Origin of the sequence: Chitinophaga sp. 22620, assembly GCF_052044405.1 — a bacterium.
Lineage (GTDB): Bacteria > Bacteroidota > Bacteroidia > Chitinophagales > Chitinophagaceae > Chitinophaga.
Genome location: NZ_JBQEMV010000003.1, coordinates 56,021 through 148,872, shown reverse-complemented (window position 1 = coordinate 148,872; position 92,852 = coordinate 56,021). Strand labels below are relative to the sequence as shown.

The following is a 92,852-nucleotide window of genomic DNA, read 5'->3' as shown; positions in this document are numbered from 1 at the left end:
CCACTTCCATTTCAAAATCAAACATCCTGTATGCTATGGCCGAAGTGATGCTTTGAAAGTATCCGGTTTAGGCAGGTTGGATGTATCCCTGTCCTTATCTTTTTTCTTCTTTTTCTTAGGCGTGGTGTCGTTTTCAGGCACCGTGTCCTTTGCCATAAAAGTGTTATATCCCTGATTGGTCGGCAGTGTGGATTCGCTTACAAACCCGTTACCTGCCTGGGCAACTACAAAGGCTATCATAAGCCCCAATACGCCTACTGGTACGATACGTGATTTCATTGGTCTTTCAATTTTTATGTGATTGATATGGTTTATACTGATTGATCTTTTAAACAGATTGATCTTTAGTGTCGTCTTCCTCTTCTTCTTCTTCATCGCCAGGGTCGTCGTAATTCAGTTCTTCATCGTCTTCATCTTCTTCTTCGTCTTCCACTTCATCGTTTTCTTCAGGTGGCGCGCCTGATGCGCTGCTGATGATGTGTCCCGGGCGGTCGTCTTCTACTATATCCTGGTCTTCCGCTTCCTGCACCTCTCTTTCCCTTTCAATAGCAGCTTCCTGGTCAAATTCAGCTGCCTGGGGATCTTCAGGCCATCTTTCTTCTTCGCCGCCAGCCCTGAAATCGCTGTTCACCGGGCTCGGATGAACCGGGTTGCCTGCGGCCTGCTGCTGTTTGTTAGTTTGCATGGCAATAGTTTTAAATAGTGAATGGATGTTTGTCTGTTGGTATAACTGTGCAAAATCCGATCCATGCAAAAACAACCGCAAAACAACCATGGAATTGTGTGAATCAGCGGCGCAAACTGTGCAACCTGCTCCCCGGCGGGTAATTATGGTAATAGTTGTTTTTGCCGCAGCGCGTCAAGTACCTGGGTAATAAGCCGGTGGCGCGCCTGGTTGAAGGAATTATCTTTGCTGTTGCTGATCCAGAGGCTGACCATCAGCTTCAGGTTGTTGCCTTCTATATTTTCAAAGAACACTTCCGGCGCTTTCCTTACGCCGCTCTGCCGTTCTTTTTTAACGATGTTTCGCAGCGTTTGCACAATATCGTCCAGCACGGGCGCCGGTTCTTTATTGAAGGGCACGGTGAAGTGCAGCTCTATTTTCCTTTCGGTGGTGAGGGAATGGTTGATGATGGGTTTCTGGAAAATGTCCTTGTTCGGGATGATCAGGTGCAGCCCGTCGAACGTGCGCATGGTGGTGGAGCGGAACTGGATGTTCTCCACGCTGCCGGTAAAGCCGTTCGTTTCGATCACATGCCCCACATCGAAAGGTTTGCGGAAAGTGATATAGATCCCGGAAATAAAGTTGGACGTGAGGTCCTGGAAAGCAAAGCCCAGCGCCAGGCCGATGATGCCCGCGCCGGCCAGCAGGGAACTCACGGCCTTGTCTAGCTTCAGTATTTCCAGGGAGGTGAACAGCCCGATGGCGAACACGATGAACCAGGCCACGCCCGCCAGCAGGTTGCTGATGGCCTGCTTGTGCGACAGCCGGCAGCTGAGCCTGTAAATGAGATTTTTAGTGAGTTTCGCCAAGAGGTAGAAGATGGTGAATACGATCACGGCCAGCGCCAGGTTGGGCAGCATTTTGATGGTCGCCTGGCCCCAGCGTTCGAGTTTTTCCCAGATAAGGTTCGTCCATTCCATGAAAAAAAAGTATACAAATACTGCACCATTCGGATAATGCTGGCTTTCAGGCCGGTTCGGATTACTAAAATACCTATGAGTACGGGTGCGCAGATACCTTGCGTGGTAAGCAGTATATTTGCGGATATGTACGCCATTGTAGACATCGAAACCACCGGCGGCCACGCCAGTGCAGGCAGTATCACGGAAGTTGCCATATTTATCCACAACGGGAAGGAGATCGTTCAGCAGTATGAAACGCTGGTGAACCCCGGCATGCCCATTCCCCGGTATATCCAGGCCTTAACCGGCATTACGGATGAGATGGTGGAAAATGCGCCCCCGTTTGAGACCGTGGCCGAAGAGGTCCATCATCTTTTGCAGGATAAGATCTTCATTGCGCACAACGTCAATTTCGATTATTCCTTCCTCCGCCACCAGCTGGACCTCTGCGGATATAAACTGCAAAGCAAAAAGCTCTGCACCGTGCGGCTCAGCCGCAAGGTATTCCCGGGCTTTCCCAGCTACAGCCTGGGCAACCTCTGCCGGCAGCTGAAGATCAATATCCAGAACCGCCACCGCGCCACCGGCGATGCACTGGCTACCGTGCAGCTGTTCGAAATGCTGATGGCTTCCGATACGCAGGGGGCCATTGAACAGGCGCTCAACGGCCGCTCCAAAGACAAATGGCTGCCTATCCACCTGCCGCAGGAACATGTGGAGGAACTGCCGTCAACACCCGGCGTGTATTATTTTCATAATGAAAAAGGGAAAGTGGTATACGTGGGCAAAGCGCGCAACATCCGCAAACGCGTTACCAGCCACTTTACGGGCAACAACGCAGGCCGCCAGCGGCAGGAGTTTATCCGGAACATTCACAGCATCACCTACGAAAAGACCGGCACGGAACTGATGGCGTTCATCCTCGAATCCGTGGAAATACGCCGACTGTGGCCACAATACAACAATGCGCAAAAAAGGATCGAGTCGAAGTTCGGGTTTTATTTGTTCGAAGACCAGCAAGGTTATCTGCGCCTGGCGATAGAAAAAAGAAGAAAATACAGCACGCCCATTTATACATTCAACATGATCGCCGAAGGCCATACGCGGCTGCGGGAGCTGATCCGGGAGTTCAACCTGTGCCCGAAACTGTGTTTCCTGCAAACGAGCCACGACGAATGCGTGGGCATTGCCGATAAAACCTGCAAAGGCGCCTGTGATAAGAAGGAAAAGCCCGTCAAATACAACAAACGCGTGATGCAGGCGGTGGAATATTTACATGCCGAGCAACCTTCGTTCGTGATACTGGACAATGGCCGCATGGCGTCGGAACAGAGCTGCATCCTGATGGAGAAAGGCAAGTTCTACGGCATGGGCTACGTTCCGCGCGACGTGGCAGTTTCGGACAGTGAAATGCTGAAGGACTGGCTGACGCAGTACCCGGAGAACGAGTTCATCCAGAACCTGCTGCGCACCTATGCCAGCACGAATGCAGGCAGGCTGCAGGCGATCTAGGCCGCTTTTCCCTGCTTCCTTTTCCTGAACCAATGCCGTTTCCACATCCAGAGGCCGCTGAGCACCACCACCGGCAGGAAAACGAACCGTACCGCGTTGGCGGCGGAAGGATTGCTGGCAACCGGCCCGTAAATATATCCCAGGATCGGTATGCTCAGCAGGATATGCAGCCAGCGGACGATCTTTCTTTCTGTAGATGCTTTCATGTGAGGGCGTGTTTGCTTCATGTCAAAGCTATCAACCAGCCGCGAAAGCTATACGGGAAGTAGATTATCAATGCAAATGTGTAGACGAACAAGGGAAGAATAGCGCCGCCGCTATCAGAATAACTCCGGCTGCCCCGGGGAAGCCTCTTCACCGGCTGCTCTCCAGCCGCCGTTCTTTTTCTCTTCCACCAGCTTTTCTTTTTCCTTTTCAGCATCCGCCGCGTCGATGCAGGTCTTCACCTGTATCTGGCCCTTGGTGCCGGTCTTGCCCTGCCGGATGAATAATTTTGAGCCGCTTACGGCCGCTTCCCAGAATTTTTCCGTTTTCCCTTCGCCCTGCAACAGCCGGGTAGTGCCTGCGGGCACGGCATCCTGCGGAATAAGGGCATTCAGCGGCGCGGCCTGCTGTGGTTTGCCCAGGCGGCGGAGAATGTCTTCCATCACCTTTTGCGGCTGTTGCAGCCAGTCTTTCGCATATACCGTCAGCACCTGCCAGCCGAAGCTTTCCAGCACCGCCGGGCGCTGGTAATATTGCTCCAGCACATTCTCATGCCGGTACCAGTCCTCATCGTCCACCTGTATGCCAAGGGAGAAGGCCTTATCCTTTGCATCCGCCTTCACGGCCAATGAGCAGCGGAAACCGCTCTGGCCCACCTGTTCGGAAACTTCCAGTCCCAGTTTTTCCAGCTGCTCCCGGATCTCTTTCAGGATAACGGTGCCGCCTGTACGATAACGCTGAGGGGATTTTCCGGTTGCCAGCCCGTCGAGGATATTGCGGGCGGCGGCCATATTGCCGGTGCTCACGTTCTCAGCGTATTGCAGGAAACGGCGCAGGTAATTGGCGCCGGCGTTGTACACATTGGTGATCTGGTGGTGACGGATGCTGCTTATAATGGCCATGTGCTGCCGCGCCCGGCTGAAGATCACGTTCAGTCGCTTTTCCCCGCCTTTTTTGTTGATGGGGCCGAAGTGCATGCTCATTTTCCCGCGATGGTCCGGGGCGTAACAAACGCTCATGATGATAATGTCGCGCTCGTCGCCCTGCACGTTTTCAAGGTTCTTTACGAACAGGCCGGTGAACTGCCCTTCGTCTGTGCGCTCGGTAGCGTCTTCCAGCAGTTCGTCGAAACGTTTGTCGTTGGCGCAAAGCGCTTCCAGCGCGGTTTCTATGCTATGCTGCTGTTCCTGGCTGAACGCCACGATGCCGATGCTTTCTTTCGTGTTCCTGAACAGCAGTTCCCGCACGAGGTGCGCGATATAAGCCGCCTCGGCGCTGTTGCCGCGTTTGGCGTAAGTGCCGCCGGGAATATGATGGTAGCTGATGCTGCGGTCGAACAGGGCGTTGACGTTGAACAATGCATCAGAGGACTGTTGCACGCTGATGGCGGGTTTCTCGTTCGTGTGAATGCTCCTGTCCGGTATAGTGAGCAGGCCCGCGCCGTAAAAGGCGTGGTTGCTGTAGCTGATAAGCGTTTCGGAGTGGCTGCGGTAGTGCCAGCCCAGCATGACGCTGTTCATTTTACGCGCGCCCTGTGTGAGCAGACTGTCCGCGTCGGCACTGAGTATCTCGTCTTCTTCTTCGTTGCGCTCCAGGTCGTCCGGATCGCCGGATTTGGCGGAGAAGAAGTCGGTGGGCGGCATCTGGCGGTCGTCTCCCACGATGATGGTCTGCGGTGCACGGTAGAGCGCGGGTACGCCTTCTTCGAGGGTGATCTGGCTGGCTTCGTCGAATATCACGGCGTCAAAGAAGGGCTGGTCCAGCGGGAAAGAGTCGCTTACGCTCAGCGGGCTCATGAGCCAGACCGGTTTCAGGTCGCGCAGCACAAGGCCGCTGCCACGGGAGCAAAGTTCGCGGATGCTTTTGTAGCGCATACTTTTGGAGAATTCGTTCTCCAGTATTTTACGGCCTTCCGCATATTGTTTCGCGAATTCCTGCTGCTCTTCCGGCACCTGGGCAAGCGCCTGGTTGCTGAGCTGTACATGTTCCCGGAAACGCTGGCCCACGTTGATGCGGATATACTGGGCGTTGAGCTGCAACAGTTCATGGTAGCAGTGGCGGATGGTTTCCACGGTCTGCTCCATGGCCTGGCTGCCGGTGTTGGCAAAGGGTTTATTGAACTGGTAGAACTGCCGCAGGGTCTTATGCGCCATGCCCGCCTCCATTTCAGCAGGGCTGAAGGGAAGGGAGCGGAGCGCCTGCTTAAGCGCGCCGGGCATATCGAGATAGTTGCCGAGGGCGGGCAGCAGTTCCTCCAGCGCGGGAGCGTTCAGCTGGATGCTTTCCAGCAGGTCGCGCAACTCGCGGAAGTTTTGCGGCGGCGGGTCCTGCAAGGTTTGTTGCAGCTGCAGATCAAGGCGGTGAAGGGGTTCCTGGAGGCCGGCGAGCTGTATCACAAGCTGTTGCGACTGCTCATGCTGCAGCAGGTATTGAAGGGCAGGCTCGTGCGGCTTCTGCCGCAGCCGTTCAATGGAGAGCCGGGTAAGCTCGATGTTCTCTATGCGGTATTGCTGCTGCACGGCTTTCCGTGCCTGGGCCAGGTTGCGGGCAGCGGCGTATTCTTCCTGCAGTTGCTGTAAAAGCAGGCTGAATGCAGGCGGCACGGCATGCTGCGAAAAATCGTAACTCTCGCGCATCCGCCTTTTCAGCCCGCGCCATGAGCCGGAAAGGAAGCGCCAGAATGATTGCTCGTGGCGGGTGGCAATATGGATCGCCTGTGCGGTGTCCTGTTCGCTGAATTTATTCCGCCAGCCAGCATTCTGCGCGGCGGCCCGGTCTGCTTCCTGCTGCAGCACGCGCAGTTGCGCAAGTTCTTTTTCGAATGCGATGGCTTCGGGGTTGCGCCCGTCCACCAGTTGGAGATTGTTGCTTTCTGCCAAGGGCAGCAGCAGCGTGGCTTGCAGCACGAGTTGCTTCAGCTCGTCGAAGGTTTCCGCGAAGCCGGTTATTTTCTCCAGCAGGCTAAGGCTCTGCGTGGTTTGCTGCTGCAATTGGGTGATAGGTTGCTCGGCGGCGAATATTTTTTCGTTGACGCGGCTCAGCGGGTGCAGGGCGAATACGGGTTCCGCGCCGCTTTCTTCCAGCGCTTCGCCCAGCTGCTCCACCATATTGCCGGATTGCAGCCATTGCCGGTAATGCGGCACGGTTTCTTCTTCGGCGGGAGAGAGCGGTTTCACCAGGTCTTTCAGCGCCAGCAGCCTTTCGATCAGCGCGCGCACGGCAATACCCGCCTGTTCTTCCTCGCGGGCGTGGGTGTCGTGAAACTCCTGCAAACGTTCCAGCTGTGTGCGCAGGGTGTGCAGCAGCGCGTTCCTTTTAACGTTGATGCTGTGCTGGTCCGCACCGGGCCGCAGGTTGGATTCGTAGGTGAGCTTGAGGTCGCGGATAAATGAACGCTTGTCTGCCTGGCTGTCGTGAATGTAGGAGCAAAGCTCATCCAGCCCCTGCTGCTTCAGGCGGTGGTATACTACGTCCAGCGCGGCGCGTTTTTCGCAAACGAAAAGCACCTGTTTGCCGCGCGCAACAAAGTCTGCTATCAGGTTGGTGATGGTCTGGCTTTTGCCCGTGCCCGGGGGGCCCTGGATGATGTAGCTCTCGCCGTTGCGGGCCTGCATGATGGCGCGCGCCTGCGTAGGGTCCGCCTGTATCACGTGATACCATTCCTCCGGCAGGGCGGGAGCGGGGGTATCTTGCTGTACCGGGCGCGGCTGGGTGCTGAAAAGCTGATCGAACACCTGGTGCTGCTGCGGTTGGTCTATGGCGGAATTGTAATCCCGCACGAGGCTCATTTTTTTGTAATTGAAGTTGCCCAGCACCACATGGCAGCTGTCGAACTCCCAGCGGTAAGGGTTGTGCTCCGCTTCCGCGAGCTGGAACAGCTCATGGTCTTCGGCGGTGGATGTGCGCGATGGTTTACGTTCAGCCGTTGGCGTTACCGGTTCCGGATTTCCTGTTATCGCCTGCGCTTCAATATCCCCGGCTGTTTCAGGCATGGATGATGTTTCATCATCTTGTTCCGGCTGTATACCATCAGGAATGTCTGTTCCATTATCTTCAGTAAGTGGCGCTTCATGTTGTTCAGTCTGTATATCAGCAGGAATATTTGGCGTTCTGTCTTCAATAAATGGCGCTTCATTTTGTTCAGCCTGTACATCAGCTGGAGTGTTCGAATCACCATCTTCAGCAAATGGCGCCTCAGCCCCTTCGTCAATAAAAAGCGCGGCATTACCCGGCGTTGTTTCATCTTCAGGTTCGTCCGGCCTGCGTTCCGCTACGGGCGGCATTACAGCCCGGGATAATTTCCGTTCTGCGGCGGCCTGTGTTTCGGGCTGTTTTTTCTGGTATTGCTGAACGGTATCTTTTGCTTCTTTGTAGATCAGCTTGATGCGCGGCTTTTGCATATGCTGCAATACAATGCCGCGGTTGGCGCCTTCCACCTGCATTTGCAGCAGCTGGTAGAACTGCTCCAGGCTCATTTCCTCAAGGTCCACGAGGTCCGGCAGCTCTATGCCGTAGAGCTCGCGGAGCTGGTTGGCCAGCACGGGATTCACTTCCGCGTTGTTGTCCGTAATGCTGAGCACGTACTGGTCGCCGCCTACCTGTTTTTTCTTTTTCAGTTCCACCGGGATCAGCAGCAGCGGGCTGAAGATCGTTTCTTCGGGGTCTTCCGGCAGGTTATGCCATTTGAGGAAGGCCACCACCAGCTTCAGCTGGCTGAAACCGTATTCCTGCACGTCTTTACGGGCTTCCAGCCTGATCTTGTTCAGGATGCCGGGCAGGTAGGGATGGTCTTCGAAACGCAGGTACCTGTTCAGGGAAAGGTCTTTCATCCCCGTTATTTTCTCCGCGATCTCGGGGTTCCAGGTGAAGAGCAGTTCAGGCCGGATGCTTTGGTGATGCAGCACCATGGGCACGCTGCTGATGGTGAGATTCGCAAACCGCGTGTTAGGCTTGTAATAGAGCAGGCGGTTCCTGCGGCTTACGTCGAACAGGCGATTGCGGAGCTTATTGAGAATGAAGGTCTGCCGTTCCGAGCGGTCGTGCATTACCCAGCCGGCCACCTGTGCGAGGTCCAGCTGTTTTTCGGGATCGAAGTCGCGGTAATGTTCCAGGCGGTGAATGGCTTCCTGGAGGTCGCTGGTGCGGTGGGCGCGGTTCAGTTCGGTCATTTCCGTGATGAGCGTGCCGATGGCCGGGTGCAGCTGCTTATATCGCAGCGGGTGCTGGCGCTGGGCCACCAGTTGGTCCAGTCCGCCGGGCTCGTAAAGGTTGATGCCGAGGGCCATGCTGGCGAGCACGAGGCCGAGGCAGAAAATGTCCGTCTGCTGGTCGTGGTGACCGAGCAGCATTTCGTAGCTGCGGTAGCCCGGCACATAAGCGGCATGGTGCAGGGGCTGGTGGATGTCGTGGTGGATGCGCAGGTTCAGCGCTTCCGGCTGGTCCGCCAGCAGCTTCACTTTATCCACCACTTCAAAATGGGGATTGTAGCCGTTGAAGAGCGTTGCTATACGGTCCGCGGCGTCCAGTTCGGGATGCGCGGCTTCGGTATTGATGATGATGGTGCGGGTTTGCACCTGCAAAGCATTTTCATCCCCGAAAGGGGCTACCAGTGCGGCGTCGTGCAGGGCCTGCACGGTGCGGAACAGCGGGAGCACAGCCGCGATTACATCGTCTGTAGAATAAGCGCCGTGCTGGAAGGCGGTTTGCAGGAACTGCCGGAATGAGATCGTCGTCAAATTATTCGTTTATACTGAACAGTGATTGCGGGTAAACCCCTCAAAAGTATCGATTTTCACCGCCCGGGTCAACGGGAAGAAATCCACATTTCCTTTCAAAAAAGGGAGCGGGGCTTCTACCTGTTTGAATGTCAATGTATCCGACGGTTTTATGAAAACGTTAAGCTGCAACCGCCCCGCACGGAAATGCCCGGCGGCGCGATTGCAGCTCTTTATAACGCTTAAAGCGGCTAAAATATTGGGAGTTGGAGGGTCAGGTGCCTGAGGTGAGTTTTTCCAGGTCATCGAGGTCCTTATGACGGGCTTCTTCTTGTTACACCGTAAACTGCAGCTCACTCAACCCTTTATACAATCCTTCCGCCCGTTCCATCAGTTCTTCGTGCGTGCCTTCTTCCACGATCCGGCCTTTGTCCATCACGAGTATCAGGTCCGCGCGGCGAACGGTGCTGAGGCGGTGGGCTATCACGATGGAAGTTCTTCCCAGCATCAGTTTGTCCAGCGCATCCTGTACCAGGCGCTCCGATTCGGAGTCCAGGGCGGAAGTGGCCTCGTCCAGGATAAGGATGCGCGGGTTGCGCAGCACGGCGCGGGCAATAGCGATGCGCTGGCGCTGGCCGCCGGAGAGCTGCACGCCTCTTTCGCCTACAATGGTATTGAGCCCTTCGGGGAAACGGCTGATGAACTCCCAGGCATTGGCCTGTTTGGCCGCGGCTTCAATGGCCTCTGCAGAAGCGGAAGGATCGCCGTAAGCAATGTTCTCCCGGATGGTGCCGCCAAACAGGAACACGTCCTGCGGCACTACGGCCATCTGGCTGCGAAGGTCGGTCAATGCGTACGATTGCGCGTCCTGCCCGTCGAAAGTGATGGCGCCGGAAACGGGATCGTAAAAGCGCAGCAGCAGGCTTACCACGGTGGATTTACCCGCCCCGCTGGGACCAACGAGCGCTACCTGCCAGCCGGGCTGCACGTCGAAGCTCACGTCTTTCAGAACGGGAATGTCTTTACGGGAAGGGTAGTGGAAGCTTACGTCCCGGAAGCTGATCTCTCCGGAAATGGGCGCCACGTCCTTTGCAGGAACAAGGCGGATATCTTCCACCGGCTCGTCGTGAATTTCCAGGAGATTTTCGGAAGCGCCCAGCGCGCGCTGGATGCGGGTATATATTTCAGCCAGCCCGCCGATGGAGCCGCCGATGAATATCGTGTAAAAAATGAAGGAGAAAAGATGCCCGATCTTGATATCGCCGGTTTCCATCAGCATGACCCCTTTCCAGATAACGGCCACCATGGCGCCAAAGAGGCCGAGAATGATGAAGGACACAAAAGCGGCCTGGTAACTGCCGGCCTTCACGCCGGTTTGAGCGGCGCTGTTCGTGGCGGTCTTATAGCGGCCTATTTCGAAATATTCATTGGCGAACGCTTTCACGTTAAAGATACCCTGGAGGGTTTCTTCCACAATGGTATTGGATTCGGCGATCTGCGTCTGCGCTTTTTTGGAGTACCGGCGGATGAGTTTGCCGAAGACCACGGCCAGCACGCTGATACCGGGCACGATGGCCAGCATGAAAAGCGTCAGTTTCCAGGAAGTGATCCACAGCAGCGCGATGCCGCCCACGATCACGATCACCTGCCGGAGGAATTCCGCGAGGGTGGTGGTGAACAGGTCCTGCAGCTGGCTGATGTCCGAAGAAATGCGGCTGTTCAGCTCTCCCACGCGCCGTTCGGCGAAGAACTTCATGGGCAGGCGCACCAGGTGGCTGTAGGTTGCCTGCCGCAATGCCGCCAGCGTTTTTTCGGTCACGCTCACAAAAATGCGCACGCGCAGGTAGGAGAATAAAGCCTGCAGAACCAGTACGGCGGCCAGTATCAGGCCTACGCGGTCTATTTCCTGCAGCAGCCGCTTTTCGTCACCGAGGTTGATCAGGTCGCCAAGCAGCTTTGGAAAGGCCAGGCTGGCGCTGCTGGATAGTAATAACATGACCAGGCCGATGGCAAACTGCCAGCGGTACGGTTTGGCGTATTCATATAATCGTAATGCCTTGCGGATACCGGTAAAGGTGATCTTTGAGCGCTTTTGCTCTTTCTTCTCCATGGGTTGAAATTAAAGCTTTCCTGCTGGAGTAGACGAATGGCGCGGCAAAATATTGTATCACCGCACCCGGTTCAGGAGCCACACAGCCAGGGCTGTTTCCGCCAGGAGGGCCATGGCGTAGGGCACGGTGGTGGATGAGAAGTCTCCCGTCATCCAGAAATAAAATGCCACCGGCAGGGTGACGCCCAGCCCGGCATAAGCAATGATGAACTTGGTATAAACAAAAAAACTATACGTGGGAAATTGTTTGCCCGGCTCGGGTTTTCGCAGCTTCCGCAGCAGGAAGATGTTTTCCAGGATGTCGCAGAGCCAGGCCCCGCCCTGCAAAGCGCCGATTATCCAAAAGAAATAGATGCCCATGCCGGTTTTTTCTCCCAGCATGTAACAAAGCAGGGCAATGGAAGGGTAGAGGCCGGCCATGAACAGGAAATCGACCCAAAGATGCAGCCGCACGGCCTTCCGCACGCCGGGCAGCATGTCGCGGATCATGCTGGTAAGCTCGCTGTCCGACACGGGGAACTGCAGGTCCAGGATATTAAAAATGCGGCGCAGGCCGTCCCGGTCACGGAAAAAGAAGCGCCGGGCGATCCTCGTCATCCAGATGGCCGTGATTAACACGATGGTGTAAGTGATCAGGAAATAAAGCATGGTCAAATATTTCGCGCCCGTGTGTTCAGCTTTTCCCTCGCGTCGTTGTCGGAGGTGTTCACAGCTTCGTGAACGATGATGCGGGCCTGTTTATACTCTTCCCATTTGAATTGCAGCAGGAAGTCGCGCGCGGCTTCGGCGCCGCGGATGAACAGTTCTTTTTGTTTGTCGTCCGAAATGTTGAAGTCCAGCCAGTTGAAATCCGCTACTTTGATAACGCCGATCCCTTTGCGGAACAGGTTGTTCTTGAGCAGGAAATCCTTGTCGTAATAATACCGCACTGTGTTGAACAGCTTGCCGAGGTAACTGCCCAGGCTCAGCTGGTCTGCCCGGTTCCGGGAGATATCTTCCGGCGTGGCATCGTCCAGCTCTATGCCGAAAGTGGGCAGGCGCGGCACGATGATCTCCGGGTTGTAAAGGATATTGATCGGGAAGTTGGACAGCACGCCCCCATCCACGAAACGCACGGAAGCGGGAATGTCCTTCGGTTCCATCAGCAGGTGTTTGGCCCAGCTGGCCTTGATGTCAGGATGGTCTCTCGGGATGTCGCGGATAATATGCGATTCGAAAAAGATGGGAATGCTCATGGATGCCCGCACGAACTCGGCCGGATGCAGGGAATCTTTGGTAACCCTGAACAGGTCCCACATGCGCGGGAATTCTATTTTGTTCTGGGTAATGATATCGGAGGTGATGAGCGTGATATCGGGCACCAGGCCTTTGGTAGGGTCATGTTTGACCTTCGGGTCGATGAAGCCGCTGCGGATGTGCAGTCCCTCCGGCGCCTGGCCTGCCGCGCGTTCCAGGTCTGAGATGGACTTCACGCCGTTCTCTTCGAGTATCATGCTGATCCAGTCCGTGAAGTTCCTGCCGGGATTGATGCCGAAGCCGCGGTTCTTCAGCCGCTGGAATAGGTAGGCAAAATACCCGCCCACCAGGCCCAGGGCCATCAGTAAAATACCTGTAAAAATATACGAAGCGATGGCGATGCCATGGAACACAGGGTATTTGTTGCGCAGGCCGGTGGCCACAATATCCAGCAGCAGCAGGCCTCCCAGGACAATGGCGGTGCAGATGGCCGCTTTGCGCACCCGCGCGCCGAAGTCAGTGGTGCTGATCACGGTTTTGATGAGCCATTTGGCAAAAGGATGGCCGTCCACGAAATCGAAGAAAGGTTTATCGCAGAGGTATTGCAGGATGCGTTCGGAACTGGTGAGCTTTTTCGTTTTGTCCGGCTTCACCACGGCCATGAGCATGGTGTTGATGGCGCCCGCGCTGGTGCCTGCGAGGCGCATGAATCGGATGCCTGCTTTTTCGAGGATGTAGGTGTAACCCACCAGCGCCACGCCCAGCACGCCGCCGCCTTCCTGCACGAGGTTCACGTATTGATAGCCTTCAGCGTCAAACGTATCGGAAACGGTAAGGTCTTTGAAATTGAACCGCGGCTCGCCGGCACGGTCTGTTGCGTCGGCCAGCTGCTCCAGCACAGCGGTTACGCGTGGATGGCCGGTGAAATCTTCCGGAATAAGGTTTTTTCGTGCAGGCATAGCAGTTTGTTTCTGGGAGGTAACAATGCCTGAAAATACTCAAATTATTTTATTCGAATGAACGAAATCCTTTGTGCTGGGCCAGGGCCAGCATTTCGCGGTCGCCGCTGCTGTCGCCGTACGCGTAAATGGTTTCGAAGGTGGTGAGGTGCACGGCTTCGCGGATGCGGCAAACCTTTTCGTTGCCATTGCAATTAGGTCCGGTGAGCAGGCCGGTCACGCGGCCGTCGTTGATCTGAAGGCGGCTGCCCAGGCAGGGAATGCCGAGGGTCTCGCTCCAGGGCGCCACCCAGTTTTCGGCGGAGGCGGTCACGATGTAGATCTTATGCCCTTCAGCCTGGTGCCAGGCAATGGCGTTGAGCGCTTTGGGCCGCAGCAGCGCGGGCAGGCGCAGGCGGCAGAAGTCGTTGCATTGCTGCTGGAACACGTCCAGCGAGGTATTGCGGAAAAAGAACTGCAGCACGAGCTCCTTCATGCGGTGATTGCTGATGAGCTTCATCTTGAACATCAGCAGCAGGGGAGAAAGCAGGGCCATGCCCGCATACAGCGCGGCTGGCCCTTTCTGGAACCGGATGATCTCAAAAAGGGTGTCTTTGCTGGTAATGGTACCATCGAAGTCAAAAAAAGCAATAACATTCTTCAAAGCTTCAGCTTTTTAAACATGAATTCGGGGATGCTGGTGATGATGAGCATGATATACCGCCAGAACCATTTGGTGTAGATCACGTTCTTCTTTTTACCGGCAGCGCTGAATATATCGTTGGCCACCTCCGCCGGTTTTGCCGTGAGCAATGGCGGGAGGGTAAGGTGCTGGGTCATCTGCGTGTCCACGAAGCCGGGCTGCACGGTCATCACGTGCACGCCTTTGTGGAACAGGCGGTTGCGCAGGCCGGAGAGATAAGCCGTGAAACCCGCTTTGGCGCTGCCATACAGGTAATTGCTCATCCTGCCGCGGTTGCCAGCCACGGAGCTGATACCGATTATGGTGCCGTGGCCAAGGTCGGCCATGGCTTCGGCGGCGATGTTCAGGATGGATACTGCGCCGGTATAGTTGGTGTTGATGATGCGGGAAGCTTCCTGCCAGTCGTGCTGTCCTTTTTCCTGGTCGCCCAGGTAGCCGAACACGCAGATCACAACGTCAGGCTGTACGGGGAGAGACTGGAAAAAGGAAGCGTGCGAATCGAAATCGAGCGCGTCGAAGGCATGGGATGTAGCCGCAACCTGGTGGCGGATCTTCAGATCCTGTTCCAGGGCGTGCAGTTGCGCAGGGCTGCGGGCCGCCAGCTGCAGGGTGTAACCGGCGGAAGCGTATTTGCGTGCAATGGCCACGGCCATGTCGGAACCTGCGCCTAAAATCAGTACAGTAGGCATATTAAGACTTACGTATTAACGGTGTGATGTTTAAGAATTGCCGTAATTAAATTGCAGGCGGTCGCTCTGGACGGAGCGGAATTTCCCGCCGGGATTGTAGGCCTGCACAATGCTTTCGAATTTACGGGCATTGGGGTAACTTTTCCAGAATACTTCCTGCTGCATCCGAGCGTCTTTACTCAGGTACAGGCGTCCGCCGTATTCCAGCACCAGCGCGTCCAGCTCGTCCAGGAAAGGGAACAGGCCTTTGCGCACGGGGAAATCCAGCGCCAGGGTGTAACCTTCCATGGGGAAGGAGATCAGGTCGTCCTGCCGGCCAAACACTTTAAGCACGGCAAGGAAAGAGCCCCAGCCTTTTTCGCTGATGCGGCGGAGGATGGCGGCCAGCCCGTCTTTATGCTCCAGCGGCAGCACGAACTGGTACTGCACGAAGCCGTCTTTGCCGTAACCGCGGTTCCAGTGATGGATGGCGTCCAGCGGGTAAAAGAAGGGCTCGTAAGGCACCACGTTCTCGATCACTCTCCTGGTGTTCTTGGCGTAATACAGCGCGTTGAAGGCTTTTACGGTAAAGTTGTTCAGCACAAACCCCGGGAGGTTGAACGGTACGGTGAGCTTGAGCTTGCCGGGAAGCGTAAGCGGGGCCTGGCGCTGTTTGGCATTCAATTCGTTTTCGGTGGCATGTTCGCCTACGATGAGAATGCTGCGGCCGAAGCTGTCGCCTTTCTGGAGACAGTCTATCCAGGCCATGCTGTAAGTAAAATGCTTATGCTCGTCGAACAGGCGGATGATCTCGTCCAGGTTTTTGGCTTTGATCTGCTTCTGTTTGATATAGGCGGTTTCGATCTTCTTCAGCCGGAACTTCACCCGGGTAATAACGCCGGTAAGGCCCATGCCGCCGCAGGTAGCCCAGAAGAGGTCGCTTTCCTGCTGCGGGGAGCAGGTGAGGAGCCCTTTGCCGGTCAATACCTGCATGCTGGTGATATGATTGGAAAAGCTGCCCTCGGCATGGTGGTTCTTGCCATGCACGTCAGACGCTACGGCGCCGCCGATGGTGATGAACTTGGTGCCGGGTGTAACGGGGAGGAACCAGCCTTTCGGCACGGTGATGTCCAGCACCTGGTCCAGCGTGATGCCGCTCTGGCATTCAAATATACCGGCAACCTCGTCAAACGCCAGTACTTTATCGTAGCGAAGGGTGGAAATGCTGTGCTCACCGAGGGACGCGTCGCCATAACAACGGCCGTTGCCCCGGGCAATGATGTGCTCATGGGTGTCAACATACTGCTTCAGCTGGTCTTCCATGGAGAAGGCCGCTTCGTCGCAATCCAATGCGGGATAATTGCCCCAGTTTGATAATTGTTTTCGCATTATTCAAAAAAACTTTTATTCGTCGGTAAATAAATGATCACATAAAAGCTCAGGATCCACAGGAGAATGGTTATTTGAATAAAGCGGTCTTTGTATAGGATTTTTGTGGGAGAACCTGTATCGTTGTCCACGTAAGTTATTTGCAAATATCGCATTAATCCGGCAATTACAAAAATACTTGTGTAATAAAGCCGGTAGGTTTTGAAGTAGGCCATGGTGAGCGGCGCCATGGTATACATGATATAAGCCACGATGATCACGGCGGAAACGAGGGCCAGCGAAACATTCAGGAAATCCATGTTATACCCTTTGGAGGCTTTGCGCATATCCTTCCCGGTAACGTCTTTCAGCACAATATCATCCCTTCTTTTCGCGATGGCCATAAACAATGCGAGGAGGAACACCATCAGCATGAGCCATTCGGAAACGGCTACACCGGCGAGCACCCCGCCGGACTTCACGCGCAGCACGAAACCGGTGGCTACGATAAAAATGTCCAGGATGGAAATGTTCTTAAGGCCGAAGGAATAGGCCATGTTCAGCACGAAATAAATGCTGAGCACGAACGCGAATTTTTCCGAGAGAAGCACTGCCCCGGCAAAACCCGCTGTCACCAGCACAAAAAAAAGCGCAAGGCCCGCTTTAGGCGGCACTGCGCCGGAGGCCAAAGGGCGCTTGCTTTTGGTGGGGTGGGCACGGTCCGCCTCAATATCGCGGTAGTCGTTGATGATGTAAATGCTGCTCGCGATCATGCTGAAACATGCGAACCCCAGGAGCGTCATGAAGATCTTGTCTATATTCCATATCTCGCCTGCAAAAAAGAGGGGGATAAACATGAAGAGGTTCTTAGCCCAGTGTTTTGGCCGTAATAATTTGATATATTGCACGGGATTACACATTAATGCGCCGCAAAATACAACGAATCTGAGGATTTGTCATTACTTTTAACCCCTTTAATAATAAAGTATTGTTATTTAGTAAATTATCCCCCGACATGAAATCGCATGCCCTTACGCCTCGTAAAGCGCTTCTCCTCGAAAGTTTGATCATTATTGGCCTGGCGCTTGTTCCATTGTTCGTCACATTTCCTTACCGCGTGAACATCTTTCTGTCCTGGGAAGGGGCTTACCGCTTGTCTGAAGGGCAGGCGCCGTACAAGGATTTCGGGCTTCCCCTCGGTTACGGCTACTGGCTGATGCCGGCGCTCTTTTTTAAGCTGTTCGGCCCGCAGCTGATCTCGCTTGTGAAAGCCCAGGTACTGCTCAACATCATAGGCGGCTTCTCTTTCCGTGGCATCCTCCGCAACCTGGATGTGGCGCCGGGCATAAGGGTGCTGTCCGTACTGCTGTTCGTGATATCTTATTCTTTCTTTAATTTCTGGCCCTGGTACAACAATACCGTGATCATTTACCAGCTGGCCGGGCTGGCATTCCTGCTCTGTGCGCTGAAACCCGGCGCCCGCTGGAAATGGCCCGCGCTTTTTGCCGCGGCGCTCTTTACCTTCCTGAGCTTTTTTACGAAGCAGGACGGCGGCGGGCTTGCGCTGCTGCTCGCGCTCGCGCTGCTGGGGTATCACAGCCTGGTGGAAAAACGCTGGCAGGAGCTGGCGGCGTTCGCAGGGTTTTACGCCCTGGTTGCCTGCGCATTCATTCTGCCCTTTGTGCCTCACGGTTTCGGCTACTGGTTTAACCACGGCCAGCCGCCGCATAGCTCACGCCTGTCCGTCAAAGACATCATCAACGAATTTCTCTATAATTCCCAATGGCTGAAGTTCTATTTCGTCGCTGTATTGGCCGTTACCATCCCGGCGCTGCGAGACTGGAAAAGGCTCTGGCAGGACAAACAAAAAATGCTCTTTCTGCTGCTTACGCTCGGCATCCTCGTGGAAGCCACGCTGTTCCAGGTAACCAGCTATACGCCGCCGGATAACAATATTTTCTTCCACAGCTTCGCTTTTGCCTACATCTTTGCCGGCCTGGCGCCGGTGCTCAGCCTGCAAACGGAGCAATGGAGAACTTTTTTGCTGAGTGCCCTGCTGGTGCTCTTCTGGTGGTCCGGCGCCTATTATAGGTACGCCGGCCGTATCGTGGACCGTCTCTTTCCCGGGAACGACCAAGGAGAGGCCATCCGCACAGGGCCAACCGGCGAGAACGTGGTAGGCCGGAATAATTACCAGTTCACCGCAGATACGATGGATGTGCCCGTGTCCCAATGGGTGTTCTCCTCCCTGCCGGAATTCAGGAAAATATATATGCCTGCGTCCACAAAAGAAGGCATCGACCGTATTATGGCCATGCCGGAAGCAAAGAAAGGGAGGGACGCAAAGGTGCTGAACCTGACCGAGCTGACGCCGCTGGACCATGCCATCGGCTACCAGCTGGAGACCGGCAGCAACATCCCGCTCTGGCATCATCTTGGAGTAGGGATGTTCAACAGGCAGCTGCACGGCTACATTGAAAAGATCCGCAATAAACATTATGACCTGGTGCTGTACGAGGATATGCCGAGGCATAATAACTTCTTTCCCTGGGCCATCCAGGACGAACTGCGGAAACATTACCGGCAGGTGGACAGTTTCCTGGCGCCCCGGAGACCCACTACCAGCGCGACCATCAAGGTATTTGTAAAATAACATGTAAGTTTGCGCCCATTCCCCGGCGGCACACCCGCCGGGGAGCCATGGCATCATGAAAACAACCGGCTCTTATAAACCTAAGCTCATCCTGGCGCTTGGCCTGGTATACATCCTCTGGGGCTCTACTTACCTGGGCGTGAAGATCGTCACGGAGGTGCTGCCGCCGTTTTTCCTTTCCGTGATCCGCTTCGTTTTTGCGGGCAGCATTATGCTGGCCATCGGTTTTGCCGTGGAAAAAGAGAAACCCACCCGCAGGCAATGGATCAACGCCGCGCTCATTGGCGTGTTGCTGATAGGCATGGGCAACAGCAGTGTGGCCCTGTCGCTGAAATACATGCCTTCGGGGCTGGTAGCGCTGTTCATTGCCGCGCTGCCGGCATGGTTCATCGGGCTGGACTGGCTGTTTTTCTCCCGGAAACGCCCCCTGGCGCTGACCCTTTGGGGGCTGGTGCTGGGTTTTGTGGGGCTTTTCTGCATTTTTGACCCTTTCTACATCGTTCACCCGGATACGGTTATACGAAATTACCCGCTGTGGCCCATCCTGGTGCTCACCGCCGGTTCCATTGCCTGGGCCTTCGGGTCTTTATTGTCGCCCCGGCTGGATACGCCCCGCCAGCTTACTTCTTCGGGCATACAGATGCTTTCCGGGGTGATCTGTTCCATCATACTGAGCGCTTTGCTGGAAAATGACCAGTGGACGGCGTTTCATGCCATGACCACCCGCACCTGGACGGCCATCGCATACCTGGTGATATTCGGGTCGCTGGTGGGGTATACGGCATACAGCTGGCTGGTAAACAATGCGCCTACGCAGGTTTCCGCTACGTATGCGTATGTAAATCCCATAGTGGCGCTCATTTTGGGCTGGGCTGTGCTCGGGGAAACCCTCAGCACGCATGCTTTCATTGGTTCGGTGATCGTAATTGCGGGAGTGGTGCTGATGACCATCAAAAAGAAATAGTTATTTGGCCAGCTCTACGTCAAACTGCACCACGTCCGGGTGTTGCAGCAGGTGGTCGTTCATTTGGGTGATAGAACCGTTAGGCCCGTGGATCTCGTATTTGCCTTCAAAGATCACGTCCCCCGTTTTATCGTCCGTGTATTTCCCCGTGGTGAGCCGGGTGTATTTCAGCTGGTGGCTGCTGAAGAGCGCTTCCAGGGCCTCCTGGGTAAGTGCGTTCCGGCGGTATTTCACAGCGTAATATTTCCTTTCCCGGCGGCGCACGATCAGGTCTTCCGCGAAGGTGAACATCCACAGGGCCAGCAAAGTGATGGCCACGGCCGCGGCGGCGGTGATGTATTGCCCTGTGCCGACGGCCATGCCGATGGCGGCGGAGATCCAGATCACGGCGGCGGTCGTAATGCCGTCTATGGTAAAGCCACCCCTGAAGATCACGCCCGCGCCTATGAAACCTACGCCGGTGAGGATATTGGAGGCAATGCGGTCTGCGGACGTACCTCCGCCCACCTGCTGGCTCAGCATGGTGAACAGGGCGGAGCTGACGCAGATCAGCGAAATGGTGCGCACCCCCGCCGCCTTGCGGCGGATCTCCCTTTCGAGACCCAGAAGGAATCCCGCCAGTGTGGCGGCCAAAAGGCGGAGGATCATCACGCCGGCTATGTCATGTGAAATTTCCATCAATCAGCAGCTTTGAGGAACGGGAATGTTGTTAACGGCGATCAGCCTGTCCAGCCTGATCACCAGCCCGTTATCAGCCAGCAAATATTCTGCCTTATTCAGCACGTAAAGGTCTTTCACCGTGGCAGACACTTCGTGTTCGGTGCCTTCTTCGTCGTAAAACTTCAGCAGGCATACGGTATGCATGGTCGCCCAGGCCTCCAGGCGGTCGTAATAATCACAATTGATGGGCGTATATGCGGGTTCGGGCGTATTCATAAAATTTGCTTTGTAAAATTAATCCTGACTGGAGTATTTTTGCAGCACTGAAAAAGGTAATCTATTAAAAAAAACCGGCATGTTAGAGTCTACATTTAAATTTCCTGACCAGACAGCCTTTTATAAAGGTAAGGTAAGGGACGTATACACCATCGAAGATAAATGGATGGTGATGTTTGTAAGCGACCGTATTTCCGCATTCGACGTGGTGCTTCCGCGCCCTATCCCGTACAAGGGCCAGGTGCTGAACCAGATCGCGGCGATAATGCTGGATGCTACGAAGGATATTGTGCCCAACTGGGTGAAATCCGTGCCGTTGCCGAACGCAACCGTAGGACTGAAGTGCGATACCTTCCCCGTTGAGATGGTAGTGCGCGGTAACCTCACCGGCCACGCCTGGCGTACTTACAAAAGCGGCAAACGCGAGCTTTGCGGCGTTGCCCTGCCGGAAGGCCTGAAGGAAAATGATTATTTCCCTTCACCCATCATTACCCCCACCACCAAGGCGCATGAGGGGCATGATGAGGACATTTCCCGCGAAGAGATCATTTCCAGCGGACTTGTAAGCAAAGAAGATTACGAGCAGCTGGAAAAATACACGCTCGCCCTGTTCCAGCGCGGCCGTGAGCTGGCTGCCAAACGCGGCCTGATCCTGGTGGACACTAAATATGAATTCGGCAAGATCGGCGACACTATTTACCTGATCGACGAGATCCACACCCCGGATTCTTCCCGTTACTTCTACGCGGAAGGTTACGAGGAAAAACAAAAGGCCGGCGAGGCGCAAAAGCAGCTCAGCAAGGAGTTTGTGCGCGAATGGCTGATGGAGAACGGCTTCCAGGGCAAAGAAGGCCAGCAGGTGCCTGAAATGACGGATGCCTTCGTGGAAAGCGTGACCAACCGTTACATCGAGCTGTTCGAGAACATTACCGGCCAGCAATTCAAAAAAGAAGATGTAAGCAACGAAGATTCAGAGAAGAAGATCATCGAAGCGCTGAAAGGCCTGAAATAATTTTCTTGCAGTATAACCGGAAAAGGGGCGGGCAACCGTCCCTTTTTTTTGTGATCGTCCGTTCCGGATAATGGCCGGTTGACTAAACCCGGTTACTCAATAACCCTGTTCAAGTTTCTATAGACTGATCACAGCCTGATGAACGGCGCCGTATATACTTTTTGTGCGCCTTCATAGATCACGCACCAATAGCTGCCTGCGGGCAAGCCGTCCAGCAGTATGGTTTGCAGCAGGTCCGTCACTTTCACCTGTTTAACGATACGGCCCTGTGCATTGAGGATGCAGAGGTCGCGGCCCTGGATGTCGCGGCTGAGCAATTGCAGCGTATGCACGGCGGGGTTGGGGAAGAGGAGGAAATTTCCCTGCCGCAATATGTTCACGGCCACCGGGTCTGTATAGATCACGCTGCCGCCAGGGGTTTCGAGCGCCGCGCGGTAATACACGATGCCTTCAGGCGGCTCTGCATCCCGGAGGGAATAGCTGAAGGCGGCTGAAACCGGTTGCCGGCCGAGGCTCAGCCAGTCCTGCTTTTGAAGGCGCTCCCAGCTGATCTGCCGCAAGCCGTAAGTGCTGCCGAGCTGAAGCTGGAGCAATACCTGTCTATCTTCCAGCAGGTCTGCCGTGAACTGCCGGGTATAACAGTCCAGGCCCTGTTTCGCATACGGAATACTGTTGCTGGCCAGCCCCATCTGTCCGTTGACAACGGGCTGCACGGCAAAATAAGCGGGCAGGCCGGCGTTTTTCTGCAATACGAGGAATGTGTCCGCCGTTTGCGCGTAAGCGGTCATTTCGGGCCCGGAAAGGCCGTAAACGATGTAATGCGAAGCGCCGCCGAGATCGTTCCAGGAGATCAGGGCAGAGTCCGCGCAATTGAAGCCAGTTTGCAGCCGCAGCGGAGGCGAGATCATAAAAGGCGGGCTGACGAACGTGCGCCCGGCGGTTTCCATTTTAAGCAGGGCGGGCGAGAGCAGGTTAGGCAGGGGCCAGGAAAGGCCGTCCTGCTGAAGCGCTGTGCTGTCGCCGATGGCCTGCCAGCTGGCCCCGTTGTTCAAGCTGTACGAAACCATGCCTTTCGCCGTGAAGGAGCTTTTCCAGCGGAGCGCCATTACTTCCCCGCCCGGGATGGCTTCATTTTCCGCGGGGCTTTGCCATTCAAAATAATCCTGCGGCATAAGCTGCCAGGTTACCGCGAATTTTTGCGTGCCGGTTACCCGCATCCCTTTTACATGAATAGTGTAAGCGCCTGCGGCAGGCAGGGAAATGAAGACCTGTTCCGTATTGTTGACACTGTCCCGGCCCCGTTGCGCGGGCGCGCCCAGGGCTGCTGCGCTGGGTTCGGCGCGTAAAGTCCAGGGCAGGTAGGTATTCCCGGAGGCGTCCGCCACGTAAAGATCAAGATCGTTGACCAGCGCCTGCGGGCTGTTCAGAGCAGCGGGCGGGTCGGTATAACAGAGGGTCACTTTGCAGAAGGCAGTGCCCGCGGGTATAGCTAAAATTTGAGTGTGTTCGTTTCCGTTAGTAACACCGGCGATCGTGAACCGCCGTTCACGGAGGGTTTGAGCGGCCTCCCAGGCATTCAGCGCCCCGAACCCGCTGCTGTGGTCCGCACCGGGCTGCGCAATATCGTCCGCACTGTTGATCAACACTGCTTTCAGCAGCGAAGCCGGCGGGAGGGAGGCATACTGCTGGCGGTAGAGCTGTTGCAACAACAAGCCTGTTCCCGATACCAGCGCCGCCGCGCCGGAAGTGCCGTCTTTCCCGTAAGCAACGATCTCCGGTTTGATGCGCCCGTCGTAAGCAGGCCCTTTTGAGCTGGCGGTAGGCACGGTGTTGTTACTTTCCGTGCCGCCCACGACCAACACATTTTTCGCCTGCTTGAAAGTACCGCTCAGGTTAGCCCAGCCCGCAACGCCGCTGTAGGGGCCGGTGGCGGAGGTTTGCTGACCGCTGTTGCCGGAAGAAAATACATGCAGCAGGGTATCCGCTGCATACACCTGCTCGTCGTATGCTACGGCTTCCAGCCCGTAATAATTTTCGATGCCCGTACCGTAAGAATGATTTTGCAGCGCAATGCCATGCTGCGTGAAATAGGAAATATCGTCGGCAGTCAAACGGTCGAACGAGGAAGAGGCCAGCAAAGCCGCGGGCGCCACGCCTTTGCCTGCAGGGCCCGAGTTTCCCGCGCCGGCAATGAATGTTGCCATGATGGTGGAATGCGGCTCCGTTTGCTCCGCCGCGAGCGCGGTGGGGATGTAACGTTGCCGGAGGTCTGTATCCGCTGTATCAAAAAGCTTTTCTTTGACGGACACGTGGAGGCCGTTGCCCCGCAAGGCCGGCAGCCGCTGCCATACGGTGGAAATGCGGTTCAGCCCCGGGTCGGCGGACGTAATCAGTATCTCCGGCTTTGCTATGCGGCGGGCGTCCGCAAATTGAACGGCTGTATCGCTGATGAATTTTTCCCAATCGCGCTTTGCCACTTTCTGCAACGCTATCCGGTCTTTTATTTCCCATCTTACAAAACGGGCATAAGCTGAAATATTTGAAAGCACGCTGATGCTGTCTTTTTCTTTGGCGGCCTCCACGGCAAGCAATAATGTTTCGGAAGCTTTCCAGTTGCTGTTAGCCGGCCAATAAGCCATGCTGCTGTCTTCCGGGATATTTTTAACGATATGGAAAGAAGGGCTGAGCGAACGTTTCAGCTGAAGCTGACGCGCATTTGCTGCGCTGGTGCGCACGAGAAAAAACTGTGCGGCGCTGCGGGGGGCTTTACCGTGATGGAGGGTATCTTGTGTGGAAATGGCATACCAGCTGACGATGCCGGGCTGCTGGGCGGAAAGCTGCAAAGAAAAGATGGTGGCCCAGGCGCAGAGGGTCAAAGTTAAACAGGGCCGCGTGAAAAAGTTGCGCATGCACTAAAACTATCATTTTTTTTTATCATGAAAAAAAATAGTATTATTGACTACGAAAGACCAAAAGAGAGCACTTAACAATAACCGAAGATCTGAGCCTGCAATCAAACCAGTATTAATTTAAAATTTTTTCATTAACCCGTAAGTCCCTGCCGGAGAGCATTCCAGCAAGCAGATATCTTATGCAGCTATTCTGATCCGCCGTGAAACCATATCACGGTAACGGGTATACTTTTTTAATTTTTTTCTTTTCATAAACCCAAAATCTGAAATGCTATGAAGAAGCAACACAGTTTTATTTTTTCCATCCTGTTCACTGCGGCGTTTGTAACCCTCGCCGCCTGCCAGAAAGACCAGAAGCCTGAAACAGCCGCCCAAAGCGAGATCCCCGAAGAAACACTTGCGCAGATCAAAGCGAAGGGGTTCAGCACAAACAATGTGCGGGCCTACAATGGCGGCTACATTGTTGAGAACGATATTTTCCTGGACCAGGAATCGCTGACCACGGAATCTTCCACGCCCAATGTACGCATCGCCGAAGTGGAGCAGTACCGAACCAACAACCTCGTGCGCAACCTGCCGCGCGTGATCCGCATCAAAGTGTCCAATCTCGGCGCCGCTTACATCCAGGGTACCGACCTGGCCATCCAGCGGTACAATGCGCTGGGGCTGAACATTACTTTCCAGCGCGTGACCAGTGGCTCGGCGAACATTACGATCAAAGGTTTTTACGAAGGGCCCAGCGGCGGCTTCATTACTTTGGGCTATGCCGGCTTCCCGACGAGGAACGGCAATCCTTACAGCAGCGTCAACATGAACACCCATCCGCAGGCATACGGCTCCAATCCCGATGTGCAGTACGTAGGTTCGGTTATCCAGCATGAGCTTGGGCATTGCATCGGCTTCCGTCATACGGATTATATGAACCGCGCATTCAGCTGCGGCGCCAGCGGCGCAGGCAATGAGGGCGCCGGCAGCATAGGCGCAGTGCACATCCCCGGCACGCCCACCGGCCCCGATGCAGGTTCCTGGATGCTGGCCTGCTCCAATGGCGGCAACCAGACGTTCAATGCGAATGATATCATTGCTTTGAATTACCTGTATTAAACCACCGGTAAAATAGGAAAGAGGCTGCCATTACAGGATGGAGCAGCCTCTTTTTTTATCTCTTCAAGTGTAAGGTCATGCAAGGTCCGCCAGCGCCGGCGTACTTCGTTTGAACGGTTGTTTTTTCCAGTAGGTGAGGCTGCGCCACACCCATTCCAGCGGCCCGAAGCGGAAATATTTCAGCCAGAGGTTGCTGAAAATGACCTGGAAGATCCATACGCCGAAAGTGATGAGGTACAGCTCATATCTTTCCACCGCCCCGTACCAGCGCAGCCCCACACCGTAAAAGATGAAGCCGCAGATAATGCTTTGCATCAGGTAATTGGTAAAGGCCATTTGCCCAACGGCCGCCATCCGTTTAAAGAAACCGGCGGCCAGGCCGTATTTGAACAGCAGCATCAGCAGGCCCAGGTGCCCCAGCAGCAGGAGTATCCGCCGGATCTCGTACCAGCTGATGAACACATTACCGGCCATCAGCGTATTATCAAAATCAAGACGCAGGGTAGAGCTCAGCAGCCAATAATTGAGCGGCAGACCCAACGCATAACCCGCCAGCATGAGCTTCCAGTAGAACGACACCGGCTTCAGGCCCGTAAGCACGCCGGTTCGGTAGAAATACATGCCTAAAAAGAAACAAAGCATCAGGTCCCAGAAAAAAAAACTGTAGATGCTGAACGACTGGTATTCTTTGTTCCTGGGAAAAATATGCGCCAGTGTTGTCGTGAAGCTGCCCCGGTAGGCATCTATTTCCTCTTGCGCTTCTTTAAGCAGTGCTTTCGGCGTGTGCTCCTTTTTATAGGTTTCCCATTTTTCCTTGTCTTTTTTTTGTTTTTCCGTGAGTTTCACTTTTTGTTTTTCCAGTTGCAGGGCGTATTCGCCTTTGGTGCGTTTGGCTTTTTGCTCATACAGGTTGGTAGTGCCCTTGAAGGTGCCGATGCACAAGGCAATGACCGCCATTATAAGGAGGAGCCTGGGTTTGGCGTGCCGGAAAGGATAAAGCAACAGGCCGCCGGCTGCGTACACGTACAGCACATCCCCGTTCCAGAGCAGCAGATTGGCGTCTATGAGCCCGAAAAGCAACAGCCAGAGCAGGCGGCGGTAGTAGATATCGGCGGGCGCTACGGCGCCGGGCGGTCTTTTTTCGAGCCGCTCCAGCAGCAGCACACAGCCGGCGCCGAACAGCAGGCTGAAAAAACCGCGCATGGTGCCTTCGAAGAACAGGCGCACGATCCACCAGGCGTAGTAATTGGGGCCGGAGAACTCGTTGCGCAGCCGGAGGTCGAAGTCCATCTGCTGCGGTATGCCAAAGAAAGGAATATTCATCAGTAAAATGCCCAGCAGCGCAACGCCGCGGAGGCTGTCTATGATCTGGAGCCGTTCCGATTGTTGCGTGGGAAGGGCGTACGTTGGAGTTGACATATGGGTAACGGGTTTCGAGGTTCGCAGGTTTTATTAAATATAAGGAAATTCGCCCATGCACTGTGAAATGCTGCCGAAAATGACGGGCTTTGCATACATTTGTAAGGCTTAAATGGAACCATTAGGAAGACTGATCTTGTATGCAACATCTCGCAGCGCTCAACAAATACTTCGTCAAATATAAATGGCTTTTCCTGCTGGGAATGCTTTTTACCTCGATCTCCATCGTATTCAGCGTTTTCCAGCCCATACTGGTCAGGCAGATATTCGACCTGCTGGACCAGAACCTGAAGAACTACCGGATGATCAGCGATTCGGACCTGAAAGCGCCCTTCCGGTCCGTGTTTTCAGGCACCCTTGCTTTTTACGGCCTGTCTATCCTGGGCCTTGCGTTGCTCAGCGGGTTCTTTATGTTCCTGCAACGGCAAACCCTCATCGTGATGAGCCGCCACATCGAATACGACCTGAAGAACGAGATCTTCCAGCAGTACCAGCGGCTGGATCTCAATTTTTTCAAAATGAACCGCACCGGCGATATGATGAGCCGCATCACGGAAGACGTGTCGCGCGTGCGCATGTACGTGGGCCCGGCGCTGATGTACGCCACCCGCACGGTGATCATGATGGTGATCATCATCTGGCTGATGTGGTCCGTGAACCCGGTGCTGACGCTGTATACGCTCAGCCCGCTGCCTTTGCTGGCGTTCACCATTTATTTCGTGAACAGGATCATTCATACCAAAAGCGAACGCATCCAATCGCAGCTCAGCAATATTACTTCCGTGGCGCAGGAAAACTATTCCGGCATCCGCGTGATCAAATCGTATGTGCAGGAAGAGCCCAGCGCCCGGCACTTCGAGGAAGCCAGCGAAGCCTACAAGAACAGCTCTATCAGTCTTGCGAAAACCGACGCCCTCTATCAGCCCGCTATGATGCTGATGATCGGCCTGAGCGTGATCCTGACCATTTTCATCGGCGGCATGCAGGTGATCAAAGGGAACATCACGATCGGCAACCTGGCGGAGTTCGTGCTCTATGTGAACATGCTCACCTTCCCGTTCTTTTCCATAGGCTGGGTGGCTTCCATGATACAGCGGGCCGCGGCCTCGCAGCAGCGCATCAACGAGTTCCTGGACGAGAAGCCGCAGATCCACGACCTGCCGGATGCGCGCTCCGTGTCGCTGCAAGGGGAGATACGCTTCCACAATGTGTCTTTCACCTATCCGCACACGGGCATCCAGGCGCTGAAGAATTTTGACCTGGCCATCAGGCCGGGGCAGAAGGTGGCCGTCATCGGCCGTACGGGCGCCGGCAAATCCACGCTGGCGCAGCTGCTCATCCGCATGTACGATCCGCAGGAAGGGAAGATCACGATAGACGGGTACGATATCCGCAGCCTGAAGCTCTCCGTGCTGCGCAACCAGATCAGCTATGTGCCGCAGGACGTGTTCCTGTTCTCCGATACGATCTCGAACAACATCCGCTTCGGCGAACCCACGGCAAACGAGGAGTCCGTACAACAGGCGGCCCGGCAGGCTTCCGTGGAGAAAGACATCCTGGCTTTCCCCGAAGGGTTCAGCACGGTGGTGGGAGAGCGGGGCGTAACCCTCAGCGGCGGCCAGAAACAGCGTGTGTCCATCGCCCGCGGCCTGATCCGCAACCCGGATATCATGCTGTTCGACGACTGTCTTTCAGCCGTGGACGCCCGGACGGAGAAGGAGATCATAGGCAACCTGTATGCCTATCTGCAACATAAAACGGCTATTATTATCACGCACCGCATCTTCTCGCTTTTTACGTTCGACCGGATCATTGTGCTGGACGAAGGGAGGATGGTGGAAAGCGGAACACATGAAGAATTATTGTCAAGGAATGGGTATTATGCCGAGCTGTACGCCCGTCAGCAATCGGGGGAGGAAGAACGCATAAACGAGTAAATGTCATTGGGTTGTAAACCGCTACCATCAAGCTTTGCGCGAAATATAAGATGATTTTTCAAAATCATTTAAAATTATTTTGATATTTGTAAAACAATAGTATATTTGTTGATTATTGATCATTCAAACAGGATTTGATTCGTTAACACTTAAATCTATCAACTGTGGCGTACGAAAACAACAATCAACAGGAAAGAAACAATGACAGCATCTTTTCCAAACGATTGAAAGCGGGCAAAAGAAGAACTTATTTCTTTGATGTGAAAACTACTCGGGGCAACGATTACTTTCTGACTATCACCGAAAGTAAAAAACGTTTCAACGACAATGGTTACGACAGGCATAAAGTATTCCTGTACAAAGAAGACTTTAACAAGTTTCTCAATGCTTTAACCGAAACCATCAACTACGTAAAAACCGAGTTGATGCCCGATTTCGACTTTGATGCTTACAACCATGATTATTCTGAGTCCCGCGAGGACGAGCAGGATGGTGAAGGTGTTGTATCCGAGGTTTCCGCACCCGTTCGTGCACAACACACCGAAGTAGCTGCCGAAGCTGAAGCTGAAGAAGCCCCGGCGCCCTCCGGAGAGGAAGTGGATAAATGGTAAGATTTCTTTTCTCCCTGTCAACTAAAATACTTAACCTCCGGAACCCCGGAGGTTTTTTTATGCCCTTACTTTACGGTTTGTTATCTCGCGAAAATGTAGCTCAGCGCCATGCCGGCATAGCTGCCGGAGATGGTATAGCTGCCTGCCATTACCGGGTGTTCAGGCAGGGTGAATTGGTAGTCCGCCGTTACATAATCTCTCAGTGAACAGGAAACTTTCAGGTTGGCCCTGACAAGATGTTTGTTCCGTAGCTTCCAGGCATAGCCGCCTGCGGCGTGGAGGTGAAACCAGGGTTTACCGCTTTCGTTGTTCTGCTGGCTGATGTTCAGGTAGGAATGATAAGCGCCGTTGTGGAAGAACAGGGATTCGGAACCGGATTCTACATAAGGGGCGTATAACAGGCTGATCCCGAAACTGGCATTCCACAGGTTGCGTTTGCTGTCTGACCATCTTTTTTCCAGTTCTACAGGTATTTTCACGTAGACCATATCCATGCTTCGCGCGGGAGCGCCGTTGTTAAAAAGATCATATTGAAGCGGGGGATTGGTGGTTTCCTTCGGTATGTAATACCGGAAATTATATCCACCCACGCCGGCGCCAGCGCTAATGACCAGCCAGTAATTATTGTCTATTTCCCTGTACCAGTTCAACAATCCTTCGAATGCCGGCTGCGGCGTACTTTCAGGTGCAAATCCTGCATAATTGCTGCGTATGCGCGCAGGAGCGGCCAGCCCGGCGATAACCGTCACCCCGAAAGCCCTGCTGTCCTTATAAGTGCTGTTGGCTACATATCTGCGGGATTGCTGGGCTTTTGCAAATGAATGGCTGAGAATGAGCAGCGCGAGAATGGGTATAGCGGCGAATGGTTTCATGGTTCCGTATGTCAGGCTAAATGATCTCCATGAATATACGGAATGTATTTAATATCAAAAAGCCCCGTCCCGGGCGGCCGGGCAGGGCTTTTAATTAAATTCAACTGCGTTTTAAGACCGCCATTGCTTGTAGGCATTGATCAGCCCGTTGGTGGAGGCGTCGTGGCTGGAAACGGCCTCGTTCCCGCTTAATTCAGGCAGAATCCTGTTGGCCAGCTGCTTGCCCAGTTCCACACCCCACTGATCGAAGGTGTAAATGTCCCAGATCACTCCCTGCACGAAGATCTTGTGCTCGTACATGGCAATGAGGGAACCCAGGCTGCGGGGCGTTATCTTTTTCAGCAGGAAGGAATTGGTAGGGCGGTTGCCGCTGAAAACCTTGTATGGTACCAGTTCTTCAGGCGTGCCTTCGGCTTTCACCTCTTCCGCCGTTTTCCCGTTCATGAGCGCTTCCGTTTGCGCAAAGAAATTGCTCAGCAGCTTGGGATGGTGGTCGCCAATGGGATTGTGGCTGATGGCGGGCGCTATGAAGTCGCAGGGGATGAGCTTGGTGCCCTGGTGTATCAGCTGGTAAAAAGCATGCTGACCGTTGGTGCCCGGCTCGCCCCATACCACGGGGCCGGTCTGCCAGCTTACGGGCTCGCCGTTGCGGCTGGTGCTTTTACCGTTGCTTTCCATATTCCCCTGCTGGAAATAGGCCGCAAACCGGTGCATATACTGGTCGTACGGCAGGATGGCCTCAGACTGCGCGTCGAAGAAGTTGCCGTACCATATGCCGATGAGCGCCATGATCAGCGGGATGTTCTGTTCAAACGGGGTATCGCGGAAATGGAGGTCTGCGGCATGTGCGCCATCCAGCAGGGCGGCGAAATGATCGTACCCCACGGTGAGCGCGATAGACAGGCCGATGGCGCTCCAGAGGCTGTAACGGCCCCCCACCCAGTCCCAGAAAGCGAACATGTTCTTAGCATCTATACCGAAAGCGGTCACCGCTTTTTCGTTGGTAGACAGTGCGGCGAAATGCAAAGCGATGTCTTTTTCAGCGCCGCCGTTCTCCAGGAACCAGCTGCGCGCGGAATGCGCGTTGGTCATGGTTTCCTGCGTGGTGAACGTTTTGGAGGCTATGAGGAAAAGCGTTTCGTCCGCCTTTACTTTTTTAAGCGTTTCGGCGATGTGCGTGCCGTCTACATTGGATACAAAGTAGGTCTGGATACCTTCCACCCAGTAGGGCTTCAGCGCTTCGGTGACCATTACCGGGCCGAGGTCGGAGCCGCCGATTCCGATGTTCACGATATAACGGATACGCTTACCCGAAAATCCTTTCCATTCGCCGTTGTGCACGCGCGCGCAGAAATCCTTCATCTGCCGCAGCACGGCATTCACCTCGGGCATCACGTCTTTGCCATCCAGCATCACCGGTGTGCTGGAGCTGTTGCGCAGGGCGGTATGCAGCACCGCGCGGCCTTCGGTGGCATTGATCTTTTCAGCGCCGAACATGGCTTTAATGGCTTCGTCTACCTTGCATTCCCGCGCCAGCGCCTGCAGGAGCTGCAGGGTCTCTTTATCGATGAGGTTCTTGGAATAATCGAACAGGATGTCTTCAAATTGCCGCGAAAAAGCCCCGAAGCGCCCGGGATCGCTTGCAAACAGGGCGCGTATGTGTTTTTCGCGCATCACCGCCGCGTGGGACTGTAATTGTTGCCAGGCTTTGGTAGCAGTAGGCTGTACGGATGGGAACATGATTTATCTGTTAATGCAGTTAATGATTCACCCAAAAGTACGCAGGCGAACCCAAAGAAGGAAACGGTGATTTACAGAAGCGGGCGTTTCCGCAACAATTGCATGAGAACGGACAATACCAGCACGGCAATCACCAGCGTGCCTGCGGCAATGATGGGCGCGGAATCGCGGGTGAGCGCGGCTTCCCGCTTGAGGATGATGCCGTAAAAGGCCCAGATGCCGGCCAGGCCGTACCAGATGTTGTTGTGCCGGAAGATCATGAACAGCGCGGCCAGCGTGCCGATGATCATGCCCGTGATGGCCCAGGTGACCTGGCCGAGGCCCCAGCCGGACCAGCCGATGGAAACCAGGAACGCAAAGATATTGGCGATGGCGGCAATGGCGATCCAGCCGAGGTAAACGCCGAAAGGGAAATGTATAAATATTTTTTCACGCAGCGGGGCACCGGGATGGGCTATACGGAAACTGGCGTTAATTTTCCCCAATGTGAACAGGAGAAGGAACATGAAGAGGAGGGAAAGCCATATCTGCTCGTAATGCCAGGCAAACAGCCAGCAGGCGTTGGCGAGGCAGCTGAGCAGGAACCAGTATTTCATGCGGGCGATAAACGCGCTGAGCTCCGCTTCATGGCCCTTGGTGAAGGAAAGCCAGAGCTGGTAGCCGGCAAACCCCAGCAGTCCCAGGTAAATAACGCTCCAGATGGAAAAGGTGACATTAGCAGGCGTGAAAAGATTGGGGTAGCGGTTGGAGATTTCCCCGGTGGTAAGGCCGTTCAGCGTAGCGGTATTGGCCATCACATTCACACCGATCACGACCAATAGGGCTATCAGGTTAAAAGAGGTCTGCTGCCGGTAATGGGGGAGGCTCATGCGGGTTTCCATGGGTTCGGATTTGAATTGAGTTCCAGCAAAAATCTTTCCAGTTCTAATTTACGCATTAAAAATGAGTCGCTTATGCGGTTTCATAATTCATTAATAAAGAATTATCTTTGCGGACTTATGACAGCAGAGCAACTTAAAGCTATGAGGGACCGCTTGTACGTCCTGGGAGGTTTTCTTTAACGTACAGGACCGCATAGACAAAATAGAAAATGATAAGCAGATGACGCTGGCGCCCGGGTTCTGGGACGACAACGAACGCGCGACTGCTATCCTGAAAGAGATCAAGGTGCACAAATTCTGGGTAGACCTGTATGAGAATGTGCGCACTGCCATAGACGACAGTGCCACCCTGCTGGAATTCCAGAAAGAAGGCGAAGCCACCGAAGAAGAAGTGAACGCGGCATACGACGTTGCCCTCAAGGCGCTGGACGAGCTGGAGTTCAAGAGCACGCTCAACCAGCCGGAAGACGAGATGCCCGCGGTACTGACCATCAACTCAGGCGCAGGCGGCACCGAAAGCCAGGACTGGGCGGAGATGCTGCTTCGCATGTACCGCATGTACGGCGAAAAGCAGGGTTGGAAAGTGAGCGAAATAGACGTGCAGTACGGCGACGGGGCCGGGATCAAATCCGCTACCCTGGAGTTTGACGGGGACTTTGCCTATGGCCTGCTCAAGGCCGAAAGCGGCGTTCACCGCCTCGTGCGCATTTCACCGTTCGACTCCAATGCCCGCAGGCATACTTCCTTTGCTTCCGTGTTTGTATACCCGCTGGTGGACGATACCATCGAGGTGACCGTGAACCCCGCAGACCTGGAATGGGAATTCTACCGTTCCGGCGGTAAAGGCGGGCAGAACGTGAACAAGGTGGAAACAGCGGTACGTTTGAAGCACATTCCATCCGGCATTATCATTGAATGCCAGCAGAGCCGCACCCAGGGCGAGAACCGGGAGAAGGCGCTGACCATGCTGAAATCGCGCCTCTATGAAGAGGAGATCCGCAGGAGGGAAGAGCTGAAGAACGCCACCAACGCCAATAAGCGCAAGATCGAATGGGGCTCGCAGATCCGTTCCTACGTTTTCCATCCGTACAAGATGATCAAGGACCACCGCACCGACTTTGAAGTGGGTAACGTTGGGCCTGTCATGGACGGAGAGCTGGACGGGTTTATCAAGGCTTACCTGATGATGCAGAAAGAAGATGAGAAAGGCTGATGAGATAGCCGGCCATTAAATAATAAACCAAAACAACAAAATCAAGCCATGCATAATGCTTATTTTGACTTTGCAGCGCCTCACAACGAACCTGTAATGAGCTTTGCGCCGGGTTCCCCTGAAAGAGCGGCATTAAAACAGCAGCTGGCCGCCTTCAAGGCCGTGCAGCTGGACATACCCATGTACATCGGCGGCAAGGAAGTACGCACCGGTAAAACGGTGGACATCCGCCCCCCGCACGAGATCAAACACAAGCTCGGCCATTTCCATATGGGAGACGCCGGCCATGTAAAAGACGCCATCAACGCTGCATTGGCGGCCCGCCAGCAATGGGCGGACACACCCTGGGAACAACGCGCCGCCGTGTTCCTGAAAGCGGCCGAACTGCTCGCCACCAAATACCGCGCGCATACCAATGCCGCCACCATGCTGGGCCAGAGCAAGAATGCCTACCAGGCTGAAATAGACAGCGCCTGCGAACTGATAGACTTCCTGCGCTTCAACGTACATTACCTTACCGAGATCTACCGCCAGCAGCCCGTTAGTTCCCCCGGCGTGCACAACCGCCTGGAATACCGTCCGCTGGAAGGTTTCGTGCTCGCGGTAACTCCCTTCAACTTTTCCGCTATCGGTGGCAACCTGCCCACTTCAGCCGCCATGTGCGGCAACGTGGTGATCTGGAAACCCGCCAATACACAGGTATACCATGCGTCTTTCTTCATGAAGGTGCTCATCGAAGCCGGCCTGCCTGACGGGGTGATCAACCTCGTGTATGCGGACGGCCCCACCATCGGCGACGTTTGTTTTGCCCATCCTGATTTTGCGGGCATTCACTTCACGGGCTCCACCGGCGTGTTCCAGACCATGTGGAAGACCATTGGCAACAATATCTCTAAATACAAAACATACCCGCGCATCGTGGGCGAAACCGGCGGTAAAGATTTCGTGATCGCGCACAGATCCGCTAACGTGGATGCAGTGGTGACCGCGCTGGCACGTGGCGCTTTCGAGTACCAGGGCCAGAAATGCTCCGCCGCTTCCCGCGCTTACCTGCCCAGCAACATTGCAGAAGAGATCAAATCGAAGCTGGCTGCCGAGCTGAAGACCATGAAAATGGGCACCACGGAAGATTTCTCCAACTTCATCAACGCCGTGATCGACGAACGTTCTTTCGACAAGATCGCTGCTTATATTGAAGACGCGAAGAAAGACCCGAAAGCGAAGATCATCGCCGGTGGCAACTACAGCAAAACAGAAGGTTATTTTATTGAACCGACCGTAATAGAAACTACCGATCCGAAATACAAGACCATGTGCGAGGAAATTTTCGGCCCCGTGCTCACTATCTACACTTATGATGCTGAGAAATGGGAAGAGACCCTCGAACTGGTAGACGGCACCAGCGAATACGCCCTCACCGGCGCAGTGCTGGCGCAGGACCGTTATGCGCTGGACCAGGCAACGAAGAAGCTGGTGAATGCTGCCGGTAACTTCTACCTGAACGACAAACCCACCGGTGCAGTGGTTGGCCAGCAGCCGTTCGGCGGCGCAAGGGCGTCGGGCACCAACGACAAAGCGGGTTCCCAGCTGAACCTGTACCGCTGGCTGAGCGCCAGGACCGTGAAGGAAACGCTGGTTCCGCCTACGGATTACCGTTACCCTTTCCTGAAAGAAGCATAAGGTAAGATTGTTTATATCCGCCGCCACAGCGGAATTATGTGAAACTAGATACGCGGCCGCTCCGGTTTTCCCGGGGCGGCTTTTTTTATGCGCGTGGTGATTTATGCTTTCAGCTTTTTGATCGCTGCCATGGCTTCTTCCACGTGCTGGGTGGACTGCGTCATGGAATTGAACTGGTGCACCACTTTACCCTTGTTGTCCAGCACATAGGTCACGCGGCCGGGCATCATCATGGTTTTGGGCACGCCGAACAGCTTGCGCACTTCGCCTTTGGTGTCGCTCAGCAAGGTGAAGGGCAGCTTGTATTTCTCGGCGAACTTCTTGTGGGAGGCCACATCGTCGGAACTGATACCCACCACCTGCACGCCGGCGTCCTGGAATTCGGCGAAGGAATCCCTGAAGGAGCAGGCTTCCTTGGTGCAGCCAGGCGTATCGTCTTTCGGGTAAAAATACACTACCACGGGGCCCTTAGCCAGCGCGGCGGACAGCTTGAAGGTCTGGCCGTCCTGGTCCTGCAGGGAGAAATCCGGCACGGTGGCGCCGGTAGCGATCTGTGATCTGGCATCGGAGAAGAGGCCGAAAAGTCCCAGGGTGATAAGCATGGTTCGAAGGAATTTCATGATTGCAATGATTATATGCTCAAATTTACATTAATCCTTATTTTTGGCCTTTATTAAATACCCTTTGTTTTGAAATCTATTCTTACAGACCGGCAATTAGCAATTACCATCGAGAGATTAAGCCACCAGCTGATAGAAAATCACCTGGACTTCAGCAATACCGTGATCGTCGGCCTGCAGCCCCGGGGTATTTACCTGTCGGACAGGATCTATCATACCCTCCGGCAGCTGCTTCCGGGTACAGACATCCCGTATGGTAAAATAGACATTACCTTTTACCGGGACGATTACAAGTCAGGCAAGAGCCTGCATGTGCCTAATGAGACCGACATCGATTTTTCCATAGATAACAAGCGTGTGATACTGATAGACGATGTGTTGTATACGGGCAGGACCATCCGCTCGGCCATGGACGCGCTGCTGGACTTCGGGCGCCCTTCCAGGGTGGAGCTGCTGGTGCTGGTAGACAGGCGTTTCAGCCGCGAGCTGCCTATCCAGCCGGATTACACCGGCCGTACCATCGACGCTATCATTACAGAACGCGTAAAAGTGCTTTGGAAAGAACGGGATGGTAAAGATGAAGTTGTGTTGATTGCTTAAACCTCTTATATTTGCACCTTAGAATGTCACTGTCTGTTAAACATCTGCTGGGTATACGCGATCTGACGCGTCAGGATATAGAGCTCATCTTTCAAACCGCCGATCAATTCAAGGAAGTTTTACAACGTCCTATCAAGAAGGTGCCCACCCTCCGGGATACTACCATCGTCAATGTATTTTTCGAGAACTCCACGCGCACGCGCATTTCCTTTGAGCTGGCTGAAAAGCGGCTGGGGGCTGATGTGGTGAACTTTTCCGCGTCCGGCAGCTCAGTATCCAAAGGCGAAACCCTGATCGATACGGTGAACAACATCCTGTCCATGAAAGTGGATATGGTGGTGATGCGCCATTCCGCCACCGGCGCCCCGCACTTCCTCAGCAAGCACATCAATGTGCCGATCGTGAACGCGGGAGACGGCATCAACGAGCACCCCACACAGGCCCTGCTGGATGCATTTTCCATCCGCGAGAGGCTCGGCGGCGTGGAAGGCAAAAAGGTCGCCATCTGCGGAGACATCATGCATTCCCGGGTAGCCCTCTCCAATATCTACTGCCTCAAGAAATTAGGCGCGGAAGTGACAGTAGTAGGCCCGCCCACGCTCATCCCCAAGCACATCGCGCAGGCACTGGACGTGAATGTGAGCTACAATATCCGCGAAGCCCTGGAATGGGCGGACGTGGCGAATGTGCTGCGCATCCAGCTGGAAAGGCAGAACATGCCCCTGTTTTCCTCCCTCCGCGAATATTCCCTCGCATACGGCGTGAACCGCAAATTGCTGGACAGCCTGAAAAAAGACATCGTGATCATGCACCCAGGCCCCATCAACAGGGGAGTAGAGCTTAGCTCCGACGTGGCGGATTCAGGCCAGAGCATTATCCTGGACCAGGTGGAGAACGGCGTGGCCACCCGCATGGCGGTGCTGTACCTGCTGGGCAGGAACGAATAACAACACAAACTCATCCCAATAAACAAAAACTCCTCCCGGCTGAGTGGAAGGAGTTTTTTTTATGAACACAAGTGAAGAAGCAGGATCAGTCATTCCTTAAACTATCCGAAGGATCGGCGCCGGCCGCGCGCCAGGTCTGCGAAACAATGGCCAGCAGGCAAACCGCCAGCACAGCGCCAAAGCAAGCCATCACGCTGCCCCAGCCAAAATTGATACGGTAAGGGAAACTATTCAGGAAGAAATTGCTGGCCAGCCAGCCTATCGGCAAAGCAATGCAGCCCGCAATGAGGATCATCTTCAGGAACCCGCGCGAAAGCAGCAGCACCAGGCTTTTCACATCAGCCCCCATCACTTTCCGGACGCCTATTTCTTTTTTGCGTAAAGCAGTAGAATAGATCACCATGGCCAGCAGGCCCATCACGGCGATGAGCACCGTCATGATGGAAATGTAACCCAGGAAAGACACGCTGTCGCCCTGCTTCTGGTCCCGGTACAGCACTTCCGCCAGCCATTCCGCCTGCAAAGGCTGGCCGGGGTATAATTTTGCCCAGGCGGCTTTCACCCTTTGCTCGAACTGCTCGGGGTCCGTATGCCCGGTTTTTACCTGCAGCAGCGTATAATCCCCGCCATTGGCCACAATGGCCATGGGCCGGATGGGCTGGCCGAGATGCTGGTAATTAAAATCTTTCAGCACACCCGCCACCGTGGCGGTAATGCTGTCGTTCACCTGCACAGGCTGGCCTGCCGCGCTGGCGGCATCTTTGAAACCAAGGCTGAGTGCCGCTTTTTCATTGATCAGCAGCTGCCCCGTTTGCCCCGCAAGGAAATTCTGCCCGGCAGCCATCCGAAGACCCATTACCGGGACGAAGTTCTCGTCGGCAGCGTAATAGTCCATTGAAGCGGGTTCTTTGGACAGCTTGCTTTTTACCGATAACTGGCCACCGAGGTATTTTTTAAAGTCGTACGACGCCGCGGCCACGGCCTGTACGCCGCTAAGGGCGGCGATCTCCTGGCGCAGCAGGTGGTCTGGGTTGCCCTGGAGCCTTATCGTGAGTACGTTCTCGGCCTGGTAGCCCCTGTTGGCCGCGGCCATGTGGGAGAACTGCCGGTAAAAGGCAAAGAGGAACACAGTAATGATGAGCGACAACGAAAGCTGGAATACCAATAAGCTCCTGCGCAGCCCCATTCTGCCGAACACGCGGTGGGAGGGAAGGCGCTTCAGCACTTCCGCGGGGTTGAAGGCGGAAAGTATCCAGGCGGGCAGCGTGCCCGCGAGCAGGCCGGTGAAGAGGCTGAACACGCCGAAAGACAGGAGTATCTTCCACTGCATCAGTTCGTTCACCTCGCCGGTATTGGCATTAAAAAGATTATGATGGCGGGAAATGATCTGCCCGAAGTACCCCAGCACCAGGGCCAGGAACGTGATCAGCACCGCTTCCATGATATACTGCCCGAACACCTGCCAGCGCGAAGCCCCGGCCACCTTGCGGATGCCCACTTCTTTAGCCCTGGACAGCGAGCGGGCGATGGAAAGATTGGTATAATTAAAACAGGCGGATATGAGGATGATCAGCCCCAGCCCGATCTCCGCCAGCACCTTGCCCCAGCTCTGCCCCCCGCCGATGTTGTTATATGTTTCTTCCCAGGAGGGTGTGATGTGGCTGAGCGGCTGCACCGGGAAGGAGATCGTGCCCTGTTTGGGATCGTTGTACAACGTGCGCGCCAGGCGGTCTGCCGCTGCCTGCAATTGTTTTTTACCGGCGCCGGGTTGCAGCAGTATATACGTATAGGCGTCCGCGTAAGTATTCCATGATCGTATCTTTTCCGGCAGCAGCTTATTTTTCTCCAGCTGCGCCACTGCGGCCGCGGGAGCGTATGCGTCGAACGCGATATGCGATTTCTGTGTTTGCGGTTCCAGCACGCCGGTCACCTGGAAAATGCCCAGCGGATCGATTTCCAGCGTTTTGCCCATCGCGTCGGCATTACCGAAATAACGCAGCGCGGCTTCGTGTGAAAGGATGATGCCGCCAGGCTGCGCCAGCGCCGTGCTTTCGTTGCCTTTGGCCAGCCTGAAGCCGAACACGTTGAAAAACGAAGGCGTGGTGAAAGCGCCGTAAAGCGGCAGCGAACGGTCACCGATGCGGGCGTTACCTTTCAGGGCAGGGTAGATATGCACCGCGTCCGCCACCAGGGTACTGTCGCCAAGCATGGCATCTTTCAAAGGCAGGGGAGAGCTGGCCAGCAGGAATTCTTTGCCTTCAGGGTTGCGCAGCTCTGTAAGCAGCCGGTAAGTGCGGCCGGGCTGAGGATGAAAGCCGTCGTAGGAAAGCGCATCCGCCACATGCAGTATCACCATCATACAAAGGCTCATGCTCATAGCCAGCCCGATGAGGTTGATAGCGGTAAATAGCTTGTGCCTTACAATGTTGCGGTAAGCAAGCAAAAGGTAGTTGCGGATCATGCCGGTAATTTAGGTGTTTTCCAGTTTTCAAAGGAAATGCCAAGGTTAAGGCTTTTCAAAGCTAGGGTAATACATATTTATGAAAAATATTTTATGTCCGGTAATGCACAATGGATGTCCGGCGGAGAACATAGCATAAAAATTATTAGTTTCGGGGATGCGTACGATAATTCTGCTCCTGGTCTCCAATGTATTTATGACCTTCGCCTGGTATGGGCATTTGAAGAATACGAACGTGCCCCTCTGGAAAGTAGTGCTGGTAAGCTGGGGCATCGCCTTTTTTGAATATTGTTTTATGGTGCCGGCTAACCGTTTGGGTTACCTGGAGGGGTTCAACGGCTTCCAGCTGAAGATGATCCAGGAAGTGATCACGCTCACGGTATTCTGCGTGTTCGCGGTATTGTTCCTGAAAGAGCCCCTGCGATGGAATTACCTGATCTCTTTTTCGCTCCTGCTGGGCGCGGTTTATTTTATGTTCAAAAAATGAAAAGACTGGTCCTTTTTTCCCTGCTGGCCTTTACGGCAGCCTATGCCGCTGCGCAGAACACCGATAACAAGCTGGCCACGCCTTTCGACAGGTATGTGGACTCCCTTGCCCGTGATGCATATAAGCGCAAAGACTACACCGGCGTGATGATCGGCCTGGTGGCCCCGGGCGTTACAAAAACCTATGCATACGGCGAAACCGTGCGCGGAAATAACACGCTGCCCGATGCGAACACCGTGTATGAGATCGGCTCCATCACCAAAACTTTCACGGGCCTTTTATTGGCGTTGCAGGTGCAACGTGGAAAAATAAAAGCGGATGATCCCGTGAATAAATATCTCCCTGACTCCGTGAAGATACCGGCTTTTGAAGGCGTTCCCATCACCATGGTTTCCCTCAGCAACCATACTTCCGGCCTGCCGCGGTTTGACCCGGTAGCGGAAGACCCGCAGTTCGACAGCAAAGCTCCTTACGCCAATTTTACCGTGAACAAGCTCTTCAGTTTTCTCCGCAGCTATCAACCATCCCGCAAGCCCGGCGCGAAGTACGACTATACCAATATCGGCGCGGGCCTGCTGGGTACGCTTCTTGCGCGGTATGCCAACACTACCTTCGCGCAATTGCTGCAAAGGGAGATTTTCCTGCCGCTGCAGCTCCGCGATACAAAGCTGGACCTCACGCCCTCGATGAAAAGCAGGCTGGCGCAGGGTTACTCCTCCGACGGCAAGCCTGCGGATACCTGGGAATTCAAAGCCCTCGCAGGCTGCGGCGGCATCAAATCCACGATGAACGACATGATCCGTTACGCAAAAGCCAACATGAGCACCGCGCCCACTATGCTCGAAAAAGCCATGCAGCTAAGCCACCGGCCGACTTACAGTGGGAAAGACAACACAGTGGGCATGGGCTGGCATGTGATAGCAGGAAAACACCGCACCATCGTCTGGCACAACGGGCAAACCGGCGGTTATTATTCCATGATGTACCTGGAACCGGCGACGGGAAAAGCGGTGATCGTATTGTCTAACACCTCCAAACCCAACACCATAGGCGATCTCCTGGTACAGAAGTGGTGAATTTAATTTCACATTAAGATAACATCCTGCATTCTGCCGGGCACAGATCACTGAAAACACCTGTAAATCCACCAGCGGTAGATACTTGCCGGGATAAATCACTATTTTTGACAACTTGATAAAATTGGTAACTATTTCCATGTTTAAGATACGATCCGCAATCGGGTTGGCAGTTGCTGTGCTGGCGGGCCTTTCAGGCCTCCGTGCACAAACCGCGCCCGTGATGAATGCCGCAGATATCCAGGTTCAGCTCAGGAAGCTCAATACCCTTGGCAGCGTGCTCTATGTAGCCGCTCACCCGGACGATGAGAACACGCGCCTGCTGGCTTACCTTGCCCGCGAAAGCCGCTACCGCACCGGTTATCTTTCCCTCACGCGGGGAGACGGCGGCCAGAACCTGATCGGCAACGAACAGGCCGAGCTGCTGGGGCTTATCCGCACGCAGGAATTGCTGGCGGCCCGCAGGATAGACGGCGCGGAGCAGTTCTTCACCCGCGCCAACGATTTCGGTTTTTCAAAAAATCCGGAAGAGACCTTCACCATCTGGGACCGTAAAAAGATATTGGGTGATGTGGTTTGGGTGATCCGCAAATTCCAGCCTGACGTGATCATCTGCCGCTTCCCGGCAGACAGCCGGGCGGGGCACGGCCATCACACCGCATCCGCCATATTGGCCGCAGAAGCGTTCACCGCCGCGGCAGACCCCACACAATACCCTGAACAGCTTACCAGTGTTAAACCCTGGCAGGCAAAACGCCTGTTGTGGAATAACTATAATTTCGGCGGGAACAACAATACCTCCGAAGACCAGTTCAAGCTGGACGCCGGTTCCTTTAACCCACTGCTTGGCCGCGGGTATGGCGAAATAGCCGCTGAAAGCCGCTCCCAGCATAAGAGTCAGGGTTTCGGCGTACCTTCTTCCCGCGGCACCGCCATCGAATATTTCAGCACCATCAAAGGCTCCGAACCGAAAAAGGACCTGATGGAGGGCGTGCAAACCTCCTGGGAGCGCGTGCCCGGCGGCGCGGCCATCGGAGAGCAAACTGCGGCGGCCGCGAAGGATTATGACATGAATAACCCTTCCGCAAGCGTACCAACGTTGCTGGCTATACGATCTTCTATCATGGCATTGCCTGAGGGATACTGGAAAACGGTGAAGCTGAAAGAGACCGAACAGCTTATCCTGGCCTGCGCCGGCATCTGGGCGGAAGCTTTTTCCACTTCGGCTGAAGTAGTGCCCGGCAGCCCCATGGGCTGCAACCTGCAGGTGATCAACCGCAGCAATACACCCGTGCGTCTGCAGAAAGTAGCGGTCAACGGCGTGGAAGACGCGTCCGTTACAAAAGACCTCATGAACAACGCCTTCCTGTCAGTGGAAAAAGAGGTGACCGTGCCCGCGCAAACGCCTGTTTCGCAGCCTTACTGGCTGCAGGACCCGCATCCGCAGGGCATGTACAGCATCCGCAACGAAGCGCTCATTGGCAACCCCGAAAATATTCCATCACTGACGGCTACTTTCTACCTCGATTTCGGTACGGATAAAGGCGTGCAGACCATCGCCGTTACCCGTCCCTTTATCTACAAATTCACCGATCCGGTAAAAGGAGAGGTGTTCCGACCGCTGGTGATCGCGCCGCCGGTAGTGGCCCAGCTGGACAACCAGGTGTATATCTACACCCAGGCCGCCCCCCAAACCGTACCGGTGAAGATCAGGGCCATGAAAGAAAAAACGAGCGGCACCGTAAAACTTCAGCTGCCGGCGGGTTTCAAGGCAGACCAGGCTTCCATTCCTTTCAACCTCAACCGTAAAGGGGACGAAACCGAAGTGAACTTTACCGTGACCCCGCTGAAAGTTAACGGACAGAACATTACCGACACTATGACCGTTGTGCTGGACGTTAACGGTACAGCCTATACGAACAGTATCACCACCATCGAATACGACCACATTCCAGCCATCAATATATTCCCGCAGGCCAGCGCAAGGCTGGTGACCGTGAACCTGAAATACAACGGCCGCAGGCTGGGCTACATTCCCGGCGCGGGCGATAAAGTGGCAGAATCGCTGCGGCAGGTGGGTTACAACGTAACGCTGCTTTCAGAAAAGGACATTATGAACGGCAGCCTGAAAGATTACGACGCCATCATTACCGGCGTGCGGGCTTACAATACGCAGGACCGGCTCCGTTACTGGCAGCCGCGCCTGATGGAATACGTGAAGAACGGCGGCACGCTGGTGGTGCAGTACAACACCAACGGCGGCCTGGTAACAGACCAGCTGGGGCCGTATCCCTTCAAGCTGTCCCGGAACAGGGTGACGAACGAGAACGCGCCGGTGAAGTTCCTTCGCCCGCAGGACAAACTGTTTACCTACCCCAACGCCATTTCGGAAAAAGATTTCGATGGCTGGGTGCAGGAGCGGGGCCTTTATTTTCCTTCGGACCTGAGCGGCGAATACCAGCAGCCCTTTGCCATGAACGATCCCGGCGAAAAGCCCATGGACGGTTCCACCATCGTGGCCGCATACGGGCAGGGAAGGTACATCTATACCGGCCTGTCGTTCTTCCGCCAGCTGCCCGCGGGTGTGCCGGGGGCTTACAGGTTATTTGTAAACATGTTATCTAAATAACGGACCATGAGAAACGAAAGAGTGACGATATCAGCAGCTTTGTGCATCATCATCGGCCTGGCGATCGGGTTCCTGATCAAAAGGGTGCACATCGGTTTAATGATCGGCCTGGCGCTGGGCCTGCTGGGCGGAGGTTTATTATCAAAAAGAGGTAAATAATGCAGGAAACACCTGAAGAAAAGCCGCCGTTATTCTCCAGCTGGACCGCATGGTACTGGCTGGTGGCCGGGGTATTGGCCGCATTGATCGTCTTTTTCTACCTGTTCACTAAAAACTATTCATGAGCTTTTTAGACTGGATAGTTCTATCCTGCACCCTGATCTTCATTATCGTTTACGGCGTCTGGAAAAGCCGCGGGCAGAAAGACCTGGACAGCTATTTCCTCGGCAACCGTTCCATGCCCTGGTATATCATCCTGCTGTCTATCGTAGGCACGCAGGCCAGCGCCATCACTTTCCTGAGCGCGCCGGGGCAGGCGTATACAGACGGGATGCGTTTCGTGCAATACTACTTCGGCCTGCCGCTGGCCATGATCGTGATCTGCATCTTTTTCGTGCCCATCTTTCACCGGCTGAAAGTGATCACCGCATACGAATACCTGGAGCAGCGCTTCGACCTGAAAACACGTGCGCTCACCAGTTTCCTGTTCCTGCTGCAGCGCGCGCTCAGCACGGGTATCAGCATCTATGCGCCCAGCATCATCCTTTCCTCGCTGCTGGGCTGGAATATCTATTACACCAACCTTTTCATGGGCGGACTGCTCATTATCTATACGATGTACGGCGGCACCAAAGCCGTGTCGTACACGCAAAGCCTGCAGCTGCTGATCATTTTCTCCGGCATGTTCTTCGCCGGCTGGATGGTGATGCACCTGCTGCCGAACGACATCGGTTTTTCCGAAGCCCTGCACGTGTCCGGCAAAATGGGCAAGCTGAATGTGATCGTGACGGATTTTGACTGGAACGACCGCTACAATATCTGGAGCGGGGTGATCGGCGGGTTCTTCCTCGCACTGTCTTATTTCGGTACGGACCAAAGCCAGGTAGGCCGCTACCTTACTGCCAAAACGCTTACGGAAAGCCGCATGGGCCTGCTGATGAACGGGTTGGTGAAAGTGCCCATGCAGTTCCTCATCATGCTGATAGGCGCGCTGGTGTTCGTATTCTACCTGTATTTCCGCGCGCCGATCAACTTCAACCAGGGTTTGCTGAACAAAGTGCACAACTCCGAATATGCCCCTGAAATGCAGGTGCTGGAGCAACGCTACGATTCCCTTTCCACGCAGAAGGCGGGTTATGTGAAAACCCTTGCCGCCGCGCTGAAAACGGAGAATGAAAGCGAGATCGAACAATTAAAATCTTCGCTGAAGGCCACGGAAACAGCGGGAGACACCGTTCGCGCGCAGGCGGGCAGGCTGATCAAAAAAGCGGACCCTTTGGCCGAAGTGAACGATACCAATTACATATTCCTGCACTTCGTGGTGAACAACCTGCCGAAAGGCATGGTGGGCCTGCTCATCGCCATCATATTCCTCGCTTCCTGGGGCAGCATTGCGGCTGCGCTCAATTCGCTCGCCAGCACCACGATGGTGGACATTTACCAGCGCATGATCCGCCCGGATGGCACAGACGCTCAGAACCTGCGCGCCTCCAAGGCCTGGACGCTTTTCTGGGGTGTCTTCAGCCTGGCCGTGGCGCAGTTTGCCTCCGGCCTCGGCAGCCTTATTGAAGCGGTGAACATTCTCGGCTCATTGTTCTACGGCACCATCCTCGGCATTTTTGTAACGGCGTTTTCCATGAAGTTCGTGAAAGGCCATGCTATTTTCTGGGGCGCCCTGCTGGCGGAAGCTTGTATCATCTTCATTTACCTCGGCGATTACGTGTCTTTCCTATGGCTGAACCCGATAGGCTGCGCATTGGTCATGTTTTTTGCAGGACTATGGCAATTCTTTGAGAACCTCACAACGCCGGGGAATAATATCCGGCAGACTATAAAATAACCGCATCATTTTGTATATTTTGGGATTCAACAAGATATAGCAATATGATCGCGTTACTCACTTCCATCATCCTGGTTATACCCGCAGGTGTTGCTCTCGCGCAGCAGCCACCGGCCGTGATAGAAAAAATGCATCCGGCCCTGGATGCAGTAGTGGATGTGAAAGCGGAGATTACAGTGATTGCAGACGGCTTCCAGTGGGTGGAAGGGCCGGTATGGATCGAAAAAGAAAAAATGCTCCTGTTCTCGGATGTGATGCAGAACAGCGTTTATAAATGGACGGCGCAAAAAGGCGCTGTATTATACCTGAAACCCTCCGGCTACACACAACCCGCGCCGCGCGGCGAGGAGCTGGGTTCAAACGGCCTGGCACTGAACGCGCAGGGGCAGCTGGTGCTTTGCCAGCATGGCGACCGCCGCGTGGCGGTGATGAACGCAGCGACAGCCGGTCCTCAGCCACAGTATACCACGCTGGCCGGCAGCTATAACGGCAAAAAATTCAACAGTCCCAACGACCTCGCCATCAAAAGCAATGGAGATATCTATTTTACAGACCCGCCGTACGGGCTGGAGAAAGGCCCGCAGGACCCGGCCAGGGAGCTGTTTTACCAGGGCGTGTACCGTATCGCCAAAAACGGGGCGGTTACTTTACTCACCGACAGTCTTACCCGGCCCAACGGCATCGCCTTTTTTCCCGGTGAAAAAAGTCTCCTCATCGCCAATTCAGACCCGCAGCAACCGCATTGGTACATCTATGACCTCAATGAACAGGGAGATCTCATCAACGGACGAATTTTCTTTAACGGTACGGCGATCTTTCAGAAAGAACCCCGCAGTCCCGACGGTGTAAAGATCAACCGCAAAGGGATCGTATTTGCGCCCGGTCCCGGAGGGGTCTGGATCATCAATAAAGAAGGTAAAGCGCTGGGCAGGATCAGGACGAACATCATTACTTCCAATTGCGCTTTTACAGCGGACCAGAAAACGTTATTCATCACGGCCGATCATTGCGTGCTGAAAGTAGCCTTAAAATAAAAATATCATGCCGGTATACGAACAGATCACCAGACATAAGATCATCGCCATCCTGAGGGGCGCGCCTCCGGCTGATGTTGTGCAGATCGCGACCGCCCTGTACGAAGGCGGCATCCGGCTGCTGGAGATCACCATGAATTCAGAAAAGCCTTTGCAGGCGATAGAAGAGGTAGCCGCAAAGCTGGGCGATACGGTGATCATAGGAGCCGGAACCGTGCTGGACGCGGCAACGGCGGCGGATGCCGTAAGCGCGGGCGCGCGGTTTATCCTTTCACCCATTGTGAAAGAACCAGTGATCGCCGCCACAAAAAAACTGGGCGTGGTCAGTATTCCCGGGGCGTATACCGCCACGGAGATCTATACGGCTTACGAAGCCGGCGCCGATATCGTCAAAGTATTTCCGGCTACTTCGCCTTCTTACATAAAGGATATGTCGGGGCCGTTGCCCCATATCCCGTTATTGCCGACGGGAGGCATTACCCTGGACAATATCCGCGACTATCTCAATACGGGCGCCGTTGGATTCGGTGTTGGCAGCTCGCTGGTGAATATCAAACAAAAAATAACTGGGGCGGGCATCGACCATTTACGGGAGCTCGCCCGCCAATTTGTACAGGCCGTTCACGCATAAAAAAAGGATAATGAAGATCAAGAGCTATGAACTTTTCCAGGTACCGCCACGCTGGCTTTTTTTGAAGATCGAAACAGATGAAGGGATCACGGGCTGGGGAGAACCGGTGATAGAAGGCAGGGCCGCCACAGTAAAGACAGCGGTGGACGAGCTGATGGAATACCTCGTAGGAAAAGACCCGCTGCCCATCGAAGACCACTGGAACGTGATGTACCGCGCCGGCTTTTACCGCGGCGGCCCCATACTCATGAGCGCCCTGGCGGGTATTGACCAGGCGCTGTGGGATATTAAAGGGAAATACTACAATGCGCCCGTGCACCAGCTGCTGGGCGGCAAGGCCCGTCATTCCATGAAAGTATACTCCTGGATCGGCGGCGACCGGCCCGCTGATGTAGGCGCGGCCGCGCGGCAGATGGCCGACCAGGGTTTCCTGGCGGTGAAAATGAACGCAACGGAAGAGCTGCAGTACATAGACAGCTACGATAAAATAGACCAGGCAGTGGCCCGCATTGCCGCCGTACGCGAGGCTACCGGCCCGGCGTTCGGTATCGGAATCGATTTTCACGGGCGGGTGCACAAGCCCATGGCCAAGCTGCTGGCTAAGGAGCTGGAGCCTTTCCGGCCCATGTTCATCGAAGAACCGGTGCTTCCGGAAAACAACGAAGCCCTCCGGGAGATCGCCAACCATGTGGCTATTCCCATTGCAACCGGCGAGCGGATGTTTTCCAAATGGCAGTTCAAAGACCTGCTTACCGCCGGCGTTGCCGATATCATCCAGCCGGATGTTTCGCATGCCGGGGGTATTACGGAATGTAAAAAGATATTTTCCATGGCGGAGGCCTTTGATGTGGCCGCCGCGCCGCATTGCCCGCTGGGCCCCATTGCGCTGGCCGCCTGCCTGCAGGTGGACGCTACCTGCCACAACGCATTCATACAGGAGCAAAGCCTGGGCATCCATTATAACCAGGGCAGCGACCTGCTGGATTATCTCACAGACAAGACCGTTTTTGAATACAAAGCAGGATATGTGAACATCCCTGATAAACCAGGGCTCGGCATTGAAATTAACGAGGCGCATGTGCGTAAGATGGCCGCCGTTGGCCATAACTGGAAGAACCCGGTATGGCGCCATACCGATGGAAGCATCGCAGAATGGTAAAACAAAGGAACATGCACACCTCCACGACTGATACAAAACCCACCAGGATCCGTTACCAGGTACTTTTTCTCCTGTTTATAAACGTGGTCATCAATTACATGGACCGCAGCAATCTCGCGGTTGCTGCTACAGACATCAGCAAAGAGTTCCAGTTCACTCCCGTGCAGATGGGGCTGATCTTTTCGGCCTTCAGCTGGACATACCTGCTTTTCCAGATACCCAGCGGTATCCTGGTGAAACGCTTCGCTCCGCGAATGCTCTACACCATCAGCCTGGTAAGCTGGTCGCTGGCTACCGTATTGCAGGGTTTTGCCAAAGGCTTCGTTTCCCTCTTCGGGCTGCGGATGGCCACCGGTGCACTGGAAGCGCCGGCATTTCCCATCAACAACCGCGTGGTGAGCAGCTGGTTTCCCAATCAGGAAAGGGCTTCAGCCATCGCCGTGTATACTTCCGGGCAATTCCTCGGCCTGGCTTTTTTAATGCCGGTGCTGTCGAAGATCCAGTTCCAGGCAGGGTGGAAAGGTTTATTTGTGATAACCGGGCTCATCGGTGTGCTGTGGGGGCTGGTGTGGTATTTCTTTTACCGCGATCCGCTCCGGCATAAAAAGGTGAACAGGGCAGAGCTGGCGCATATTGAAAACGGGGGAGGACTGATAGACAACCAGCCGGAAAACGGCCGCCGCAGCGCATTTCAGTGGGCCGATCTCAGGGAGGTATTATCTCACCGGAAACTTTGGGGCATATACCTGGGCCAGTTTGCGGTAAACGGCGCGCTCTGGTTTTTCCTCACCTGGTTCCCCAAATACCTGGTGGATTACCGCGGGCTGGATTTTATCCAATCCGGCTACTGGGCTTCTTTACCTTACCTGGCGGCCTTTGCGGGCGTGCTTTGTTCCGGTTTCCTGTCAGACTACCTGGTGCGCAAAGGAGTGCCTGCCGCGCGGGCGCGTAAAACGCCCATCATTGCCGGCCTCCTGCTTTCAGTCAGTATTATCGGGGCCAATTATGTGCATACGCCGGGGCTGATCATCCTGTTCATGTCCCTTTCATTTTTTGGCGTAGGGTTCGCCTCCATCACCTGGATCTTCGTATCCACGCTGGCGCCCAAACACCTGATCGACGTAACGGGAGGGGTCTTTAATTTTATCGGCCAGCTGGCGGGCATCGTGGTACCTATCGCGATCGGGTTCCTGGCCAGCGGCGGCAATTTTGCCCCGGCTCTTATTTTTATCGCTGTGCTGGGCGGTTTGGGCGCCTGCTCTTATCTTTTCCTCGTTGGGAATGTGGAGCGGGTAACGCCAAAAGAGCCGGCATCAGTTCATTAACATCAAAAACCATGGATACTTTTTTAAGCTGCGACTGGGGAACCAGCAATTTCAGGCTGCGGTGGGTGCGTAACGAAAACCTGCAGGCGCTGGCTACGGTGCAGAACGACCAGGGTATTTCGCAGGTCGCAAAGTTGTGGCAGCAGCAGGGCAATATAGGCCGCCAGGCCTATTACACGCGCTTCCTGGAAAAGCAGATCCGTGAAATGGAATACCAGCTGGGCAAGGCGCTCGATGGTGTACCGGTCGTACTGTCCGGCATGGCTTCATCGTCTATCGGGCTGCTGGAGCTACCTTACAAAAGACTTCCCTTCTCTACGGACGGGGCCGACCTTCTGGCCAGGGCATTCCCAAACGATAAAAACCCGTTGCTGATCATTTCCGGCGCCTGTACGGGCGATGATGTGATGCGTGGCGAAGAAACCAAGATCGTAGGCGCTGCGGCTTCTTTGCCGGTGGAAGGGCAGGAACAGTTCCTGCTATTGCCCGGCACGCACTCCAAGCATGTGTGGATCCGCAACGGGCAGGTCGTGTCTTTCCAGACGTTTATGACCGGGGAGTTCTTTGCGCTGCTGTCCGGCAGCAGCATCCTGGCCGGCTCCGTAGCCGGAGGCGGGGGGCTGGAAGAACCCGCCAACCGGGAAAGTTTTATGAGCGCAGTGCGGCGCAGCCGGGAGATCCCCTTGCTGCAGCATAGCTTCAAGGTACGCACCAACCAGCTGCTGAAGGGCTTGCCGCGGGAACGGAACTTTTATTACCTCAGCGGCCTGCTGATCGGTGAAGAGCTGAGCGCCCTGAAACCGGGCGTTGCCGTGCACCTGCTGGGCGGGGCGCTGCATACGCCGCTGTATGCGCTGGCTTGTGAAGCCCTGGAGATCAGCATCGCATCCATGCAGGACGCGGATGAAGCTTTGATAAAAGGGCAGCAGGTTATTTTATCCGCCCAGCGGCGGATCTCAGCCTTTTAATTCCCATACTGCCTGTTATAAAAAAAGCGGCTGCCTCACATGAAGCAGCCGCTTTTATCTGATATCGTTTTCAGCTTACAGGGAAGCGATCAGCTTCTCGTTCAGCGCCACGTAATCGGCATTGTTGGCTTCTTTGGCCATGGCGATGGATCTTTCGGCGGTAGCTTTCGCTGCGGCCTTGTCGCCGGACTTAGCCTGGATCTTGGCTTTCCAGTGGTAAACCCAGAAAGCTTTGGCGTTCTCGGGCTGCTCGGTGGCCTTGGTGATATAATCCAGCGCGGTTTTCATATCGCGGTTGGTTTCGTAGTAGTACACGGCAGCGGAGAAGTAAGGCTTCTTGTCGGTTTTCATGGCCGCGTCGATGGAGGCCATTACCTTGCCGTCGATGTCTGCGGTGATCTCCACGGGCACCAGGGTTTTATCCCAGGTGATCATCATGGTCATAGCGCTCGGGCGAACATTCTCGAACAGGATCATGAACGATTCGATGGGGAAGGGCAGTTCCTGTGCTTCGGTCTTGAAGCGGGCTACATCTTCCTCCGGTTTGTAACCGTCGATGCCCCAGTTCTTCAGGCCTTTGTTCAGCACAATTTCCCAGCCTTCATGGGAGGGGATGCCGTACATTACGTATTCGCCGGCGGGAACAGGCGTGCCGTTCAGCTTCACGTCCTCACCAAATTTGATCCTGGTGGCGGCGTTGGCGCCCATGCGCCAGAGTTTGCCATAAGGCACCAGGTCGCCCATGATCACGCGGCCTTTGGCCAGCGGGCGGCTGTAGGTTACTTCAACAGAAGACAGGGCAAAGTCCTGCTTAATGGTCTGGGTGGGGCTTGGAGCCGGCATCTTGATGCCTTGCGCCTGCGCAGCGGCGGCCGTCATAACACAAAGTGCCACGCCGGAAAGAAACGCGGATAGTTGCTTCATAATTTGCATATTATTGGTGGTAATAAAAAAAATTGCACTGCAATTTATGCCGGTTTTGCGGAAGAAAAACAGGTAGTGGTCATTAAATCATGGTGAAACGTCGAAAATCCAGGCTGACTATTCGATGAGGCCGTTGCGGAATGCATAAAGCACGAGCCCGACGGTGTTCTTCACATTCAGTTTTTCCAGCAGCTTCTGACGCAGGCCCTCCACGGTACGGGAGCTGAGGTAGATCTGGTCCGCTATTTCCTGGGTGGTGTATTCGTTGCAGATGAGCTTCAGCACTTCCAGCTCGCGGTCGCTGAGCTGCACTTCGTTCTTGAAGGTGGGCTTGAATTGTTGCTTGTTCTTATGCAGCACTTTTTTGAGCAGGGCCAGGTTCACGTTCTCGTTGAAATAAAAGCCCTTGTCGAAGGTGGTGCAGATCGCTTCGTATATTTCTTCCGGCTCGCTGTTCTTGAGCAGGTAGGCATTGGCGCCGTTTTCCACGAGATGGACAATGAAGTTGTCGTCTTCATACATGGTGAGGATGATCACCTTTACCTGGGGATATTTTTCTTTTACTTTGATTGTGGCCTGGATGCCGTCCATTTTGGGCATTTTCAGGTCCATGAGGATCACGTCCGGCTGCTGGTCCTGCATGATCTGCAACAGGTGCTCGCCGTCTTCCGCTTCGAATACCACGTTGATATTGTCATACGGGGTCAAGGTATTGATCACCCCGCTGCGGAAAATCTTATGGTCGTCTGCAATCGCAACTTTGATGGGCGGCAGCATAATAATGGTTATTTAATGGCTTTAAACAAGAGGCTGATAGTTCTCCACCGTGATCTCGGCCACTGTACCGACGGGAGAATTCTTTACAAAGGTGATATTTCCCCCGATAATATTCAAACGGCTTTCGATATTTTTTAGACCGAGGTGCCCGGTCTTCTTCCTAGACTCCTCGAACTTATCGATCAGTTTGCCGTTGCCGTCGTCTTCCACTTTAATGATCAGGGTGGAGGGGGTGCTCTGGTAAGTGATCAGCACATTGCGGGCTTCGGCGTGCTTGAGGATGTTGTTCATGAGCTCCTGTACCACGCGGTACACGTTCAGCGCCTTCTCTCGGTCCACGTTATAGGTGGTGCCGTCTGTCCGGAAGGAGATGAGGATCTCGCGGTTCTTGTTCATCAGGCTGGAAAAGGAATCCAGCGCATGGCTGAGCCCGAGGTTTTCCAGGGTGGTGGGGTGCAGGCTTTGGGAGATGAACCGGAGTTGCTGGATAATGGTATCTGCAAATTCCTTGGTTTCCTTCAGCTTTTCTTTTTCCCCGTTGCCGGCCAGCTGCTGAAGGTGGTTCAGCGAGAGCTTGAGAACGGACAGCTGGGCGCCCACTTCATCGTGCAGGTCTTCAGCGATCCTCTTGCGTTCTATTTCCTGGCCCTGGAGCACGGCCACGAGGCGTTCTTTCTGCAATTGCAGGTCTTTATCTTTCAGGATGAGCTTGTACTGCACCACCTGCTTTTGCTGCAAAACGACCATGATCACCACGAAAATGCCCAGGCTGAGCATCACAATCGTGCCGATCAATATTAACTGCAGGGTGTTCATGCCTTTGCTTTTTTAATCTTTTGGAGCCCAATATAAAAAAGAAAGACCTGAATTATGCCTGCAATCCATGTTAAGGCGGCTGTAATGCGGTACATGCTTACCAATACCTCCTGCGGGCCGGCCTGCTGGATCATGTTAAAAGAGAGGTCTAACATGAAGGTACAGCACATTTCCACAAATAGTCCGGCGTTGAACCAGAAGACGGGAAGAGAGTAAATAAAAATAGACCGCTCGATGAGGTTTTCGTCCCGCATAAGCTGGAGAAAAAAGAGGATCGCATACACGATCAGTATGAAGGTACGAATAGAGATAAATATGGAATTGAATTTCAACGGCCCTTCCAGCACGGTGATATCAGCAAGGAATATAACTGAGCACGCCACGAGGAGTATCCGTATGGCTTTGTGGACCTTTTCGCTTTTCAGGACTTTTAAATAGAAGAAGGACAAAATGTAGAACTTGACCAACATCATACAGGAAATGAAAGCCATGTTGTTGCCGTAAAGCCGCGCCAACACTTCACATCCTATACCGTAGAACACGGCGGAGATCAGGTAGATGTATATAAGGCGTTGTTCTTTATTGAACAGTTTGGAGCTTATTGCAAAGGGGATCAAAAGCAGGGCTTCGATCCCCAACATGCAATACCAAAAAATGTGATGAAGCAGCACTTAGTAGTCTTTATCCTAGTTATCTGAATTCAATGGATTGGCCTTGGGGCAATCGTAAGGGCAGTAAGTCTCAGTTCCCAGGATATCCTTAGCCGGCTCACCGTCTTTTTCCAGGTTTTTCTGCGCTGAAGGGATAATGTCGTTGCCTTCGGCGTCTGTAGCCACAATCAGGAATTTTTTGTCGCGCTTGCCATCTCCGTCTATATCCAGTCCATAATAGATGCGGATGCCGGTAGCGGTAGGTTTGTCCGCCAGCAGTTCCTGTATCTTGTCGATACCGAAGAAGCCGGACAGTAAGGGATCTTTGTGTTTTTTACGGTCTACCTGGTCTATGCGGTAGGCCTGCGTTTGTTTCGCGCCTTTCAGCAGGGAGAGAAATACCCCTGCGTTTTTGGAGAACTTTGACATGTGTTGCTTTTTTTAAGAGTTAGTTAGAAAATGTCGCCGGTAAAATTATCACAAAATCCCACTTTTCAAAGCCTGGGCAGGGCTTCCGCCCAGCGCAGGTTTACCGTTTGAAACCCAATCATAATCGCGTCCACTGCGGATTCCGGATGGTATATACCCATTCGTGGGGATGGTCTTTTGCGGGTTTCTCCGCATAAAATGCGTAGAAATACGCATTCCCATTTCCAGGGATTGAACGCTTGACCCGTACCCCGTTCTTTTTAACCTTTGTAACAGTGAACATTGAGGACGTAAGGAGGGTTATAGACCGGTGTTAATTCCAAATTTTTTACACGCACTCGGGCCTTTCTACCATCGTTTGTTTTCGTTAGTATGCAGAGGGCAGGCCGGTTGCCCTGAAACCGGTAAATGAAGAAAAGACCGTGACCCCATTTTTGTAGAACTAAAAGTTGATCGCTTATGAGTTACCTGTTAATTGGAAACATCTCTGCGCTGATCTGTGAAGAGTGTATTGAACCCCTTGCCAACGCCCGCATCCGGATCTATCTTCCGGGCACGCCTTACGAGGCGGACGAGCTGGCGGCCGGCATTTTTAAAGATTTAAGGCAGCTGTCTGAAAGGGATGTGCAGGCCAAGGAGGAACGCCTGTTGGCCGAATCCCGGCTGGACGAACGCGGTAATTTCAGCATTGGCTGGGAAGACCTTCACCTGTTCACCGAACCGCTGGAAATGGATATCTGCCTGAACAGTGTTCCCGGCAGGGATCAAGGCCAACAGGATTGGATCCAGTACCACCTGAGCTCATTCGTGCCACACTGGAAGCGCTCGCGCGACAAGTACCTGGCAGCTTTTGCTTACGTGGTGCCGTCTGAACAATGGTCAGCTATCCGCCGCGAGTTCGGCGCCTGGGCCGTTGCCGGCACTGTGAGGCATTTCGAAACGCATGAGGCGCTGAAAGGAGTGAGGGTGGAAGTATACAATGCGCATACACAAAAGCCCCTGGCCATCGCCTTTACCAGCGAAAACGGGCGGTATAAATTATATTTCAACCGCATCAGCGGCAGGCAGGGGCCGGATGTATACTTCAAGGTATATGGCAGCCACGGCCTCATCTGGAGCGAGAACCCGGATAATGCCCTGCAGCCGGAAAGGCAGCAGATCGCCCATTGCACAAAAATAAATCTCGCCGTGGTGCCCTCCGCCGGGGAAAAAAGAACGGCCAGGCTCACCGGGTGGATCAGTGATTTTATCAGTAGCAAAAGCACAAAAAGCAACTATAAAGACCGGTATGTAATGTACTAGTCCTCCAATGTTGGAAAAGCCCCAATTCTACGAACAGCTGCCCAATCCTCAGCCAAGCCTCCCACGGGCAGCTGTTTTTTTCTTTCCTTCCGCCAGAGGCCGGAGGTTCTTCAAAATCGTTTTATTGGAAGTATGTCCCTGAAGGCCGGGTTATTCCGGCCTGCTTCTGTTTTAGAAACCGGGATGGAATTGCTGCAGCATATCCCGCAGGTATTCGCGGTTCAGGTGGGTATAGATCTCGGTGGTGGTAATGCTTTCGTGCCCCAGCATTTCCTGCACCGCCACCAGGTCGGCCCCGCCTTCCACCAGGTGGGTGGCGAAGGAGTGCCGGAAGGTATGCGGTGAAATGGTCTTGTTGATCTGCGCTTTGCCCGCCAGCTCCTTGATCATCAGGAAGATCATGACCCGGCTGAGCGCCGCGCCGCGCCGGTTGAGGAAGAGGATATCCTCATGCCCCTTTTTTACAGCCATATGCCGGCGGGTGCCTTCATAATACAATTCAATATGTTTGATGGCGGAGCTGCCGATGGGGATCAGTCTTTCCTTATTGCCCTTGCCGATCACGCGGATGAAACCTTCGTCGAAATAAAGATGCGAGATCTGGAGATTGACGGCTTCGCTCACGCGCAGGCCACAGCTGTACATGGTTTCGAGGATGGCTTTGTTGCGGTGGCCTTCCGGCTTGCTGAGGTCTACCTGGCTGATGAGCAGCTCTATTTCCTGGAAGCTGAGGAAATCCGGCAGCTTGCGGCGCACTTTGGGCGCTTCCAGCAGCTGGGTGGGGTCCGCCTTGATCATGTCCTGCAGCAGCAGGAAACGGAAAAAGGTCTTGATCCCGGAAATGATCCTGCTTTGCGAAGTGGCGGTCATGCCCAGCGTGGCGATCCACTGCACGAAGCCCTGAAGCTCCGCCAGTGTTACTTCTTCAGGCGCCAGGGGCTTGTTTTCCATGACGAGGTAACGGGTAAGCGCCAGTACGTCCCGCTCGTATGCCTCAATGGTATTGGCAGACAGGGAGCGTTCCAGCTTCAGGTGTATCTTGAATCCTTTGATCGCTGCATCCCACATGGGCACAATATAATATCTTCCCGGTAAACCGGCGGGATCATCATGCATTAAACAAAAACAACATTGAGCGATCCGCCAATACCCGCGGCCATAGCGTATTCCATACACACCGTTTATCTCGTATTATATAATATTTATATCATTTGACTTCTTTTTGGACAAAAAGGCTGTTAAACTGGTCATGTTTGAATATATTTTATGGTTTGCATGCTATTTTTAGAAATAAACAAAGAAAAAACAGGTTTCTTTTACTACTTTTATGCCCGCTGATTTTTAGCATAAATGTTATATTGACTGCCAAACCACTGTTATGTCGGATTCGCTAAAAAGGATACACAAGCTGTTAGTAGCTAACCGCGGCGAGATTGCCGTGCGGATTTTAAGAGCAGCCTCGGAATTAAGGATCAGGACCGTGGCGATCTTCACGTATGAAGACCGTTATTCCCTCCATCGTTACAAGGCGGACGAAGCTTACCAGATAGGAAAAGACGAAGAGCCCCTGAAGCCGTACCTGGACATTGAAGCCATCATTCACCTGGCCAAGACGCAGCAGGTGGACGCTATTCACCCGGGCTACGGTTTCCTCAGCGAAAACGTGACCTTTGCGCGCCGCTGCAAGGAAGAAGGTATTATTTTCGTCGGTCCCGATCCGGAAGTAATGGCGCAGCTCGGCGATAAAGTAGCCGCCAAAACCCTGGCCCGCAGGGTGAAAGTACCGCTGATCGAAGACAGCCAGGTGAAGCTGGACGATGTGGAGACCGTTAAAAAGGAAGCCGCCCGCATCGGTCTTCCCGTGATCCTCAAAGCCGCATCAGGCGGCGGCGGGCGCGGCATGCGCGTAGTGCGCGACGCCAGCCAGCTGGAGAAATCCTTCCTGGAAGCCCGCAGCGAAGCCGGTAAAGCATTCGGCGACGATACCATCTTCATCGAAAAATTCATTGAAGAGCCCAAGCACATCGAAGTGCAGCTGATGGGGGATAACCACGGCAACATCGTTCACCTCTACGAGCGCGACTGCTCCGTGCAGCGCCGTTTTCAGAAAGTGGTGGAGATCGCCCCTTCGCCCAACCTGCCCGTTGAAACAAGGAATGAAATTTACGAATATGCGTTGGCGTTAGCCCGCGAAGTAAAATATAATAACGTCGGTACCGTGGAGTTCCTGGTAGACCGCCAGAACAAGGTATACTTCATTGAAGTGAACCCGCGCATCCAGGTGGAGCATACGGTAACCGAAGAAGTGACCGGCATCGACATAGTGCGTTCACAGATACTCATTGCCAAAGGGCATCACCTGTCAGACCCGGAGATCTTCCTCAAAAGCCAGGACGATGTGCGCCTCAACGGTTTTGCCATCCAGTGCCGCGTAACGACGGAAGACCCGGAGAACAACTTCACTCCGGACTATGGCACCGTGATCGCTTACCGCAATGCCGGCGGCTTCGGCATCAGGCTCGATGAAGGCAGCGCTTATTCCGGCGTGAAGATCTCGCCCTTCTTCGATTCCATGCTGGTGAAAGTGACCGCATCGGGCCGTACGCTCAGCGGCGCGGCCAGCCGCCTGCTCCGTACCCTGAAGGAGTTCAGGATCAGGGGCGTGAAAACGAATATCCGCTTCCTGGAGAACGTGATCACCCATGATACCTTCCGCAAAGGCAACTGTACCGTGAGTTTCATCGACCAGCACCCCGAGCTGTTCAAACTTTCGCCCATCCGCGACCGCGCTACCAAAACGCTGATGTACATCGCGGATGTGACCGTGAACGGCCACCCCGACGTAAAAGGCAAGCACGACGGCCGCAAATTCCGCACCCCGCATGTTCCTTCCTTCGACCCGCTGGCCCCTGTGCCGGAAGGCAGCCGCAACAAGCTGCTGCAAATGGGCCGTGAAGGATTCAGCCAGTGGCTGCGCAACGAAAAGCCCGTTTATTTTACAGATACCACCTACCGCGATGCGCACCAGAGCCTGCTGGCCACCCGCGTGCGCACCAAGGATATACTGTCCGTAGCCGAAGGCTATACCCGCAACAACCCGCAGATCTTTTCCATGGAAGTATGGGGCGGCGCCACCTTCGATGTGGCGATGCGCTTCCTGCACGAGTGCCCCTGGCGCAGGCTGCAGCTCATGCGCGAGGCCATGCCCAACGTGCTGCTGCAGATGCTGTTCCGCGGCTCCAACGCAGTAGGGTATTCCGCTTACCCGGAAAACCTCGTCGCGAAATTCATCGAAAAAGCGGCGGAGAACGGTATCGACGTCTTCCGCATCTTCGATTCCCTCAACGACATCGGCGCCATGACGCCCAGCATTGGTTTTGTGCGCAACAACACCACCTCGCTGGCACAGGCCGCCATTAGCTACACTGGAGACATCCTCAGCAAGGATAACAGCAAATACACCCTCAATTATTACCTGGACCTCGCCAAACGCCTGGAAGACGCGGGTGCGCACATGCTCTGCATCAAGGACATGGCGGGCCTGCTCAAACCGCAGGCGGCCACCGTGCTGGTAAGCTCCCTGCGCGAAGCGGTGAAGGTGCCCGTGGTGCTGCATACGCACGACACGGCATCCGTTCAGGCAGCCACCTACCTCAAAGCCATCGAGGCGGGCGTGAACGTGGTGGACTGTGCCATTGCATCGCTCAGCGGGCTCACTTCGCAGCCTAACCTCAATGCCATGGCCGCCATCCTGGAAGGCCACGAACGCAGCCAGCCCATGAACCTGGCTTCGCTCAACGAATACAGCAATTACTGGGAAGACGTACGCGAGTATTACTATCCCTTCGAATCCGATATGAAAGCCGGCACCGCGCAGGTGTATGAGAATGAAATTCCCGGCGGACAGTATTCCAACCTGCGCCAGCAGGCCGAATCGCTAGGTCTCGGCGACAAGCTGGAAACCATCAAACACAACTACGCCGTGGTGAACCAGCTGTTCGGCGACATCGTGAAAGTAACGCCCAGCTCGAAAGTAGTGGGGGATATGGCGCTGTTCATGACCTCCAACAACCTGACCGCCGCCGACGTGCTCGACGAATCGCGCAACCTGGCCTTCCCCGCGTCTGTACAGGGTTTCTTCAAAGGCGAGATCGGCCAGCCTTACGGCGGTTTCCCGCCCAAGCTGCAAAAGATCGTGCTGAAAGGGCAGCAGCCGCTGAACGGCAAACCCAATGCGCATCTCGCCCCCGTGGACTTCGATAGCGACTTCGCGGCCTTCCAGCTGAAATACCCGCTGGCCGAGTTCCTGGATTACCTGAGCTACCATATGTTCCCGAAAGTGTTCGATGAATATTACCAGCATGCCCAGGTGTACGGCAACGTGGAAGCCATTCCCACACCCGCGTTCTTCTACGGGCTCAGGCTGGGAGAGGAGATACTGATCACCCTCAGCAAAGGTAAGACCATCATCGTGAAGCTGCTGTATGTATTGCCGGCAGACGAAAGCGGCATGCGCACCGTGGTGTTCGAGCTGAACGGTTACACCCGCCGCGTGCAGGTGCGCGACCGCTCGGTAAAAAGCGAGATCCCCGTCAACAAAAAGGTCAGCAATCCAGACCTTGAAGTGGGCGCGCCGCTGCAGGGCAAGCTGTCCAAGCTGCTGGTAAAATCCGGCGACAGCATCAGCGCGAACACGCCGCTGTTCATTATCGAAGCTATGAAAATGGAAACAACGGTAACGGCCACACGCGATACAAAAGTGAAAACGATCCATTTGCGGGAAGGGACGATGGTGCAGCAGGATGATCTGGTGGTGGAGCTGGAGTAAGTAGATTATGTATAATGCATTATATGGGACGGCCTCACGTGTTTGCGTGAGGCCGTTTTTTATTGGTCCCGGTGGTTAAAAAACGCTGCAAAATGTCTTGCTGTTGCGGTGATTTTTTCAGCCCGGCGGGCTGTATCCACATATCACACAACCCATCCTTCCTTTCAGCGCCCGCAGCTACTTTTCAGCCATCCGGAAATTTACTTTTGCCCCATTCAGAACCCCGCAGCGTTCCGCGCTGAATCCAAAACCAAATACACAATGTTCATGAAAAGATCTTTAAATTTCCTTGTACCGGTGCTCATAGGTCTTTCGCTGCTGGCATGCAAAAAAGACAATAAGCAGGACAAGCCGCAGCTGCCCGGAGGAAAAGTAACCGAAGCAGGCATCCCGGACGGCACTCCCAAAGCCCAGAAGGTAATCGGTGCAGCAGGAGGCGATATCTCCAGCAACGACGGCAAAATTAAAATCACCATACCGGCCGGCGCGCTCAGCGGTAACCAGACCGTGAGCATCGAGCGCATCAGCAACACCAATCCTCTTGGAACAGGCAAGGGGTACAGGCTTGAACCGCACAACGTTACTTTTTCAAAACCGGTCAGTATTACATTCAATTACTCGGATGAAGACCTGCGCGGCACAGTGCCCGAAGCGCTGGGTATTGCTTACCGGAACGAAAAAGGCGTCTGGATGAGCATTACCGCCAGCACGCTGAACAAAACGGGAAAGACGGTAACCGTCAATGCCACACACTTCAGCGACTGGAGTTTTTTTAGATGCTTCGAACTGGTAGCCAGTGCTTATACGTTGCCCGTAACAAAGTCTGCAGAACTGACGGTGTATGCGGACCTCTTTCTGATAAACGCGGAACATGATGAAATACCGATCGGCGAGCGCAGCAGCAATGTGAACAGCTACATAAAGGAATGGAGCCTGGTGGGCGCCGGCCGGCTTGTGGCCGCGGGGCCGGAAGGAACATATACGGCTCCCGCCACGGCGCCCGCTAATCCCAACCCGGTGGCCATTGATGTAAGGATAGATTGGGGTGCAAAAGGTGTGTACCTGCTGGTGGCGCATATCAGGATCATAGACGGGGAAATAGAGCTGCGGGTGAACGGCGGCGCCTGGCAGAAATTTGCTGCATCGCCCGCAGTGAAAGACGGGAACAGGTATTATATCTCCAATGCGGATGGGGATGAAAAAAAGCAGTACGTCAGCCTCTCATGGGATGGCGGCCTGGGCACGCACCGTTATAATATTTTTGACGGTGGCGGCAATAATGCGCAATACCTGATCACAGGCGGCAATTCTTACGGCTGCTTTTATGTGGATGTAAATAATAACATCATTATGAGCCCCGGCGGCATAACGGTCACCAGCCTCGGTGAACAGGACGGCTGGGTGAAGGGCACGTTCCTGATGGATCCCTCAGGGTATGGGGTGGGTCATAAGAACACCGCGAAGATCGAAGGCCGGTTTACAGCGCTCAAAAGCTGGTGAGCAGGGAGATATACAGCATAAAAAGGCGGTCTTTAACAGACCGCCTTTATTATTTTAACTTGAGCCTGGCTTAGAATTTCTCCAGCCCGCTAAAGAAGAAGTTGCCTTCGATCGCGGCGTTCTCGTCCGAATCGGAACCATGAACGGCGTTACGGCCGATGGATTCAGCATAGATCTTGCGGATGGTGCCTTCCTCGGCCTGTGCGGGGTTGGTAGCGCCGATCAGCTTGCGGAAATCTTCCACGGCATTGTCTTTCTCCAGGATGGCGGCTACAATGTGACCGCTGCTCATGAACTCAACCAGCTCACCGTAAAAAGGCCTTTCCTTGTGAACGGCATAGAATTCGCCGGCCTTGTCGGCGCTCAGGCGGGTCAGTTTCATCGCTACGATCCGGAAACCTGCTGCGCAGATCTTGTCCAGGATGCCGCCGATATGCCCGTTCTGAACTGCATCGGGCTTGATCATGGTAAATGTTCTGTTGCTCATATTGTGAATTAGTCGTTATACTTGGTAAAACCGTATTGCGCCGCAAAAGTAAACAGATTTTGTTTAGCAGTAAAAAATTTTGAAATTCTGGCTCAAATGAAGAACTTCGCACTTCGTTTGCACGAACGGAGGCAGGTGGCTGCAAACGCCTTGTACATTAAAATTACAGTAATAGGAATGAAGCCGATCGAGGAAATTAAGCCGCTGCTTGACAGCCCCAAAAAAGTGGTGGTAACAATGCATCAGAAACCCGATGCCGATGCTATGGGCTCTTCGCTCGCGATGTACCACTACCTGCGCCGTAAGGGGCACGACGTAACGGTCATTTCCCCGACCAATTTCCCGGATTTCCTGAAATGGATGCCCGGCAGCGAAAACGTCCTGGATTTTGAATCCGCACAGGAAAAGGCGCTGAAGGCCCTGGAAGGCGTGGAAATGCTCTTTTGCCTGGATTTCAACACCATGAGCCGCACCAAGAACCTGGAACCTCACCTGGACAGGCTGCAATGCGTGAAAGTGCTGGTGGACCATCACCTGGAACCCTCTCCGGATTTCGATTACGGCATCAGCGATACCTCCGCGGCCTCTACCGCTTTACTCGTCTACGAGATCATCTACCGCCTTGGGGATGAGCACTATATCGATAATGACATTGCCCAGTGTATCTACGCCGGTACCATGACGGACACCGGTTCGTTCCGTTTCGCGTCCACTTCGGCCCGCGTTCACCGCATGGTGGCCGATCTGCTGGAAAGAGGGCTGGAACATGAGTACATCCACCAGGCTATTTATGACAATTTCCTCGAAAACCGCCTGCGCTTCATCGGCCACAGCCTTTTGAACCGGATGGAGGTGTTTTATGAGACCAATACGGCCATTATGGCCATCCCTTACAGCGATCTGAAGCGGTTCGACCTGCAAACGGGGGATACGGAAGGATTGGTAAATTTCCTTTTGTCCATCCAAGGCATTAAATTAGCAGCGCTGATCATCGACCGGAACAGCGAGGTAAAGCTCTCTTTCCGTTCCAAAGGCAACTTTGACGTGAACACCTTCGCGCGTAAATATTTCGAGGGAGGGGGGCACTTCAACGCTTCCGGCGGCCGCAGCACAGACCCGCTGGATAAAACCGTACAGCGCTTCCTGAAAGCGATGCACGAAAATGAGGATTTGTTACAATAGTAATCATACAACACTTCAGAACAAAAATGCTAAGATGAGACCGGTAGGTTTCATCTTGCCCATAAATCAAAAATTACAGATGAGATCACAGATCCCATTTGCCCGTAAAAATCAAAAAGTTAAAATGAAAAAGAACAACCTGTTACTTGCTGCATCACTGGGAGCCCTGGCGCTGGCTAGTTGTGGTAAAAGCGGCCCGAAAAAAACGCCGGGCGGCATCGCCTTTACTATCGAAAAAGCCGGTAAAGGAGAGAAACTGAAGAAAGGTGACACCGTGCTGGTGCATTTCGCTTCTTACCTGAACGATTCCCTGCTGATGAGTTCCCGCCAGCAGCAAGGCAGCGCGCTGCCGCTGGTAATCACCGATTCACGGGACAAATACGACCTGATGGACGGTTTTGCCATGCTCTCCGAGGGCGACAGCGCCGTATTCGTACTGCCCGTGGATTCCATGCCCCAGATGCCTCCCATGGCTAAGAAAGGCGATGTGATGAAAGTGGCCTTCGTAGTGGAAAGCAAATACGCCGCCGCTACGCAGAACGCAAAAGAAGAAAAAGAGATCGCTGAATACATCCAGAAGAACAACCTGAAAACCACCAAATCCCCCAAGGGCGTACACATTGCTGTAACCCAGGAAGGTACCGGCGAACAGGCAAAAGCTGGTGACGAAGTGACCGTAAATTATACCGGTAAACTGATGGACGGTACCAAGTTCGATTCCAATGTGGATTCAACGATCCGCCCCGGTATGCCGCTGGAGCCCCTGAAATTCAACGTAGGCGAAGGCCGTGTTATCCCGGGATGGGACGATGCGCTGGCCCAGCTGAAAAAAGGTTCCAAAGCCACGCTGGTGATCCCTTCTTCCCTGGCTTACGGCCTGCAGGGTTCCGGCCCCGTTATCAAGCCCAACAGCATCCTCGTGTTCGACGTGGAACTGCTGGACGTGAAAGCCGCCGCAGCCCCCGCAGCTCCTGCGCCTGCTGCAGCAGCTCCCGCCAAGTAATCTGTGAATGAATCAATATATACAGGCCGGCCCGTTATGGGCCGGCCTTTTTTGTGAATATTAACAAGGGTGTAAAACCGTATGCGGGACGCGGCAACCCCGTATCATCCCCGTGTCAAACCCCGGTTAAACCCGGGGAAAAAGGTACTTTAAGGCGTTGTATATCACTTTTGTTACCGGATCGTATCACTTTTATTACCGGTTTGTATCAATTTTGATACGTGGTATCACTTTTGACGCCCGGAAATTCATTTTCCGGTGTCAGGGAAGTACAGCATTGATACGGGCATTCTTCTGCAATGTATCAGCTTCATTGCATAAACTTCTGCCTGACGCGCTCATCCGGCACCATACAGGTTTCCTGTCTGCCAAACCATTTATAGCGGTTCTTCGCCACCAGGCGGTACGCCGCATCCCGCAGGAAACGCGGAACGATCATAAGACCATACGCCATATTCACCGGGAAACCCAGCCTGCAGGCCACTTTCAGGGCCGCCGTGCTTTTTCCGTATACCCGCCCGTTCTCCACCAGTATGAATGTATCCAGCGCGGCGGGATCTAACCGGTATTGTTCCTGCAAAGCTTGTCCCACGGCTGATTGCAGCGGCGCAAAGCGGAAGCGGTCATGTTTGTCGCGCCGGATCACGAAGTTCACGCTGGCATTACAGAAATTGCATACCCCGTCGAACAGTATGATGGCTTGTTCCATTAATGAATACCGGTATAATTGTGCGGGCTAATGGCTTTCAGCTCTTTTTTGAGCGCTGCGCTGATCTTCAGCCCGTCAATGAATTTGTGCATGGTCTTTTGCGTGATCTGGTCGCCGCCACGGGTCAGCTCTTTCAGCGCTTCGTAAGGAGCCGGATAGTTTTCGCGGCGCAGCACGGTCTGGATGGCTTCCGCCACTACAGCCCAGTTGCGCTCAAGGTCTTCGTGCAGTTTGGCGGCGTTCAGGATCAGTTTGTTCAGGCCTTTATCCAGGCTCTTGAACGCCAGCAGCGTATGCGCGAAAGGCACGCCCACGTTGCGCAGCACGGTGGAGTCCGTAAGATCGCGCTGGAGGCGGCTGATGGGCAGCTTGGCGCTCAGGTGTTCGAAGATGGCGTTGGCCAGGCCCAGGTTGCCTTCAGCGTTCTCGAAGTCGATCGGGTTGACCTTATGCGGCATGGCGGAAGAACCTACTTCGTTCTTTTTGATCTTTTGCTTGAAATAATCCATGGAAATGTACGTCCACACATCGCGCGCGAAATCCACGAGGATGTTGTTCACCCTCTTCAGGGTATCGAACTGCGCGGCGATATTGTCGTAGTGCTCTATCTGCGTGGTGAATTGCATGCGTTGCAGGCCCAGCACGTTGTTCACGAACTTGTTGCCGAATTTCTCCCAGTTCACGGAAGGGAAAGCCACATGATGCGCATTGAAATTCCCGGTGGCGCCGCCGAATTTGGCCGCGAAAGGAATGTCTGCCAGCAGCTTCACCTGTCCTTCAAGCCTTTCAACGAACACCTGTATTTCCTTGCCGAGGCGGGTAGGGGAAGCGGGCTGGCCGTGTGTGCGCGCCAGCATGGGTACGTCCTTCCATTCTTTGGCGAGCTTCTTCAGGTGAAGGATGAGGTTGGCGACGGCGGGAAGGTACACGTGTTCCACCGCTTCTTTCCAGAGCAGCGGCGTGGCGGTATTGTTCACATCCTGGGAAGTGAGGCCGAAATGTACCCATTCCAGTTTGTCTTCCAGTCCCAGGTTCTTCATTTCGTTCTTGAGGAAGTATTCCACGGCTTTTACGTCGTGGTTCGTCACTTTTTCCGTTTCCTTCACCAGCTGGGCGTTTTCGAGGGAAAACTCCTGGTAGATCCTGCGGAGGGCGGGGATCCTGGCTTTGGGGATCGAAAAAAGCTTCTGTTCAGACAGGGCAATGAAGTATTCCACCTCCACCTGTACACGGTAACGAATCAACGCGAACTCGGAAAAATAGGGCGCCAGTTCTTCCAGTTGACCCCTGTAACGCCCGTCTACCGGGGAAATAGCAGTTAAAGCTTGTAATTGCATCATGTATTGATTATCCTGTCAAATAAAATTCCTGTATTTTAGCAGGCTCAAAATTACAGAAATTGGAACGGAAAGTAAAAGTAGCGGCAGTCAGTTATCTGAATACGAAGCCTTTGTTGTACGGATTTAAGGATCATAAAGTGCTCCGGTCCATGGAACTTACGATGGATTACCCCGCAAAAATTGCGCGGCAGCTGATAGACGGCGAGGTGGATGTAGCGCTGGTGCCCGTGGCTATTATCCCTAAACTGAAAGAATATCATATTATCGCGGATTTCTGCATCGGCGCCGAAGGCCCGGTGGCGTCAGTTTGCCTTTTCAGCGAAGTGCCCCTGCAGGAGATCAAACGAATTTACCTCGATTACCAGAGCCGCACTTCCGTGGCCCTGCTGAAAGTGCTGGTGCGCGATTACTGGAAGCTGAACGTGGAATTCGTGGAAACTACCGGCGGCTACGAAGATCTCATCAAAGGTACGGACGCCGGGCTGGTGATAGGGGACCGGGCGCTGAAACAACGCCATATTTCGCCTTTTATCTACGATCTGGCGGAAGCCTGGATGCGGTTCACCAGCCTCCCTTTCGTATTTGCCGCATGGATCAGCAACAAACCTTTGCCGATAGAGTTCATCCAGCTCTTCAACGACGCCAACAGCATCGGGCTGAACAGCCTGCCTGCGGTGGTGGCGGAGAACAGCAGCCCCGATTATGACCTTACGGCCTATTATACGCAAAATATCAGCTACCGCTTAACGCCCGCCAAACGGCAGGGCATGCAGCGCTTCCTCTCTTACCTGCAATAAATGCCGGGGCTTTTGTGTAACTTACCATACTAAATCCTGGTAGTATGAAAATCGCTATCCTTGGATCGGGCGCGGCGGGCACCACGCTTGCTGCCGGCCTTTCGCGCCTCGGGCATGCTGTGGTGATCGGCACCCGCCATACCGGCAAGGAATCGCTGGAGAAGTGGCGGAAAGAGCACAGCGGCGTCAGCACGGGCCCTTATTCGGAAGCGGCAGCCTTCGGGGAGGTCATTTTCCTCTGCACCAGCTGGCAGGGCACTAAAGAAGCCGTGGAAATGGCCGGCATCTGGAATTTCAAGAAAAAGATACTGGTAGACGTTACCAACCCGCTGAACGGCAAAGAGCCCGATAAAACGGGCCGCCTTCATTATGTGCCTACGGGCAGCGCGGCTTCCGGCGGGGAACAGGTGCAGGCCTGGCTGCAGGAAGCGCATGTGGTGAAAGCCCTCAATACGGTGGGCAGCGGGCTGATGGTGAACCCGCAGTTCTCACAGGGGCTGCCGGCAATGCTGATAGCGGGGAACGACGACCTGGCCAAGCTGGCCGTGTCGGACCTGCTCAGCCAGATGGGCTGGAAAGATATCATAGATACCGGCGGCATCGATATGAGCCGCCACCTGGAATCGTTATACGTGCTCTGGTTCGCTTACGGCTTCAGGAGCGGCAGCTGGAACCACGCTTTTGGTCTTTTGCGGAAGTGACAGGCGGAAGCTCCGGATGGCCAGCGCCGCGGCGGTGAGCGTGAGCAAAGCGCTCATATAAAAAGGCGCGGCCGGGAAATGGAAAGGCCTGCTTTCTTTCGTGAAATAATGAAAAAGGCCCGTCATCAGCAGCGGGCCGATGATATTGGTAAGACTGATGAGACTTGTAAAAGCTCCCTGCAATTCCCCCTGTTCGTTGGCCGGCACCTGGTTGCTGATCACGCCCTGCAGGCTGGGCCCGAAAATGCCGCCCATGCTGTAAATAACCAGCACGGCAAACATCATCCAGCCTTCCGTGGCCATGCCGAATAAAATAAAGCTCATGCCATAGATCAGCAGCCCGATATACACCGCCCGGTGATAGCCCAGCTTCGGCAATACGGCCCTGATAAGCCCTCCCTGCACAATGGCCAGCATCAGGCCTGAGAAGGAAAGGGATAAGCCGACCATCTCTTCGGTCCACCTGAATTTATACATGGTAAAGTAGGTCCAGTTGCTCTGGATGGAATGAACGGCTGTAAAAACGAGCGCTATGGCGCCCAGCAGGGAATACACCTTCTGGTATTTGCGGATCTGCAGGAGCGCCCCCACGGGATTGGCCCGTTTCCAGTCAAACGCACGCCGGTTCTCTTTTTTGAGGGATTCGGGCAGGATGAAAAAGCCATACAGCCAGTTCAGCAGCGAAAGACCTGCCGCGAGCAGGAAAGGTGCGCGCACGCCCCAGTGGCCGCTCATAAATCCCCCGATCATCGGGCCCAGAATAAAGCCCAGGCCCAGTGCCATCCCGATCAGCCCGAAATTCTGCGCGCGCTTTTCAGGTGTGCTGATGTCTGCAATATAAGCGGAAGCGGCCGTCATGCTCGCGCCGGTAACGCCCAGCAGGATGCGGCCCACGAACAGCCAGGCAATGGAAGGCGCAAAGGCCAGGAACAGGTAATCTATGCCCATGCCGAACATGGAAACGAGCAATACGGGCCTGCGGCCGTATTTATCGCTGAGGCCGCCGAGAACGGGAGCGAAGAAGAATTGCACGAACGCATAGGCAAAGGTCAGCCAGCCGCCGTATTGAGACGCATCGCTCATGTTGCCGTTGATCAGCTGCCCGATCAGCTTGGGGACCACAGGCGCAATAATGCCGAAGCCGATAAAGTCAATGAGTAAAGTGAAGAAAATAAAGGTCAATGGCCCCGCCTGCCTGCGTATCATATGAAGAATTTGCGCAAAATTAACCGTATTTACATGCGGGCCGCGGAATAAATGTCCAACTGCATTCGTGGAATGATAATTGTAAAAGGAAGGATATAGCGATATTGTTTAACCTTAAAAACCTTGATTATGTTACGCTGGGCAGTTATTTTCCTGATCATCGCCATCGTGGCGGCCATCTTCGGTTTCGGCGGCATTGCGGCCGGCGCTGTGTCCATCGCCAAGATCCTCTTCTTTATTTTTATAGTGCTTTTCCTGATTTCCCTGATAGCGGGCCTGATGCGGCGGTAGCGCTTATTCTTCCTGCATGGATATCAGCTGGATCACACCGGGATTGTCCGCAAAAGCGGCGCGGAGCCTGTCTCCATGCGTATCGGTAATGAACACCTGCCCGTAATCGGGCCCCTGCACTAATGCAATAAGCCTCGAAACCCGCTCCTGGTCCAGCTTTTCGAACACGTCGTCCAGCAGCAGGATGGGGGAGAAGTGTTTGTGCGCGCGGATAGCCTCGTATTGCGCCAGTTTGAGCGCGAACAGGAAACTCTTGCGCTGGCCCTGCGACGCGCTGGTTTTCATGAGATGCTCGTCCAGCAGGAACAGCAGGTCGTCGCGGTGAATGCCCTGCGTGGTGCGCTGCAGCTGTTTATCGCGCAGGCGGCTGGCCGCCAGCAGCACGGCCAGCGGTTGTTCCAGCAGCTGGCTCTGGTAGCGGAAAGCAACGGTCTCATGCTTCCCGGCCAGGTAATCGTAGCGGTCCTGCACCTTCCCGACGAACGTTTCCAGGAAATCCTTCCTTGCTTCGAACACGGGTACCCCATGTTGTACCAGTTGTTCATCAAAAACGTCCAGCAGCGGGTCCGGCGAATGGCTCATGCTGGGCATGGCCTTCAGCAGGCTGTTGCGCTGCTGTAAAATTTTATGATAGGCGATCAGGTGGTCCAGGTAACCGGGAATAAGTTGTGAAAGCAGCGCATCCAGCCAGCGGCGGCGGTCTTCGCTGCCCCCGAGGATGATCTCGGCATCGTCAGGCGCGATCATCACGGCAGGAAACTGCCCGATGTGGCGGGAGAATTTATCGTAGGGCTCGTCGTTGAGCGCAATGTCCTTTTTCCCGTCCTTCACGGTGCACACGATCTTCTCTTCTTTCAAATGCCTTTGCAGGCTGGCTTCCAGCCTGAACCCGTTCATGGTATACTGCACGTTCTGGCTTTCCGTGGTGCTGAAATAACTTTTGGTGAAGCAGAGATAATAGATCGCATCCAGCAGGTTGGTTTTGCCGGAGCCGTTCCGGCCGGTGATGCCGACTATCCGGGAGGTGAACCGGAAGCTGCGGGACTCGTAATTCTTGAACTGGGTGAGTGATATTTTGGAAACGGAAAGCAATCTGGCCGGAATAATTAATATAATGAAGTAATATTTTTAATGCATGGAGGAGCAATATCTTGCGCTCCCGGAAGCAGGTTTGCGCTTCCTTCTGCAAAATTGCTTGAATTTGCAGATTTTCCTGTTATATTTGCGAACAAATTTAGAAGATAGTGCAAACTTTAACAGACGTGAAGACGAAATTCACCAAAGAGACTTATCTATACTGGTACGAATTGATGCTGTTACTGCGCCGCTTTGAAGAGAAAGCTGGGCAACTGTACGGTATGCAAAAAATACGTGGGTTCTGCCACCTTTATATTGGTCAGGAAGCGATTGCGGCAGCTGCGATGACGGCTACCAAACCCGGCGATAAATTCATCACCGCTTACCGCGACCACGCGCTGGCGATCGCCAAAGGCATTTCCGCGAAGGAATGTATGGCGGAACTGTATGGTAAAGCCACCGGCTGCTCCAAAGGCAAAGGCGGTTCCATGCACTTTTTCTCGAAAGAACTCGGTTTCTTCGGCGGCCACGGTATCGTAGGCGCGCAGATCGGCACCGGCGCAGGCCTGGCATTTGCCGAGCAATACCTGGGCACGCAGAACGCTGTGCTCTGCTTCTTTGGCGACGGCGCCGCCCGCCAGGGTATGCTGCACGAAACCTTCAACATGGCCATGCTCTGGAAACTTCCCGTAGTATTCATCTGCGAGAACAACCACTACGCCATGGGCACCTCCGTTGAACGTACTTCCAACGTGCTCGATATCTACAAACTGGCCGATGCTTACGAAATGCCCGCCGACTCTATCGACGGCATGAGCTGCGAAGCTGTTCACGAAGGCATCGAAAGGGCCATCAACCGTGCGCGTGAAAACGGCGGCCCGACCCTCCTCGAGATCAAAACCTACCGCTACCGCGGCCACTCTATGAGTGACCCCGCCAAATACCGCACGAAAGAAGAGGTGGAAGAATATAAAGAAAGGGATCCGCTGACGCTGGTGCTCAACACCCTGCAGAAAAACAAGTGGATCAACGACGCAGAACTGGAAGCGATCAACGAAAGAGTGAAGAACGAGGTGGAAGAATCAGTGAAATTCGCTGAAGAAAGCCCCTGGCCGTCTGACGATGAGCTGCTGAAAGATGTGTACATCCAGCAGGATTATCCTTTCATCGTAGACTAATTCCCTGTCCACCTATCAAATATTCAACTACAGCAATGTCAGAAAATAAACCACACACCAAACAACCGGCAGCAGCTGCCAAAAACCAGGATTTCGACCTGCAGGCAACGGCGGACCGTGCGCAGGACTTTTATTCAAGGAACAAGAACGTTATCAACATCGCCATCCTGGCGGTAGTGGTGATCGTGGGCGGTTACTTCGGTTACACCCGTTTTGTGAAAGCCCCCGCTGAAAAGAAAGCGCAGGAAGCCATCTTCGCCGCACAGAACAATTTCGCGGTGGATTCCTTCAAGCTGGCGCTCAACGGCGACGGCAACAATTACGGTTTTCTCCAGGTGATCGATAAATACGGCAACACCAAAGCAGGCAATCTCGCGAAATATGGCGCAGGCGTTTGTTACGTGAAGCTCGGCGAATTCCAGAAAGGCATAGACCTGCTGAAGGATTTCTCTTCCACCGACCTGGTGGTGCAATCCATGGCCAATGGCCTGATCGGCGACGCTTACATGGAGCTGAATAAAGTGGATGACGCCGTTTCTTACTATAAAAAAGCCGGCGCGGACGAAAACGAACTGCTGAGCCCCATGTACCTGTTCCGTGCAGGCCTGGCGCTCGAAAAAAGCAATAAGCCGCAGGACGCGATCGCTATCTACCAGCAGATCAAACAAAAATACCCACTGTCTACCGAAGGTGGCCAGATGGATAAATACCTGGCAAGACTGGGTGTGGTGAAATAAATTCGGGAAATGTCCATACATAATCAGACCTTACTCAACAACGCTGGCATTCTTCAAACGGAGGGTGCCAGTGTTGTTATTGTTTATACGGAATGGAATGACTTTATAGTCAACGAACTGGTGGCAGGCGCGGAGCGCACGCTGGATGAATACAAAGTGAGCCACAAAAAGCTGGTGGTGCCCGGCTCTTTCGAGCTTCCCTTTGCCTGCCGGCAGATCTGGGAGCAATCCAAAGGCACCGGCAGCCAGCCCAGCGCCATTATCGCTTTCGGCTGCGTGATCCGCGGAGAGACCCCGCATTTCGACTACGTATGTAAAGCCGTTACAGACGGCATATTGCAGCTGAATATGGAGCTTCCCGTGCCGGTGATCTTTGGCATACTCACGGTGAATAACCAGGAACAGGCTACAGACCGCCTGGGCGGCGCGCATGGACACAAAGGCGAAGAAGGCGCGCTCACTGCCCTCAAAATGATCAGCTTCCAGCGGCAACTTTCAAAAAGCTATCTGTAATCAGCAACAAACTATCTGCGTGTTGTGCTTTAACACCTTATTTTTGATGCTTATTGACCCAAACTGATACTGACAGATGAACGTACACCTTTTCATACCGTGCTTCGTGGACCAGCTTTTTCCTGAAACCGCTTTCAATATGGTAAAAGTGCTGGAGAAACTGGGGTGCAACGTGAGCTATAATACAGACCAGACCTGCTGCGGCCAGCCCGCCTTCAACGCCGGTTACCAGGACGAGTGCCGCTCGGTGGCCACCAAATTCCTCAAAGATTTTCATACCTACGATTATATTGTTGCGCCCAGCGGTTCCTGCACCGGTTTTGTGCGCAACTACTACGGCAAGCTGTTCGATAACTCGGCTGCTCACAACGACGTAAAGCTCCTCCGCAAAAACCTCTACGAATTCACCGAGTTCCTGGTGGACGTGCTGCATGTAACGGACATCGGCGCCACGCTGGAAGGCGTAGGCACTTACCACGACGCCTGCGGCGCGCTGCGCGAATGCGGCATCAAGGAAGGCCCGCGCAAGCTGCTCGAAAAAGTGAAAGGGCTGGAGCTGCGTGAAATGAACGACAGCGAAGTATGCTGCGGGTTTGGCGGTACCTTTGCCGTGAAATACAAACCCATTTCACTGGGCATGGGCGAGCAAAAAGTGCACAACGCCAGCGACAGCGGGGCGGAATACCTGATCTCCACCGACCTCAGCTGCCTCATGCACCTGGATGGATATATCCGCAAGCACGGGCAGAACATTAAGATCATGCACATCGCGGACGTGCTGGCCAGCGGCTGGTAAACCGCCGCGGCAATTGTAACCGCATGCGCAGCCGGATGGGCTTTAACACAGCGCTTCATACCTAACTGATAAAAAACTTCGGGCAATGCAATACTGGTTAGTGAAATCCGAACCTTTCAAATATTCCTGGGATCAATTTGTTGCAGACGGAAAAACGCACTGGGACGGCGTGCGCAATTACGCCGCCCGCAACAACCTGCGCGCTATGAAAAAAGGCGACCAGGTGCTCTGGTATCACAGCAACGAGGGGCTTGAAATAGTGGGCATCGCGAAAGTGGTGAAGGAGTCTTACCAGGACCCCACCACGCCCGATCCCGCCTGGCTGGCCGTGGATCTTGCGCCGCTGAAAAAGCTGAAGAAGCCGGTGACCCTCGCGCAGATGAAGGCGGAGAAAAGCCTGGCGAACATGGACCTTATCAGGTTGGGAAGGCTTTCCGTCGGCACGGTAAAACCGGAGGAATTCGAAAAAATAATGGAAATGGCGAATGCCAAATAAAAGCCTGGAAGCCCCGCTGATGCGGGGTTTTGTTTTACAAGGAACTTTGTTTGCAATACCTTTTCCCGCACGGTGCATCGCCCGCATGCAGGCGTTTTTAAGTCCTCGCTTTTTGGCTTAATATTGTAGAAAGCCGAACAACCAATGAAACCAAAGCTTATTGTACTCACCGGCGCAGGCATCAGCGCGGAAAGCGGCCTCCGCACCTTCAGGGACAGCGACGGGCTGTGGGAAGGGTATGACATTTACGAAGTGGCCAGCCCGACAGGTTGGGAGAAGGATCCCGCCCTGGTACAGGACTTTTACAACATGCGCCGCAAAGATGTGATGGCCGCGCAGCCCAACAGCGCGCATACCGCGCTTGCCCGGCTGGAAGAATGGTACGACGTGCGCATCATCACCCAGAATATAGACGACCTGCATGAGCGCGCCGGCAGCACGCGTGTGCTGCACCTGCATGGAGAGATACTCAAAAAACGCAGCGTGCTGAACGAAACCGAGCTGTATCCCGTGGAAGGGGATATAGTGATGGGAGAGCTGGCGCCCGATGGCGGGCAGTTCCGCCCGCATGTGGTATGGTTCGGCGAGGCGGTGACCATGATAGAGCCGGCGGTGCTGGAGATCGTACAGGCGGACCTGTTCGTGCTGATCGGCACTTCGCTGAATGTGTATCCTGCCGCGGGGCTGGTGGATTACCTGCGACCTGGTGTGCCGAAATACATCATCGATAAAAAGATACCACCGGTGAAAGGCAGCGGCTACCACCTCATTGAAAAGCCCGCCACGGAAGGGATGGCGGAACTGCTGGAGCTGCTGAAGAGATAAAAAAAGGCCGTCCCGGCTTAACCGGGACGGCGCGTTCATTCACATGTTCAATCTCATTACACAGACGGATTGCCATAGGAAAAAATATCTTCTTATTCAAAGCTCTCTTCGAACCTGATATCGTGTTCCTCGAGTTCCCGCAGTACGGGATTGTATACTTCGGGCATTACGGGGATCTGTAAACCTGTTAATTCCAAATTGCCTGATAAGACCAGTTTAGCCATGATGCCCAGCGGGAGGCCGACTGTTTTGGCCATTGCTGTGCGGAGGTTGTCTTCTCCCTGGACGATCATATAACTGTGAAGCTTGGTGCCCATGTTCCGGCGTTCGAATTCGATCTCGTGCAGCATGACGATCATGTCCTTGTCGGATGGTTCCATTTTGAGCTTTGTATCGAGCACATGCTGCAGTACGCCCGCGTTGGTTTGCTCTCCCAAGTTAATCAATTCCCCGTTCAAAATACCGAGAAATTTCAGCTGGCGCAGCAGTTTGCTCTTGCTGCTCACCCCCAGGAAATTCGCTACATTTTCTTCGTGGCTCAGGTTCGCGTCTACCGGTATATTCTGGGAAGCCCAGGTGAAAAAAGGCATGTTATTCGTCTGCTGTTTCTTCGAATCGTCCGTAAGCCCCAGCTTGATGAGCGCGTTCCAGCCCTCGCAGAAGTCCGGGTAACGCAGCGTGGCCCGCATAAAAGTGGGGATGTTGCCGAGGTTGTACACGTCCACATAACCCAGCGAATCGCGGTTCGGGTAATAGGCAAGCTTGCCAAGGCCGGGGATCTGTACGGTCTTGTTCTGGTCGAACAGCTGCTGGTAATCCACTTCCTTCACCTTTCCTTTTTCTTTGTAAGTGGCGCCTGAAATGCCTGCCAGTACAATATTCCGGGAGTTCCAGGATATCTTGTACTGCCAGGGGTTATCGTTGCTTTCGGGGGAAACGAGGCCCCCGCAGTAGGATTTGAAACAGTAGATCTGCCCGCCTTTCTTTTCGATGGAATGGATGAGCTTCATGGCGGACATATGATCGATCCCCGGGTCCAGCCCCATTTCGTACATAAAGAGGAGGCCGGCTTTTTTGATATCCTTTTCCAGCTTGCGTATCTCGGGATCTATGTAGGAAGCGGTAAGGAGGTTTTTGCCGGACTGCAGGCAATCTTTGGCGATAACGATGTGCAGCGCGGGAGGGAGAAGGGAGATAACGAGGTCAGTTTCCTGGATAAGCTGCTGGCGGGCAGCCTGGTCTTTGATGTCAAAAGCGGCGGGCGTGGCGTAGTACGATTTGCCGATCTTGGATTTGATCAGCATGAGATCGTTGTCTGCCACCGTAATATGCCACTTCTGCCGAGGGGCGTTGGCCAGCAAATAGTCGATCAGCACGGTTGCTGATTTGCCGGCGCCAAACAATAGAATATTCTTCATATCACTAGAAAATGGTTAAAAACTACAGGGAGTAAACAATAAAATCCCGGGGAATGTTCAGATAAACACGGCTTTCCACGATGGACTGTATAATATTCCGCTCCCACAATAAGGTATGATTTTCATAGGGTTATAAACAAATTGCTTGCCAATTTGTGATCGGCTGGTATATATCAAATTTAAGATATATAGAACATTTACCGGAGATGATGCGAAGGTATGGCAAATAGTTTTAAGCATCAAACCCGCGGATGGTTGTTTTTTATTCACAAATAGCCCCCAAACCCTCTGAATACGGGCTGAAAACGTTATATTTGCTCTTCATTTAAAAGGGCTGAAAAACCTGTAAACCAATAACATAATGACAGAGAATACGGACAATCAAGACAATCAAAAGGAAGGTAGAATTGTTCAGATCAACATTGAGGAGCAGATGAAGACCGCGTACATCGACTATTCCATGTCGGTGATCGTGGGGAGGGCATTGCCGGATGTGCGTGACGGCTTTAAACCGGTGCATCGCCGGGTGTTGTTCGGGATGAATGAGCTGGGTAACACCCACAACAAACCCTACAAGAAATCCGCCCGTGTGGTGGGGGACGTGATGGGTAAGTACCACCCCCACGGAGACGCGTCTGTTTACGACACCATGGTGCGTATGGCGCAGCCCTGGAGCCTCCGCTACATGCTCATCGACGGTCAGGGTAACTTTGGTTCGATAGACGGCGATATGCCGGCGGCCATGCGTTACACGGAGGTGCGCCTCCAGAAGATCGCGGAAGCCATGCTGGAAGATCTTGATAAGGACACTGTAGATTTCACTCTTAACTTCGACGATACGCTGGAAGAGCCCGTGGTATTGCCCACCCGCATTCCCAACCTGCTGGCTAACGGCGCCTCCGGCATTGCCGTGGGCATGGCCACCAACATCATGCCCCACAACCTGTCGGAGCTGGTGGACGGCCTGCATGCGCTGATCGACAATAAAGACATCACCATTGAGGAGCTGATCAAACACGTAAAGGCGCCGGATTTCCCGACGGGCGGCATCATTTACGGTTTTGAAGGCGTGAAGGCAGGCTTTGAAACCGGCCGTGGCAGGGTAGTGGTGCGCGGTAAGATCACTTCCGAAACCACCAAATCCGGTAAGGAAAAGCTGATCATTTACGAACTGCCTTACCAGGTGAACAAGGCGATACTGCACCAGAAGATCGCTCAGCTGGTGAACGACAAGGTGATAGAAGGCATCAGCGACGTGCGCGACGAAAGCGACCGCGACGGTATGCGCCTCGTGATAGACCTCAAGCGCGAAGCCATTCCCAACGTGATCATCAACCAGCTGTATAAATATTCCGAGCTGCAGACCTCTTACGGCATCAACAACGTGGTGCTGGTAAAAGGCCGCCCGAAGGTGATGAACCTGAAGGAACTGCTGGTGGAATTCATTGAGTTCAGGCACGAAGTGGTAACCCGCCGTACCCAGTACGAGCTGCGCGAAGCGGAAAAGAAAGCCCACATCCTCGCCGGTTACCTCATTGCGCTGGATCACCTGGACGAAGTGATCGCCCTGATCCGCAACTCCAACACGCCGGAAGTGGCCCGCGAAGGACTGATGACCAGCTTCGGGCTCACCGAGATACAGGCCAAAGCCATCCTGGAACTGCGCCTGCAACGCCTCACCGGCATGGAGCGCGACAAGATCCGCGAAGAATATGAAGATATCATGAAACTGATCGCCCGCCTGAAAGAGATACTCGGAGACGAAGGCCTGCGCATGCAGATCATCAAAGACGAGCTGGATGATGTGAAGAAAAAATTCGGCGACGAAAGGAAGACCGAGATCCAGTACCTGGCCGCGGAAATGAGGATAGAAGACATTATCGCGGAAGAAGACGTGGTGATCACCATTTCGCACCTCGGTTATATCAAACGCACTTCCGCCTTCGACTACCGCCAGCAGAAACGCGGCGGCCGCGGCGCCATCGGCGGCAAAACGCGGGATGAGGATTATATCGAGCACCTGTTCGTGGCCTCTACCCACCATACCATGCTGTTCTTCACCGAAAAAGGCCGCTGTTACTGGCTGAAGGTATACGAGATACCCGAAGGTGAAAAACAAAGCAAGGGCCGCGCGATCCAGAACCTGATCACCCTGCCGTCCGACGATAAGATCCGCGCGATCATAGACATCAAGGACCTGAACGACAAGGATTTTATCAACAATCATTATATCGTGCTTTGCACCCGCAACGGGATCATCAAAAAGACCCTGCTGGAGGAGTTCAGCCGCCCGCGTGCGAACGGCGTGAACGCTATTACCGTGAACGACGGCGACCAGCTGCTGGAAGCCAAGCTCACCAACGGGAACAGCGAGATCATGATGGCCATCCGCAGCGGCCGCGCCATCCGTTTCCCTGAAAATACCGTGCGCGACACCGGCCGTGGCGCCATCGGCGTAAGGGGTATCGAGGTGGATAATGAGAACGACGAAGTGGTTGGTATGATTTGTGTTGATAAGGAAGATAAATCCAGGACCGTACTGGTGGTATCCGAAAAAGGGTTCGGCAAACGCACCGAGATCGAGGAATACAGGATCACCAACCGCGGGGGGAAAGGCGTGAAAACCATCAGCGTTACCGAAAAGACCGGACCGTTGATCGCTATCCTGGACGTTACCGAAAACAACGACATGATGATCACCTGTAAATCCGGCATCACCATCCGCATGGCGGTGGGCGATATCCGCGAGGCTGGCCGCGCCACACAGGGCGTAAGGCTGATCAGGATGGACGAAAACGACGAAATCGCCGCTGTAGCCCGTCTGGACGAAGAGGAAGAAGTGCTGGAAACAGTGGAGACCATTGCCGGTTCGGAAATTTCGGTGGATGAAGGGATGGAAGAAAGCGGTGAAAATGGTGAAAACAATGCTTCGGAAAACACAGGAGACGAAGAGGAGACCAATGCATAAAAAATTTCAACCTTAAACAATAATTACAAAAAACCTGAGCCACATGAAAAAACTATTTGTATCTCTGCTGTTTTGCGGCGTAAGCTTCGCTGTAGTGGCGCAAAAGGCAAAGATTAACAGTGCGGATGAGGCATTGAAGGGCGATAAGATCGACCAGGCAAAAGCAGATATCGAGGCGGCACTAGCAAATGAGAAGACTAAAGACGATGCCCGTGCATGGTACGTTAAAGGGAAAATCTATGAGACCGTAGCGCTGAAGAACAAAAGCGCGTCTGACGCAGAAACAGCTTACGATGCTTTCAAAAAAGCCCTGGAGATCAATCCCAAGCTCCCTGAAGCACTGTTGGAGATGAATAACCGCATGTTCAATGTATATGCTACCATCGGCAACGCCGGGTATGGCAACCTCAACGAACAGAAATGGGATTCTTCTTACCTGTATTTCAAAAAAGCAGGCGAAGTTCGCGATTTTTATAATGGCAAAAACCTCGGCGGCAGCATTCCCACCGATACAGCCATGGTGTTTTACGCAGGTTATGCCGCACAGCAGGCCGGTAAAAAAGACGAGGCCTTCGAGATGCTGAAAAAGGCTGCGGCCCTTAAATTCAGGAATGAACCCGCCCTCTACGTAGTGCTGGCGCAACAGTATGAAGAAAGGGGTGATAATGCCAACTGGCTGGCCACGATCGATTCCGCGAAAGCCATGTTCCCCGCAGATAAACGTTTCGCTGACATGGAAATGCTGTACTACAGCAAGACCGGTAAAACGAACGAGCTGCTGACCATGATGGAAAAGAAAGTGACCGACAACCCGAACGATTTCGCCCTGGTGCTGGATTACGCTATCCGCGTGGATAACGTGGCCAACCCCCGCGATGAAAAAGGCGCAGACCTGCCCAAGCCCGCCAACTACGACGAGCTGATGAATAAAGCGGAAGAGGTGTACAAAAAAGCGCTTGCCCTCAAGGCAGACGACGCCACCGCCAACTTCCAGCTGGGCGCGCTGTACTTCAACCGCGCAGTGGCCTTCAACAAGGAGCTGAACGGGCTGGACAGCAAGCAGCAAAGCTCTCCCAAAGCAAAAGAACTGCAAACGAAAGTACAGGGCCTGATGGACCAGAGCCTGCCTTATTTCGAGAAAGCTGACGCAGGCTTTTCCGCAATGGGCAAACTGGAACCCAGCGACAAACGCACTTACGAAAGCGCGTTGTACGCACTGCAAAAGATCTACGCTATCAAAAACATGAACGATAAGGTAGATGTAGTGAAGAAAAAGCTGGAAAGCCTGTAACCGTTATCACATAAAATCTTAAAGGCAAGGGGCGACCCTTGCCTTTTTTGTTGCCCCATGCTGTTTGCATTATTCCACAATGCTGTTGGTCAAAGCGATTTGCATGATTCCGGTTGTTATGCCCAAATTGACCTATATCAATCCCTTAAACATTTCCCTCAATTCTATGCATAATTGATACGGCTATTGGCATAATAATTACCCTTTTATCGGGAGAGAGTCATGTAATTATTCACTTAACCATATCAAATCCTTAATTTATGGTCACACAAGCAAAAACTACCGGAACTCAGGAAGCAACCAGGCATCATGGTACGTATCAGGATGACCAGGCAACGCGGCGTATGCGCAGCGGGGACGATACAGAATTTGATGATGATGACAATCAGAAGCTGGAGGGCTATGATGAAAACGAATTTGATGCAGATGACCGCCGTAACCGCCGGGAAGCTGCCCTTGCCGACGGGGATGCCGCCGCACATGAGCAACCGCAGAAGCGGACGCCCAGCAGGCGCGGATTTGCTGCCATGGATAAAGAAAAACAACGGGCAATCGCCAGCAAAGGCGGTAAAGCCTCACATGGCGGCGGACGCAAGCCCAGTAAAAATCGCTAGTGTTAAAAAACACTTGAAAAAAAGCGTGTACCACCACATGGTACACGCTTTTTTGTGCACCCTTTTCATCGATCTGTACACTTCCCGGCCCGTCAAAATAACCGTACTTTGTTGCCTGGTAAATGATGATACATGAAAGCTGTAGCTATACAAGAATTTAAAGCGGCGCCCCGGGTGATGGACCTGCCGGAACCCGCCGTGAAGGAAGGCGCCGTTAAAATAAAGATCGCCGCTGCCGGGCTGAATCCTTTTGACTGGAAGCTGGTGGACGGCATATTGAAAGACCATATGCCGCATGTGTTCCCCATGATCCTGGGCACGGATGCCGCCGGTGTGGTGGTGGAGACCGGGGCCGGGGTCACGCGTTTTAAAACAGGAGACAAGGTGTATGGCCAGGTGATCCACGCCCCGGTAGGCGAAGGCGCTTATGCGGAATATGTGACCGTGCCTGATACCGTCGCCATGACCAAAGCCCCTGAAAAGATATCCCTGCCAGATGCCGCCGCGGCGCCCACCGCGGGCATGACGGCCATGCAGCTGTTGGACAGGTCCGGTCTGCAGGCCGGGCAAACGCTGCTGCTCATCGGTGCCACCGGCGGCGTGGGTTCTTTCACGACCCAGGTGGCCAAAGCAAGAGGCATCAAGGTAATTGCCACAGTTTCCAGCGCTGAGGCGGCCGAACGGATGAAAGTCCTCGGGGCGACCGAAACCATTGATTATAAAAAGGCGCCCATAGACGAACAATTCCCGGGCGGGGCGGATGCGTTGATAGACCTGGTGAGCGACAAGGCCGGTTTTGCAAAGCTGGCCTCGCTGGTAAAACGCGGCGGAACCGTGCTCACCACGCTGTTTGTGGCAGACAAAGCGGCGTTAAAGGAACAGGGGCTGCGGGGCGGCAACTTCGAAACCGAGGCTAGTCCCGCTTCGCTCGATGCCTTACGCGAACTGATCGATTCCGGGGCGATCGGGATACCGGTGGACCGGAAGATCACGATGGAACAGGCGCCGGCTGCCATCGCGGAGAGCCGTGCGCGGAAGAGCAAAGGGAAAACGATCATTTTGGTGGACGAAGGGTTATCTTAACTCTTCTCTCAACTTCTTCGGCAAACCCGCCACCACCAGGTCGTACGATTTACGCGTCCATTCCAGCAGCAGCTTGTCAGGGATGGAACCGTCGAACGTTACGGTGTTCCAGTGCTTTTTATTCATGTGATAGCCGGGTGTAACGCCTTCGTATCTTTCCCGCAGCTCCACGGCTTCGTCGGGATCGCATTTCAGGTTCACGCTTTCAAAACTGTTCACATCCAGCAGGGCGAACAGCTTGCCTTTTACATAAAACACCAGCGTGTGCTCCCCAAAGGGGAAACCTTCCTCCGTGCCGGGCAGGGAAAGGCAGAATTGCATGTATTTATCCAGGTTCATAAGCTTATTGAATTGGTTAAAATAACAAAGCGGAAACCGTCAGGATCCGCAAAGGTCGTTCCGTTTTTGGTCCGGTACGGATTTTTGCCGGGCAATCGCAGTCGCATTATATTAATTTCTATAAAATATTGAATTTCAGCGGGAGAGGAGCTTTTACGGTAATTTCTAATCAGGAATATTAACTATCCTGGTACTTTTTGGAACCGGCTACCTGAAGCTTAATTTCAAGTATGAAAGAATAAAAGTGGTTTTATCTCAGGTTTTATTCTGAGTATTCTTTGTAAAATGACTTATAACCAATAAGATACGCGATCGGTAAAACTGCCCAAAAAACGATCTTTTGCAACAAAAAAGGCGGCTTAACCATCCGGAATACATTAGAAAACCGGTTGGCGAGCATAGCAGTTTGCAGGAAAGGCGGCCGGCCCCGGGCATTGGTCTTTCCATCTGCGGCCAGCCCGGCTACCTGCTCAAAGAAGTTTTCCATTGCTTGTAAGCCATGATGTTAAAAAGGTAAATTTACCATTAAACAGGAGGTGGGACGAAAAAAATAATTTTCTATATTTGGACGGACAACCTCAAATTAATTCCATGCAAGCCAATATTCATCCCTTCGAAAAGTATCCCTTTGACCTGAAGAAGCTGCCCGCCGACATACGCTCGGCAGTGGAGCATTTCGAATTTTACACCACATCCCAGGCCATTGCAAAATCAATTGCAGCCGGCAATTTAAGCGACTCCAACACGCTGTTATGCTGGGCGTATTTTACCTGGATAGACGCTATGGAGCTGCAGACGGGGGCGGAAATCCTGAGCAGCGGCGAAAGCGCTTTGAAAATTATTGGAGAAATCCTGGAGAAAGAGCCCGACCACAAGCCTTCGCTTAAATTGCAGAAATACATCCAGGATGAAATAAAAAAAGTTCATAAGGCCAATAAGTGGTATGACAAGTTTCATGATATTCCCGTTGAAAAATTGTCGCTGGAAGAAGCGGAAGACTTTGCTCTTTTCCTGAGCGATTGCGCGAACGACGAAAAGTTCAAAGAAAAGGAATACCGGCTTTGGCAACGGCTGTATAACGAGAAACCGGATGTTCGCGTGGAAGAACGTACGGGCAGGCAGTACTACGGGTTTAAATTCTATTACCTGTGCAGGGTTGCCAGCGTATTATGGCGGGATCTGGGGCGGTTTGAGGAGGCCAGGCCTTTGCTCTGGCAGGTCATCAACTGGCCGAGCGTCAAAGATGCGGAGCTGTATTCCTATAACACTTCAAATGCCATCGAGTTCTTGCTGCTGGAAGCGGTCGGCAAGCGCGATGAAGCCGAATTTATCCGGCTCACAGGACTGATGGTGTCCAAATTCGGGGAGATCAACGAATACAGGCGAAGTGCTGGTAAAGGAGAACTGACGCTCATTATCAGGGAAAACCCGGCGGGAAAGATCCTGGAGTATGCTTTGGAGATCGGGAACCTGGAAAATATCCGGACCATTATGGATCATTTTTTCGCCGGCAAGGTTGTGTTCATTCGGGACGCGAAGATCAAGAAGAACATGGAGAAAGCAAGGGCGTTGATTTCCTGAGGTGCCCAGCAGGGTGAAAGCCCTTTTGTTCTATTTAACATAATGTAAATTATGATCAAAATTTATCAGGAGACTGGAACGACGAAATCCTTGCTGAAACCCGGTTTTAAGGATATTCCGTAATCTCGTGAAGGCTGGATAATCTTATGTGTTCTTCGTCAGGACCATAGCTTATCCGGTTATGACCGGGTTCTTTTTACGAGCCCGTGAAATCCATATTCAAACTCCGGCAGCGAGCAACCCATCAATTCGAACGGCCAGGCACATTATAATAAATGCCTGGCCGTTGTCGAATTTTTGCCCTGCCGGTCAAACGTTCTTTAATCCCCGTTCAACTCCGCCAATATCAGATCTGTCAGATCAAACCTCGGAAAATCGCCCATATTGCTCAGTAAAATGACCAGGTTCCCGTTATCCGGCTGCCTGGCGAACATCGTATAGAATCCGAAGTCTGTGCCCGGATGATACACGATCTTATGCGTTTTGGAGACCTTGAAAAGGCGCTGGTCCGTCATCCAGCCATAGCCGTACCAGGCGTCCCAATCCGTGTATTCAGCCCTGGGCTTGAATAACTCGGTCATTTGCGCTTCCGGCAGCAACAGATTGTCCGCCAGCGCTTTATTCCATTTCACAAGATCGGCGGCTGTAGACGTGATGCTGCCCGAACCCAGCGTGTTGCCGGCATTGTATGCCGGCTCCGGCCCGTCGTACAGGTACCCCGTGGCTTTCCGCTCCGCCGTGGTATCCGTTCCGGCATAGGTATCGTTCATGCCGGCAGGGATGAAAATCCGCTCTTCCAGTAATTGCGGGAACGGCTTACCACCGGCGGTCTCCGCAATAAGCGCCAGCAGCACATAGCCGGAATTGCTGTACCGGAACTGGGTGCCCGGCGCAAATTCCGTGGAATCGCTGCAGAACCTCGCCACCAGCTCTTTCAGCGAAAATGTACTCCGCATGATCTGCGGCAGGTATTCGTTGTTGGCGGTGTAGTTCGGAATGCCGGATCGATGGCTCAGCAACTGTTCTATTGTCACCTGGCCGTTGACGTAACCCGGCAGGAATTTGCCCACCGTGTCCTGCAGGGACAATTTCCCTTCCTGCGCCAGCTGCAGCACAACGATGGCGGTGAACGGCTTGGACAGCGAGCCGATTCGGTACCGGGTATTGCTGTCTGCCGCAAGCAACCGCTCTTTGTCCGCGTAGCCGTAACTTTTACTGAGCAGCACGCCCTTCGCCGTTTTTATCAGCGCAGTGCCGTTGAATTGCCCGTTCCGGTGGTAAAAGCTGAGCATCGAATCGATCCGCAGTTCCGGGTTCGCCGGCAGCCGCCGGAGTTGTGGTTCTACGCGCTTTTTCAGGTTGTTGCTTTCATTCCGGGCCTTCAGCAAAGCAGCTACAGCCTCCGCATCAAAATCAGGTAAAATGATCGTATTGCGTCGCCAGAACTCCGCATCCTGCGGGGTGGTCTGGAATTCGATGAACTTGTTCCTGCCCACATGTTTCCCTTCCGGTGCCGGCGTTGCCCTGGTGGTGTCTACTGAAGTGATAATGTAATCAAGGCGGCTATTGGCCGTGAAATCATACTGTTTCTTTTTACTGCGGAAGTTCAGCGAAGTGTTGCCCACCACGTGTGAAAGCACCCAGCGGTCCCCTACTTTCTGGTATTCCACTTTTGCCGCATCGCCGCGCATCTCTATCTGGATGTTCAATACCGCCAGCAGCGCCCGCATGGCGCCATCGCCATAAACATTGTAAGGCAGCCCGGCAGGACTCAGGGCATAATCTATCTCCAGGAACGCAAGCTCTTCTGTGTCAATGAACAGCTTGCCGCGGTACAACGATTTTTTTAATCCTTCCCGCTGATCGAATGTGATCTCGTACGCTGGCATGCCCTTGTAGTCCACCACGCCGCGGATCGTAAAGCGGTGGTTGCGCAGGCCTTCTTCGCTGAAGATGTCGTTCGTGGATATCTCTTTTACGACGTCGTAGGCAATGAGGTTGGAGGGTTTCAACCCGAGGCCCAGGCCATGAGACGCTTTTTCATCGCTGATATACCGCACCTGCACCAGGTAGAGGTCGTTTTCTTTTTTATCCGCATAGCCGCGGTTATACATGTCAAAAACCGCCTCAGACAGCTGCATATAATCCTGGTCGCGGGTGGAGGTGTTGCGGTAAAAGCCGCGTACCTGGTGAGGTTTCGTGATGTAATTATCCGGTATTTTCCGGATGGCGGACCGGATGAGCTTTACAGGATCTTTGGCAGCGACCACCACTTCCTTCAATCCAACGCTTACCGGATCCAGCTCGATGTGCTGAACGGCGCCGGCGTCCAAAGCGGCCAGCGGAAGGTATTTCACGCCATAGCCCATGCTGGATATACGCAGGGTGTCGTTGGCGGTGCTGCGGGATATGACCAGCCTGAATTCACCGAGACTGTTGCTGATGGTGCCCGTGCCGGTCCTGTTCACGGTGATGTTCGCGCCCGGGAGCGGCGTTTTGCCGGATGCGCTCGAAACCTGCCCCCTGATCTCCACGGGCGCCTGCGCACGGGTAAGTGCGGGCATACCAAGGGTAAAGAGGATAAAGGGATAATACCTGTTAAGCATGGCGATGTTGTTGAGGGTCAAAAAAATGGTGATGCAAATTCGCCATTAAATGTATGCATCCCGTTAGTTCCCTGTACTTCGCCGGCTGTTAAAAATTGTATAATAAAAAAGCAGCCACCCTTACGGATGGCTGCTTCAATTATTTAATCGCAAACGCTGTTATGCAGCCTGTTTAGCTTTCTTGGGCGCCTTGATCTTGGCGGTAGCCGACTGGCGCAGCTTGATGATACCCACCCAGTGCATGGCTTTCATCACGGGATAAGTGGGATCGAACTCGTACCATTTTTTGGCGAAGTTCGCGCTGTCCTTATGCTTGTGGTGATTGTTCTGGAACAGTTCGCCCAGCAGGAAGATGCCCCAGGGCTCTGAGTTACGGGAATGATCGCCGTTGTCGAAGTTGCTGTAGCCATATTTGTGGCCGCACCAGTTCACTACGGCGCCCTGTACGGGGCCTACCAGGAAGTGGATCGGCAGCAGCAGGAACCACCATAAGCTGGGAGCAAATACTGCGTAGAACGCAATATAAATACCTATCCATGTAAAACGCGTCCAGCGGGAATCGCCAAATTTGTCCATCGCATCCCAGGTGGGCAGCGGGTCTTTGGTGAACTGAGGATCAGGAACACGGGTGCCGGTCACAAAACCTGCGTAGATCTCGCGGGTATGCGTCATCATATGCCAAACGTCTTTGAAGAAGTGCGGCGAATGCGGGTCGTGCTCAGTATCGCTGTACTCATGGTGCATGCGGTGCATGACGCCATAAGCTCTTGGGATCAGGTAGGAAGAACCCTGGAAGAACCAGGTGCAGAAGTAAAACACACGCTCCCAGCCTTTGCTTGTATCATACATCTGGTGAGATGCATACCTGTGCAGGAAAAATGTATGAAAGAACAAAGAGAGGAACCAGTGTGAAAAAAAGAATATCAGGATCGCTATCATGTTATACCACTCGTTAAAAGATAAAGAAAATGAACCGCAAAGGTAACTTAAATATTCTCTTCAGGGAATTATTTAACGCCGTGTTAATGAATATATTAATATATTATATGATACGCATCAGCCCCCTACTCTATCCGCACCCGCCTCAATTCCAGCAAATTCAGGCCATTGCTGGTGAAGCCCCTTACATTCGGCTGGCGGAAACGCACGGAGATATCATAGAACAACGGTACCACGGGCGCATCGCTGATCACCATCTGGTCCATTTCCTGGTAAAGCCGGTAACGGAGCGAATCGTTCGTTTCTAACAGGGCTTTCTCGTACAGCCGGTCGAAGGCCGGGTTGTTGTAACGCGTATAGTTGGGCGGCGCAGGGTTTTTACTGTAGAACATCGCGAGATAACTCTCCGCATCCGGGTAATCGGCTATCCAGCTGGCGCGGAAAAAAGGCACGGCCGATTTGGCCACCTGGTCCATCAGCGTTCCCTTCTGGATCACCTCCACGGTCACCTGTATGCCGATATCCTGCAGCTGGTGGGCCACGTAATTGGCCAGGTCCGCATAAATAGGGATAGACACCAGCCTGATGGACGGCAGCCCTTTCCCGTCCGGGTAACCGGCTTCTTTCAGCAATTGTCTTGCTAAAGGAATATTATAATGATATCCTTTAACCACAGCAGTATCAAAGGACGGCAGGCCCGCGGGCACAAAGCCGGATGTGGCGGGGATGCCGATGCTGTTGCGCAGGTAGGTCATCATTTTCGTACGGTCGAAACCGTAGTTGATGGCCTGGCGGATGCGGATGTCCTGCAAGGGAGAGCCTTTCACGCCGGGCTTTTCAGGGTCCATCACGATCCCGAAATACTCGGTGTTCAGGTAAGGCGCTTTCACGAGCGAGATCTTCCCTTCCCATTCTTTCTTCAGCTCGCCTTGTTTGGTAAGCACTTCATCTTTGAAAGAGGTCTCGATATCGTTCACAAAATCCAGCTGGCCCTGGCGGAAGAGCAGGAACTCGGTGCCTTTGCTGTCCACAAAGCTCACTTTCACCGCATCGAGGTATGGAAGGCGCTGGCCTCGTTCATCTCTTTCAAAATAATTGGGATTTTTATGCAGGATGAGCGCCTGCCCTTCGTCCCAGTAATGAAACAGGAACGGCCCCGTGCCTACCGGGTGCTTGCGGAAATCTTTCCCGTATCTCTCTACGGCTTCATGCGGCACCACGGAACAATACTGCATGCTGAGAATGCCCATGATCGGATGGAACGGCCGCAGCAGCGTGAGCTGGAAAGTGGTGTCGTTCAGTGCGCGGAAACCTTTTTCGGGATCCACTTTATCGTTGAATATCCATGCGCCGGGCGATGCGGTAGAAGCTTCCATTACGCGACGGAAGCTGTAGACCACGTCCGCCGCCGTCATCCTGCGGCCTTTGCCGCCCGGGAACACTTCATGGTCATGGAAAAACACATCGTTCCTTAAATGAAAAGTATAAGTGCGCCTGTCTTCGGATACCTCCCAGCTCCTGGCCAGCGACGGCCGGATGTTCAGCAGGCTGTCCGGCTCCACCAGCGTGTTGTACAGCTGGCGCACGGCCCACATGATGGCCTGGTTCTTCGCAAAAGCGGGATCCAGCGAAGGGATGCCTTCCTGCTGGTTGTAGCGGAACACCATTTTATCCTGGCTGCCGCGCTGGCCGCAGGCAAGCAGGAGAATTAAAAACAAAACGGCTAAGTATCTCATAAAGCGGCTTTAAGGTAGCCAGAAAATGGTGGAAAATCAAATGCCGCCACCGGTCAAAAAAGCAATGGCCGTTTCCCGCAACTAAATTATATTGCCCAACAAATCTGACCTGAATGAGACGCATACTCCCGGTATTTCTCGCCACTATTCTCAGCACCGCCGCCTACAGCCAGCAGTTCACCCGGCAAGACACGCTGCGGGGCACGCTCACAGCAGACCGCTCCTGGTGGGATGTTACCTTTTATGACCTCAGCGTACGCGTCAAACCCTCCGAAAAATCCATCGAAGGCACGAACGTGATCCGTTACCGCGTATTACGGCCGGCGCAGCGCCTGCAAATAGACCTGCAATCGCCGCTCATCCTCGATAAAGCAGTGCAGAACGGTCAGGAGCTTGCTGTTACCAAAGACGGCAACGCCTGGTTCGTTACCCTGCAATCGCCCCAAACGCAAAATTCCATCCAGCAGCTTACGCTTACCTACCACGGCCAGCCCCGCGAGGCCAAACGCGCTCCCTGGGACGGCGGCATCGTTTGGGGAAAGGATTCCCTCGGCCGCCCCTGGATAGCCACCGCCTGCCAGGGCCTTGGCGCCAGTGTATGGTGGCCCAATAAAGACCATCAGACCGAAGAGCCGGACAGCATGCGCATTCGCGTGACCGTTCCAAAGGGGCTTATTAACGTATCCAATGGCAGGCCGGTAGACGTGCATGTAACGCAGCAGGACACAACGGTGACCAGCACCTGGGTCGTAAAAAATCCCATCAACAATTATGACGTGGCGCTTAATATCGGGCATTACAAACATTTTTCAGAAAGATACATGGGCGAAAAAGGTCCCCTGACCCTGGATTACTGGGTGCTGGATTACAACCTGGAACGCGCGAAGACTCACTTTGAAGTGGTGAAACCCATGATGAAATGTTTCGAGCACTGGTTCGGCCCCTACCCTTTTTATGAAGACGGCTACAAGCTGGTGGAAACCCCGCACCTGGGCATGGAGCACCAGAGCGCCGTGGCCTATGGCAACCAGTATAAAATGGGTTACCGCGGCAGCGACCTTTCCGGTTCAGGCTGGGGCCTGAAGTGGGACTTCATCATCATCCACGAAAGCGGCCATGAATGGTTCGGCAACAATATCACCACGAAAGACATTGCCGATATGTGGGTGCACGAATCCTTCACTAACTATTCCGAAACGGTCTTTATCGGTTGCCAATACGGCATGGACGCCGCAAACGCTTATGTACAGGGCATCCGCAGCAAGATCGCGAACGATAAGCCTATTACCGGGCCTTATGGCGTGAACGAAGAAGGTTCCGGCGATATGTATTACAAGGGTTCCAACATGCTGCACACCATCCGCCAGATCGTCAACAACGACGAAACCTTCCGGAAAATACTGCGCGGGCTGAACAAGACCTTCTACCACCAAACCGTGACCTCCGCCGATGTGGAGCAATACATCAACAAGGCCAGCGGGAAGAACTTCGATAAAGTGTTTGACCAGTACCTGCGCAAAACCAATCCCCCCGTGTTTGAGTATTCGGTAGAGGGCAACCGCCTGCGTTACCGCTGGGTGGCCGATGTAAAGGGTTTTGACATGCCGCTGAAAGTGGACCCCGGAGACGGGAAGTTCCAGTTCATTCAGCCCGGAACGGAGTGGAAAACGCTGGCGCTGAAAAATGCCGCAAAATTTTCAGTGGACAAGAATTTCTATGTGAAGATCAGGAAGATATAGCGCTAGTGGAAGCACAATATCCTGT

General features: G+C 53.8%; 82 protein-coding genes. 42 read left to right on the top strand and 40 right to left on the bottom strand.

From position 1 onward, the window contains the following. Positions 1-33 precede the first annotated feature (33 nt). The 3 genes from ACTJIK_RS15970 to ACTJIK_RS15960 all read right to left on the bottom strand — a co-directional run bounded on the left by ACTJIK_RS15970 (position 34) and on the right by ACTJIK_RS15960 (position 1,644). The gene (locus ACTJIK_RS15970; RefSeq protein WP_440647825.1) at positions 34-279 is read right to left on the bottom strand and encodes a hypothetical protein; all 246 of its coding nucleotides are present in this window, start codon (positions 277-279) and stop codon (positions 34-36) included. 49 nt (positions 280-328) lie between these two features. Beyond that, the gene (locus ACTJIK_RS15965; protein ID WP_440647823.1) at positions 329-685 is read right to left on the bottom strand and encodes a hypothetical protein; all 357 of its coding nucleotides are present in this window, start codon (positions 683-685) and stop codon (positions 329-331) included. Between the two features lie 143 nt (positions 686-828). After that, positions 829-1,644 (bottom strand): mechanosensitive ion channel family protein, encoded by an 816-nt coding sequence (locus tag ACTJIK_RS15960; RefSeq protein ID WP_440647821.1) that lies wholly within the window; start codon positions 1,642-1,644, stop codon positions 829-831. A gap of 75 nt (positions 1,645-1,719) precedes the next feature. On the opposite strand from ACTJIK_RS15960, the gene ACTJIK_RS15955 reads away from it, so the two are divergent. Continuing rightward, the gene (locus ACTJIK_RS15955; protein WP_440647819.1) at positions 1,720-3,138 is read left to right on the top strand and encodes an exonuclease domain-containing protein; all 1,419 of its coding nucleotides are present in this window, start codon (positions 1,720-1,722) and stop codon (positions 3,136-3,138) included. Here the strand turns inward: ACTJIK_RS15955 and ACTJIK_RS15950 are convergent. From ACTJIK_RS15950 to ACTJIK_RS15905, 10 genes are all read right to left on the bottom strand, one after another. Continuing rightward, on the bottom strand, positions 3,135-3,344 hold the full coding sequence (locus tag ACTJIK_RS15950; RefSeq protein ID WP_440647817.1) for a hypothetical protein: 210 nt from the start codon (positions 3,342-3,344) through the stop codon (positions 3,135-3,137). The genes ACTJIK_RS15955 and ACTJIK_RS15950 overlap by 4 nt on opposite strands. 114 nt (positions 3,345-3,458) lie before the next feature. Further along, positions 3,459-9,077, bottom strand: a complete 5,619-nt coding sequence (locus tag ACTJIK_RS15945) for an AAA domain-containing protein (protein WP_440647815.1) — start codon at positions 9,075-9,077, stop codon at positions 3,459-3,461. A 9-nt stretch (positions 9,078-9,086) separates the two neighbouring features. Continuing rightward, positions 9,087-9,362 (bottom strand): hypothetical protein, encoded by a 276-nt coding sequence (locus ACTJIK_RS15940; RefSeq protein WP_440647813.1) that lies wholly within the window; start codon positions 9,360-9,362, stop codon positions 9,087-9,089. Positions 9,363-9,390: 28 nt separating this feature from the next. Continuing rightward, on the bottom strand, positions 9,391-11,166 hold the full coding sequence (locus tag ACTJIK_RS15935; protein ID WP_440647811.1) for an ABC transporter ATP-binding protein: 1,776 nt from the start codon (positions 11,164-11,166) through the stop codon (positions 9,391-9,393). 57 nt (positions 11,167-11,223) lie between these two features. Beyond that, complete coding sequence (locus ACTJIK_RS15930) at positions 11,224-11,814, bottom strand: hypothetical protein (RefSeq protein WP_440647809.1); 591 nt, start codon at positions 11,812-11,814, stop codon at positions 11,224-11,226. A gap of 2 nt (positions 11,815-11,816) precedes the next feature. Beyond that, on the bottom strand, positions 11,817-13,361 hold the full coding sequence (locus tag ACTJIK_RS15925; RefSeq protein ID WP_440647807.1) for a patatin-like phospholipase family protein: 1,545 nt from the start codon (positions 13,359-13,361) through the stop codon (positions 11,817-11,819). A 49-nt stretch (positions 13,362-13,410) separates the two neighbouring features. Next, complete coding sequence (locus ACTJIK_RS15920) at positions 13,411-14,004, bottom strand: HAD family hydrolase (protein ID WP_440647805.1); 594 nt, start codon at positions 14,002-14,004, stop codon at positions 13,411-13,413. Beyond that, positions 14,001-14,732 carry an SDR family oxidoreductase gene (locus ACTJIK_RS15915; protein WP_440647803.1) on the bottom strand — a complete coding sequence of 244 codons (732 nt, stop codon included), beginning with the start codon at positions 14,730-14,732 and terminating at the stop codon, positions 14,001-14,003. The genes ACTJIK_RS15920 and ACTJIK_RS15915 overlap by 4 nt, the downstream gene beginning before the upstream one ends. Positions 14,733-14,762: 30 nt before the next feature. Further along, a complete protein-coding gene (locus ACTJIK_RS15910) occupies positions 14,763-16,100 on the bottom strand; it encodes an FAD-binding protein (RefSeq protein WP_440647801.1) in 1,338 nt (445 codons plus the stop codon). Next, entirely contained in the window at positions 16,100-16,999 is a 900-nt protein-coding gene (locus ACTJIK_RS15905; protein ID WP_440647799.1) for a decaprenyl-phosphate phosphoribosyltransferase, read from the bottom strand. Before ACTJIK_RS15905 ends, ACTJIK_RS15910 begins: the two co-directional genes overlap by 1 nt. 95 nt (positions 17,000-17,094) lie before the next feature. Between ACTJIK_RS15905 and ACTJIK_RS15900 the strand changes: the two genes are divergently transcribed. Both ACTJIK_RS15900 and ACTJIK_RS15895 read left to right on the top strand, forming a co-directional pair. Beyond that, positions 17,095-18,732 (top strand): hypothetical protein, encoded by a 1,638-nt coding sequence (locus ACTJIK_RS15900; RefSeq protein ID WP_440647798.1) that lies wholly within the window; start codon positions 17,095-17,097, stop codon positions 18,730-18,732. 55 nt (positions 18,733-18,787) lie between these two features. Beyond that, positions 18,788-19,696 (top strand): EamA family transporter, encoded by a 909-nt coding sequence (locus ACTJIK_RS15895; protein ID WP_440647796.1) that lies wholly within the window; start codon positions 18,788-18,790, stop codon positions 19,694-19,696. Here the strand turns inward: ACTJIK_RS15895 and ACTJIK_RS15890 are convergent, their stop codons facing one another. After that, complete coding sequence (locus tag ACTJIK_RS15890) at positions 19,697-20,374, bottom strand: MgtC/SapB family protein (RefSeq protein ID WP_440647794.1); 678 nt, start codon at positions 20,372-20,374, stop codon at positions 19,697-19,699. A gap of 3 nt (positions 20,375-20,377) precedes the next feature. Further along, a complete protein-coding gene (locus tag ACTJIK_RS15885) occupies positions 20,378-20,632 on the bottom strand; it encodes a hypothetical protein (protein ID WP_440647792.1) in 255 nt (84 codons plus the stop codon). Positions 20,633-20,711: 79 nt separating this feature from the next. On the opposite strand from ACTJIK_RS15885, the gene ACTJIK_RS15880 reads away from it, so the two are divergent. Continuing rightward, positions 20,712-21,644 (top strand): phosphoribosylaminoimidazolesuccinocarboxamide synthase, encoded by a 933-nt coding sequence (locus tag ACTJIK_RS15880; RefSeq protein ID WP_440647790.1) that lies wholly within the window; start codon positions 20,712-20,714, stop codon positions 21,642-21,644. A gap of 128 nt (positions 21,645-21,772) precedes the next feature. Here ACTJIK_RS15880 and ACTJIK_RS15875 read toward each other — a convergent pair whose 3' ends face one another. Further along, positions 21,773-24,553 (bottom strand): S8 family serine peptidase, encoded by a 2,781-nt coding sequence (locus tag ACTJIK_RS15875; protein ID WP_440647788.1) that lies wholly within the window; start codon positions 24,551-24,553, stop codon positions 21,773-21,775. Between the two features lie 276 nt (positions 24,554-24,829). On the opposite strand from ACTJIK_RS15875, the gene ACTJIK_RS15870 reads away from it, so the two are divergent. Beyond that, positions 24,830-25,660 carry a M57 family metalloprotease gene (locus tag ACTJIK_RS15870; RefSeq protein WP_440647786.1) on the top strand — a complete coding sequence of 277 codons (831 nt, stop codon included), beginning with the start codon at positions 24,830-24,832 and terminating at the stop codon, positions 25,658-25,660. Between the two features lie 75 nt (positions 25,661-25,735). On the opposite strand, the gene ACTJIK_RS15865 is transcribed toward ACTJIK_RS15870, so the two are convergent. Further along, entirely contained in the window at positions 25,736-27,079 is a 1,344-nt protein-coding gene (locus tag ACTJIK_RS15865) for a DUF418 domain-containing protein (protein ID WP_440647784.1), read from the bottom strand. A 140-nt stretch (positions 27,080-27,219) separates the two neighbouring features. Here ACTJIK_RS15865 and ACTJIK_RS15860 point away from each other — a divergent pair, with 140 nt between their 5' ends. Both ACTJIK_RS15860 and ACTJIK_RS15855 read left to right on the top strand, forming a co-directional pair. Continuing rightward, positions 27,220-29,016: an ABC transporter ATP-binding protein gene (locus tag ACTJIK_RS15860; protein WP_440647782.1), complete on the top strand. Its 1,797-nt coding sequence runs from the start codon at positions 27,220-27,222 to the stop codon at positions 29,014-29,016. A 164-nt stretch (positions 29,017-29,180) separates the two neighbouring features. Beyond that, positions 29,181-29,627, top strand: coding sequence for a DUF3276 family protein (locus tag ACTJIK_RS15855; RefSeq protein WP_440647780.1), 447 nt, complete (start codon positions 29,181-29,183; stop codon positions 29,625-29,627). A gap of 80 nt (positions 29,628-29,707) precedes the next feature. Here ACTJIK_RS15855 and ACTJIK_RS15850 read toward each other — a convergent pair whose 3' ends face one another. The 3 genes from ACTJIK_RS15850 to ACTJIK_RS15840 all read right to left on the bottom strand — a co-directional run bounded on the left by ACTJIK_RS15850 (position 29,708) and on the right by ACTJIK_RS15840 (position 33,120). Beyond that, complete coding sequence (locus ACTJIK_RS15850; protein ID WP_440647778.1) at positions 29,708-30,499, bottom strand: hypothetical protein; 792 nt, start codon at positions 30,497-30,499, stop codon at positions 29,708-29,710. A 111-nt stretch (positions 30,500-30,610) separates the two neighbouring features. After that, positions 30,611-32,239, bottom strand: coding sequence for a glucose-6-phosphate isomerase (gene pgi / locus ACTJIK_RS15845; protein WP_440647776.1), 1,629 nt, complete (start codon positions 32,237-32,239; stop codon positions 30,611-30,613). Positions 32,240-32,310: 71 nt separating this feature from the next. Continuing rightward, positions 32,311-33,120 (bottom strand): hypothetical protein, encoded by an 810-nt coding sequence (locus ACTJIK_RS15840; RefSeq protein WP_440647774.1) that lies wholly within the window; start codon positions 33,118-33,120, stop codon positions 32,311-32,313. A gap of 117 nt (positions 33,121-33,237) precedes the next feature. Here ACTJIK_RS15840 and prfB point away from each other — a divergent pair. Together prfB and pruA are read left to right on the top strand one after the other, a co-directional pair. Continuing rightward, positions 33,238-34,333 (top strand): peptide chain release factor 2 gene (prfB, locus tag ACTJIK_RS15835; RefSeq protein ID WP_440647772.1). Its coding sequence is split into 2 segments (ribosomal slippage): positions 33,238-33,297 and positions 33,299-34,333, totalling 1,095 coding nucleotides; the frame shifts between segments, so codons are not numbered across the junction. A 48-nt stretch (positions 34,334-34,381) separates the two neighbouring features. Then, positions 34,382-36,013 carry an L-glutamate gamma-semialdehyde dehydrogenase gene (pruA, locus tag ACTJIK_RS15830; RefSeq protein ID WP_440647770.1) on the top strand — a complete coding sequence of 544 codons (1,632 nt, stop codon included), beginning with the start codon at positions 34,382-34,384 and terminating at the stop codon, positions 36,011-36,013. Positions 36,014-36,114: 101 nt separating this feature from the next. Here pruA and ACTJIK_RS15825 read toward each other — a convergent pair whose 3' ends face one another. After that, positions 36,115-36,633 (bottom strand): peroxiredoxin, encoded by a 519-nt coding sequence (locus tag ACTJIK_RS15825; protein ID WP_440647768.1) that lies wholly within the window; start codon positions 36,631-36,633, stop codon positions 36,115-36,117. Between the two features lie 69 nt (positions 36,634-36,702). Between ACTJIK_RS15825 and pyrR the strand changes: the two genes are divergently transcribed. Together pyrR and ACTJIK_RS15815 are read left to right on the top strand one after the other, a co-directional pair. Next, the gene (gene pyrR, locus ACTJIK_RS15820) at positions 36,703-37,233 is read left to right on the top strand and encodes a bifunctional pyr operon transcriptional regulator/uracil phosphoribosyltransferase PyrR (RefSeq protein ID WP_440647766.1); all 531 of its coding nucleotides are present in this window, start codon (positions 36,703-36,705) and stop codon (positions 37,231-37,233) included. Positions 37,234-37,244: 11 nt separating this feature from the next. Further along, positions 37,245-38,180 carry an aspartate carbamoyltransferase catalytic subunit gene (locus ACTJIK_RS15815; RefSeq protein ID WP_440647764.1) on the top strand — a complete coding sequence of 312 codons (936 nt, stop codon included), beginning with the start codon at positions 37,245-37,247 and terminating at the stop codon, positions 38,178-38,180. Between the two features lie 85 nt (positions 38,181-38,265). On the opposite strand, the gene ACTJIK_RS15810 is transcribed toward ACTJIK_RS15815, so the two are convergent. Next, the gene (locus tag ACTJIK_RS15810; RefSeq protein ID WP_440647762.1) at positions 38,266-40,641 is read right to left on the bottom strand and encodes an ABC transporter permease; all 2,376 of its coding nucleotides are present in this window, start codon (positions 40,639-40,641) and stop codon (positions 38,266-38,268) included. 157 nt (positions 40,642-40,798) lie between these two features. Here ACTJIK_RS15810 and ACTJIK_RS15805 point away from each other — a divergent pair, with 157 nt between their 5' ends. The 11 genes from ACTJIK_RS15805 to ACTJIK_RS15755 all read left to right on the top strand — a co-directional run bounded on the left by ACTJIK_RS15805 (position 40,799) and on the right by ACTJIK_RS15755 (position 51,949). Continuing rightward, positions 40,799-41,128, top strand: coding sequence for a DMT family protein (locus ACTJIK_RS15805; RefSeq protein WP_440647760.1), 330 nt, complete (start codon positions 40,799-40,801; stop codon positions 41,126-41,128). Then, positions 41,125-42,204: a serine hydrolase domain-containing protein gene (locus ACTJIK_RS15800; protein ID WP_440647758.1), complete on the top strand. Its 1,080-nt coding sequence runs from the start codon at positions 41,125-41,127 to the stop codon at positions 42,202-42,204. The genes ACTJIK_RS15805 and ACTJIK_RS15800 overlap by 4 nt, the downstream gene beginning before the upstream one ends. A gap of 139 nt (positions 42,205-42,343) precedes the next feature. Next, a complete protein-coding gene (locus ACTJIK_RS15795; protein WP_440647756.1) occupies positions 42,344-44,833 on the top strand; it encodes a PIG-L family deacetylase in 2,490 nt (829 codons plus the stop codon). 6 nt (positions 44,834-44,839) lie between these two features. Beyond that, positions 44,840-44,992: a hypothetical protein gene (locus tag ACTJIK_RS15790; protein ID WP_440647754.1), complete on the top strand. Its 153-nt coding sequence runs from the start codon at positions 44,840-44,842 to the stop codon at positions 44,990-44,992. Continuing rightward, positions 44,992-45,117: a hypothetical protein gene (locus tag ACTJIK_RS15785; RefSeq protein ID WP_440647752.1), complete on the top strand. Its 126-nt coding sequence runs from the start codon at positions 44,992-44,994 to the stop codon at positions 45,115-45,117. Before ACTJIK_RS15790 ends, ACTJIK_RS15785 begins: the two co-directional genes overlap by 1 nt. Next, complete coding sequence (locus ACTJIK_RS15780) at positions 45,114-46,832, top strand: sodium:solute symporter (RefSeq protein WP_440647750.1); 1,719 nt, start codon at positions 45,114-45,116, stop codon at positions 46,830-46,832. The genes ACTJIK_RS15785 and ACTJIK_RS15780 overlap by 4 nt, the downstream gene beginning before the upstream one ends. Before the next feature lie 44 nt (positions 46,833-46,876). After that, positions 46,877-47,866 carry an SMP-30/gluconolactonase/LRE family protein gene (locus tag ACTJIK_RS15775; RefSeq protein WP_440647748.1) on the top strand — a complete coding sequence of 330 codons (990 nt, stop codon included), beginning with the start codon at positions 46,877-46,879 and terminating at the stop codon, positions 47,864-47,866. A gap of 7 nt (positions 47,867-47,873) precedes the next feature. Continuing rightward, positions 47,874-48,497 carry a bifunctional 4-hydroxy-2-oxoglutarate aldolase/2-dehydro-3-deoxy-phosphogluconate aldolase gene (locus ACTJIK_RS15770; RefSeq protein WP_440647746.1) on the top strand — a complete coding sequence of 208 codons (624 nt, stop codon included), beginning with the start codon at positions 47,874-47,876 and terminating at the stop codon, positions 48,495-48,497. Between the two features lie 10 nt (positions 48,498-48,507). Continuing rightward, on the top strand, positions 48,508-49,656 hold the full coding sequence (gene dgoD / locus ACTJIK_RS15765) for a galactonate dehydratase (protein WP_440647744.1): 1,149 nt from the start codon (positions 48,508-48,510) through the stop codon (positions 49,654-49,656). 11 nt (positions 49,657-49,667) lie between these two features. Next, positions 49,668-50,981 carry an MFS transporter gene (locus ACTJIK_RS15760; protein WP_440647742.1) on the top strand — a complete coding sequence of 438 codons (1,314 nt, stop codon included), beginning with the start codon at positions 49,668-49,670 and terminating at the stop codon, positions 50,979-50,981. A gap of 11 nt (positions 50,982-50,992) precedes the next feature. Further along, positions 50,993-51,949, top strand: coding sequence for a 2-dehydro-3-deoxygalactonokinase (locus ACTJIK_RS15755; RefSeq protein ID WP_440647740.1), 957 nt, complete (start codon positions 50,993-50,995; stop codon positions 51,947-51,949). A 75-nt stretch (positions 51,950-52,024) separates the two neighbouring features. Here the strand turns inward: ACTJIK_RS15755 and ACTJIK_RS15750 are convergent, their stop codons facing one another. The 5 genes from ACTJIK_RS15750 to ACTJIK_RS15730 all read right to left on the bottom strand — a co-directional run bounded on the left by ACTJIK_RS15750 (position 52,025) and on the right by ACTJIK_RS15730 (position 55,545). Next, the gene (locus ACTJIK_RS15750; protein ID WP_440647738.1) at positions 52,025-52,873 is read right to left on the bottom strand and encodes a DUF2911 domain-containing protein; all 849 of its coding nucleotides are present in this window, start codon (positions 52,871-52,873) and stop codon (positions 52,025-52,027) included. 117 nt (positions 52,874-52,990) lie between these two features. Next, positions 52,991-53,650: a response regulator transcription factor gene (locus ACTJIK_RS15745; RefSeq protein WP_346320798.1), complete on the bottom strand. Its 660-nt coding sequence runs from the start codon at positions 53,648-53,650 to the stop codon at positions 52,991-52,993. 21 nt (positions 53,651-53,671) lie between these two features. Continuing rightward, a complete protein-coding gene (locus ACTJIK_RS15740; RefSeq protein WP_440647736.1) occupies positions 53,672-54,466 on the bottom strand; it encodes a sensor histidine kinase in 795 nt (264 codons plus the stop codon). Beyond that, on the bottom strand, positions 54,463-55,107 hold the full coding sequence (locus ACTJIK_RS15735; protein ID WP_440647734.1) for a hypothetical protein: 645 nt from the start codon (positions 55,105-55,107) through the stop codon (positions 54,463-54,465). Before ACTJIK_RS15735 ends, ACTJIK_RS15740 begins: the two co-directional genes overlap by 4 nt. 45 nt (positions 55,108-55,152) lie before the next feature. Next, complete coding sequence (locus ACTJIK_RS15730; RefSeq protein WP_440647732.1) at positions 55,153-55,545, bottom strand: hypothetical protein; 393 nt, start codon at positions 55,543-55,545, stop codon at positions 55,153-55,155. A 459-nt stretch (positions 55,546-56,004) separates the two neighbouring features. Between ACTJIK_RS15730 and ACTJIK_RS15725 the strand changes: the two genes are divergently transcribed. Then, positions 56,005-56,847 carry a hypothetical protein gene (locus ACTJIK_RS15725; RefSeq protein WP_440647730.1) on the top strand — a complete coding sequence of 281 codons (843 nt, stop codon included), beginning with the start codon at positions 56,005-56,007 and terminating at the stop codon, positions 56,845-56,847. Between the two features lie 171 nt (positions 56,848-57,018). Here ACTJIK_RS15725 and xerD read toward each other — a convergent pair whose 3' ends face one another. After that, a complete protein-coding gene (gene xerD / locus ACTJIK_RS15720; RefSeq protein ID WP_440647728.1) occupies positions 57,019-57,915 on the bottom strand; it encodes a site-specific tyrosine recombinase XerD in 897 nt (298 codons plus the stop codon). A gap of 310 nt (positions 57,916-58,225) precedes the next feature. Between xerD and ACTJIK_RS15715 the strand changes: the two genes are divergently transcribed. Both ACTJIK_RS15715 and ACTJIK_RS15710 read left to right on the top strand, forming a co-directional pair. Next, a complete protein-coding gene (locus ACTJIK_RS15715) occupies positions 58,226-61,675 on the top strand; it encodes a pyruvate carboxylase (RefSeq protein ID WP_440647726.1) in 3,450 nt (1,149 codons plus the stop codon). 267 nt (positions 61,676-61,942) lie between these two features. Continuing rightward, the gene (locus ACTJIK_RS15710; RefSeq protein WP_440647724.1) at positions 61,943-63,175 is read left to right on the top strand and encodes a hypothetical protein; all 1,233 of its coding nucleotides are present in this window, start codon (positions 61,943-61,945) and stop codon (positions 63,173-63,175) included. A 70-nt stretch (positions 63,176-63,245) separates the two neighbouring features. Here the strand turns inward: ACTJIK_RS15710 and ACTJIK_RS15705 are convergent, their stop codons facing one another. Continuing rightward, positions 63,246-63,662: a nucleoside-diphosphate kinase gene (locus tag ACTJIK_RS15705; protein ID WP_440647722.1), complete on the bottom strand. Its 417-nt coding sequence runs from the start codon at positions 63,660-63,662 to the stop codon at positions 63,246-63,248. A 177-nt stretch (positions 63,663-63,839) separates the two neighbouring features. Here ACTJIK_RS15705 and ACTJIK_RS15700 point away from each other — a divergent pair, with 177 nt between their 5' ends. Both ACTJIK_RS15700 and ACTJIK_RS15695 read left to right on the top strand, forming a co-directional pair. Then, the gene (locus ACTJIK_RS15700; protein WP_440647720.1) at positions 63,840-64,844 is read left to right on the top strand and encodes a DHH family phosphoesterase; all 1,005 of its coding nucleotides are present in this window, start codon (positions 63,840-63,842) and stop codon (positions 64,842-64,844) included. Between the two features lie 124 nt (positions 64,845-64,968). Beyond that, positions 64,969-65,847: an FKBP-type peptidyl-prolyl cis-trans isomerase gene (locus ACTJIK_RS15695; RefSeq protein ID WP_440647718.1), complete on the top strand. Its 879-nt coding sequence runs from the start codon at positions 64,969-64,971 to the stop codon at positions 65,845-65,847. A gap of 310 nt (positions 65,848-66,157) precedes the next feature. Here ACTJIK_RS15695 and ACTJIK_RS15690 read toward each other — a convergent pair whose 3' ends face one another. Further along, positions 66,158-66,556 (bottom strand): thiol-disulfide oxidoreductase DCC family protein, encoded by a 399-nt coding sequence (locus ACTJIK_RS15690; RefSeq protein WP_440647716.1) that lies wholly within the window; start codon positions 66,554-66,556, stop codon positions 66,158-66,160. After that, positions 66,556-67,896: an adenylosuccinate lyase gene (gene purB / locus ACTJIK_RS15685; RefSeq protein ID WP_440647714.1), complete on the bottom strand. Its 1,341-nt coding sequence runs from the start codon at positions 67,894-67,896 to the stop codon at positions 66,556-66,558. Before purB ends, ACTJIK_RS15690 begins: the two co-directional genes overlap by 1 nt. Before the next feature lie 59 nt (positions 67,897-67,955). Here purB and ACTJIK_RS15680 point away from each other — a divergent pair, with 59 nt between their 5' ends. After that, positions 67,956-68,693 (top strand): menaquinone biosynthetic enzyme MqnA/MqnD family protein, encoded by a 738-nt coding sequence (locus ACTJIK_RS15680; protein ID WP_440647712.1) that lies wholly within the window; start codon positions 67,956-67,958, stop codon positions 68,691-68,693. A gap of 44 nt (positions 68,694-68,737) precedes the next feature. Then, positions 68,738-69,394, top strand: coding sequence for an NADPH-dependent F420 reductase (locus ACTJIK_RS15675; protein ID WP_440647710.1), 657 nt, complete (start codon positions 68,738-68,740; stop codon positions 69,392-69,394). Here ACTJIK_RS15675 and ACTJIK_RS15670 read toward each other — a convergent pair. Then, positions 69,320-70,600: a TCR/Tet family MFS transporter gene (locus ACTJIK_RS15670; RefSeq protein ID WP_440647708.1), complete on the bottom strand. Its 1,281-nt coding sequence runs from the start codon at positions 70,598-70,600 to the stop codon at positions 69,320-69,322. The genes ACTJIK_RS15675 and ACTJIK_RS15670 overlap by 75 nt on opposite strands. Positions 70,601-70,729: 129 nt before the next feature. Here ACTJIK_RS15670 and ACTJIK_RS15665 point away from each other — a divergent pair, with 129 nt between their 5' ends. Then, complete coding sequence (locus ACTJIK_RS15665) at positions 70,730-70,891, top strand: DUF1328 domain-containing protein (protein ID WP_346321068.1); 162 nt, start codon at positions 70,730-70,732, stop codon at positions 70,889-70,891. Positions 70,892-70,894: 3 nt separating this feature from the next. Here the strand turns inward: ACTJIK_RS15665 and recF are convergent, their stop codons facing one another. Then, positions 70,895-71,983, bottom strand: coding sequence for a DNA replication/repair protein RecF (gene recF / locus ACTJIK_RS15660; RefSeq protein ID WP_440647705.1), 1,089 nt, complete (start codon positions 71,981-71,983; stop codon positions 70,895-70,897). 170 nt (positions 71,984-72,153) lie between these two features. On the opposite strand from recF, the gene pdhA reads away from it, so the two are divergent. The 6 genes from pdhA to ACTJIK_RS15630 all read left to right on the top strand — a co-directional run bounded on the left by pdhA (position 72,154) and on the right by ACTJIK_RS15630 (position 76,513). Further along, positions 72,154-73,146, top strand: coding sequence for a pyruvate dehydrogenase (acetyl-transferring) E1 component subunit alpha (pdhA, locus tag ACTJIK_RS15655; protein WP_440649214.1), 993 nt, complete (start codon positions 72,154-72,156; stop codon positions 73,144-73,146). A gap of 35 nt (positions 73,147-73,181) precedes the next feature. Next, a complete protein-coding gene (locus ACTJIK_RS15650; RefSeq protein WP_440647703.1) occupies positions 73,182-73,883 on the top strand; it encodes a tetratricopeptide repeat protein in 702 nt (233 codons plus the stop codon). A 9-nt stretch (positions 73,884-73,892) separates the two neighbouring features. Continuing rightward, on the top strand, positions 73,893-74,396 hold the full coding sequence (gene ribH, locus ACTJIK_RS15645; RefSeq protein WP_440647701.1) for a 6,7-dimethyl-8-ribityllumazine synthase: 504 nt from the start codon (positions 73,893-73,895) through the stop codon (positions 74,394-74,396). Positions 74,397-74,472: 76 nt separating this feature from the next. Further along, positions 74,473-75,192 carry a (Fe-S)-binding protein gene (locus tag ACTJIK_RS15640; protein WP_440647699.1) on the top strand — a complete coding sequence of 240 codons (720 nt, stop codon included), beginning with the start codon at positions 74,473-74,475 and terminating at the stop codon, positions 75,190-75,192. A gap of 85 nt (positions 75,193-75,277) precedes the next feature. Next, complete coding sequence (locus ACTJIK_RS15635) at positions 75,278-75,688, top strand: EVE domain-containing protein (RefSeq protein ID WP_440647697.1); 411 nt, start codon at positions 75,278-75,280, stop codon at positions 75,686-75,688. Between the two features lie 144 nt (positions 75,689-75,832). Continuing rightward, positions 75,833-76,513: an SIR2 family NAD-dependent protein deacylase gene (locus ACTJIK_RS15630; protein WP_440647695.1), complete on the top strand. Its 681-nt coding sequence runs from the start codon at positions 75,833-75,835 to the stop codon at positions 76,511-76,513. 92 nt (positions 76,514-76,605) lie between these two features. Here ACTJIK_RS15630 and ACTJIK_RS15625 read toward each other — a convergent pair whose 3' ends face one another. Continuing rightward, positions 76,606-77,931 (bottom strand): saccharopine dehydrogenase C-terminal domain-containing protein, encoded by a 1,326-nt coding sequence (locus ACTJIK_RS15625; protein ID WP_440647693.1) that lies wholly within the window; start codon positions 77,929-77,931, stop codon positions 76,606-76,608. A gap of 361 nt (positions 77,932-78,292) precedes the next feature. On the opposite strand from ACTJIK_RS15625, the gene gyrA reads away from it, so the two are divergent. From gyrA to ACTJIK_RS15605, 4 genes are all read left to right on the top strand, one after another. Next, on the top strand, positions 78,293-80,899 hold the full coding sequence (gene gyrA / locus ACTJIK_RS15620) for a DNA gyrase subunit A (RefSeq protein ID WP_440647691.1): 2,607 nt from the start codon (positions 78,293-78,295) through the stop codon (positions 80,897-80,899). Between the two features lie 43 nt (positions 80,900-80,942). After that, on the top strand, positions 80,943-82,190 hold the full coding sequence (locus ACTJIK_RS15615; RefSeq protein WP_440647689.1) for a hypothetical protein: 1,248 nt from the start codon (positions 80,943-80,945) through the stop codon (positions 82,188-82,190). A 260-nt stretch (positions 82,191-82,450) separates the two neighbouring features. Beyond that, entirely contained in the window at positions 82,451-82,804 is a 354-nt protein-coding gene (locus ACTJIK_RS15610) for a KGG domain-containing protein (RefSeq protein ID WP_440647687.1), read from the top strand. Positions 82,805-82,936: 132 nt separating this feature from the next. Continuing rightward, positions 82,937-83,887, top strand: a complete 951-nt coding sequence (locus ACTJIK_RS15605) for an NADP-dependent oxidoreductase (protein ID WP_440647685.1) — start codon at positions 82,937-82,939, stop codon at positions 83,885-83,887. On the opposite strand, the gene ACTJIK_RS15600 is transcribed toward ACTJIK_RS15605, so the two are convergent. The 3 genes from ACTJIK_RS15600 to ACTJIK_RS15590 all read right to left on the bottom strand — a co-directional run bounded on the left by ACTJIK_RS15600 (position 83,879) and on the right by ACTJIK_RS15590 (position 84,713). Continuing rightward, positions 83,879-84,226: an MmcQ/YjbR family DNA-binding protein gene (locus ACTJIK_RS15600; protein ID WP_440647683.1), complete on the bottom strand. Its 348-nt coding sequence runs from the start codon at positions 84,224-84,226 to the stop codon at positions 83,879-83,881. The genes ACTJIK_RS15605 and ACTJIK_RS15600 overlap by 9 nt on opposite strands. After that, positions 84,223-84,333 (bottom strand): hypothetical protein, encoded by a 111-nt coding sequence (locus ACTJIK_RS15595; protein WP_440647681.1) that lies wholly within the window; start codon positions 84,331-84,333, stop codon positions 84,223-84,225. Before ACTJIK_RS15595 ends, ACTJIK_RS15600 begins: the two co-directional genes overlap by 4 nt. Positions 84,334-84,488: 155 nt before the next feature. Beyond that, positions 84,489-84,713 carry a hypothetical protein gene (locus ACTJIK_RS15590; RefSeq protein WP_440647679.1) on the bottom strand — a complete coding sequence of 75 codons (225 nt, stop codon included), beginning with the start codon at positions 84,711-84,713 and terminating at the stop codon, positions 84,489-84,491. Positions 84,714-84,817: 104 nt separating this feature from the next. Between ACTJIK_RS15590 and ACTJIK_RS15585 the strand changes: the two genes are divergently transcribed. Continuing rightward, positions 84,818-85,807, top strand: a complete 990-nt coding sequence (locus ACTJIK_RS15585) for a hypothetical protein (RefSeq protein WP_440647677.1) — start codon at positions 84,818-84,820, stop codon at positions 85,805-85,807. Between the two features lie 320 nt (positions 85,808-86,127). Here the strand turns inward: ACTJIK_RS15585 and ACTJIK_RS15580 are convergent, their stop codons facing one another. From ACTJIK_RS15580 to ACTJIK_RS15570, 3 genes are all read right to left on the bottom strand, one after another. Further along, positions 86,128-88,413, bottom strand: a complete 2,286-nt coding sequence (locus tag ACTJIK_RS15580; protein WP_440647675.1) for a serine hydrolase — start codon at positions 88,411-88,413, stop codon at positions 86,128-86,130. A gap of 159 nt (positions 88,414-88,572) precedes the next feature. Beyond that, positions 88,573-89,352, bottom strand: coding sequence for an acyl-CoA desaturase (locus ACTJIK_RS15575; RefSeq protein ID WP_440647673.1), 780 nt, complete (start codon positions 89,350-89,352; stop codon positions 88,573-88,575). Between the two features lie 125 nt (positions 89,353-89,477). Then, positions 89,478-91,088 (bottom strand): ABC transporter substrate-binding protein, encoded by a 1,611-nt coding sequence (locus ACTJIK_RS15570; RefSeq protein WP_440647671.1) that lies wholly within the window; start codon positions 91,086-91,088, stop codon positions 89,478-89,480. 113 nt (positions 91,089-91,201) lie between these two features. Here ACTJIK_RS15570 and ACTJIK_RS15565 point away from each other — a divergent pair, with 113 nt between their 5' ends. Further along, on the top strand, positions 91,202-92,827 hold the full coding sequence (locus tag ACTJIK_RS15565) for a M1 family metallopeptidase (RefSeq protein WP_440647669.1): 1,626 nt from the start codon (positions 91,202-91,204) through the stop codon (positions 92,825-92,827). Positions 92,828-92,852: the final 25 nt, after the last annotated feature.

Bases quoted from the DNA above. Each gene is read 5' to 3' on its own strand.
- ACTJIK_RS15970 (WP_440647825.1), bottom strand. From the start codon at position 279: ATGAAATCACGTATCGTACCAGTAGGCGTATTGGGGCTTATGATAGCC.
- ACTJIK_RS15965 (WP_440647823.1), bottom strand. From the start codon at position 685: ATGCAAACTAACAAACAGCAGCAGGCCGCAGGCAACCCGGTTCATCCG.
- ACTJIK_RS15960 (WP_440647821.1), bottom strand. From the start codon at position 1,644: ATGGAATGGACGAACCTTATCTGGGAAAAACTCGAACGCTGGGGCCAG.
- ACTJIK_RS15955 (WP_440647819.1), top strand. From the start codon at position 1,720: ATGAGTACGGGTGCGCAGATACCTTGCGTGGTAAGCAGTATATTTGCG.
- ACTJIK_RS15950 (WP_440647817.1), bottom strand. From the start codon at position 3,344: ATGAAAGCATCTACAGAAAGAAAGATCGTCCGCTGGCTGCATATCCTG.
- ACTJIK_RS15940 (WP_440647813.1), bottom strand. From the start codon at position 9,362: ATGACCTGGAAAAACTCACCTCAGGCACCTGACCCTCCAACTCCCAAT.
- ACTJIK_RS15935 (WP_440647811.1), bottom strand. From the start codon at position 11,166: ATGGAGAAGAAAGAGCAAAAGCGCTCAAAGATCACCTTTACCGGTATC.
- ACTJIK_RS15930 (WP_440647809.1), bottom strand. From the start codon at position 11,814: ATGCTTTATTTCCTGATCACTTACACCATCGTGTTAATCACGGCCATC.
- ACTJIK_RS15925 (WP_440647807.1), bottom strand. From the start codon at position 13,361: ATGCCTGCACGAAAAAACCTTATTCCGGAAGATTTCACCGGCCATCCA.
- ACTJIK_RS15915 (WP_440647803.1), bottom strand. From the start codon at position 14,732: ATGCCTACTGTACTGATTTTAGGCGCAGGTTCCGACATGGCCGTGGCC.
- ACTJIK_RS15910 (WP_440647801.1), bottom strand. From the start codon at position 16,100: ATGCGAAAACAATTATCAAACTGGGGCAATTATCCCGCATTGGATTGC.
- ACTJIK_RS15905 (WP_440647799.1), bottom strand. From the start codon at position 16,999: ATGTGTAATCCCGTGCAATATATCAAATTATTACGGCCAAAACACTGG.
- ACTJIK_RS15900 (WP_440647798.1), top strand. From the start codon at position 17,095: ATGAAATCGCATGCCCTTACGCCTCGTAAAGCGCTTCTCCTCGAAAGT.
- ACTJIK_RS15895 (WP_440647796.1), top strand. From the start codon at position 18,788: ATGAAAACAACCGGCTCTTATAAACCTAAGCTCATCCTGGCGCTTGGC.
- ACTJIK_RS15890 (WP_440647794.1), bottom strand. From the start codon at position 20,374: ATGGAAATTTCACATGACATAGCCGGCGTGATGATCCTCCGCCTTTTG.
- ACTJIK_RS15885 (WP_440647792.1), bottom strand. From the start codon at position 20,632: ATGAATACGCCCGAACCCGCATATACGCCCATCAATTGTGATTATTAC.
- ACTJIK_RS15880 (WP_440647790.1), top strand. From the start codon at position 20,712: ATGTTAGAGTCTACATTTAAATTTCCTGACCAGACAGCCTTTTATAAA.
- ACTJIK_RS15875 (WP_440647788.1), bottom strand. From the start codon at position 24,553: ATGCGCAACTTTTTCACGCGGCCCTGTTTAACTTTGACCCTCTGCGCC.
- ACTJIK_RS15870 (WP_440647786.1), top strand. From the start codon at position 24,830: ATGAAGAAGCAACACAGTTTTATTTTTTCCATCCTGTTCACTGCGGCG.
- ACTJIK_RS15865 (WP_440647784.1), bottom strand. From the start codon at position 27,079: ATGTCAACTCCAACGTACGCCCTTCCCACGCAACAATCGGAACGGCTC.
- ACTJIK_RS15860 (WP_440647782.1), top strand. From the start codon at position 27,220: ATGCAACATCTCGCAGCGCTCAACAAATACTTCGTCAAATATAAATGG.
- ACTJIK_RS15850 (WP_440647778.1), bottom strand. From the start codon at position 30,499: ATGAAACCATTCGCCGCTATACCCATTCTCGCGCTGCTCATTCTCAGC.
- pgi (WP_440647776.1), bottom strand. From the start codon at position 32,239: ATGTTCCCATCCGTACAGCCTACTGCTACCAAAGCCTGGCAACAATTA.
- ACTJIK_RS15840 (WP_440647774.1), bottom strand. From the start codon at position 33,120: ATGGAAACCCGCATGAGCCTCCCCCATTACCGGCAGCAGACCTCTTTT.
- pruA (WP_440647770.1), top strand. From the start codon at position 34,382: ATGCATAATGCTTATTTTGACTTTGCAGCGCCTCACAACGAACCTGTA.
- ACTJIK_RS15825 (WP_440647768.1), bottom strand. From the start codon at position 36,633: ATGAAATTCCTTCGAACCATGCTTATCACCCTGGGACTTTTCGGCCTC.
- ACTJIK_RS15810 (WP_440647762.1), bottom strand. From the start codon at position 40,641: ATGATCCGCAACTACCTTTTGCTTGCTTACCGCAACATTGTAAGGCAC.
- ACTJIK_RS15805 (WP_440647760.1), top strand. From the start codon at position 40,799: ATGCGTACGATAATTCTGCTCCTGGTCTCCAATGTATTTATGACCTTC.
- ACTJIK_RS15800 (WP_440647758.1), top strand. From the start codon at position 41,125: ATGAAAAGACTGGTCCTTTTTTCCCTGCTGGCCTTTACGGCAGCCTAT.
- ACTJIK_RS15795 (WP_440647756.1), top strand. From the start codon at position 42,344: ATGTTTAAGATACGATCCGCAATCGGGTTGGCAGTTGCTGTGCTGGCG.
- ACTJIK_RS15790 (WP_440647754.1), top strand. From the start codon at position 44,840: ATGAGAAACGAAAGAGTGACGATATCAGCAGCTTTGTGCATCATCATC.
- ACTJIK_RS15785 (WP_440647752.1), top strand. From the start codon at position 44,992: ATGCAGGAAACACCTGAAGAAAAGCCGCCGTTATTCTCCAGCTGGACC.
- ACTJIK_RS15780 (WP_440647750.1), top strand. From the start codon at position 45,114: ATGAGCTTTTTAGACTGGATAGTTCTATCCTGCACCCTGATCTTCATT.
- ACTJIK_RS15775 (WP_440647748.1), top strand. From the start codon at position 46,877: ATGATCGCGTTACTCACTTCCATCATCCTGGTTATACCCGCAGGTGTT.
- ACTJIK_RS15770 (WP_440647746.1), top strand. From the start codon at position 47,874: ATGCCGGTATACGAACAGATCACCAGACATAAGATCATCGCCATCCTG.
- dgoD (WP_440647744.1), top strand. From the start codon at position 48,508: ATGAAGATCAAGAGCTATGAACTTTTCCAGGTACCGCCACGCTGGCTT.
- ACTJIK_RS15760 (WP_440647742.1), top strand. From the start codon at position 49,668: ATGCACACCTCCACGACTGATACAAAACCCACCAGGATCCGTTACCAG.
- ACTJIK_RS15755 (WP_440647740.1), top strand. From the start codon at position 50,993: ATGGATACTTTTTTAAGCTGCGACTGGGGAACCAGCAATTTCAGGCTG.
- ACTJIK_RS15750 (WP_440647738.1), bottom strand. From the start codon at position 52,873: ATGAAGCAACTATCCGCGTTTCTTTCCGGCGTGGCACTTTGTGTTATG.
- ACTJIK_RS15745 (WP_346320798.1), bottom strand. From the start codon at position 53,650: ATGCTGCCGCCCATCAAAGTTGCGATTGCAGACGACCATAAGATTTTC.
- ACTJIK_RS15740 (WP_440647736.1), bottom strand. From the start codon at position 54,466: ATGAACACCCTGCAGTTAATATTGATCGGCACGATTGTGATGCTCAGC.
- ACTJIK_RS15735 (WP_440647734.1), bottom strand. From the start codon at position 55,107: ATGTTGGGGATCGAAGCCCTGCTTTTGATCCCCTTTGCAATAAGCTCC.
- ACTJIK_RS15730 (WP_440647732.1), bottom strand. From the start codon at position 55,545: ATGTCAAAGTTCTCCAAAAACGCAGGGGTATTTCTCTCCCTGCTGAAA.
- ACTJIK_RS15725 (WP_440647730.1), top strand. From the start codon at position 56,005: ATGAGTTACCTGTTAATTGGAAACATCTCTGCGCTGATCTGTGAAGAG.
- xerD (WP_440647728.1), bottom strand. From the start codon at position 57,915: ATGTGGGATGCAGCGATCAAAGGATTCAAGATACACCTGAAGCTGGAA.
- ACTJIK_RS15715 (WP_440647726.1), top strand. From the start codon at position 58,226: ATGTCGGATTCGCTAAAAAGGATACACAAGCTGTTAGTAGCTAACCGC.
- ACTJIK_RS15710 (WP_440647724.1), top strand. From the start codon at position 61,943: ATGAAAAGATCTTTAAATTTCCTTGTACCGGTGCTCATAGGTCTTTCG.
- ACTJIK_RS15705 (WP_440647722.1), bottom strand. From the start codon at position 63,662: ATGAGCAACAGAACATTTACCATGATCAAGCCCGATGCAGTTCAGAAC.
- ACTJIK_RS15700 (WP_440647720.1), top strand. From the start codon at position 63,840: ATGAAGCCGATCGAGGAAATTAAGCCGCTGCTTGACAGCCCCAAAAAA.
- ACTJIK_RS15695 (WP_440647718.1), top strand. From the start codon at position 64,969: ATGAAAAAGAACAACCTGTTACTTGCTGCATCACTGGGAGCCCTGGCG.
- ACTJIK_RS15690 (WP_440647716.1), bottom strand. From the start codon at position 66,556: ATGGAACAAGCCATCATACTGTTCGACGGGGTATGCAATTTCTGTAAT.
- purB (WP_440647714.1), bottom strand. From the start codon at position 67,896: ATGATGCAATTACAAGCTTTAACTGCTATTTCCCCGGTAGACGGGCGT.
- ACTJIK_RS15675 (WP_440647710.1), top strand. From the start codon at position 68,738: ATGAAAATCGCTATCCTTGGATCGGGCGCGGCGGGCACCACGCTTGCT.
- ACTJIK_RS15670 (WP_440647708.1), bottom strand. From the start codon at position 70,600: ATGATACGCAGGCAGGCGGGGCCATTGACCTTTATTTTCTTCACTTTA.
- ACTJIK_RS15665 (WP_346321068.1), top strand. From the start codon at position 70,730: ATGTTACGCTGGGCAGTTATTTTCCTGATCATCGCCATCGTGGCGGCC.
- ACTJIK_RS15650 (WP_440647703.1), top strand. From the start codon at position 73,182: ATGTCAGAAAATAAACCACACACCAAACAACCGGCAGCAGCTGCCAAA.
- ribH (WP_440647701.1), top strand. From the start codon at position 73,893: ATGTCCATACATAATCAGACCTTACTCAACAACGCTGGCATTCTTCAA.
- ACTJIK_RS15640 (WP_440647699.1), top strand. From the start codon at position 74,473: ATGAACGTACACCTTTTCATACCGTGCTTCGTGGACCAGCTTTTTCCT.
- ACTJIK_RS15635 (WP_440647697.1), top strand. From the start codon at position 75,278: ATGCAATACTGGTTAGTGAAATCCGAACCTTTCAAATATTCCTGGGAT.
- ACTJIK_RS15630 (WP_440647695.1), top strand. From the start codon at position 75,833: ATGAAACCAAAGCTTATTGTACTCACCGGCGCAGGCATCAGCGCGGAA.
- ACTJIK_RS15625 (WP_440647693.1), bottom strand. From the start codon at position 77,931: ATGAAGAATATTCTATTGTTTGGCGCCGGCAAATCAGCAACCGTGCTG.
- gyrA (WP_440647691.1), top strand. From the start codon at position 78,293: ATGACAGAGAATACGGACAATCAAGACAATCAAAAGGAAGGTAGAATT.
- ACTJIK_RS15615 (WP_440647689.1), top strand. From the start codon at position 80,943: ATGAAAAAACTATTTGTATCTCTGCTGTTTTGCGGCGTAAGCTTCGCT.
- ACTJIK_RS15610 (WP_440647687.1), top strand. From the start codon at position 82,451: ATGGTCACACAAGCAAAAACTACCGGAACTCAGGAAGCAACCAGGCAT.
- ACTJIK_RS15605 (WP_440647685.1), top strand. From the start codon at position 82,937: ATGAAAGCTGTAGCTATACAAGAATTTAAAGCGGCGCCCCGGGTGATG.
- ACTJIK_RS15600 (WP_440647683.1), bottom strand. From the start codon at position 84,226: ATGAACCTGGATAAATACATGCAATTCTGCCTTTCCCTGCCCGGCACG.
- ACTJIK_RS15595 (WP_440647681.1), bottom strand. From the start codon at position 84,333: ATGCGACTGCGATTGCCCGGCAAAAATCCGTACCGGACCAAAAACGGA.
- ACTJIK_RS15590 (WP_440647679.1), bottom strand. From the start codon at position 84,713: ATGGAAAACTTCTTTGAGCAGGTAGCCGGGCTGGCCGCAGATGGAAAG.
- ACTJIK_RS15585 (WP_440647677.1), top strand. From the start codon at position 84,818: ATGCAAGCCAATATTCATCCCTTCGAAAAGTATCCCTTTGACCTGAAG.
- ACTJIK_RS15580 (WP_440647675.1), bottom strand. From the start codon at position 88,413: ATGCTTAACAGGTATTATCCCTTTATCCTCTTTACCCTTGGTATGCCC.
- ACTJIK_RS15575 (WP_440647673.1), bottom strand. From the start codon at position 89,352: ATGATAGCGATCCTGATATTCTTTTTTTCACACTGGTTCCTCTCTTTG.
- ACTJIK_RS15570 (WP_440647671.1), bottom strand. From the start codon at position 91,088: ATGAGATACTTAGCCGTTTTGTTTTTAATTCTCCTGCTTGCCTGCGGC.
- ACTJIK_RS15565 (WP_440647669.1), top strand. From the start codon at position 91,202: ATGAGACGCATACTCCCGGTATTTCTCGCCACTATTCTCAGCACCGCC.